This window comes from Paenibacillus sp. OV219 (assembly GCF_900110075.1).
GTDB lineage: Bacteria > Bacillota > Bacilli > Paenibacillales > Paenibacillaceae > Paenibacillus_Z.
The window spans coordinates 1-113,974 of sequence record NZ_FOCJ01000013.1 but is presented as its reverse complement, the minus strand read 5'-3'; the positions used below and the strand labels follow the sequence as shown (position 1 = coordinate 113,974).

The 113,974-nt window shown below is 49.3% G+C and carries 127 protein-coding genes, 1 rRNA gene, 1 pseudogene and 1 other annotated feature (1 of these 130 cut by a window edge); of the genes and pseudogenes, 26 read left to right on the top strand and 103 right to left on the bottom strand.

Annotated features, from left to right (window positions below; translation table 11 throughout):
• The 3 genes from BMY11_RS25195 to BMY11_RS25185 all read right to left on the bottom strand — a co-directional run.
• Window positions 1-544, bottom strand: partial view of a DMT family transporter gene (locus BMY11_RS25195; RefSeq protein ID WP_090582604.1) — the 5' portion only. Its footprint begins 365 nt before the window's first position; the window shows 544 of its 909 coding nt (coding positions 1-544); its start codon is at window positions 542-544; its stop codon lies off the left edge, out of view.
• Between the two features lie 71 nt (window positions 545-615).
• Entirely contained in the window at window positions 616-2,079 is a 1,464-nt protein-coding gene (locus tag BMY11_RS25190; RefSeq protein WP_090582602.1) for an MFS transporter, read from the bottom strand.
• 25 nt (window positions 2,080-2,104) lie between these two features.
• The gene (locus BMY11_RS25185) at window positions 2,105-2,542 is read right to left on the bottom strand and encodes a MerR family transcriptional regulator (protein WP_090582600.1); all 438 of its coding nucleotides are present in this window, start codon (window positions 2,540-2,542) and stop codon (window positions 2,105-2,107) included.
• Between the two features lie 162 nt (window positions 2,543-2,704).
• Here BMY11_RS25185 and BMY11_RS29020 point away from each other — a divergent pair, with 162 nt between their 5' ends.
• A complete protein-coding gene (locus tag BMY11_RS29020) occupies window positions 2,705-2,875 on the top strand; it encodes a hypothetical protein (RefSeq protein ID WP_177182823.1) in 171 nt (56 codons plus the stop codon).
• 189 nt (window positions 2,876-3,064) lie between these two features.
• Here BMY11_RS29020 and BMY11_RS25180 read toward each other — a convergent pair whose 3' ends face one another.
• From BMY11_RS25180 to BMY11_RS25150, 7 genes are all read right to left on the bottom strand, one after another.
• Window positions 3,065-3,454: an alpha/beta hydrolase-fold protein gene (locus BMY11_RS25180; protein WP_256217764.1), complete on the bottom strand. Its 390-nt coding sequence runs from the start codon at window positions 3,452-3,454 to the stop codon at window positions 3,065-3,067.
• A 94-nt stretch (window positions 3,455-3,548) separates the two neighbouring features.
• Complete coding sequence (locus BMY11_RS25175; protein WP_090582598.1) at window positions 3,549-4,010, bottom strand: hypothetical protein; 462 nt, start codon at window positions 4,008-4,010, stop codon at window positions 3,549-3,551.
• A complete protein-coding gene (locus BMY11_RS25170; RefSeq protein WP_090582596.1) occupies window positions 4,004-4,795 on the bottom strand; it encodes a hypothetical protein in 792 nt (263 codons plus the stop codon). The genes BMY11_RS25175 and BMY11_RS25170 overlap by 7 nt, the downstream gene beginning before the upstream one ends.
• Window positions 4,792-5,316: a hypothetical protein gene (locus BMY11_RS25165; protein WP_090582594.1), complete on the bottom strand. Its 525-nt coding sequence runs from the start codon at window positions 5,314-5,316 to the stop codon at window positions 4,792-4,794. Before BMY11_RS25165 ends, BMY11_RS25170 begins: the two co-directional genes overlap by 4 nt.
• Before the next feature lie 311 nt (window positions 5,317-5,627).
• The gene (locus BMY11_RS25160; RefSeq protein WP_090582592.1) at window positions 5,628-6,728 is read right to left on the bottom strand and encodes an alanine racemase; all 1,101 of its coding nucleotides are present in this window, start codon (window positions 6,726-6,728) and stop codon (window positions 5,628-5,630) included.
• Window positions 6,729-6,751: 23 nt separating this feature from the next.
• Window positions 6,752-7,120, bottom strand: coding sequence for a hypothetical protein (locus BMY11_RS25155; RefSeq protein WP_090582590.1), 369 nt, complete (start codon window positions 7,118-7,120; stop codon window positions 6,752-6,754).
• A gap of 100 nt (window positions 7,121-7,220) precedes the next feature.
• Window positions 7,221-8,054 (bottom strand): phytanoyl-CoA dioxygenase family protein, encoded by an 834-nt coding sequence (locus BMY11_RS25150; protein ID WP_090582587.1) that lies wholly within the window; start codon window positions 8,052-8,054, stop codon window positions 7,221-7,223.
• Between the two features lie 215 nt (window positions 8,055-8,269).
• Here BMY11_RS25150 and BMY11_RS25145 point away from each other — a divergent pair, with 215 nt between their 5' ends.
• The 4 genes from BMY11_RS25145 (at window position 8,270) to BMY11_RS25130 (ending at window position 11,428) form a co-directional block, all read left to right on the top strand.
• Window positions 8,270-9,235, top strand: coding sequence for an ABC transporter substrate-binding protein (locus BMY11_RS25145; protein ID WP_090582729.1), 966 nt, complete (start codon window positions 8,270-8,272; stop codon window positions 9,233-9,235).
• Window positions 9,236-9,315: 80 nt separating this feature from the next.
• The gene (locus BMY11_RS25140; RefSeq protein ID WP_090582727.1) at window positions 9,316-10,101 is read left to right on the top strand and encodes an ABC transporter ATP-binding protein; all 786 of its coding nucleotides are present in this window, start codon (window positions 9,316-9,318) and stop codon (window positions 10,099-10,101) included.
• Window positions 10,098-10,931, top strand: coding sequence for an ABC transporter permease (locus tag BMY11_RS25135; RefSeq protein WP_090582585.1), 834 nt, complete (start codon window positions 10,098-10,100; stop codon window positions 10,929-10,931). The genes BMY11_RS25140 and BMY11_RS25135 overlap by 4 nt, the downstream gene beginning before the upstream one ends.
• A gap of 137 nt (window positions 10,932-11,068) precedes the next feature.
• The gene (locus BMY11_RS25130; RefSeq protein ID WP_143069348.1) at window positions 11,069-11,428 is read left to right on the top strand and encodes a hypothetical protein; all 360 of its coding nucleotides are present in this window, start codon (window positions 11,069-11,071) and stop codon (window positions 11,426-11,428) included.
• Between the two features lie 364 nt (window positions 11,429-11,792).
• On the opposite strand, the gene BMY11_RS25125 is transcribed toward BMY11_RS25130, so the two are convergent.
• The 3 genes from BMY11_RS25125 to aroC all read right to left on the bottom strand — a co-directional run bounded on the left by BMY11_RS25125 (window position 11,793) and on the right by aroC (window position 14,069).
• Window positions 11,793-12,134 carry an HAD family hydrolase gene (locus BMY11_RS25125; RefSeq protein ID WP_090582581.1) on the bottom strand — a complete coding sequence of 114 codons (342 nt, stop codon included), beginning with the start codon at window positions 12,132-12,134 and terminating at the stop codon, window positions 11,793-11,795.
• A gap of 35 nt (window positions 12,135-12,169) precedes the next feature.
• The gene (locus BMY11_RS25120) at window positions 12,170-12,910 is read right to left on the bottom strand and encodes an AAA family ATPase (protein WP_371262947.1); all 741 of its coding nucleotides are present in this window, start codon (window positions 12,908-12,910) and stop codon (window positions 12,170-12,172) included.
• A gap of 103 nt (window positions 12,911-13,013) precedes the next feature.
• Window positions 13,014-14,069: a chorismate synthase gene (gene aroC / locus BMY11_RS25115; RefSeq protein WP_090582577.1), complete on the bottom strand. Its 1,056-nt coding sequence runs from the start codon at window positions 14,067-14,069 to the stop codon at window positions 13,014-13,016.
• 111 nt (window positions 14,070-14,180) lie between these two features.
• On the opposite strand from aroC, the gene BMY11_RS25110 reads away from it, so the two are divergent.
• Window positions 14,181-15,068, top strand: a complete 888-nt coding sequence (locus BMY11_RS25110) for a LysR family transcriptional regulator (RefSeq protein ID WP_090582575.1) — start codon at window positions 14,181-14,183, stop codon at window positions 15,066-15,068.
• 84 nt (window positions 15,069-15,152) lie between these two features.
• Here BMY11_RS25110 and BMY11_RS25105 read toward each other — a convergent pair whose 3' ends face one another.
• Together BMY11_RS25105 and BMY11_RS25100 are read right to left on the bottom strand one after the other, a co-directional pair.
• Entirely contained in the window at window positions 15,153-16,847 is a 1,695-nt protein-coding gene (locus tag BMY11_RS25105; RefSeq protein WP_090582573.1) for a M3 family oligoendopeptidase, read from the bottom strand.
• Window positions 16,848-16,967: 120 nt separating this feature from the next.
• Entirely contained in the window at window positions 16,968-17,279 is a 312-nt protein-coding gene (locus BMY11_RS25100) for a hypothetical protein (protein ID WP_090582570.1), read from the bottom strand.
• Window positions 17,280-17,436: 157 nt separating this feature from the next.
• On the opposite strand from BMY11_RS25100, the gene BMY11_RS25095 reads away from it, so the two are divergent.
• The gene (locus tag BMY11_RS25095; protein WP_090582568.1) at window positions 17,437-18,870 is read left to right on the top strand and encodes a sigma-54 interaction domain-containing protein; all 1,434 of its coding nucleotides are present in this window, start codon (window positions 17,437-17,439) and stop codon (window positions 18,868-18,870) included.
• Between the two features lie 186 nt (window positions 18,871-19,056).
• A complete protein-coding gene (gene ablA / locus BMY11_RS25090) occupies window positions 19,057-20,556 on the top strand; it encodes a lysine 2,3-aminomutase (protein ID WP_256217775.1) in 1,500 nt (499 codons plus the stop codon).
• A 26-nt stretch (window positions 20,557-20,582) separates the two neighbouring features.
• On the opposite strand, the gene BMY11_RS25085 is transcribed toward ablA, so the two are convergent.
• The 4 genes from BMY11_RS25085 to BMY11_RS25070 are packed head-to-tail and all read right to left on the bottom strand — an operon-like array spanning window position 20,583 to window position 24,562.
• Window positions 20,583-21,872 (bottom strand): peptidase, encoded by a 1,290-nt coding sequence (locus tag BMY11_RS25085; RefSeq protein WP_090582566.1) that lies wholly within the window; start codon window positions 21,870-21,872, stop codon window positions 20,583-20,585.
• Between the two features lie 31 nt (window positions 21,873-21,903).
• Window positions 21,904-22,566, bottom strand: coding sequence for a 3-oxoacid CoA-transferase subunit B (locus BMY11_RS25080; protein ID WP_371262940.1), 663 nt, complete (start codon window positions 22,564-22,566; stop codon window positions 21,904-21,906).
• The gene (locus tag BMY11_RS25075) at window positions 22,509-23,228 is read right to left on the bottom strand and encodes a CoA transferase subunit A (protein ID WP_090582562.1); all 720 of its coding nucleotides are present in this window, start codon (window positions 23,226-23,228) and stop codon (window positions 22,509-22,511) included. The genes BMY11_RS25080 and BMY11_RS25075 overlap by 58 nt, the downstream gene beginning before the upstream one ends.
• Window positions 23,225-24,562 carry an aspartate aminotransferase family protein gene (locus BMY11_RS25070; RefSeq protein WP_090582560.1) on the bottom strand — a complete coding sequence of 446 codons (1,338 nt, stop codon included), beginning with the start codon at window positions 24,560-24,562 and terminating at the stop codon, window positions 23,225-23,227. Before BMY11_RS25070 ends, BMY11_RS25075 begins: the two co-directional genes overlap by 4 nt.
• Window positions 24,563-24,746: 184 nt before the next feature.
• Between BMY11_RS25070 and ablB the strand changes: the two genes are divergently transcribed.
• Entirely contained in the window at window positions 24,747-25,628 is an 882-nt protein-coding gene (gene ablB / locus BMY11_RS25065; protein ID WP_090582558.1) for a putative beta-lysine N-acetyltransferase, read from the top strand.
• On the opposite strand, the gene rpoN is transcribed toward ablB, so the two are convergent.
• From rpoN to gabT, 3 genes are read right to left on the bottom strand one after another with little or no spacing between them, the layout of a single operon-like run.
• Complete coding sequence (gene rpoN, locus BMY11_RS25060) at window positions 25,609-26,928, bottom strand: RNA polymerase factor sigma-54 (protein ID WP_177182822.1); 1,320 nt, start codon at window positions 26,926-26,928, stop codon at window positions 25,609-25,611. The genes ablB and rpoN overlap by 20 nt on opposite strands.
• A gap of 57 nt (window positions 26,929-26,985) precedes the next feature.
• Window positions 26,986-28,407, bottom strand: coding sequence for an aldehyde dehydrogenase family protein (locus BMY11_RS25055; RefSeq protein WP_090582554.1), 1,422 nt, complete (start codon window positions 28,405-28,407; stop codon window positions 26,986-26,988).
• 16 nt (window positions 28,408-28,423) lie between these two features.
• Window positions 28,424-29,785 carry a 4-aminobutyrate--2-oxoglutarate transaminase gene (gabT, locus tag BMY11_RS25050; RefSeq protein ID WP_090582552.1) on the bottom strand — a complete coding sequence of 454 codons (1,362 nt, stop codon included), beginning with the start codon at window positions 29,783-29,785 and terminating at the stop codon, window positions 28,424-28,426.
• Window positions 29,786-29,991: 206 nt separating this feature from the next.
• Between gabT and BMY11_RS25045 the strand changes: the two genes are divergently transcribed.
• Window positions 29,992-30,375, top strand: a complete 384-nt coding sequence (locus BMY11_RS25045) for a LysM peptidoglycan-binding domain-containing protein (RefSeq protein WP_090582551.1) — start codon at window positions 29,992-29,994, stop codon at window positions 30,373-30,375.
• Window positions 30,376-30,541: 166 nt separating this feature from the next.
• On the opposite strand, the gene BMY11_RS25040 is transcribed toward BMY11_RS25045, so the two are convergent.
• From BMY11_RS25040 to BMY11_RS25005, 9 genes are all read right to left on the bottom strand, one after another.
• Window positions 30,542-31,159, bottom strand: coding sequence for a phosphotransferase (locus BMY11_RS25040; protein WP_143069347.1), 618 nt, complete (start codon window positions 31,157-31,159; stop codon window positions 30,542-30,544).
• Between the two features lie 74 nt (window positions 31,160-31,233).
• Window positions 31,234-31,515 (bottom strand): hypothetical protein, encoded by a 282-nt coding sequence (locus BMY11_RS29795; RefSeq protein WP_371262939.1) that lies wholly within the window; start codon window positions 31,513-31,515, stop codon window positions 31,234-31,236.
• Window positions 31,496-32,005, bottom strand: coding sequence for a class I SAM-dependent methyltransferase (locus BMY11_RS25035; protein WP_371262938.1), 510 nt, complete (start codon window positions 32,003-32,005; stop codon window positions 31,496-31,498). The genes BMY11_RS29795 and BMY11_RS25035 overlap by 20 nt, the downstream gene beginning before the upstream one ends.
• Before the next feature lie 127 nt (window positions 32,006-32,132).
• Entirely contained in the window at window positions 32,133-33,032 is a 900-nt protein-coding gene (locus BMY11_RS25030; RefSeq protein ID WP_090582547.1) for an SDR family oxidoreductase, read from the bottom strand.
• 87 nt (window positions 33,033-33,119) lie between these two features.
• Window positions 33,120-34,061 carry an aminoglycoside phosphotransferase family protein gene (locus BMY11_RS25025; RefSeq protein WP_177182821.1) on the bottom strand — a complete coding sequence of 314 codons (942 nt, stop codon included), beginning with the start codon at window positions 34,059-34,061 and terminating at the stop codon, window positions 33,120-33,122.
• 100 nt (window positions 34,062-34,161) lie between these two features.
• Window positions 34,162-35,112, bottom strand: a complete 951-nt coding sequence (locus tag BMY11_RS25020) for a CgeB family protein (RefSeq protein WP_090582543.1) — start codon at window positions 35,110-35,112, stop codon at window positions 34,162-34,164.
• 242 nt (window positions 35,113-35,354) lie between these two features.
• The gene (locus BMY11_RS25015; RefSeq protein WP_256217761.1) at window positions 35,355-35,903 is read right to left on the bottom strand and encodes a GNAT family N-acetyltransferase; all 549 of its coding nucleotides are present in this window, start codon (window positions 35,901-35,903) and stop codon (window positions 35,355-35,357) included.
• Complete coding sequence (locus BMY11_RS25010) at window positions 35,904-36,293, bottom strand: VOC family protein (protein WP_090582541.1); 390 nt, start codon at window positions 36,291-36,293, stop codon at window positions 35,904-35,906.
• Entirely contained in the window at window positions 36,286-37,113 is an 828-nt protein-coding gene (locus tag BMY11_RS25005; RefSeq protein ID WP_090582539.1) for a nucleotidyltransferase domain-containing protein, read from the bottom strand. Before BMY11_RS25005 ends, BMY11_RS25010 begins: the two co-directional genes overlap by 8 nt.
• Before the next feature lie 308 nt (window positions 37,114-37,421).
• Between BMY11_RS25005 and BMY11_RS25000 the strand changes: the two genes are divergently transcribed.
• Window positions 37,422-37,748, top strand: coding sequence for a hypothetical protein (locus BMY11_RS25000; RefSeq protein ID WP_090582537.1), 327 nt, complete (start codon window positions 37,422-37,424; stop codon window positions 37,746-37,748).
• 76 nt (window positions 37,749-37,824) lie between these two features.
• Here the strand turns inward: BMY11_RS25000 and BMY11_RS24995 are convergent, their stop codons facing one another.
• From BMY11_RS24995 to BMY11_RS24955, 10 genes are all read right to left on the bottom strand, one after another.
• Window positions 37,825-38,781, bottom strand: coding sequence for a DUF3221 domain-containing protein (locus BMY11_RS24995; RefSeq protein WP_090582535.1), 957 nt, complete (start codon window positions 38,779-38,781; stop codon window positions 37,825-37,827).
• A 320-nt stretch (window positions 38,782-39,101) separates the two neighbouring features.
• Window positions 39,102-40,370 (bottom strand): MFS transporter, encoded by a 1,269-nt coding sequence (locus tag BMY11_RS24990; protein WP_177182820.1) that lies wholly within the window; start codon window positions 40,368-40,370, stop codon window positions 39,102-39,104.
• 403 nt (window positions 40,371-40,773) lie between these two features.
• Window positions 40,774-41,322, bottom strand: coding sequence for a hypothetical protein (locus BMY11_RS24985; protein ID WP_090582531.1), 549 nt, complete (start codon window positions 41,320-41,322; stop codon window positions 40,774-40,776).
• Between the two features lie 53 nt (window positions 41,323-41,375).
• Window positions 41,376-42,362: a tryptophan--tRNA ligase gene (trpS, locus tag BMY11_RS24980; protein WP_090582529.1), complete on the bottom strand. Its 987-nt coding sequence runs from the start codon at window positions 42,360-42,362 to the stop codon at window positions 41,376-41,378.
• A 46-nt stretch (window positions 42,363-42,408) separates the two neighbouring features.
• Window positions 42,409-42,659: a binding site (T-box leader), on the bottom strand.
• Between the two features lie 57 nt (window positions 42,660-42,716).
• Window positions 42,717-43,319 (bottom strand): class I SAM-dependent methyltransferase, encoded by a 603-nt coding sequence (locus BMY11_RS24975; RefSeq protein WP_090582527.1) that lies wholly within the window; start codon window positions 43,317-43,319, stop codon window positions 42,717-42,719.
• Window positions 43,320-43,357: 38 nt separating this feature from the next.
• On the bottom strand, window positions 43,358-44,035 hold the full coding sequence (locus BMY11_RS24970) for a VOC family protein (RefSeq protein ID WP_090582525.1): 678 nt from the start codon (window positions 44,033-44,035) through the stop codon (window positions 43,358-43,360).
• Between the two features lie 22 nt (window positions 44,036-44,057).
• On the bottom strand, window positions 44,058-44,228 hold the full coding sequence (locus BMY11_RS29790) for a hypothetical protein (RefSeq protein ID WP_371262937.1): 171 nt from the start codon (window positions 44,226-44,228) through the stop codon (window positions 44,058-44,060).
• Between the two features lie 74 nt (window positions 44,229-44,302).
• Window positions 44,303-44,644 carry a class I SAM-dependent methyltransferase gene (locus BMY11_RS29785; RefSeq protein ID WP_371262936.1) on the bottom strand — a complete coding sequence of 114 codons (342 nt, stop codon included), beginning with the start codon at window positions 44,642-44,644 and terminating at the stop codon, window positions 44,303-44,305.
• A gap of 154 nt (window positions 44,645-44,798) precedes the next feature.
• Window positions 44,799-45,596, bottom strand: a complete 798-nt coding sequence (locus BMY11_RS24960) for a class I SAM-dependent methyltransferase (RefSeq protein WP_090582523.1) — start codon at window positions 45,594-45,596, stop codon at window positions 44,799-44,801.
• A gap of 157 nt (window positions 45,597-45,753) precedes the next feature.
• A complete protein-coding gene (locus BMY11_RS24955; RefSeq protein WP_090582521.1) occupies window positions 45,754-46,038 on the bottom strand; it encodes a chorismate mutase in 285 nt (94 codons plus the stop codon).
• Window positions 46,039-46,263: 225 nt separating this feature from the next.
• Between BMY11_RS24955 and BMY11_RS24950 the strand changes: the two genes are divergently transcribed.
• Window positions 46,264-47,802, top strand: coding sequence for a glycosyltransferase family 4 protein (locus BMY11_RS24950; RefSeq protein ID WP_177182819.1), 1,539 nt, complete (start codon window positions 46,264-46,266; stop codon window positions 47,800-47,802).
• Window positions 47,803-47,807: 5 nt separating this feature from the next.
• Here BMY11_RS24950 and BMY11_RS24945 read toward each other — a convergent pair whose 3' ends face one another.
• Genes BMY11_RS24945 through BMY11_RS24940 form a run of 3 tightly spaced genes read right to left on the bottom strand, consistent with a single transcriptional unit; the run spans window position 47,808 to window position 49,675 of the window.
• A complete protein-coding gene (locus tag BMY11_RS24945; RefSeq protein WP_090582517.1) occupies window positions 47,808-48,665 on the bottom strand; it encodes a helix-turn-helix domain-containing protein in 858 nt (285 codons plus the stop codon).
• A gap of 45 nt (window positions 48,666-48,710) precedes the next feature.
• Window positions 48,711-48,953 carry a hypothetical protein gene (locus BMY11_RS28610; RefSeq protein WP_143069345.1) on the bottom strand — a complete coding sequence of 81 codons (243 nt, stop codon included), beginning with the start codon at window positions 48,951-48,953 and terminating at the stop codon, window positions 48,711-48,713.
• Window positions 48,953-49,675: a phytanoyl-CoA dioxygenase family protein gene (locus BMY11_RS24940; protein ID WP_090582515.1), complete on the bottom strand. Its 723-nt coding sequence runs from the start codon at window positions 49,673-49,675 to the stop codon at window positions 48,953-48,955. The genes BMY11_RS28610 and BMY11_RS24940 overlap by 1 nt, the downstream gene beginning before the upstream one ends.
• Before the next feature lie 279 nt (window positions 49,676-49,954).
• Between BMY11_RS24940 and BMY11_RS24935 the strand changes: the two genes are divergently transcribed.
• Complete coding sequence (locus tag BMY11_RS24935) at window positions 49,955-50,917, top strand: ABC transporter ATP-binding protein (RefSeq protein WP_090582513.1); 963 nt, start codon at window positions 49,955-49,957, stop codon at window positions 50,915-50,917.
• Window positions 50,914-51,720 (top strand): ABC transporter permease, encoded by an 807-nt coding sequence (locus BMY11_RS24930; RefSeq protein ID WP_090582511.1) that lies wholly within the window; start codon window positions 50,914-50,916, stop codon window positions 51,718-51,720. Before BMY11_RS24935 ends, BMY11_RS24930 begins: the two co-directional genes overlap by 4 nt.
• A 6-nt stretch (window positions 51,721-51,726) precedes the next feature.
• On the opposite strand, the gene BMY11_RS24925 is transcribed toward BMY11_RS24930, so the two are convergent.
• The 4 genes from BMY11_RS24925 to BMY11_RS24910 form a co-directional block, all read right to left on the bottom strand.
• The gene (locus BMY11_RS24925) at window positions 51,727-52,614 is read right to left on the bottom strand and encodes a LysM peptidoglycan-binding domain-containing protein (protein ID WP_090582509.1); all 888 of its coding nucleotides are present in this window, start codon (window positions 52,612-52,614) and stop codon (window positions 51,727-51,729) included.
• A gap of 108 nt (window positions 52,615-52,722) precedes the next feature.
• Window positions 52,723-53,286, bottom strand: a complete 564-nt coding sequence (locus tag BMY11_RS24920) for an FAD-dependent oxidoreductase (protein ID WP_090582507.1) — start codon at window positions 53,284-53,286, stop codon at window positions 52,723-52,725.
• 162 nt (window positions 53,287-53,448) lie between these two features.
• Entirely contained in the window at window positions 53,449-54,738 is a 1,290-nt protein-coding gene (locus BMY11_RS24915) for an erythromycin esterase family protein (RefSeq protein WP_090582505.1), read from the bottom strand.
• Between the two features lie 165 nt (window positions 54,739-54,903).
• On the bottom strand, window positions 54,904-55,767 hold the full coding sequence (locus BMY11_RS24910) for an NAD-dependent epimerase/dehydratase family protein (RefSeq protein WP_090582503.1): 864 nt from the start codon (window positions 55,765-55,767) through the stop codon (window positions 54,904-54,906).
• A 170-nt stretch (window positions 55,768-55,937) separates the two neighbouring features.
• Here BMY11_RS24910 and BMY11_RS24905 point away from each other — a divergent pair, with 170 nt between their 5' ends.
• On the top strand, window positions 55,938-56,603 hold the full coding sequence (locus tag BMY11_RS24905) for a class I SAM-dependent methyltransferase (RefSeq protein WP_090582501.1): 666 nt from the start codon (window positions 55,938-55,940) through the stop codon (window positions 56,601-56,603).
• Between the two features lie 81 nt (window positions 56,604-56,684).
• Window positions 56,685-56,978, top strand: a complete 294-nt coding sequence (locus tag BMY11_RS24900; protein WP_090582499.1) for a hypothetical protein — start codon at window positions 56,685-56,687, stop codon at window positions 56,976-56,978.
• A gap of 460 nt (window positions 56,979-57,438) precedes the next feature.
• Here BMY11_RS24900 and BMY11_RS24895 read toward each other — a convergent pair whose 3' ends face one another.
• Complete coding sequence (locus BMY11_RS24895) at window positions 57,439-59,253, bottom strand: AAA family ATPase (RefSeq protein WP_090582497.1); 1,815 nt, start codon at window positions 59,251-59,253, stop codon at window positions 57,439-57,441.
• A gap of 249 nt (window positions 59,254-59,502) precedes the next feature.
• Window positions 59,503-61,329, bottom strand: a complete 1,827-nt coding sequence (locus tag BMY11_RS24890; RefSeq protein WP_177182818.1) for a diguanylate cyclase domain-containing protein — start codon at window positions 61,327-61,329, stop codon at window positions 59,503-59,505.
• Window positions 61,330-61,543: 214 nt separating this feature from the next.
• On the opposite strand from BMY11_RS24890, the gene BMY11_RS24885 reads away from it, so the two are divergent.
• The gene (locus BMY11_RS24885) at window positions 61,544-62,734 is read left to right on the top strand and encodes a winged helix-turn-helix domain-containing protein (protein ID WP_090582494.1); all 1,191 of its coding nucleotides are present in this window, start codon (window positions 61,544-61,546) and stop codon (window positions 62,732-62,734) included.
• 19 nt (window positions 62,735-62,753) lie between these two features.
• Entirely contained in the window at window positions 62,754-63,362 is a 609-nt protein-coding gene (locus tag BMY11_RS24880) for a transglutaminase-like domain-containing protein (protein ID WP_090582492.1), read from the top strand.
• Between the two features lie 80 nt (window positions 63,363-63,442).
• Here the strand turns inward: BMY11_RS24880 and BMY11_RS24875 are convergent, their stop codons facing one another.
• The 16 genes from BMY11_RS24875 to BMY11_RS24800 form a co-directional block, all read right to left on the bottom strand.
• On the bottom strand, window positions 63,443-64,252 hold the full coding sequence (locus BMY11_RS24875) for an AAC(3) family N-acetyltransferase (protein WP_256217760.1): 810 nt from the start codon (window positions 64,250-64,252) through the stop codon (window positions 63,443-63,445).
• Window position 64,253: 1 nt separating this feature from the next.
• Window positions 64,254-65,144: a proline iminopeptidase-family hydrolase gene (locus BMY11_RS24870; RefSeq protein WP_371262935.1), complete on the bottom strand. Its 891-nt coding sequence runs from the start codon at window positions 65,142-65,144 to the stop codon at window positions 64,254-64,256.
• Window positions 65,137-66,180, bottom strand: coding sequence for a tRNA 2-selenouridine(34) synthase MnmH (gene mnmH / locus BMY11_RS24865; protein ID WP_090582490.1), 1,044 nt, complete (start codon window positions 66,178-66,180; stop codon window positions 65,137-65,139). The genes BMY11_RS24870 and mnmH overlap by 8 nt, the downstream gene beginning before the upstream one ends.
• 20 nt (window positions 66,181-66,200) lie before the next feature.
• Complete coding sequence (gene selD, locus BMY11_RS24860) at window positions 66,201-67,241, bottom strand: selenide, water dikinase SelD (RefSeq protein ID WP_371262946.1); 1,041 nt, start codon at window positions 67,239-67,241, stop codon at window positions 66,201-66,203.
• 138 nt (window positions 67,242-67,379) lie between these two features.
• A complete protein-coding gene (locus BMY11_RS24855) occupies window positions 67,380-67,931 on the bottom strand; it encodes a QcrA and Rieske domain-containing protein (protein WP_177182817.1) in 552 nt (183 codons plus the stop codon).
• A gap of 102 nt (window positions 67,932-68,033) precedes the next feature.
• On the bottom strand, window positions 68,034-68,876 hold the full coding sequence (locus tag BMY11_RS24850; RefSeq protein ID WP_090582486.1) for a phytanoyl-CoA dioxygenase family protein: 843 nt from the start codon (window positions 68,874-68,876) through the stop codon (window positions 68,034-68,036).
• A 70-nt stretch (window positions 68,877-68,946) separates the two neighbouring features.
• Complete coding sequence (locus tag BMY11_RS24845) at window positions 68,947-69,372, bottom strand: alpha-L-fucosidase (RefSeq protein ID WP_371262945.1); 426 nt, start codon at window positions 69,370-69,372, stop codon at window positions 68,947-68,949.
• A gap of 39 nt (window positions 69,373-69,411) precedes the next feature.
• Complete coding sequence (locus BMY11_RS24840; RefSeq protein WP_090582484.1) at window positions 69,412-71,409, bottom strand: right-handed parallel beta-helix repeat-containing protein; 1,998 nt, start codon at window positions 71,407-71,409, stop codon at window positions 69,412-69,414.
• 8 nt (window positions 71,410-71,417) lie between these two features.
• Window positions 71,418-74,279 carry a beta-galactosidase gene (locus BMY11_RS24835; protein WP_090582482.1) on the bottom strand — a complete coding sequence of 954 codons (2,862 nt, stop codon included), beginning with the start codon at window positions 74,277-74,279 and terminating at the stop codon, window positions 71,418-71,420.
• Window positions 74,280-74,361: 82 nt separating this feature from the next.
• Window positions 74,362-76,146: an extracellular solute-binding protein gene (locus tag BMY11_RS24830; protein WP_090582480.1), complete on the bottom strand. Its 1,785-nt coding sequence runs from the start codon at window positions 76,144-76,146 to the stop codon at window positions 74,362-74,364.
• Between the two features lie 83 nt (window positions 76,147-76,229).
• Window positions 76,230-77,108: a carbohydrate ABC transporter permease gene (locus BMY11_RS24825; RefSeq protein WP_090582478.1), complete on the bottom strand. Its 879-nt coding sequence runs from the start codon at window positions 77,106-77,108 to the stop codon at window positions 76,230-76,232.
• A 20-nt stretch (window positions 77,109-77,128) separates the two neighbouring features.
• Window positions 77,129-78,034: an ABC transporter permease subunit gene (locus tag BMY11_RS24820; RefSeq protein WP_256217759.1), complete on the bottom strand. Its 906-nt coding sequence runs from the start codon at window positions 78,032-78,034 to the stop codon at window positions 77,129-77,131.
• A gap of 200 nt (window positions 78,035-78,234) precedes the next feature.
• Window positions 78,235-78,399, bottom strand: coding sequence for a zinc ribbon domain-containing protein (locus BMY11_RS24815; RefSeq protein ID WP_090582476.1), 165 nt, complete (start codon window positions 78,397-78,399; stop codon window positions 78,235-78,237).
• A 67-nt stretch (window positions 78,400-78,466) separates the two neighbouring features.
• Window positions 78,467-80,203, bottom strand: coding sequence for an extracellular solute-binding protein (locus tag BMY11_RS24810; protein ID WP_090582474.1), 1,737 nt, complete (start codon window positions 80,201-80,203; stop codon window positions 78,467-78,469).
• A 16-nt stretch (window positions 80,204-80,219) separates the two neighbouring features.
• A complete protein-coding gene (locus tag BMY11_RS24805) occupies window positions 80,220-82,049 on the bottom strand; it encodes a cache domain-containing sensor histidine kinase (RefSeq protein ID WP_090582472.1) in 1,830 nt (609 codons plus the stop codon).
• Entirely contained in the window at window positions 82,046-83,668 is a 1,623-nt protein-coding gene (locus BMY11_RS24800; RefSeq protein WP_177182816.1) for a response regulator transcription factor, read from the bottom strand. The genes BMY11_RS24805 and BMY11_RS24800 overlap by 4 nt, the downstream gene beginning before the upstream one ends.
• 171 nt (window positions 83,669-83,839) lie before the next feature.
• Between BMY11_RS24800 and BMY11_RS24795 the strand changes: the two genes are divergently transcribed.
• Together BMY11_RS24795 and BMY11_RS24790 are read left to right on the top strand one after the other, a co-directional pair.
• Window positions 83,840-84,394: a hypothetical protein gene (locus BMY11_RS24795; RefSeq protein WP_090582467.1), complete on the top strand. Its 555-nt coding sequence runs from the start codon at window positions 83,840-83,842 to the stop codon at window positions 84,392-84,394.
• A 79-nt stretch (window positions 84,395-84,473) separates the two neighbouring features.
• Window positions 84,474-84,932 (top strand): hypothetical protein, encoded by a 459-nt coding sequence (locus BMY11_RS24790; protein WP_090582465.1) that lies wholly within the window; start codon window positions 84,474-84,476, stop codon window positions 84,930-84,932.
• 94 nt (window positions 84,933-85,026) lie between these two features.
• Here BMY11_RS24790 and BMY11_RS24785 read toward each other — a convergent pair whose 3' ends face one another.
• The 26 genes from BMY11_RS24785 to BMY11_RS24660 form a co-directional block, all read right to left on the bottom strand.
• Window positions 85,027-86,289, bottom strand: a complete 1,263-nt coding sequence (locus tag BMY11_RS24785) for an MFS transporter (RefSeq protein ID WP_090582463.1) — start codon at window positions 86,287-86,289, stop codon at window positions 85,027-85,029.
• A gap of 98 nt (window positions 86,290-86,387) precedes the next feature.
• The gene (locus tag BMY11_RS24780; RefSeq protein WP_177182815.1) at window positions 86,388-86,852 is read right to left on the bottom strand and encodes a GNAT family N-acetyltransferase; all 465 of its coding nucleotides are present in this window, start codon (window positions 86,850-86,852) and stop codon (window positions 86,388-86,390) included.
• Window positions 86,853-86,901: 49 nt separating this feature from the next.
• On the bottom strand, window positions 86,902-87,573 hold the full coding sequence (locus BMY11_RS24775; RefSeq protein WP_090582461.1) for an HAD family hydrolase: 672 nt from the start codon (window positions 87,571-87,573) through the stop codon (window positions 86,902-86,904).
• 87 nt (window positions 87,574-87,660) lie between these two features.
• Window positions 87,661-88,179, bottom strand: coding sequence for a GNAT family N-acetyltransferase (locus tag BMY11_RS24770; protein WP_090582459.1), 519 nt, complete (start codon window positions 88,177-88,179; stop codon window positions 87,661-87,663).
• 17 nt (window positions 88,180-88,196) lie between these two features.
• Complete coding sequence (locus tag BMY11_RS24765; RefSeq protein ID WP_090582457.1) at window positions 88,197-88,658, bottom strand: GNAT family N-acetyltransferase; 462 nt, start codon at window positions 88,656-88,658, stop codon at window positions 88,197-88,199.
• 24 nt (window positions 88,659-88,682) lie between these two features.
• Complete coding sequence (locus BMY11_RS24760; protein ID WP_090582455.1) at window positions 88,683-89,228, bottom strand: GrpB family protein; 546 nt, start codon at window positions 89,226-89,228, stop codon at window positions 88,683-88,685.
• Window positions 89,229-89,252: 24 nt separating this feature from the next.
• Window positions 89,253-89,678 (bottom strand): metallothiol transferase FosB, encoded by a 426-nt coding sequence (gene fosB / locus BMY11_RS24755; RefSeq protein ID WP_090582453.1) that lies wholly within the window; start codon window positions 89,676-89,678, stop codon window positions 89,253-89,255.
• A 27-nt stretch (window positions 89,679-89,705) separates the two neighbouring features.
• Entirely contained in the window at window positions 89,706-90,041 is a 336-nt protein-coding gene (locus BMY11_RS24750) for a helix-turn-helix domain-containing protein (protein WP_090582451.1), read from the bottom strand.
• The gene (locus BMY11_RS24745; RefSeq protein ID WP_090582449.1) at window positions 90,038-90,592 is read right to left on the bottom strand and encodes an NUDIX hydrolase; all 555 of its coding nucleotides are present in this window, start codon (window positions 90,590-90,592) and stop codon (window positions 90,038-90,040) included. The genes BMY11_RS24750 and BMY11_RS24745 overlap by 4 nt, the downstream gene beginning before the upstream one ends.
• The gene (locus tag BMY11_RS24740; protein ID WP_090582447.1) at window positions 90,555-91,088 is read right to left on the bottom strand and encodes a DNA topology modulation protein; all 534 of its coding nucleotides are present in this window, start codon (window positions 91,086-91,088) and stop codon (window positions 90,555-90,557) included. The genes BMY11_RS24745 and BMY11_RS24740 overlap by 38 nt, the downstream gene beginning before the upstream one ends.
• A gap of 14 nt (window positions 91,089-91,102) precedes the next feature.
• Window positions 91,103-91,369 carry an HIT family protein gene (locus BMY11_RS24735; RefSeq protein WP_090582445.1) on the bottom strand — a complete coding sequence of 89 codons (267 nt, stop codon included), beginning with the start codon at window positions 91,367-91,369 and terminating at the stop codon, window positions 91,103-91,105.
• Between the two features lie 64 nt (window positions 91,370-91,433).
• Window positions 91,434-92,042 carry an FMN-binding negative transcriptional regulator gene (locus BMY11_RS24730; RefSeq protein WP_090582443.1) on the bottom strand — a complete coding sequence of 203 codons (609 nt, stop codon included), beginning with the start codon at window positions 92,040-92,042 and terminating at the stop codon, window positions 91,434-91,436.
• Window positions 92,043-92,076: 34 nt separating this feature from the next.
• Window positions 92,077-92,247, bottom strand: a complete 171-nt coding sequence (locus tag BMY11_RS29515; protein WP_256217773.1) for a hypothetical protein — start codon at window positions 92,245-92,247, stop codon at window positions 92,077-92,079.
• Window positions 92,248-92,394: 147 nt separating this feature from the next.
• A complete protein-coding gene (locus BMY11_RS24720) occupies window positions 92,395-92,781 on the bottom strand; it encodes a hypothetical protein (RefSeq protein WP_090582439.1) in 387 nt (128 codons plus the stop codon).
• Entirely contained in the window at window positions 92,778-93,344 is a 567-nt protein-coding gene (locus tag BMY11_RS24715; RefSeq protein ID WP_090582437.1) for a hypothetical protein, read from the bottom strand. Before BMY11_RS24715 ends, BMY11_RS24720 begins: the two co-directional genes overlap by 4 nt.
• 4 nt (window positions 93,345-93,348) lie before the next feature.
• Window positions 93,349-93,804 (bottom strand): GNAT family N-acetyltransferase, encoded by a 456-nt coding sequence (locus BMY11_RS24710; protein ID WP_090582435.1) that lies wholly within the window; start codon window positions 93,802-93,804, stop codon window positions 93,349-93,351.
• 4 nt (window positions 93,805-93,808) lie between these two features.
• Window positions 93,809-94,093, bottom strand: a complete 285-nt coding sequence (locus BMY11_RS24705; RefSeq protein ID WP_090582433.1) for a hypothetical protein — start codon at window positions 94,091-94,093, stop codon at window positions 93,809-93,811.
• Window positions 94,094-94,136: 43 nt separating this feature from the next.
• A complete protein-coding gene (locus BMY11_RS24700; protein WP_090582431.1) occupies window positions 94,137-94,946 on the bottom strand; it encodes an inositol monophosphatase family protein in 810 nt (269 codons plus the stop codon).
• Between the two features lie 90 nt (window positions 94,947-95,036).
• Window positions 95,037-95,270, bottom strand: coding sequence for a hypothetical protein (locus BMY11_RS24695; protein WP_090582429.1), 234 nt, complete (start codon window positions 95,268-95,270; stop codon window positions 95,037-95,039).
• A 16-nt stretch (window positions 95,271-95,286) separates the two neighbouring features.
• Window positions 95,287-95,622 (bottom strand): hypothetical protein, encoded by a 336-nt coding sequence (locus BMY11_RS24690; protein ID WP_090582427.1) that lies wholly within the window; start codon window positions 95,620-95,622, stop codon window positions 95,287-95,289.
• Window positions 95,619-96,287: a zinc dependent phospholipase C family protein gene (locus BMY11_RS24685; protein ID WP_090582425.1), complete on the bottom strand. Its 669-nt coding sequence runs from the start codon at window positions 96,285-96,287 to the stop codon at window positions 95,619-95,621. The genes BMY11_RS24690 and BMY11_RS24685 overlap by 4 nt, the downstream gene beginning before the upstream one ends.
• 44 nt (window positions 96,288-96,331) lie before the next feature.
• Window positions 96,332-96,778 carry a GNAT family N-acetyltransferase gene (locus BMY11_RS24680; protein ID WP_177182814.1) on the bottom strand — a complete coding sequence of 149 codons (447 nt, stop codon included), beginning with the start codon at window positions 96,776-96,778 and terminating at the stop codon, window positions 96,332-96,334.
• Window positions 96,779-96,792: 14 nt separating this feature from the next.
• Window positions 96,793-97,584, bottom strand: a complete 792-nt coding sequence (locus tag BMY11_RS24675) for an HAD family hydrolase (RefSeq protein ID WP_090582421.1) — start codon at window positions 97,582-97,584, stop codon at window positions 96,793-96,795.
• A complete protein-coding gene (locus BMY11_RS24670) occupies window positions 97,559-97,921 on the bottom strand; it encodes a hypothetical protein (RefSeq protein ID WP_090582420.1) in 363 nt (120 codons plus the stop codon). Before BMY11_RS24670 ends, BMY11_RS24675 begins: the two co-directional genes overlap by 26 nt.
• A 33-nt stretch (window positions 97,922-97,954) precedes the next feature.
• Complete coding sequence (locus BMY11_RS24665) at window positions 97,955-98,590, bottom strand: pyridoxamine 5'-phosphate oxidase family protein (RefSeq protein WP_090582418.1); 636 nt, start codon at window positions 98,588-98,590, stop codon at window positions 97,955-97,957.
• 147 nt (window positions 98,591-98,737) lie between these two features.
• Window positions 98,738-99,676: a VanW family protein gene (locus BMY11_RS24660; protein WP_090582416.1), complete on the bottom strand. Its 939-nt coding sequence runs from the start codon at window positions 99,674-99,676 to the stop codon at window positions 98,738-98,740.
• Between the two features lie 220 nt (window positions 99,677-99,896).
• Here BMY11_RS24660 and BMY11_RS24655 point away from each other — a divergent pair, with 220 nt between their 5' ends.
• Window positions 99,897-100,889: a Gfo/Idh/MocA family protein gene (locus tag BMY11_RS24655; protein ID WP_090582414.1), complete on the top strand. Its 993-nt coding sequence runs from the start codon at window positions 99,897-99,899 to the stop codon at window positions 100,887-100,889.
• 273 nt (window positions 100,890-101,162) lie between these two features.
• Here the strand turns inward: BMY11_RS24655 and BMY11_RS24650 are convergent, their stop codons facing one another.
• Complete coding sequence (locus tag BMY11_RS24650) at window positions 101,163-102,080, bottom strand: acetamidase/formamidase family protein (protein WP_090582412.1); 918 nt, start codon at window positions 102,078-102,080, stop codon at window positions 101,163-101,165.
• Between the two features lie 114 nt (window positions 102,081-102,194).
• On the opposite strand from BMY11_RS24650, the gene BMY11_RS24645 reads away from it, so the two are divergent.
• Window positions 102,195-102,611 (top strand): VOC family protein, encoded by a 417-nt coding sequence (locus tag BMY11_RS24645; protein WP_090582410.1) that lies wholly within the window; start codon window positions 102,195-102,197, stop codon window positions 102,609-102,611.
• An 80-nt stretch (window positions 102,612-102,691) separates the two neighbouring features.
• Here the strand turns inward: BMY11_RS24645 and bshB2 are convergent, their stop codons facing one another.
• The 3 genes from bshB2 to BMY11_RS24630 all read right to left on the bottom strand — a co-directional run bounded on the left by bshB2 (window position 102,692) and on the right by BMY11_RS24630 (window position 105,148).
• The gene (gene bshB2, locus BMY11_RS24640) at window positions 102,692-103,351 is read right to left on the bottom strand and encodes a bacillithiol biosynthesis deacetylase BshB2 (protein WP_090582407.1); all 660 of its coding nucleotides are present in this window, start codon (window positions 103,349-103,351) and stop codon (window positions 102,692-102,694) included.
• A 22-nt stretch (window positions 103,352-103,373) separates the two neighbouring features.
• A complete protein-coding gene (locus BMY11_RS24635; RefSeq protein WP_090582405.1) occupies window positions 103,374-103,718 on the bottom strand; it encodes a YojF family protein in 345 nt (114 codons plus the stop codon).
• A 194-nt stretch (window positions 103,719-103,912) separates the two neighbouring features.
• Complete coding sequence (locus BMY11_RS24630; RefSeq protein WP_090582714.1) at window positions 103,913-105,148, bottom strand: serine hydrolase domain-containing protein; 1,236 nt, start codon at window positions 105,146-105,148, stop codon at window positions 103,913-103,915.
• 252 nt (window positions 105,149-105,400) lie between these two features.
• Between BMY11_RS24630 and BMY11_RS24625 the strand changes: the two genes are divergently transcribed.
• Complete coding sequence (locus BMY11_RS24625; protein WP_090582404.1) at window positions 105,401-105,781, top strand: hypothetical protein; 381 nt, start codon at window positions 105,401-105,403, stop codon at window positions 105,779-105,781.
• 52 nt (window positions 105,782-105,833) lie between these two features.
• Here BMY11_RS24625 and BMY11_RS24620 read toward each other — a convergent pair whose 3' ends face one another.
• From BMY11_RS24620 to BMY11_RS24610, 3 genes are all read right to left on the bottom strand, one after another.
• Window positions 105,834-107,315 carry an aldehyde dehydrogenase family protein gene (locus BMY11_RS24620; RefSeq protein WP_090582402.1) on the bottom strand — a complete coding sequence of 494 codons (1,482 nt, stop codon included), beginning with the start codon at window positions 107,313-107,315 and terminating at the stop codon, window positions 105,834-105,836.
• A gap of 90 nt (window positions 107,316-107,405) precedes the next feature.
• Window positions 107,406-107,555: a hypothetical protein gene (locus tag BMY11_RS29015; RefSeq protein ID WP_177182813.1), complete on the bottom strand. Its 150-nt coding sequence runs from the start codon at window positions 107,553-107,555 to the stop codon at window positions 107,406-107,408.
• Window positions 107,556-107,688: 133 nt separating this feature from the next.
• Complete coding sequence (locus tag BMY11_RS24610; RefSeq protein ID WP_090582398.1) at window positions 107,689-108,369, bottom strand: serine/threonine protein kinase; 681 nt, start codon at window positions 108,367-108,369, stop codon at window positions 107,689-107,691.
• Between the two features lie 42 nt (window positions 108,370-108,411).
• Here BMY11_RS24610 and BMY11_RS24605 point away from each other — a divergent pair, with 42 nt between their 5' ends.
• Window positions 108,412-109,767 carry an ATP-binding protein gene (locus BMY11_RS24605; protein ID WP_090582395.1) on the top strand — a complete coding sequence of 452 codons (1,356 nt, stop codon included), beginning with the start codon at window positions 108,412-108,414 and terminating at the stop codon, window positions 109,765-109,767.
• Between the two features lie 47 nt (window positions 109,768-109,814).
• A complete protein-coding gene (locus BMY11_RS24600) occupies window positions 109,815-110,432 on the top strand; it encodes an ankyrin repeat domain-containing protein (protein ID WP_090582393.1) in 618 nt (205 codons plus the stop codon).
• A 57-nt stretch (window positions 110,433-110,489) separates the two neighbouring features.
• On the opposite strand, the pseudogene BMY11_RS24595 reads toward BMY11_RS24600, so the two are convergent.
• The 3 genes and pseudogenes from BMY11_RS24595 to BMY11_RS24585 form a co-directional block, all read right to left on the bottom strand.
• Window positions 110,490-110,861: pseudogene (locus BMY11_RS24595) on the bottom strand (orotate phosphoribosyltransferase); the annotation flags it as partial.
• A 49-nt stretch (window positions 110,862-110,910) separates the two neighbouring features.
• The gene (locus BMY11_RS24590) at window positions 110,911-111,933 is read right to left on the bottom strand and encodes a DUF2332 domain-containing protein (RefSeq protein WP_090582392.1); all 1,023 of its coding nucleotides are present in this window, start codon (window positions 111,931-111,933) and stop codon (window positions 110,911-110,913) included.
• Between the two features lie 149 nt (window positions 111,934-112,082).
• A complete protein-coding gene (locus BMY11_RS24585; RefSeq protein WP_090582390.1) occupies window positions 112,083-112,454 on the bottom strand; it encodes an NUDIX hydrolase in 372 nt (123 codons plus the stop codon).
• Between the two features lie 378 nt (window positions 112,455-112,832).
• Here BMY11_RS24585 and mraY point away from each other — a divergent pair, with 378 nt between their 5' ends.
• Entirely contained in the window at window positions 112,833-113,783 is a 951-nt protein-coding gene (gene mraY, locus BMY11_RS24580) for a phospho-N-acetylmuramoyl-pentapeptide-transferase (protein ID WP_090582387.1), read from the top strand.
• Window positions 113,784-113,890: 107 nt separating this feature from the next.
• On the opposite strand, the gene BMY11_RS24575 is transcribed toward mraY, so the two are convergent.
• Window positions 113,891-113,974 (bottom strand): 23S ribosomal RNA (locus BMY11_RS24575); the annotation flags it as partial.

The following is a 113,974-nucleotide window of genomic DNA, read 5'->3' as shown; positions in this document are numbered from 1 at the left end:
TCGTTACTTCATAAGACGACATCGCAATGGTCAGCTTTCGGATGAACAACAGACTGACAGACATGCCTAGCATCGCGAGCAACAAGTAAACATCCCCTACCGAAATGCCAAGCTCCTTACCGCCAAACAGCACAATGCAAATGACACCAGTCAACGCGACGACCGCACCAGCCAGCTTCGGCAATGTAAACTCTTCTTTCAGAAACATCCGTGCCAGCAGAGTTGTCGCTATCGGAGACAACGCAATGATCAAAGCTGCATTACCAGCAGTCGAATGCTGCAAGCCTGTGAAATAGAATAGCTGGTTAATCAGTGTGCCCGAAATACCTGCAAACAGCAGAAGTCCCCACTCCCGCTTATTCGGCCATCGCATCGAGCGATTGACAGCCGCTACGGACAATAGAAACAACGACATGACGACAAGCCGAGCAAACGATAAGAAAATCGGCGAGAAATCGCGCAGCATATACGCGCTTGCCACATAATTGCAGCCCCATAAGAGCGATACAGCCCACAATTTCAAATATACGGATCGATCCGGCATTTCAATAAAATCTCCTTCTGCGAACTGCTTAACTTTCTTACCTTACATATCTCATTCCTCTTACTTCTCACTTACTTTGGATGAACTGACTGGCCCATACCGTGCGACCGCTTGTTCGAACGCATATACGACATCACCGCAGCAAGCGCCATTAGCGCAGCCATAAACCAGAATACGGCATGCAAGCCACTAATAAAACCGTCAAGCGACGACTTGTCGCCGTTCATACCAACCTGCGTCCCTGAGAAAATCGCAAGCATCGCATCATGCGGAATGCTATGCGTCACGATCGGCATGGAGAACGCGATGCTGAGCATCATGCCCATGTTCGTTGTGAGCGAGCGGATCCCGGAAGCTTCACCGCGGTATTTTGCCCCGGCTGCATTCATAATGCTACTGGAGTTCGGCGAGTTGAACAACCCCGATCCGATACTAATGATCGTCATGTAAACAGCGAGATGCCAGAACGGCGTCGACATTCCAGTATCAAGCGCCAGCCCTACCAGTCCGAATATGCTCAGGAACAAGCCAAGCGTCGCCGGCATCGTCTCGCCGTATTTATCTCCAAGACTGCCAGCAAGCGGCGAAACGACGAGCATTCCAGCAGCAAGCGGAATCGTCATAATCCCAGCGACGAGTGCATCCTTCTCAAGCGCGCCTTGAAAATAGAAGATCAACATAAACATTACAGCCATCCGAGCAATCGCGTTCAGTGTTGCGGATACGATCCCGAACGAGAAGATTCGGTTCGTAAACAGCGGCAGATGCAAGAGCGCATTCGGATGCTTTTTCTCACAGATCAGGAAGACCGGGAACAACACGATAAAGACAGCTCCGGAAATCCAGACCACAGGCGAAGTCCAGCTTTGAATCGGCCCCCAAGTCAGCGCGATCAAGAGACCGGTAACCGAGATGACATACGTAATAACGCCGCCGCGATCAAGCCCGCCAGCCTTCGGAGCAGCAATCTTATCGTCTTTCACACCCATGACACGCAAGCCCCACACGACGCCGATAATACCGAAAGGCACGTTGAACCAGAAGGTCCACTCCCAACCGAACGCGGTCGTCAGCCAGCCGCCGAGCACAGGTCCGATGATTTGGCCGACAGCGATAACCATAATGTTAATGCCAAGTGCCTTGCCAAGCTCTTCCCTTGGAAAAGCATCCGCGACAATCGCGGTACTATTCGCCATTACCATTGCTCCACCGACCCCTTGCAGAATCCGAAGGATGATCAGCAGCGGAGCGTCATCTGCGAAACCGCACACGAACGAAACAACCGTAAACAACATCATGCCTGCGATATAGATTCGTTTGCGCCCAAACCGGTCAGCAAGTGAACCCGCCATAAGTACCATTACGGTCTGTGCAACCATATAAGACAGCATCACCCACATCGCTTGAAGCAGCGAGGCGTGCAGCCCTTTGAGCAAATCCGGCAGTGCAATTATGAGTGTGCTGAAATTGAGTGCGGATAGTAAGGAGCCAAGACTCGTTACCGACAAAATCCACCATTTTCGCGATTGATCCATTCGTACTCTCCCTCTTCCTGCTTGCTTACTCAGATCGCTGCTTTAACCTGGTAGCTCGTTCAAGCCGGTCACTGAAGCCTTGCCTGAGTGTCTGAAGCTTCTCGAGCTTCTCGTCAATGTGCGTAATAATCTCCTGCAGTCTCAGCGCTGCTTCGTCAAGCAGCCGGTCCTTCTCGTCATCCGACGCCCCATTACTGTAGTACGTCGCCCGAATTCGGTCTAGCTCTTCCTCTGCTTGCATAATCTCACGGATTTCAACCAATGACGCCCCAAGCACCTGCTTCAGCTTCAAAATATGCTCAATCCGCTGCAGCATCGCCTCATCGAATAAGCGGTGACGCCCTTCGGACCGGGTCACGGCAGGTAGTAGGCCGATCTCTTCGTAATAATGAAGCGTTCGCGCCGTAATGCCCAGACGCTCGGTCACTTCTTCCATCGTATATTTGTGCGACTCATTCATCATCCGTCCCTCAATTCTCCTTTCCACTAGTCATATTCTTTATCATAACAAAAATTACTCACGTTAACGTAAGTTTTTTGCTAATTTATTACCAGTTTCGCACTCAACCTGCATAGAGTAATAATGGATGCGGCATTTGACTAGTGTTCGGAGGAGATGAGAAGCATGAACGCGGGAAAAGCAGTCCGGTTGCTGTTGCTCGGTTTCGTTATTGCTGTCGTTGCCATCGGTCTATTGCCATTTCTGATCATCTACAGCTGGAGTGACTTGTATGGCCTGTCTGAACTGGATCCTTCTTCCACGCCAATCGCTTTTCTGCAGAAGATGTTGAAGTAGTCACAACATGTGAAAAGGCACTCCGCGAGTGGAGTGCCTTCTTGTTGCCTATGAGAAGATGCAATCGGATTTATGGCTGAAGCAGCCACCGATGTACCTCAGGAAAGAGCTTGCTCCAAGTGGATTCGTGGTGCGTTCCGCCGGGAACGAAATCGAATCGAACTTGGCTCTCGGGGACCCCTGCTGCTATTATCGTCTGGTGGGCCAGTATCCCTCTCCTTTGCCCCCGAAGCCATAATCCGCATTAATCGTGAAGTTATATTCATTGTTGCGCTCGTTACCGCCATTATCAATAGCGACCACGATAGCCTCGAGCGCCGGATCCTCCAGCGCCATCTGCTCCAACGTCTCGTCGACGCCCCACTCCGTTCCCCAGGACGTCGCTTGATTAAATACATTCTGTCCATCTTGCATATAGAGGACCGGGTAGCTGCGATCCCCTTTGTTGTAGCTCCCCGGCAAATAAATCCAGACTCTACGCTCCGTTTGCAGCTGCGGAATCGGGAATGCTTCAATAATTCGGACATCACCGGTAATGGTGTGAGTGGCCTCGTCTATAAGAACTTCTCTCCAAGGCAAAGGAACGCTAATCGTCAGGAGTGACACTCCTAGTAAGTTGTATTTACTAGAATCTTAACGTGGGCTCCATCTAGATGCAATGAATTGAAGTTTATTACTGCTTAATAGTCCCGACTGATAAGGCCCGATACTCCCACAGAATACGCTGCACATCATGGAAGTGGCTCTCCTGGCAATCTATTAGAACCGCAAGCTCCGGAAGCCTTTCCTTCATCCGCAGCACTTGCCTGAAATACTTCTTCTGAAGAATTCGAGTTCCTACATAACCAATAAGGAATCCGAATGCAGCAGACAAAATTCCCCATATAATCGGTCCCCATTCCAAAACAAAACCAGCACTAATCCCGATGACGGATAGCGCGGTACTGCATGCCATTCCCACCTCGAAGGCCAAAGTCGTTTTGTTCGGATGGTTGGTCGCATTCTTATCGATTCGTTCATCGTGATTGTCCATTATGACTGTCATTATTTTCTCGCGGTGCACCCCGATTGACTCCAGTACGGCAAGCGCTTGCTCAACCTCGATGCTGTGTTCAAACGTACTGATGATCAGCAAGGCTCCCTCTCCCCTTCGAATAATCGCAACGGAAACTGCGGATACCGCTTCTCCAGGTACGTCTTCTGTTCAAGGCGGAATAACCGGTTATGATCCCTAGCCGTCATATACGCATCGTACATTGCGCCGCCAAGAACGGATGGCATGAATAGAAGCCATTGAGGATCTATGATTGCGTTCGCCTCCGATAGCCGTCCCAGCAACAGAAGAAGGAGTGCTTCGTGTGAATGGGATAAGGTCAAGTAAATGAACCACCAGAAAACTCCGTAGAACCCGAGGCTGATCCGATTGTTGTACAACTGACCAAGTCCCGGGAAGAACATCGAGCAGACCATGGCTGCAACCGGTCTTTTCTGTCCAATAGACGTAATACACCAAGGCTTCATCACATTGGACTGGAACTGGACGCCTTCCAGCTTGGCAAGATGGTACTGTTTGTTGGCATCCACTGACTTCACGTAGCTATCCCAAATCGCGAATAGATATACGATGGCGTAAGCAATAACCCATTTTTTCTCCAATACCGAGATTGCAAGCTCGAACCTTCCGGAGAATGAATAAGCGATCGCTTCATTAATGTGTGCGGCCGAATTCATGCCAACCTCCCATGTTGAGAAGATGAAGCCGCGCACAAACCGATGGAGCAGGAAGTGACCGAAGCCCGGAAAAGAGATCGACCACCATAAGATAATCCGCGGATCCTGCCAACGCAGAAAGGTTAACCCGTCGATGCTAAGCAGCGCTTGCTGCCTGCGGGGCGGTCCGGATAAGAATTGGTAGCTCATGCTTGCATCTGACTCCTTTTTGCTTCACGCTTGTCGATCACATATCGGCGCTTTAATGTAGTGAACATCAGCACGTATAACATTTGAACCGTGAGATAAACGCAGAAGGAGTAGTACAGCTTCCACTCAATATAAGTGAACCCTTCAAAGTAAACACATACACATTCAAAGACAATAGCGAAGCAAGACCAAGCAATGATGTAGATCGTAATCATCATCCCTTCGATCCGATACCTGTTAAAGATGTAGGTGAACAAGTATCCGATCATCGGGTACAGCACCCATGTCAGCGCATCTGCAAAATCAAATTTCGGGTTAATATTCGTATTGTAGAAGATAAATGGCTCCAGACCAATCGTATTATCTAACCCCTTGGCTAAGTCCAGGCTGAACAGCATTATAATAATGCTCATGGATCGCGGGAAGCCGCGAGGCAGCCTCCAAACGATGATCATGCTTACGACAATACAGCAGATCAGGAACAGAACATTGCGATGAAACAGCTGATCAAGAGGATTCATCGTATAAACCGTCCTTTCGCATCACAATCCGGAATAAGCTCAAACATATATAGGTAATGACGAGCAAAATCGCGCTCTCAATCGTACTATAAACAAAATTCGCGTATCCATTTTATTGACAATATCGCTGATACAGCTATTCCCATTATTCGCTGCATTTAATACTTTCCGTGCAGAGTAGACGCTCATGCACAGCTAATTGCAGCATAAAAAAGCCCGCGTTCTTTACGCGGGCTTGATAAACCTATCAATCGAAGTAGTGAACCTCGTTACGCCGATCCTCATTCTGATTCTATTTGCACGGACGCATACTATCTCGACTTCCCACGCCCCTGCACTTCCCAGAACGCCTCGATCTCTTCGCCGCGAACCGCCGCAACTTCGTCAACCATGTTCATGACAGCGCAGCAGTGAACAGGTATGATCTCGAGCGTGTCACCAATTGCGAGCGACCGCTCATTCTCGCCTAGTTCCAGCATGCCGTGCTCCTCTGACATCCAAGCCAGCTTGATGCCCGGATGGCCGACGACATATCCTTTACCCGTCCCGATCGGCGAAGCTGCCCCATCTGACGTGAACACCTTGGTCCCTGCATCGATGACCGCTCTGCCAGGTGCAGGCCTGCTGACGACCGTCACCTTGACGGTTAATGCGCAATCCTCCAGTAACTGAGCGCCGAGCGCCACTTGCATGAGATCGCCGAAAATATACGTTCCCGGCCGTATCTCTGTCACTCCCTGCACAAACGCCGTATATTGCGAGCCTGGTGACGAACCTGCGCTCACGATATCTGCGGCAATTCCCTCATCATTCAGTAGCTCTGCCGTATCGGCAGCCGCCTGCCCTTCCTCCCGCCCGATTCGGCGCAACTCTGCTTCATCGGCTGCTTGATACGCTTGCCCACCGAATGTCATGATGCCCTTGATCTCGATCCCAGGCAGTTGAACAAGCTGCATCGCAAGCTCCAGCACCGGCACGCCGGCTTCAAGCCCCACACGGCGAAATCCGCAGTCGAACTCGACGAGAACGCCGATCGTCATATTCGCTTCCATCGCCGCTACCGATATGGCTTCAGCAGCTGCAAAGCTGTCCACCGCGACCGTAACATTGACATGCTTAGCTAGTCGAATAAGCCGATCGAGCTTCTGCTTCCCGACAATCGGATACGCGATCAGAATATCGCGGACACCGCCTGCCGCCATCACTTCCGCCTCACCGAGCTTAGCAACGGTTACGCCGACTGCGCCAGCTTCTATTTGCTTATGAGCAAGAACCGGAAGCTTATGCGTCTTCACGTGCGGACGAAGCGATACCCCGGCACGGTCAGCAATATCCTGCATTCTCGCAATGTTGCGATCAACGGCATCAAGATCAATAAGCACATAAGGCGTATCAAGCTCGCTTTTGTTCATAGCAAAGTCACCGAAGCCTTTCTTTAAGCAACTGGAATATACGACTTGAAAATAACCTGAAGCCCGAGCCTCGCCTCTATATCCTTGCGAAAAGCTTGAAACACCTTGGATTCCTTCTGTTTGACGAGAAAGACCAGATGCATATTGGCTGCATCCTGATCATCGAAGTAGAGTTCAGTCTGTGCGTTAAATTCTGCTTCGTTCCCGCTGTAGTATTTCTCCACGAGCTCCTCCATTATAGGTACAACCTGCTGCTGGAAAGGGACGCTCTGATCCTGTTCTATACTGAAAGCCTCTGCCTGCTTAGTGGCAGTCGGCGGCGCTGCTGCAATCCCGCAAGACGTAAGCAGCATCAAGCATATGGAAGCTGCTCCAATGACTGATTTATTCATACCCGATCCCCACTGCTTTACTTTTCTTTGTATGGTGTGAAGACGAGCAATCGGTCAAAAAGTTGCGGGGAGCCCACAATTTCATGGGACCGTGTCTGCTCTATACAAGCTCCGGCTGATGCTCCTTCAGCCATGTTCGCAGCGGTACATCCTCATCCGACGGCGAGTAGAAGCCGTTGCAATTAACCCCGGCTCCAAGCAGCTGGCGGCGAATCGGATCGCTCTGCTCCCACAGATGCGAGACGGTCATATCATCCTTCGTACGAAGCCAGCGATAGCCGTAACCGTAGAACAGCACCTTACGGGTCAGCTCTGTCGACCAGTTCGGAGTGCCTGCATGCCATAGCCGCCGATCGAAGAATACGGCTGATCCAGGCTTTACACACACCGGAATCGCTCCTTCCGGCTGTCCATGGCGATGGGCAGGAATATCGATTTCATCGTGCAGATGGCTTCCTGGTACGACCCAGAAGTTGCCGCGGTCCGGCTCAGAGACGTCGGATAAGAAATAAGCGACTTTGAGTGACAGCCTCGGGCGCGGATGGCTCTCGATTTCTCTGTTCACTCTGCCGCTGTCTTGATGCCAACCGAATGTGCCATCATTTTTCAGCTGACCCGATGGTGGTGTTGAAATCATATGTGCATGGTACAAATAGATATTCCAGCCGAGAATGCCCCATACCTTCGGCAGTACTTTCTCATAATCAACGAGCGATAAGAACGATTCATGATCGGGAATGAAATTTGGATAAAATAGCGCCGTCTTCGGGTCATGCCCCTCGCTGAGCTTACGCTCATAGATGCGGTCAAATTCTGTTGTTAGTTCGATGATTTGTTCCGGTGATAACGCGTCTTCCACAATGAGATAACCTGTTTCTTCGAATGTCTTCCGTTCTTCAGCGGTGAGTGCGTAGTTCAAACACGATTGGTTCAACTTCGATTCCCTCCTGCCAATAATGGATTGTACCCCTTTACTATAAACCGTTTTGGTTGCGCTTACGAGCATTAATTCTCACTATTTTCCAACTTTATGGTAACTGACCCTTCACCCTTTCTAGGCGCATGCATAGCATGAAACTACATTGATAGATATTGCCTGGAGGGATCAGATTGAAAAAAACGTTTATCGCGCTAACTGCCATCACAGTAATGCTCACATTACTGCTGGCAGGCTGCAGCGGGAAGAAAACAGAAGCGACTAAGATTCGCATCGGCGAAGTGACTCGCTCCATCTTCTACGCACCGCAATATGTAGCCATTACGAATGGATTTTTTAAGGATGAAGGGCTTGATGTCGAGCTCACGACGACACCAGGTGGAGACAAAACAATGACGGCACTACTCAGCGGCAACATCGATGTCGCACTTGTCGGTTCCGAGACGTCGATCTACGTTTCCCTTCAAGGCTCTGATGACCCGGTCATCAACTTCGCTCAGCTAACACAAACAGACGGTACGTTCCTCATCTCGCGCACACCGATTGACAACTTTACATGGGATATGCTGAAGGGGTCCAAATTCCTCGGCCAGCGCAAAGGCGGTATGCCGCAGATGGCAGGCGAGTTCGTGCTGAAGAAGCATGGCATCGATCCGCAGAAAGATCTTGAGCTTATCCAGAACGTCGAATTCGCGAATATCGTTCCAGCTTTCACCTCCGGCGATGAGCAGTTCGTGCAATTATTCGAGCCATCCGCTACGATGCTAGAGCAGCAAGGCAAAGGTTATGTTGTCGCATCCTTCGGCACCGAGAGCGGCCACCTACCTTATACGGCTTACATGACAAAGAGCAGCTTCATGAAGAAGAATGCTGATTCAGTCCAAAAGTTCACGAACGCCGTGTACAGAGGCCAGCTGTGGGTGCAAGAGCATAGTGTGAATGAGATTGCCGATGCCGTTGCCCCATTCTTCCCAGATACCGACATTGAACTTATACGCAGCGTTGTTCAGCGGTATAAGGATCAAGGCTCCTACGCTACCGATCCCATCATTGACAGCGAGGAATGGGCGAACCTGCAAGATATTATGACGCAAGCCGGCGAGCTGAAACAACCAGTCGATTATAGCAAACTCGTCAATAATTCATATGCAGAGAAAGCGATCAAGGACGTCAAATAATGCAGCTTCATGAGAAAGAAGCAAAGCCGCCTGCTGCTTGTCAGCGCGGCTTCTTTCCTCATTTTGAAGGAGTGACAGGCATGACAAGTGCTGTAGAAGTCAATCATGTATCGCATGTTTATGTGAATGAGCATGGCGCGAAGCTCGCACTGAAGCAGATTCAGCTCAGCGTGGAAGCTGGCGAGTTCGTATCGCTCGTCGGTCCGAGCGGCTGCGGCAAGACGACGCTTCTGTCCATCATCGCAGGCTTGATCGCCCCGTCGGAAGGAAACGTTCGGCTGTTCGGACAACCGGTGAACGGGCCAACTGCGAGAGTCGGCTACATGCTGCAGCAGGACTATCTGTTTCCATGGCGGACAATCCGCGAGAACATTATGATCGGGCTCGAGCTGATGAGACAGCTGACGCCCTTAAAGCGCGAGTATGCGCTCCATCTGCTCGATGAGATGGGCTTAAGCGCCCATGCGGGCAGCTATCCGAGCGAGCTGTCTGGCGGGATGCGACAGCGGGTTGCCCTCGTTCGCACGCTCGCGACGGAGCCGGATGTTCTGTTCCTGGATGAACCATTCTCAGCGCTTGATTTTCAGACGAAGCTGCAGCTGGAGAATTTGATCTACGAGACACTAAGGAAGCATCGCAAAACATCGCTGCTTGTCACCCACGACATCGCGGAAGCGATTGCGATGAGCGACAGGGTCATCATTCTTGCGCCGAATCCGGGGACCGTCTACAAGGAAGTGGACATTCCTTCGAGCCTCGCAGATTTGCTGCCAACTCAGGCGCGTGAGCAGGACGGATTTCAATCGTTTTTCCGCCTCGTATGGCAAGCCTTTGAACAAATGGAGAGGAGCAAACAGCCGCTATGAATCATTCGAATCATGAGCCACAGCGAGTCACAACAACGGATCCTGCTCATCTCTACCAAGCTTATAAGAGAGCACGCAACAAGGAGAAGCTCTACGTACTTATTGCCCGTAGCTTGCTGCTCGTTCTCTTCCTTGGCTCTTGGGAATGCGCGGGACGACTTAAATGGATTGACGTCTTCCTGTTTAGTTATCCGAGCAAGATCCTTCGTCTGCTGTACGATAAAGCCGTCGATGGCTCACTTTTCCCCCATATCGGCGTCACGGTTGCGGAGACAATCGCCGGATTTGTTCTAGGGACGCTGTGCGGACTTATTCTCGCAACGCTGATCTGGTGGAGTCCCTTCCTCGCCAAAGTGCTCGATCCGTATCTCGTTGTCCTCAATTCGCTGCCGAAGGTGGCACTTGGACCGCTGTTCATCGTCGCGCTCGGTTCCGGCATACTCTCCATTATCGCAACCATTCTATCGATCACGGTCATTATTACGACACTGGTCATCTATACCGCTTTTAAGGAGGTCGACCCTAACTATGTGAAGGTCGTTCGCATCTTCGGCGCGACAAGAACGCAGTCCTTCTTGAAAGTCATCCTACCTGCTTCCTTCCCAGCGATCATCTCCACGTTGAAAGTTAATGTCGGTCTTGCTTGGGTCGGGGTTATCGTAGGGGAGTTTCTCGTCGCAAAAGAAGGCTTAGGCTACTTAATCATCTATGGATTTCAAGTGTTCAATTTCACATTAGTCATCAGCAGTCTGTTCATTATTGCGGCGGTCGCTACGATTATGTATCAGATCGTTGCCTATATCGAATCGAGAATCGTGAAGAAGCGCTAAAAAAGGCATCTGTACCCGCTAGATACGCCAATGCTTCTGCAAGAGTACGAGCATATTCCTAGAGTATGTGAGTGAAAAACTCTTGAAGAAGGACGTTGGTTACTGTGCCATTCTGCTGGATTGGGAAAGTCGTAATCGTGAAAAACGAAGGTATCGTGTTCATCGGGGATGCGGTTGAGATCCAGAAGATTTCGGATTTAAACGAGAATGCGAGCGAACAGAGTACGAATACGGACGCAGCCGGGACTGGAACCGGAGCCGAGAGCGGAGTCGATGACGGGACCGCAACTGCGACTGCAAAGAGGAAAGGCAAATCGAAGGGGAAATCGAAGAGTACCAATAGTAGGCACGGTGCTGGCGCGGGAAATGGCAATACGGCCGGGAGAGGCAATGGAACCGGCGCACGAACTGGAAACGGTGCTGGTAATGGGAATCGAACTGGAACTGGAACTAGGAGCGGCGGTGCCACCAGTACGCGGCGGAAGAAGCGCATATAGTGGAATCACGTGATTTTGCGGTAGGCTGCCCTTCAGAGGGCGGCTTATTTGTATGGCCATAAACATGCTAACGAACCCAGCTATTCTTATTTGCCCGAAATCGGACCCGTCCCCACTCTAACGAATCCCAGCAGCGTTATTCCTTACATTTCCACTTTAAACAGGCTCATTTTGGCAAAATAACGTCACCTGAGTTCGTTAGATTTTCCAGTACGGCAGTTTGGATCGAATAACTACACCTGAGTTCGTTAGAGCATCTGCCGTGACCGAGGACCAAGTGGTACACTTCGAGTGGGACCGTTTTTATCCAAGCACAATGTTCACTAGCTCCTCCAGATCGACAATTACGGCATCAGCATCAGACTCATCCACTAGCTCGACACTCGGAGATGAGTACCTCATCGAATAATGGTTCAACGTGCAGCGCCTTAAAGTTATCATATTGGAATTGACCGAAGCCGTTGGAGACCAAGGCCAGTTTAATGTGATGCTCCTTCAACTGCTGAAGCATGCTTACCAAGTTGGGAAATCCTATACAATGGTTATGGAAATTGCGGATGTAATCATCCAGCAGCAAAGTCCAGTCCAAGCTTTTAATAGAAAACTCATCCAGAATCTGCTGATACACCTTGTCCTTCCATACATAACCATGATTATCGAGTTCGATAAACCGACTAACGAAGCTCTGTTTGTCAACGACTTGCAACTCATCATACCGCTGCCATTGGTCTCTCTCAAATTCTACTCATCTTCCATCAGCTCCCGAAGCATGCGGTCCTTGTTATTCAGAAACTCTTTCATGACGATGTAATGGTCGGTTTGCTCTAACTTTCGCGTCTCGATGCCGTCTGTCGTCAAGTAGTAAATGATAGAGTCCGGGTAAGCCATCAGAATAGGAGAATGGGTCGAGATAATAAACTGCGAGTTCTGCTGAATCAGCTCATGCATATTCGATAGCATCGCCATTTGCCGAAACGGCGATAACGCCGCTTCCGGTTCGTCCAAGATATAGAGCCCGTTGCCCCCGAAGCGGTTCATGAAGGTTGCGAAGAACGACTCGCCATGCGACTGCTCGTGCAGCGACTTCCCGCCATAAGAGTCGATCAGCGAGGGTACCGATCCTGGCTCTTTATCTAACTCATCAATGTTGCTCGCCAAGTTGTAGTAGCTCTCCGCACGGAAGAAGAAGCCGTCTCTTGCCTTCTTAAGCCCGCGAACAAGCCGAATGTACTCGAATAAATTCGAATGCGATGCATGTGTCGAGAACGTGAAGTTCTTCGTTCCACCCTCCGGATTGAAGCCCCACGCAACGGCAATCGCCTCCATCAAGGTGGACTTGCCCATTCCGTTCTCACCGACGATATACGTTACCTTTGGATGAAACTCCAGCCGTTCGAGGTGCTGAATCGCCCCAAGATGAAACGGATATCCGGCAAAAGTAGGCACGCGCTCCCGCTCTAGCTCGATCGAACGAAGAAACATATCCTGCGCATAAATACGAGAAGGCATGTTGTTCATCCTCCTTCAGTTAAAGTGATTTATGCGAATACATTATCACACCTGGTATTTATTTGAAAATCATCCTTCATGCATGCATCACTGCTTGTCGCTTAATCTGATCTTCGAGAACAAGACATGCCATCGCTTCTACGACAGGTACAATTCTTGGGCAGATACAGGGATCATGTCTGCCCCTTGTAACGATGATCTGTTCCTCCCCGTTCTCCCCTATTGTTTGCTGAGGGACCGAAATCGAGGAAGTCGGCTTGACCGCAACTCGAAAAACGATGTCGGCTCCCGTGCTAATACCACCAAGGATTCCCCCTGCATGATTGCTCATGAATCCATCTCGACACATCGGATCGTTATGTTCGCTACCTTGCATTCTCGCAGCTTCGAACCCCGCCCCAAACTCGATTCCTTTTACAGCGCCGATGGATATCATTGCTCGAGCCAGTTCTGCATCAAGCTTATCAAAGACAGGCTCGCCAATACCAGGAGCAAGACCCCGAATTCTGCACTCCACTATGCCTCCGCAGCTATCGCCAATTGACGCTAAATGTTCGATTCGCTCAATCATCCGCTTAGCGGCAATTGGATCGGCAGCCCTGACCGGATTTCGCTCGATCTCTTCCTCTGAGAAGCTAGAGCATTCAATACCACCGACTTCTTTGGTATACGCAACTACCGAGATCCCTCTTTGTTCGAGAAGCTTGCGGGCAACAGCACCTGCTGCTACTCTAGCCGCCGTCTCCCGTCCTGATGCCCGGCCGCTGCCCCGGTGATCGCGTAGGCCGTATTTCTGCATATACGTATAATCCGCATGTCCTGGCCGGTAACTATGCTTTATATCGTCGTAAGCTTCCGGACGCATATCTTTGTTGTACAGAATGATGGTGAGCGGTGTCCCCGTCGCTCTGCCTTCATAAACACCAGAAACAATATGGACATGATCATATTCCTTGCGTGGTGACGTGACGGACGATTGCCCCGGCTTTCTCCGGTCCATCTGAATTTGAATATATCCCTCATTGATTTCCAAGCCTGGCGTCACACCATCAACGATAACACCAACCGCTTCACCGTGTGATTCGCCGAATGTCGTAATTCTGAACCGTTCTCCAAATGAGTTCGCTGCCATAACTCTCTCCCCTTGCTATCCCATGTATCGTTTTCATTAGTTTAGCTCTATAATTGAAATAAAAGAAATTGAAATATTCGAGCTTTGTCATAGAGAGGAACTATGTCAACAATGATTAATACAGAGTGGTACCGCATCTTCCTGTATGCAGCTCAATTCGGCAATGTAACAAAAGCCGCACAGAAGCTGCATATTACGCAGCCTTCAGCCAGTTACGCGATTAAACAATTAGAAGAAGCGCTGAACGTTGTCTTGTTCGATCGTCTATCCAAAGGTGTGAAGCTAACCTATGAAGGAACGCTTCTGCTGGAATATATAGATCGCGCGTTCTCACAGTTCGATCAAGGTGAGAATGAGCTTCAGCTTGTGAAGCAATTCAAGTCTGGTCTGCTTCGCATCGGTGCGAGCGGTACGATATTGAAAGAAAAGGTTCTACCGGCTCTGGATCATTTCCATGCCGATTTCCCAGAGATTCGTATACGCTTAGTTGCAGAGCAATCGAAGGAGCTTGTGCATCAGCTTAAGAATCGAACACTTGAAATCGCCTTTGTTCATCTACCCGTCCATGATCCCGAGATTGAGATCAGGCCTCTCGCTGCCATCCGTAACTGTTTTGTAGTGAGCAATGCTTTCCAATCGTTTCATAAAGTTCCGGTTTCGACGGAAGATCTGCTCAAACTGCCGCTCCTCATGCTATCGCCGAGCAGTGCGACAAGGCGAATCGTAGAGCAGTGGTTCACGAGTCAAGGGTTTACGCCGAATAGCGATATCGAATTAAACAGCATTGATCTACTGATTGAATTTGCTAGGCGAGGCTATGGAGCAGCGTTTGTCCCTCATCCGTCTGTTAGCAGTCTCATTGAAGGTGGAGTATTATTCGAGCTGAAGACAGTCGCTCCCTTGCCAGCAGGTGAGATTGGAGTTGCCACGATGAGAAACTCTAGCCTGACGGCTGCAGCGTCGGCTTTCATAAATCGAATTGAGGACACGCCAAAATAAAACAAGCAGACCTCCCCTCCTTCACGGAGAAGAGCATCTGCTTGCTTGTGTTTTGTAATATGTTAATCTGAACTGCGCCTCGCTTTACAACGCCGTATCGTCCACGCTGTCCAGCCAGCCCTCGATGCTGCCGATAACCGACGACACGCAGCCGTCCTCGAACGGCGAGATAAGACCCGCCACCTTCACGAGCTCCGTGAAGGAAAGGCTGCCGCCTTGTCGGCATAGGTTCACGTAAGCATCCCACGCCGCTGTGCGATCCTCATTCATTTGCTTCCAGAACTGGAACGCGCAGATTTGCGCAAGCGTGTAGTCGATGTAGTAGAACGGCGAGCCAAAGATATGGCCCTGCTTATGCCAGAAACCGCCGCGCTCCAAGTACTCGTTGTCCGCATAGTCACGGTGTGGCAAGTACTTGCGCTCGATATCGCGCCATGCTTGCTTCCGCTCTGTTGGCGTCGCATCCGGGTTCTCATAGACGAAATGCTGGAATTCATCGACTGTCACGCCGTACGGAATGAACAGCAAGCCGCTGCCAAGGTGCTCAAACCGGTATTTATCCGCATCTTCCTCGAAGAAGAGATTCATCCACGGCCATGTGAAGAACTCCATGCTCATGGAGTGGATCTCGCACGCCTCATAGGTCGGGAAGCTGTATTCCGGCACCGCGAAGCTGCGGCTCTCGTACACTTGAAAAGCATGGCCCGCTTCATGCGTCAATACATCAATATCACCGGAGGTACCGTTGAAGTTGGAGAAAATAAACGGTGCGCCATACTCGCTAATGTACGTACAGTAGCCCCCGCCCTGCTTGCCCTTCTTGCTCACCAGATCCATAAGGCCGTTGTCCTGCATGAAACGGAAGAATGCATCTGTCTCCGGTGACAGCTCGGCGTACATCTTCGCACCGCCCGCTACGATCCAATCCGGATTGCCCTTCGGCTTCGCATTGCCGCTTTTGAAGCTAAAATTCTCATCATAGTAGCGAAGCTCATCAACACCGATCCGATTCTGCTGACGCTGACGCAGCTTTGTTGCCGCAGGCACGATATTCTCGAGCACTTGCTTACGGAAGTTAACGACCATCTCCGCATTGTAGTCGGTACGGCTCATCCGTGCGTAACCAAGCTCAACAAAATTCGTGAAGCCAAGCTTCTTCGCGATATTCGTGCGTACCTTCACGAGCTCGTCGTAGATACGGTCGAAGTTCGCTTCGTTCTCGGCCATGAAGCCAGATGATGCTTCAAGCGCTCTTTTCCGCATATCCCGGTCTGTCGACTGCTGGAATGGACCGAGCTGCGAGAGCGTGCGCTCCTCGCCTTCGAACATGATTTTCGCAGAAGCGATCAGCTTCGAATATTCTGTAGACAGCTTGTTCTCAAGCTGCAAATCTTCAATTATGTCTGGGTTGAACGTCTTCAGCGCAAGCTCGGCGAGGGAGAACAACTGCTTTCCCCACTTCTGCTCCAGCTGTACACGAAACTTCGAATCGACCAGCGCACGGTAGTAATCGGTTATGTATTCCTGGACGATCGGACCGTTCTCATCGAAGAAGTCCTGCTCCGCTTTATAGAATTCATCGTTCGTGTCAATCGAGTGCCGAATGCTCGCCAACTGCTGCTGAGTGTCGAACTCGCTGCGCAGCTTGTTGATCTCGGCCATTACTAGATCCTGCTCTTCATAGCTCACGGCTGACTGAAACTTCGTCAACTCTTCCTTGAACTTCGCCTCGAATGAAGCCACATCCGGGCGTTCGTACCGGTACTCGTTGAATTTCATGACGATATACCTACCTTTCGCTAAATAATGAAATAAATTGACGGACGACTATCCAATTATATCCTATCCATACCATTTTCGTGAAGGAGCGAGTGCGTGAAGAATCGAAGAAGCCCCCCGTCATTCGGAGGGCTGCTCGGCTGCGCGTTTAAACCGGCCAATAATGTCCATCACATACTTGAAGATGACGGATGCTCCACCTAAGAAGAACAGCACAATGAGCGTGTACTCCGTCGGATCAATCGGTATCATGGAGAGAATAAAGTTCAGCGGTAACACATAGTAGAGAATATCTTTCAAATAGCTAAGAAATGTTGTATCGAAAGTCCCTTTCCAGAACGAAGGGATAAATGCAGTTAGGAAGTCGAGGATCATGAAGCCGAGTACGGCCCACATGGTGTACGTAACCCAAGCGACAAGTGTAAATTCCATTTCGTAATCACCACCTTCATACACAGTATGCTAGGTTATCGCCCTGGTGAGTTTATTTCGCGCATTGCGCCCGAATATTTTGCATACCGTTTCTCATAAGGACGTATCGGAACAGTTGTCAGTTCCATGCTTCGTCCAGGCGGAGGGAAGTGCGGCGGTGCTAGGGCGAAATGATTCCGTTTCGAATTATTTTGAGAAGCTACTTAATACAATCGACGTCGGCGTGCATTTCATCGACCGTGAGGGTAATACCGTGTTCTATAATGACAAAATGGCGGAGATCGATGGGCTGAACCGTGAGCAGGTGCTGGGGCAAAATATTTTGCATCTCTATCCCTCCCTCACAATCGAGACGAGTACGCTGGAGAAGGTGTTGCAGACTGGGCAGCAGCTCCCTGCACGAATTCAGACCTATTTCAACGTCGATGGCAAGCGAATCATGACGATCAACAGCACGTATCCGCTCTATGACAATAACCGGCTCGTCGGTGCGCTTGAAGTGGCGAAGGATATTACGAGCATCGTCCATCTGCATGATCAGATTCTGGATCTCAGGCAGCAGCTGTACCAGCCGAAGCAGAAGGATCCGAAGAGTAAAGCCTCTGCACGCTATGAGTTCAGCGATCTCATTGGGCAGAGCAAGCCATTTCAGGACGTGCTGCAGCTGGCGAAAAAGACGTCGCGCACCAATTCTCCTGTACTCATCTACGGTGCTACCGGCACTGGCAAAGAACTGTTCGCCCAAAGCATTCATAATGCAGGCGTCCGCCGCAGCCGCCCTTTCATCGCGCAGAACTGTGCGGCTGTACCGGCAGACCTGCTGGAAGGAATCATGTTCGGCACGACGCGCGGCGCATTCACCGGCGCAGTCGATCGGGCAGGTTTGTTCGAGCAAGCGAGCGGCGGAACACTGTTTCTCGACGAACTGAATAGCCTTGATATTTACTTGCAAGCGAAGCTGCTTCGCGTGCTGCAGGACGGCATGGTGCGCCGGATCGGTGGGACGACCGAGATGCAAGCGGATGTGCGAGTCATTACCGCGATGAATATGGACCCGATGAGAGCGCTCGATGAGGGGCGTTTGCGAGGTGATCTTTATTTTCGGCTTAGTGTTGTGAAGCTGGAGCTGCCGCTGCTCAAAGATCGAATAGAGGATATTCCGCTGCTTGTCGATCATTTCATTGAGCAAATGAATGGCGTGTTCGGGATGCAATTGACCGGCATTGCACCTGCTGCGCTCACTCGGCTGACCTCTTATTCGTGGCCAGGCAATGTACGGGAGCTCAGCCATGCGATTGAGTCGGCGTTCAACATGGTCGAGATCGACGATACGCTGATTGACGAGCATCATCTTCCTGCCAATCTGTTGGGAGAACGGCAAGATCGGAGCAGATCGCTGCCTACCTCGCAAGCACCGGAGGATGAGAAGCTGACCAATCGCATCAAGCAGATGGAGCGTGAAGCGATACAAGAAGCGCTGCAGCGGAATGCGTTCAACATTAGCCTAACGGCGCAAGAGCTCGGCATCAAACGGCAAGCGCTGCAATACAAGCTGAAGCGGTATGGCATTTCGAAGCAGACAGCCGAATGAGCAACCAAATGTGCTGCTGAATGAGAAACCGAAAGATAAACTGAATGATAAACTGAATGAGAGATACGTGTAAAATGGGCTCCCTCGCTGGAGCTCTTTTTTTATTAATGCAGCGCTGTTGGCACACTCCTTGCTTCTTTATTGAAGTAGATAGGTAATCTCATGGAGGTGCGAGAGCAGATGAATATGGCTAGCAATGGCGGAAAGGACAAGGTGCCTCTTAGCAGCAACCGGCATTGGAAAGAGGTTCCGCTCTGGAAGGATGTCACGGATGAACAGTGGAACGATTGGCTGTGGCAGCTCACGCACACGATTAAGACGCTCGATGAATTGAAGCAGGTTGTCAATCTGACACCGGATGAAGAAGTAGGTGTGCAGATCTCGACACAGACGATCCCGCTCAACATTACGCCTTACTACGCTTCCCTTATGCATCCTGACGACCCAAGGTGCCCGATCAGGCTGCAATCGGTTCCGATCTCGGCTGAGCTGCTCAAGACCAAATATGACTTGGAAGATCCGCTGTACGAGGATGAAGATTCACCGACTCCCGGACTTACGCATCGCTACCCAGACCGTGTGCTGTTCCTCGTGACGAACCAATGCTCCATGTACTGCCGGTACTGCACGCGCAGACGCTTCTCCGGCCAAGTCGGCATGGGCGTACCGAAGAAGCAGATGGACGATGCAATCGCCTATATCCGCAACACGCCGGAAGTGCGCGATGTGCTGCTCTCGGGCGGCGACGGGCTGCTAATAAACGATACGATTCTTGAATATATTCTGAAGAATTTGCGGGAGATCCCGCATGTCGAGATTATTCGGATCGGCACGCGCGCGCCAGTCGTGTTCCCTCAGCGGATTACCGAGAATCTGTGCAAGATGCTGCGCAAATACCATCCGATATGGCTCAATACGCATTTCAATCACCCGCTCGAGATGACGGACGAGGCGAAGAAAGCGTGCGAGATGCTAGCAGACGCCGGCGTGCCGCTCGGCAACCAAGCAGTTATATTAGCGGGCATCAACGATAGCACGCACATCATGAAGAAGCTGATGCATGATCTCGTCAAAATCCGCGTCCGCCCGTATTACATCTACCAGTGCGATTTGTCCGAAGGCATCGGCCATTTCCGGGCTCCAGTTTCGAAGGGGCTTGAAATTATCGAAGCGCTTCGCGGGCATACGAGCGGATATGCGGTGCCTACCTTCGTTGTCGACGCTCCTGGCGGTGGCGGGAAAATCGCGCTGCAGCCGAACTACCTCATCTCGCAAAGCCAAGATAAGGTCATCTTGCGCAACTACGAAGGGGTTATCGTCGGCTATCCAGAGCCGAAGAACTACGTCTCCGGCCGTGCTGACGAGTATTTCAATGAAATCTATAAGATCGACAAGCAGCCGGAGAGCACCGGCATTATCTCGCTCATTAAGGATGAGAATTTCAACCTGGTGCCAGAAAATTTGCGGCGGATCGGCAGGCGGAAGCTCTATCAGCAGACGCCGGACCACCACTCGCTCAAGGACAAACGCGAGAAACGCGACGAGATGAAGCAGAAGCTTATGAAGGCTCGGCAAGGCGATGGGGAAAAAGCGACGGTTGTTCCCGCACCGCAGCAGGCGGCTGCACCGACACCTCCGGCAGAAGGAGAAACTAGCGGCAACAATGACGGTTCGACGACAGAATAAACAAGAAGAAAGCCTTGCCGCTCCAGTTACGAGGAGCCGGCAAGGCTTTCTTCTGCTTCTATTCCGCACCAAGCGAGCATGGTGAGCGCAATAATTTCGGCTGTGCGGAACATGTCTTCGAGCACAATATGCTCATTCGGATAATGAGCAGTATGCGTTAAGCCCGGACCGAACACGATGCATGGTGTATCGCCGACGACGGTCAGAAGGCCGCCGTCCGTTCCCCACGGGGATGCCTCAATTGCCGGCTTGCTCCCGAGCACACTTTCAAATTGCTCTGACAGAACTCCTATCAGCTCGTGACCGATATCGACGCTGCCCGGCACCCAGCGAGCGCCGAACCATTCGAGCCGCGGCGGTGAAACCGCGAACCACTCATCCTGCGCCTGCAGCCGATCCATCCACGCAGCGAGCTCCGCTTTCACTTCGTCCATGCTTTCCTCTGGCGCGACGCCGATCCGCCCTTCAATCGTCACGATATCTGGCACGGAGGACGGCCAGTTGCCTCCGTTGATCGTCCCGATATTAATCGGTATCGGTATCGGATTGTTCGCAAACAGCGGATCATTAATTCGCGCGTTCCGTACGCGTTCAAGCTCAAGCAGCTCCGACACGACAATCATACATTTCTCGATCGCGCTGACACCTTCATACCGCGTTCCGCCATGCGCGGAGCGGCCCTTCACATGAATCCGAAACCACATCGAACCTTGCTGTTTCGGGAATATCCGCATATTCGTCGGCTCGGGAATAAGCGCCGCATCAGCCTTATATCCCTTCAAGATAGCAGCGAGCGTCCCGGCGCCTCCACTCTCCTCTTCGACAACACTTTGGAATATGACGTCGCCCTTCAGCTGAATGCCTAGCTCACGAATCGCTTGAATCGCGAGCAGCAGCGCGACATTCCCTCCCTTCATATCCGAAGCGCCACGACCATACAGCTTGCCATCCGTCACTTCACCGCTGAAGGGATGACTGGTCCACTGCTTCACATCTCCTTCCGGCACGACGTCCATATGCCCATTGAGCAGAATGGACCGCCCACCGCCGCTTCCCCGGAGAACCCCAACGACGTTCGGACTTCCGGTGAACTTGCTGCGCGGCGAATAGAAATACGGATGCTTCACCAGCAATTCTCCATCCGGTTCCCACAGCTCAACCTCAAGATTCAAATCGTATAGCTTGCCGGCGATTAGCATCTGCGCCTGCTGCTCATTGCCCTGCGTGCTCGGCATTCGAACCAAGCTTTGCAGCAAGCGAGTTCCATCTTCACGGTGATGCGCCAGCCATTCATGTATTTGTGCTTTCCAGCTCATGCTGCTCCCTCCCATGCAATGCGGTCAACCCTTATGGAATATAGAGAATTTGCTCAGGCAATGTAAGGCTCGCTTCTGTGCAGCGGATTACCTCTTCGAGCGTATAAGGCAACATGATTTCTCGCAAAAGAAGTCCGTCAGCCGTTACCTCCATTACCGCCATATCCGTAATAATCAGATCGACACACGCAGGAGCAGTGAGCGGCAGCTCGCACTGCTTCCTAATCTTAGGCGCGCCGTCTCGATTCACATGATTCATAATCGCGACCACTTTCTTCGCCTTCTGCGCAAGCTCCATCGCGCCTCCGATCCCCGCCGCCCGCTTGCCGGGTACAATCCAATTCGCGAGGTCTCCACGCTCGCTCACTTCAAGCGCACCAAGCACAGTCATATCAATGCAGCCTCTGCGAATCATAGCGAACGCGATAGCACTGTCGCAATACGATGCGCCTTCAACAATCGTCACCGGATAGCCACCGGCATTGCACAGAAATCCGTCTTCCTCGCCTTGTGCAGGGCTCGGTCCCGCTCCAAGAATCCCATTCTCTGCATGAAAAGTCACTTCAATGCCTTCTCCGATAAAATCAGCCACACGCGTTGGAATGCCTATGCCAAGGTTCACGACCATGCCATCCTTCAGCTCCGCGGCGGCCCTTCTTGCGATTCGGTCGCGACTCGTTTCTCCCATACCCACTGCCAGTTCACCCCTTTGCCTGTGATGACTGCATTTACGAAGATGCCAGGCGTAATGATCAGCTCCGGATCAAGGCTGCCTATTGGCACGATCACATCCGCCTCGGCAATGGTCCGCTCACCAGCCATCGCGACGAGTGGATTGAAGTTTCGCCCGCTCTTGTCGTAGACCAGATTGCCGTACAGATCGGCTTTACTCGCGTGCACAATGGCAACGTCCGCCGTTAATGCTGGCTCGACCAAGTACGTTCGGCCTTCGATGACGACCGTCTCCTTGCCATTTGCAATCGACGTGCCCATCCCGACATCGACGAGAATGCCGCCGAGCCCGACGCCACCCGCCCGAATCTTCTCGGCGAGCGTCCCCTGCGGATAGAAAATAATTTCCATCCGCCCATCCTCCATCATCCGCCCTGCGTTCGGATTAGACCCTATGTGTGAAGTGATCGCTTTACGAACTCGGCCTTCGGTAACTAACCGACCGATGCCGATCCACGGGAAGCCCGTATCGTTGCCGATGAGCGTAAGGTCCCTCACCCCTTTATCGAGAATACCTTCAATGAGCGTCGGCGGTGTGCCGATGCCCCCAAATCCGCCATACATGAGCGTGCAGCCGTCCGTTATCCAGCTCAGCGCTTCTTCAAGTGATCGCTGTTTATTCATCCGCTGAGAACCTCCTGACTCACTTCGGCGATGGCTTCGCCGAGTCGCTCTACTAGCAGATCCATCTCCTCTGTGCTGATCGTAAACGGAGGCGCGATGATGATCGCATCGCCTTCGCCGTCCACGCCGCCCGCCGCAGGATAGATCAGCAGGCCTTTGTTGAATGCTCGCTCTACCACCCGCGTCGTGAGCGCTGCACTTGAAGGAAAAGGCTCCTTCGTCTGCCGATCCGCCACGAACTCTAGCCCGAGCAGCAGCCCTTTGCCGCGAACATCGCCGATGATTTCGAGGACCGCAGCCATACTTGACAATGCAGCTTGCAAGTATTGTCCTTTCTCCCGTGCAGCTTCTACAAGCTGCTGGTCTTCGATATAATCGAGCACGGCGAGTGCCACTGCAGCCGACTGCGGATTCGCGCTGTAGGTGTGGCCAGACATGACAAGCTTCGAGCCGTTCAGAATCGGCTCCAGCACATGATCCTTGGCAAGCGTCGCTGCCATCGGCGTATAGCCAGCGCTTAGCCCTTTGCCAAGTGCAATGATATCCGGCTGAATGCCCCAGTGCTCCATCCCGAACATCATGCCGGTTCGAGCGATTCCGGTCATGACTTCATCGGCGATGAATAAAATTTCATGACGCCTGCAAATCTCCATAATGCGCTCATAGTAGCCATCCGGCGGCACAACCGCCCCTCCTGCAGCGCCAATGACCGGCTCAGCGATAAAGGCTGCGATATGCTCGGAACCGATTCTTTTGACTACCGTCTCCAGATCATTCGCACAGGATTGACCGCATGTGGACGGATCGAGCTGCATCGGACAGCGGTAGCAGTAAGGGGGGGCTACGAGCGGAAAGTCCTCGAGCAGCGGAACGAATCGCCTTCGCCTCGTGAAATGCCCGGACATGGATAGTGCGCCGAGCGTGATGCCGTGATAGCTCATTCGCCTAGACAGCACCTTATATTTGCTCGGCCTCCCCTTCTCCTGCCAGTGCTGAATCGCAATCTTCATCGCCGTTTCGGTCGCCTCGGAGCCGCTGTTTACGAAGAACGACCAGTAATCATGCCCGGGTGCCAGATCACTAAGCCGCTCCGCAAGCGCCTCCGCCGGTTCACTCGTAAACTGTGAGCGGTAGACGAACGACACCTTGCTCGCCTGCTCCTGCATCGCGTCTGCAATTTCCTGCACGCCGTGGCCGATGCCAGCCGTTACTGCACCTGAGGAAGCGTCCAGATAGGAGTTACCTTGATCGTCATACAAGAACACGCCTTTGCCATATGATATCGTGGGATAATGATGGTTCAGCAGTGGTTTAATGAGATGTTCCCGTTTCATCGAGAGCCTCCTCCCATGTATAATCAAGCCGATGTACCTATGCAAAAGTTTTGGCACTGCAAGCATGAAACTGCCAAATTATGATGTATCCATTCCCGGAGGCTGGCGTTCTAACTCTATCTCCAAAGTTGGTATCAAACTTGCATCGAAATAAGCTGCATCTGATTTAATGGAGGACGATTATATGTCTAAAGAACCGAACACGAACCGCTATTACAGCGTAGTCACTGAAAATGGAGATGAAGGTTTGTCGCTCCAATTATTTCTTGATTACTTCAACAAACGTCTACGCATTGATGACTATACAGGCGAAGCCGACTTGGTATGCCGACGTGCCGCTGAAGTAGCGCAGGAGCAAGCATTTACGAAGATTTTCATCAAAGCGCGCAGCGATGACTGGATGGCATTTCTAACACATGGATATATGCTGGAAGGGATTTTCAAGGGTTATTTTCACGGGTGTGACGCTTATAGCATGGCTTGTTATACAGACTTGGAGCGAAGAACGAGCGATTATTGGATGGAAGAGGATCAGATTCTAAGGCAAGTGCTGGCACTTGAGAAGAAGCTCGAGCGCGATACGGTGCCAGCGTCATTCGTGCTGCGACCAGCTGTTGGGACGGATGCTGACGAGCTCGCCGCTTTATATGGCCAAGTGTTTCAGACATACCCCACGCCAATGAATGACCCCGCGTACATTCGGCATGTGATGGATGAGGGAACGGTGTTCTTCGTCGTTGTGGACGATGGCAAGCTAATCAGCGCTTCGTCTGCGGAGATTAATTCGGTCTATCACAATGCGGAGATTACGGACTGCGTCACGCTTCCCGCATATCGGGGCAAAGGCTTCATGCGTCTGCTTATTCAGTCGCTCGAGGAGGATTTGCGTAAGCGTAACATCCTCGCTCTCTACTCGTTATCTCGCGCTCTGTCTTTTGGCATGAATGCGGCTCTGTTCCAGCTCGGCTACGAGTATACCGGCAGATTGACTAAGAACTGCGATATTTACGATAAATTCGAGGATATGAATATGTGGTGCAAGCAGCTTACCGTTTCCGGTGAATAGAAGAAGCGATGCCAAGCGACTCCCGGTACTTCGTCACCGTTCGGCGTGAGATGGGAATCCCATCCTGAGCGAACGCATCTGCCAGCTGTTGGTCCGAATATGGCGACTCACCTTCTGTACGGATCAACTCCTTCAAGCGTGCTTTTACCGATTCAGCCGATATGGCATCATCAAGCCCTTTATTAAAGCCTGTCGGGAAGAAAAAGCCAAGCTCATACGTTCCCCACGCTGTAAGTGCGAATTTTCCTGATGCTGCTCGGCTGATCGTCGATTCATGCAGCCCCAGCTTATCGGCGATATCAAGCAGCGTCATAGGCCTCAGCTGCGCCGGACCGAATCGGAAGAACGCGGCCTGCTCCTCCACAATTGCACGCGTGACACGAAGAAGTGTCGCCCGCCTTTGCTCCAGACAGCGAATGAGAAAAGCGGCGGCACTCCTCCTCGTATGGAGAAAAATACCTGTTTCCTCCGTTCGATTCACATTCAGAGTCAACTTTTCGTACTCCGCGTTGATATGCAGCCGCGGGAACGCCGCATCATGCAGCATCACTGCAAACTGCCCCTCTTCACCAGCTGAACGGACGATTACATCAGGTAGGACATACCCAGGTGCTCCCGCTTGAAACGCCGCACCAGGCCTCGGCTGCAGCGATTTGAGCTGTGCAATTGCAGTGGTGATATCGGCCTCGCTTGCTTTCAGCCGTTGCTTCAGCTTATGGATCCGTGAGGCAGCCACGTCCTCGAGAAAATCCTCAATTAATTGCATGAGCAGCGGATGGCATTCGGGCAGCCGTTCTGCCTGCAATTTCAAACATTCAGACAAGCTCCTCGCTCCCACACCTGCTGGCTCAAGCTTTCTCAGAATCTGAAACGCCTGAGCCACTAAAGCCTGATCGACCTCAAGCTGCACCGCTAACTGCTGATCGTCCAAGGATAAATAACCACTGGCATCCAAATTTCCGATCAGATAACGGACGATTCGCTTCATCTCTTCCTTCTCATCTAGGTCGACATTCAGCTGCTCAAGCAGATGCTGCTCAAGCGTTTCCGTTTGTCCCGCAACATGCTGCAAGCTATCGTAGTCGCTGCTGCTTCGGGAACTACCAGTGCTTTTGCGCGTGTCCGTCGACCAGTCTGCTTGCTCGAGCATCGGATTATCTTCCAGCTGTTGATTGATGAAAGCACGTAGCTCGGGCGCTGGCATCTGCAGTATCTTCACCGCTTGCTGAAGCTGTGGCGTCATATGCAGCTTAGTACGCTGCTGTTGTAGCATCCCAAATCCGCCGTAAGCACGTCGCATAAAGATCACCTGCCTCATGTGGCTCTTGCTCGATCCTTATATTGTATTCGCCTACAGCTAGGTCCGATTAATAATAACGGTTTTCAGCTCCGTCATTTCTTCAATCGCATACTTCACCCCTTCACGGCCGATGCCGCTCTCCTTCACCCCGCCGTACGGCATATGATCAACCCGGAACGTTGGAATGTCGTTGATGAGGACACCGCCGACATGCAGCTTCTCCACAGCTTCAAAAGCCGTATGAATGTTGTTCGTGTAAATGCCTGCATGCAGCCCATAACGCGAGTCGTTAATGTGCGCAATCCCTTCGCCGACATCCTGGATACGGTTAATTATTACAATTGGCGCGAAAACCTCTTCGCACGACACTTTAGCTGTACGGTCGACTTCGAGCAACACCGTCGGCAGCACCATCCCATTCGTGGTCGTTCCTCCATATGCCAGCTGTGCGCCTTCCAGAACGGCTTCCTCAATCCAAGCTAGCGCTCTTGTCGTATCCTGTTTCGTAATCATCGATGTCAGATCGGTATTCGGATCAAGCGGATCACCAAGTTTGAGCCCGCCGGCAGCTGCTGTGAACTGTTCTACGAATTCCTCATAGATCTCATTGTGCACATAGATGCGCTGAAGCGAGATGCAAACCTGACCCTGATAGGCAAAAGCACCCTGAACGCAGCGTGGAATGAGCTTCGTAAGCGGCACCTCTTTATCGACGATAAGCGCCGAATTCGATCCGAGCTCAAGCGCTACCCGCTTGAGCCCCGCCCGATTACGTATGCCGATACCAACCTTCGGGCTGCCTGTGAACGAGATTGCCTTTACACGCTCATCCTGTACGATGACATCGCCGATCACAGCGCCTGAGCCGGTGACCACATTAAGCGCGCCGGCCGGAAGTCCTGCCTCTTCAAGCAGCTCCGCGAGGAAATACGCCGACAGAGGCGTCTGTGAAGCCGGCTTCAGCACGATCGTATTACCCGATGCGATCGCTGGCCCAACCTTGTGGGCGACCAGATTCATCGGGAAGTTGAACGGCGTAATCGCGCCGATGACGCCAAGCGGCTCCCTCATCGTATACGCGATTCTGCCTTCGCCACCAGGCGCGGCATCGAGCGGAATCATCTCACCCGTTACCCGCTTCGCTTCCTCCGCTGCGAACTTATACGTCTGGATCGTCCGATCCACTTCCGTTCGCGCCGCTTTGATCGGCTTCGCCGCTTCAAGTGATATAAGACTGGCCGCCTCATCCGCACGCTCAGCGAGCAGCTGACTGAGCTTCTCCAGAATAGCTGCGCGTTTGTGCGCCGGCATGCTCGCCATGACCGCCTTCGCTTCATAGGCTGCTGCAATTGCGCGCTCGGTCTCTTCTTTCGTTGCGAGCGGAATATCGGCAAGCAGCACGCCTGAATAGGGGGAATAGAGTGGTGCATACGCACCTGGCTCCACCCATTTCCCCCCGATGTATAGATGTTTCTTCATTTTTGTTGCTCCCCCTTTAGTACGATTCAATTGCTGTAGTGGATATGATGGCATCTTTTATAATTTGCAGCCCTTCATGCAGCTGTTCGTCAGTCATCACAAGCGGTGTCAGAAATCGGAGCACATTGCCGTAAATGCCCGCACTCAGTACGATTACGCCAGATTCATAGCAAGCTTTCACCAGCTTCGCGACAAATCCCTTCAGCGGCTCACCGGTTGCTGGGTCCGTGAACTCGAGCGCACACATCGCCCCAAGTCCGCGTACCTCGGCGATAATCGGATACTGCTGCCGCAGCGTTTCGAAGAAGCTACGAATCTGCTCTCCAATCTGCACCGCCCTCTCGCATAATCGTTCGCGCTCGATTAGTTCAATTACTGCAAGCGCAGCGACGCAGCCGAGTGGGCTCCCCCCGTAAGTACCGCCGATCTCGCCTGTACTCGGCGCATCCATGATTTCAGCTCGGCCCGTTACAGCGCTAATCGGCACTCCGGCTGCGAGTGACTTGGACATCGTAATCAGATCCGGTTCAATACCGAACTGCGTCGATGCGAACATCGTCCCTGTCCGGCCGAATCCAGTCTGGATTTCATCGCTAATAAACAGAATACCGTTCTTTCGGCAAATCTCAAAGATCCCTTTCACATAAGATATTGGCGGAATGATGAACCCGCCCTCACCTTGCACGGGCTCCATAATAACAGCAGCCAGCTCCTCGGGCGCCGCTTCCGTGAGCAGAAACTGCTCGAACTGCTCCACGCAGAAGCTCGCATAAGCCTCTTCTGTCATCCCTTCCGGTCGGTACAAAGGATAGGGATACATCGCTTTATACGTAGCTGGCGCATAAGGTCCCATCTGGAACTTATACGGCTTCACTTTGCTCGTGAGCGACATGCCAAGCAGCGTCCGGCCGTGAAAGCCACGGGAGAACGAGACAATTCCGGGTTTGCCTGTGAACTTACGCGCGATCTTCACTGCATTCTCGACCGCCTCTGCCCCACTATTGAGTAGAATCGTCTTCTTCGCGAAGCTACCTGGCGTGATTGCAGCCAGCTTCTCCGCCAGCTTCACATAGGGCTCATACATCGCGACATGGAAGCAGCTATGAATGTATTGCTCCGCTTGCCGCTGCAGCGCTTCGACCACCTCCGTCGGGCAATGCCCCACATTGAGCGAGCCGATCGCTCCGGCAAAATCAAGAAACACATTGCCATCCACATCCGTAACGAGCGCTCCCTGCGCCTTCTGTACGAAGATCGGCGCCAAGTTCGACAGCCCCTGCGGTACGAACTGTCTCCTCGACTCCAGCAGCCTCCTCGCAGCTGGTCCAGGAAAGTCTACGGACACCGACACAAACTGGCGTTTCGGCACAGACTCCATCGTCTCACTCCTCTATACATCATCTTGTCTCTAGCTCACCTTCACCTGCCTAGAATTGAAGCAAGATTCATGCCACTGCTAAGCGCAGTGTGTCGCCTACCTTAAACAGGCCCGTGCGCCTATTTTACATGGACGTGGTACAAATCCGCAGGAGCCGCGATATGCTATATAGTCGAATAACCATCTTTTTATATGGAGGTAACTTAATGGATCGTGGATTTTTCCCTGGCGGCGGATTTGGCCGTCCGTTCTTCCGCCCGTTCGGTCATCCATTCTTCCCGAACCGCTTCTTGTTCCCGTTCTTCTTCTTTTCGCCGTTCTTCCCGTTCTGGCGTGACGGTAAGACAGAGGACATGGTTTTCGCCACTCACCAAGTCCAATCCGGTGACACGTTTGCAAGCATTTGCCACAAGTACAACATGCCTCACACCATTCTGGAAGAGGCGAACCCGCAAGTGAATCAAAGCCAGATGAAAAAAGGGGAAACGATCTACATTCCTCGCATTTCGAACATGGTTTGCCAAAAATCATACTCCGAGATGCCTGCTCAAGCTATGCAAAATCCGCAAGGTTCGATGGCGCAGCAGTAAGAAGCGTTTCCATGCATAAAGGGCTGTCCCGAAAGTCATCCTAGATGACTTCTGAGACAGCCCTATTTTTATTCAATGCGGTGGCTTTCAACTTAATAGGAGTGGATCATTCTGTTCCTTCCAATGTAGCCACTAGCTGGAAGTGCATACTAGCTCGATCAGACTGTCACTGTGATCTACTAGCCAATTGGACATTAGAATCAGTTGCTCCAAAAATATAAGTAAACGCATGCTGTACATCTTTCCCTGAAGCATGTTGTCCAACATAGATCGTTAGAAGAGCAACATAATAGATGTTCATCAGGAAGGGCAACTGCTTCATCTCATCCGCATTCAGTCTCATTTCCGCAGAAAAAACCTTCATAAATATTCTGACTGGCTCCAACAGCCCAGGATGGAATTGGAGAAGATGATTCAAACAAACTGCAAGCTCTATCGCCCTTATATCCCGACTCGCGAAATCAAAATCCAGTACTCCGCTCATCGTCCCATCACTACGAGTAAGTAAATTGAAGATTAATAAATCATGGTGTACAATCTGGCGAGGCAAGCGCTCAAGCTCAGTGTGACGTTCCTTTAGCTCATTCAACAGTTGACGAACCCGCGCGACACCTTCTCGCTTTATTTCAAACGGAGGATTCTGGATAAAGTCGACCAGCGCAGCTGTGCCGCTAAGCGGGTGAAGCGTATCCAATTCACAAAACGACAACGGCGCTGTTTCGGTCGTTCCCTTATCTGATAATGTAGCGAATGCAACGCTTAGCTCACCAACTGCTTTTCCCATCGCTTCTATGTGACAGTTCTCGCTCACATTAACTCGTTCAGTATCTGATCCATTTGCTGTTCCTCCTTACAGGTTTACTTCTTCCGACCAATATACAACAGATGCGATGCAGTTCCGAGCAAGTACGGGTCTTTCGCCGATTCGTAGACAAGCTCCATGATTTCGCCCTCTTCTCCGCGTTCGCGCCAATATGCCCAATGCTCCTCCGTTAATTGGCCTCCTATCCCTTTGGAAGTGATTAATTGAATCGTCTCAAAGCCTTGCTGCTCGAAGAAAGGATTTACATCCTCGATGTTGAAGAAATAAGCGCCCGTGTACCTGCCTTTATCCGTATGATTAAACACGCCAGACTGCATGAAGTCTCGTATCGCCGCGACTTGATCGAGCGGCTTCCATTGTGTAGGCGTCAACAATGCCGAGAGAAGCTGAGTTGTCCGAGGCCGAACGGCAACGAATACGAGGCCGCCCGTCTTCGTTACACGATGCAACTCTTGTAACGCTTGCACCTAACATAAGCGATGCGTCGAATTGATTGCTCTCAAGCTTACTTAAGTTTCTAGCATCCTGCACGAGGAAACTAGCAAATTGTTCGATTAACCCCAGTTCCCCCGCCTTCGCCTCGGCAACCTCCACCAATCTTGGTGTCAAATCGCTAAGCGTAATCTGGTAGCCAAGCTTCGCCAGTTCCATCGCATATTTGCCTGGACCTGCTCCATTATCTAGAATGTGTCCGGCTATAGGCAGATTCGACTGAATGTAATGTAGGTTCACGTTGAACTCAAGCGGCTCCCGGTCAAGCCTCCCCCACTCGTCAAAGCTAGAATAGTAATCAATGATTTCTTCCATATAGCGAACACCTCCAGTGGTAATTTCATCCATCTTAATTGAAGAACATGGAGCTGTAAATGACAAAAAAACTTCGCCCGTCAAGAGCGAAGCCGATTATGATATCTATACCATTACGTGTCTTCCATTATGTTTCAGTCATTATCCCGCCATTCACATGCAGCACTTGCCCCGTAACGAATGACGAATCGTCGGATGCCAAGTAAATATAAGTCGGCGCAAGCTCAAACGGCTGGCCTGCGCGCTTCATTGCCGTCTCAAGCCCGAACGTCTTCACGTACTCTGCCGAATAGCTCGATACGATCAGCGGCGTCCAGATCGGGCCTGGTGCTACCGCGTTGACGCGAATACCTTTGCATGCAAGCTGCAACGATAATGATCGGGTGAACGACACGATCGCGCCTTTCGTTGACGAGTAATCGACCAGGAGCGGTGCGCCGGCATAAGCGGTGACGGAAGCCGTGGAGATAATCGAGCTTCCAGACTTGAGGTAAGGATATGCCGCCTTCACCATATAAAACATGGGAAAAATATTCGTTCGATACGTTTGCTCCATCTGCTCATTCGAGATATCCGTTATGCAATCCTGCGGATACTGGACGCCTTGACCCATGACAAGCACATCGAGCTTGCCGTAGCACTCAATCGTTCTACGAACAACCTCCGGAGAGAAGGCAGGATCGCGCAAATCTCCTTCAATCAACAAACATTTGCGTCCATTCTGAGCGACCATTCTTCTCGTCGCTTCCGCGTCCTCGCGTTCATACAAATAGACGATGGCCATGTCCGCGCCTTCTTTGGCGAAGCCAATCGCGATCGCACGACCGATGCCGCTGTCGCCACCTGTAATGATTGCAATTTTACCGTTCATTTTGCCGCTGCCTTTATAGGAGGGATTATCAGATATCGGCGTCGGGTTCATTAAGTATTCGAGACCAGGCTGCACATTCTGATGCTGTGGCGGGAATGTGATCGGTACCTGCCGACAGCGCTCCTCATAACCGTAATAAGGATAACCGGGAAGCATAGTGAATCCTCCTTTCGCGATAACAAAGGTAGGATATTCGCCCAGTGTCCGGATGGTGCCTGATTGACGAGTAGCGGCTTAATTTAGCTAATCTATAATCATATCAACAACTTGCTTGGCGAACGCAGCGTAAGACTCTATCCGGTCAGGACATCTATCAATCGCCCAACGGAGGGTATCGAATGCTTTTAACAGCATTAACTGGCGCATCTCAGGAAGGCAATCGACACTGATACCGTATCCGTCTAAGAATGCATCGAAATCTTCATTATTCGGACCTTCTGCCAGTCCTAGCATTTGGCTCTGCATCACCACATTAATATCTCCATGCGGTACTGGACTTACATCCGCATTGCCCCAATCTATTAATATAACCTGTCCAGCCTGATTTACGATCGTATTCTTGAGCGATATATCTCCATGGGTTAAACCGAAGCGGAACGATACTTTCTTCAAGTTCTCAAACAGCTCACGTACTCTTTGCGATTTCGCCAAAGTGACTACGCCAAGCTCAATTAACCGATCACTCTCCGTCAAACTATTAATATTATACTGAATATATCCGAGCCAGCTACCATCCGACCCCGGATGACCAGGTGAATGAAATACTCCATCGACAGGATCAATCAGATTATCACCATGGCCTTTCACTTGGATCGAATGAATGCGCTTGGTATAATTGCCAATCTGCCTCCAAACATCGGTCGTTGGAACCGTGCTGTCTAACCCGTTGTCTCCTTCAACGAATGATTGAATCATGTATGCGGTTTCATCAATGACCCCAATGGACAACACCTCAGGTCCAGGAATGCCGACTGCGGCTGCTTGTTCCATACACCATTTTTCTTTCACATAGCTTGGATATGTACCTGCATCGTTCATGCGAACGACGAATTTGCGTGTCTCTGTTTCTACAACACAAACTTGATTTACGAAGCCTTTTCCTACGATTTGGTAGCAATCTTGTAATTCTTCACCAAGAAAACCGTATGCGATTCGTTCTGCTAACATAACTACGGCGTCTTTCACAGTTCCTGTCATCCCCTCAGAATTCGTATCTCGGATAGTTTACCACGAATCTGACCATCTGCCCGTTCGTTCAAATAAAAAAAGCAGCCAAGCATGCCGGCTACTTTAGTCCGATAATATCTAACATCGATTGAATTCGGCTCGAGAAGGTATGCTGACGAAGCGTTCGACGGTATCCTCTTGCGGCAATCTGAAGTCTCTCTTTATCATTGCGCAAGTAATACTCCAATTGCTCTATAAGCTGAGCAGCGTTCTCATAAGCAACGATTTCGGTACCAACATGATAGAATTGCGGCAATTCACTTCGTAAATCGGTTAGCTGAAAAGCACCTGCAGCAGCAATTTCAAATGTTCGGGGATTTATGGATTCAGCAGGCCAGCTATAGCCGTTCGCATTATCTACTCTACTTTCAGCTGTTCGGTGTAGATTGATGACAATTTTGGCGCCATTGTAATATTTGATCGACTCCGCCACGTCAAGCCAACCGTCATGAATGAAGGGTTTCAACATCTCATGATTCTTTAGGCGGATCCACCCGGAGCCTGCAATAAGTACTTTCTTGTTCTTCAAATAAGGAGCTAGCTCGTCGAAGAGATGCACACGATTCCAGAATGCTACCCCAACAAAGCAAATATCCACCTGATATTGCGGAGGGACATGCATGGGTTGATACAAATCAAAGTGTGCAGCAAGCGGCAAATGGAATGCCTGTGGAGATCCGTTATTCCTGTACAGCTGCTCGCAAGTTCGCTCATGCGTGAATACAAAATCATATCGAGTCGCATGTTCCACAGTCAAATCCGTGACATAGGGATCGTCTGCAAACCAGACGGCTGTAAGGATTCCCATGCTGCGAATGAGGGCGATATGTTCCAAATGCTCTGCCGGAAACACATGCAGCCCATTCAATACGAGGACAAGACTGGGACGAATCTCTTGCGCCTTCTGAAGCATTTCCTTCGCATCGACAACATGAAGCTCTCGAACGTTTCTCCTCAGCGCTTCAGTAACTCCTGCATCGATAGCCTCGAAGCCTTGCGGTATAAACATAACTCGATATTCTCGTATCTTATCCGTTGGCGGGGTCGTACTTTCGGCAATGCCTTTACACGCGCCGAGTCTCCAACCAGCCGCCCAGCCAGCCTTGTGGCCATTAATGCGCCCCCGGCTAAATTTCTTGACATGCCTCCTGTACCTCTTGTACCGCAACTATATCACCCTTGATCAATATATGCGGAGTAGTACAGTCGGACATGGGTAAGTACCTCAATTTACGGAGCAATTTGTGAGCACTATCGCTCCTTGGTCATGTAAAGAACCAAATCATTATCTGCACAAACGTTTGTAAATGGCATGACAACTTCGTTATGATAAGTGACTCCCCTGCCATCAGGCAAATATCCCCTCTTTGCATATAAACGCTGTGCAGGTCCATAGTAGATATGCATTCCCACACCAATTCCAACTTTTCCGTATTTTTCTATAGCAATTGTTTCAATCGCATCCATTAATCTGTTGCCGATACCGAGTCTCTTAAACGGATCAAATACATTGAAATCATTAACTTCAGGTATCCCTTGCTGGGCAAAAGGTGGATAAAAAGAAGTTGAGAGAAGATGTAAGCTTCCCGCAAGCTGATCTTTGTAAAAAGCGAGTAACGTTATTCTTGCACCGGATTCATTCTCATCCCAACATTTCAAGATATAATCAATATCTCTTTCAATATCATGATCGTTAAAAACTTGATGTATCATTTCAATGTCATCTAGCGTCATCTGTCGAATGTGAATGAAATCTTCCATTTGTAAATCCCCAACTTCCTGTCCCTGATTAGTTTTCATCTAAATAGAACATGCCATCAAGACATTGCCATCTAGATCTTTAAAATGGATAACCTCTTCATCCTTATAAGTAATCTCTACACCAACCTCGGTCAGAAATTGCAGCGCGTCATGCATATTCGGTGCCGTTAAGCTGAACAAAGGCAGTACCGAAGAGTTGGTTACTTCCTTCTTCCTGAGAAATAGATTAGAACAGCGATTATCGCTAAGGTCGAATATATGTAAATCCTCTCTAATTTCATCCGGATTCGGCAATCCAAGCAATTGGCAGTACCACGCCACCGAACGCTTCATATCGGTAATATAGACAAAAATCGCAGGAACACTAGCACTAATGGGAGATGTTTTCACTTGATCTAACTGCATATCGTTCTGCATTCTTCTATACATACAAGTACCATTCCTCAATCCAAGCAAAATCGCCATATTGTTCACGAATGAACCCCGATACTTCTCCCATCAGTGCTGCGCCTTCCGCGTATGCGGCATATTCCTCGAGCGCTAAATACTTCGTCAACCCGTTACTTTTCGGTAATGTATCCAGATAAACGTTCAACTTCTCACTATGTAACTGACCGAATCTGGTCGTGGACAAGTAATGGGATACCCATTTGTCGTGCGGATAACTGGTGCCATCAAGCAAATAAGCGATACGGCATAGCTGCTGCAGTAAGGTTGCCGCATGGATTGTTGCCGAGATGCTGTCGCCTCGAATGAGAGGATGGCGAAGCCAATCGAGCGTTAACATTAAATCCAAATAACAGTCCTTAATTGCCGGAATCGGATCGCGCAAGAAATTAGCCGATCCATCTGCCATGATAGTGGCAAATCGCTCACATGGGTCATGAAGCGGAATCGCATACTGAAACTCCCATACTTGCGGAAATTCAGATTCCTCAAAGTAACCGCGCAGTATTTCGAAGGACTCGAAGTGATAATGGCCCGCCCAATTGTCGATTGGCAGAAAAATACCGTCTTTTCGTTTGATCAGTCCAGCATCGAAATACTGCTCGATTATCGTTTGTCGAAGGGTTTCATCGCAGAAGAAAACAAAATCAATGTCGGAATATTGGTCACTGTTCCCTCTAGCCGCACTGCCTTTAAGCACGAGGGTTATCTGACTCCAATGTCGCTTCAGCACGGGATGGTCCGATAATTCATTCATATAAACAATAGCTTGTTTACGTAATTCCGCGCTCTTCTCATTCATTCAGATTTCCTCCAGCAAAATTTGATGGTTTCATCATAACTTCTTTCTTTGAATGACAAATCCTGCTTCTTCCACTTCCCCCACCATTCTTGTCATTTCATCTAACATTGTTTTTATACAGTCATGTATAATTTTAATTGAATTGATAAAATTAGGACAGTGAAAAATCAAGTCGCGAAGCTTTAGATATAATGAAAGACAAGCTGCTAACTGAATGGAGTAAAATCCTCAGCGCAGTCTTGAGTCCTAGCATTTTACAAGTACAAGCATAAGATAGAGTATCCCAGTTTGAGAGGGGGTACGACCCTATGGCAGGTATCAAAACCTTCATCAATACGACTGAAGCTTCCTTGCAGATGATCCTCTTCGTGCGTGCGGGTGAAGAAGTTTACAACCAGGCCGATGCGGTGCCCTTCACCTTAGGTCCACTTCAAACGCTTGACGTGTCCTATGGCAATGATTCCAACGGCTTCTTGAACGGAATCTTGCTCTTCACCATCTTCCAAGGCAGCCTCTACAGCAAAATCCAATTCGCAACCGAACGTGGACAATCACTGGATAATGCACTTAACACGAACAGTATTATTACGATTATCCTATCGAATACGGACTATGTTTTTGAGTTTAGCAACTAAGAGGCCCATCTGGATTCAAGCGAAACCTTGGCCCTGTCTCACGAAATGTGAATGCAGGGCTTTTCCTTTTTCAACATTATTTATCGGGTATTTGAATCGTGTGTTCTTCTAATACACCGTCTGTAATGACTGCACTTTTGTACCTAATAGTCCACATTGCTGATTTTTCATCATAGCTCACATCTTTTACAACGAGGATGTTAATATTGGCGATATCTTTGTCCTGGAGCGCTTTACGTATTGCTTCTTCTCGGGTGAGTAATGCCTTTACAGGTTTTTGTGTTTCGGAGATTGTGATCTTAGACGCCGTTCCCTGACCTGGATACGAAGTCGCTATTTCCCCTTTGAACCACACATTAACATTTTGTCCAACCTCTATATTGGAGGGTATATTCGAAACCCAGATTGCATCGTAGTACTCTGTTCTTGTTTCATTTAATTTTCGACTTGTAGGATTTACGACTAACGCACTTTGATTATCAATCTTCGTCACATAACCAACAATTCCGGGATTTACGTCGACGTCGGCTTTCTGAATGACAAAGGAAAGCAATTCGGGATCGATGCTTTGCTCTATTTCCAACCTGACCTCAGCTTCGTTCGCATCTGGCATCGTTATGATAATTCTGTTGTTCAATGTATCGAGCTCAGAGGAATACAAATTTAGCTTGTCAAAAAGTCCGAGACTAAACAGCTTCTGTTGTGCTTCTTGCAGCTCCTCTATCGAATGCGTGACATTGACCGTTTGATAAGTCCCGGCTTTGTACCGATCCGCAAGTAAGCGATTTACCTCATTATTTAAACCTACAATATTTATATAAACCTTACCTTCTTTTAAATAAATATCACCATTCGCAATATGATGCTCACTCAGAAATTCGCGAACCCCATTCGGATCATTCATCGGATTCAACGTGCCAGAACCAGTATAGTTCTTATCACTACGACTACCTGGTTCCTCTCTCGCGCCGCAACTCATCATCGTCATTGCCAATAAGCTAAACACTATTATGAGCATGAATGTGTGTTTCATTAAGGAACCCACTCCTTTCGAGATCAGAAAGCGACTTCTTGAAATCCATCCCTTTTGTTAAAATTCACCTTATTTTACACAGGTTAGACGTATTATGTCGCCTTGGAGTTGCGCAATTGTGTCACTAAGATACAGTTTCAACCAAAAACAAAAACCGCCTATTGAAAGGCGGTTCGTCGACTCGGGTCTATTACTTTTGATAACAAGGCGCAAAATTACCATATATCACCGTAAAAGCAAATCCCAAAGCTGTGTATGTACATTCGGTAAATATTCTTGAGGAGTTTAGGCTGCCGATCTCTCATCGGCAGCCTATTCATTCACTTCCGGCGGAGTATCATAACCGTTAACGAGACAGTAGTTATTACAGTTCCTGCAGCTAAATATAGGATGACTATACCCGAAACCGCTTGATCACCGACAAATGAGATGAACCAAGACAGCTCCCCTTTAGCAGCAGCAGGCTGCAGAACGCGGTCAACTAGCGGTCCCATAGCGAAAAAAGATAACACCGAGGAAGTCATGTTAATTTGGTAGACAAAGGCGAATACTCTTCCTTGCAAAGCGGAGGGCACGACCGACTGGAGGTGGGAGCTTAACATAGCGTTGCCAACGGGCAGCGGTATCATCAGCAACAACAACGCGATTCCTAGCCATATCGAGTCCTTAGCCATTGCGAACACGATAAACATCAGTCCCGTCATGACATACCCTTGAGACATTGTCTTTATCCGGTCTCGGAAATGTCCGATCGATGCTACGATTAGTGCCCCTACGAATGCGCCTGCATTCATACCGATGAGAACAAATGAAATTCCCCAACCAACGTCCCCCGATGCCCCTGATACGTAAGGAACAACCATTTCAAGTGTGCCGTTCAATAGGAAGTTGATTACACCAACGTAAGCGACTAGACCTAACAATCGATTCTGAAACATGAACACAATTCCGCCAACAATGTCGCGAAGAGCTACCTTCTCTTGATCCAAAATGAGCTTTTCCTTCATCTCATCCGGCAATCGTAGAGTCAGTAGGAAAATCGTCGACACGAGAAACGTAATTCCATCCAGGATTACAATGCCCGTAATTCCGAGTGGTGTATAGAGAAGGCCTACCAACGCGGGCGCAATAATTCCTGCAAGCGGAAATATCGTTTCTCTTATACCATTAACTCTGTCGCGCTGCTCTTCACTTGTCAGCAAGGCAGTGACCGTCTGCGCTGCTGGGCTTTGGAACATGGCGCATATCCCTTGAAAGAAAACAATCGTCAATAATAATGGGAGACTGAAGAAGCCAAACCAAAGGCTCATTACTAACAAAGCACTGCCTATCGCTTGCCCCGTATCACTCAGCAATAACACGATACGTTTTGGAAGCCGGTCTACCACTATTCCAGCAATACTTCCGGCAAGCATTGCCGGAAGTTCATTAAATAATGCAATCCATAAAATCGGCGTCGTTTGATGCGTCGAATGGTAGAGCCAAATACCTATCGACATAGAGGTCATGCGAGTGCCGAGCATCGACAAGCCCTCCACGATCATCAACAAATAAAGAGTGTGCAATCCGCTCTTATTTATAGGTTTCACTGGGAACCCTCCGGATAAAAGTTTATCTTTAGAATGCTGATTATCACTTCTTACCGATACCATATAGACATTAAGCGACTCAAAGAAACCTGTCGGAATAGACAAGTTTACTATGGTATGTTCAATTGCTTGCGCTATACGGTTACACTTCGGTTTAGATGAGAGTGAGGAGCAGCATGCTGCAGATTCTCCTTTTTATCCCGATTCCTACTGCAACTATTATACTGTTTCGGATTTGTCCATGAGAATAGACTTTACCCGTTAATGAATGCCTTCATTAAGCTTACCTGACGGTTCCCGCTTCCTAGAGGTAGCAAATATTGTAATTTATTTTATCACAGTCAAACATTGAGTTGGCAAAAAACAACCCGCTACGTAGGCGGGTTCAAAGTCGTGCTCACTCTTATTTGTATTTTGTTCTCCGTTCAAAAAAAGTCCTTTCGTCGGCAGTTCCAAATCCATACCCGTCGCTGATGATTTGGTTAACTGGAACATGGGGGGTTAAGGCAATTTTTCTTTTACCGTCTTCTAGTACAGTAACGATGAAGAAATAATTGACTCCATTTATGTGATATTTATCCTCCCTATACACGTTGTAATCAACAGCCACGTAATAGATTTCAGGGGCGGTAAAATATTCGATATACCGAGTCGGCATATCGTTTTTCCCGTAATCGTAAGGGATTTGCTTCAATGCGACAAGTTTAGCATTTTCAATATTGAATAACCCGAGCCTGTTGTTTCGATTTTGCTCATTGGTAAAAAAGTTGATCAGCAACTCACTTTGGTTTTTAACCCACAATGGAGGAATGCCAGACCATTCTCTTTTATCTATTAATTCGATGTAACTGCGAACAACGTTTTGATTAGGTTCAACGTTTGCATAAGCGAATGGAGTCGACTGCGCGTTCAGCAACAGTAAGAAAAAGAACAATAGTTTTAACAATCGCATTGGGCATCCCCCTTTTATTGACAGGAATAGTATGCCCACATAAAATATCCAAGCTAATCCAATGTAACAAATCCCATCGCTCTCTTCACCTTCAAGAGTGTTTCACTCGCTACCTCACCCGCTCTTATTGCGCCGTTCTTCAGAATGAGATTCAATTCATCTGAATGAACAATTTCATGATATCTCTCCTGAATAGGTGTCAGCTTCTCGATAATGACTTCCGCTAGATTCTTTTTGAATCCGCCATATCCTATTCCTTCATACTGCCGCTCAATCTGCTCGATCGTTTCACCTGAGAAAACGGAATAGATCTCAATAAGATTGCTTACTGCAGGCTTACTCTCCCATTCATGTCGAACGCTCATATCAGAATCTGTCACGGCTCTGGAAATCTTTTTCCGAATGTCTTCTGGCTTATCCAGCATCAGAACATAGCTATTGGTGTTCGGGTTGCTCTTGCTCATTTTTTTCGATGGATCGTCTAGTCCCATAATCCTTGATCCGATGGTTTGAATGATGGGTTCAGGAATCGTGAATAGCTGTTCAAATCGACTGTTAAAGCGCTCCGCCAAATCTCTGGTCAGCTCCAAATGCTGCTTCTGATCATCTCCAACCGGGACATGTGTAGCCTGGTAGAGTAAAATATCTGCTGCCATTAACGCCGGATAGGTAAATAACGCCGAACTGACCGCATCTCTGCCATGAGACTTCTCTTTAAATTGCGTCATTCTATTCAACTCGCCGAAATACGCTTGCGTCTCCATCAACCACCCTAACTCTACGTGGGCAGGAACGTGGGATTGAATAAAGATGATGGCCTTCTGGGGATCAATCCCTGCAGCGATATAGAATGCCGCAATATCCTTTGAACGCTGGAATAATTCCTTCGGGTCTTGAGGCACAGTTACGGCATGAAGATCTGGAATAAAAAAGAAACAATCATAGTCATGCTGCATAGAAACAAATGGGCTCAAAGCTCCGCCGAAGCCTCCGATATTTAGCTCACCGCTTGGTTTAATTCCCGACAATACTCGTCTCATACGCTCATCTCCCCTAAATGAAAATAAAAAAACACTTCATCCCTAAAAAAGGGACGAAGTGTTAACTCCGCGGTACCACCCGAATTCGATCACTGATCGCACTCATTCGTGTCAAGCTACTAACACGAGTCCCCTAGATAACGGAGGGACTTCCGTCAACGCCTACTAATTGCGTAAACAATGTTCGGATTGAAGCGAATGGAACCATTCTTCTGGATCATTGTTCCGGACCTCTCACCACCCGCCGGCTCGCTTTGACAATGACATCAGAGTACTCTATCCATTCATAGCTTTTGGTTATTATTTACAGTATAGTTCGTTTCATTGTAATGTCAATTCTGTTCTTCTATATTTTTATTTCTGTAGAATTAGTGCTTGAAAATGAGGTTGCCCTTCCTGTAACGGAATGGTATGAAAACTAACTTCTTTAAAGTGTACTGCAGCAACAGCTCTTATGGCTTGGTCGGAATACGACGCAAAGAAACGTTTGGGCTCACACCAATCATTCTCCCATATTCCTTCTGAATTGTTCCCGCCGTAAAGTCCCATAAAGAATAAGGCATCCGGTTTCATAACCCGTTTAATTTCTTGAAGTACATCCCCTATGTCGCTTTTAGGCACATGTAATAGACAGTTCAAGGAATATACTGCCTCGAATGTATGATCAGCAAACTCCAAATTATAGAAATCCATAACATAGGCTTGATGCCCTTTCTCCTTGCAGTAGCTTATCATTTCTGCCGACAAATCAACACTTGTTACTTCTACGCCATGATCTTTAAAGTAAAGACTATCAATACCTGTTCCGGCACCGATCTCAAGCAAGCTTTTCTTATCAGATGAATGCAATGTTGTTAGAAAATGTTCTCTTTCCGACAGCTTCCAATCAACAGATGTTGACTGTACTCTTCTATGTGAATCTTGATCATATGATTTTGCAAGGTCAGCTTTATTCATTCTTCTCTCCTTTTATTCGTCCTTAAGATACAGGACGCTCATGGTATTTCTCTAATCATATACTGATTTATCAACTCTTCACTGCTATTATCATTGTTAACAATATGAACAGTTAATGGAAACGCTTTGACCACCTTATTCGAACTCAGCCAATTGCGACTAAGTCCAGACAAGATAAATAATCCGTTCTCATCTCCTAATGCGGCAAATACTTCATTGGAATCTTTGTAAACTTCAATGCCATACTTTTCAGTTAATAACATCATCGCTTGTTTTACATCTACAAACGGAAGTCCGACTTCACTTATGTTTTTAATATCTAGTTGAGTGAATAATCCACCTTGATCATCTTCTTGAAGATTGTGTCGTGCAATCAATTCTACAATATTTCCTACAGGATCATTAAAGTAAATAGAATCTGCATTCCATGATTGTGAATGGATAATATCGTGATCATTAATTCGATTGATTTCAATATTTTTATCCTTCAACCAGTGCAAGGCATGAGCTACCTTATACTCAGTCATGTTAAACGCGAAATGATAATATGGAGATTCGTGGTCTATGGAATGGATAAAAGTAAGAATCGACTCTCCAACAGTAACAGAAACTTTTTGAGCACTGCTTTCGAGCAATGGAAGTTCCAGCGTATCTACATAAAAGTTCTTAACTTCCATAAGAGAATTCGCTTGTAAAATGATCTCTTTTATTCTCATCGAACCATCCCCTTTTCAGATTTTAAAGTTTAATTGCTTTAACTCTCAGTCGTTTGTAGTCTATATACCAAGCGCCATCTTTGAATAATTCTTTACGAGCTTCCGCTTCGATTTTATGGATTGCGTCTTTCTTTTCTTGAATTGATAAACCACTGAACAAGTCGTCTGCTAACCCCGTTAGCCATATATTCAATCCGTTATCGCCATCTTGCATCTTTGTCGGTCTATCGAAATGAACGGCATACGTAACCCGAAAGCCTTGTTTCTCTAGCAGAGTGCTCGTTTTTTCATCCAATGTAAGGCTGCATTGGAGAATACCGCATCTACTTGTTCATCAAGATTGAAGTTCTCGGCATCTCCAACAAAAAAGTTAATTTCAGGATATTTCTCTTTTGCAGACCCAATCATCTGAGTGGATAAGTCCATACCCATCACATTCGCACCAGTCTTCGAGATCTCAACCGCCAAATCTCCTGTGCCACAACCTAAATCCAATATGGACTCCCCATTGTTTGGGCTTAAGACTTCGATGACTCCCTTGCCAAATTCTGAAACAAAATCCAATTTCTTATCATAGAGTTCGGTTTGCCAGACATGAATAGAGTTCATGATATCATCTCCCAGTAGTTGGTAAAGACATCTTAACTCCAAATCACTTATACATAAAATATATAATATCTATCGAGATTATAGTTAATTCCTATTGAAGTTTGCTTCTCGTAAAAAACAAAAGTGGCCGATCGTTGCTGATCGACTGCCTTTACTATGGAATTAACGGTATGCTCGTCGTAATCTTATCTGCAACAGCGGTGTAGAAAGCAGGAAAGCTCCTATATTGATGATTAGGCTCTTCCTCTAGAGCTCTTAAATACATTCCCTGGTTAGCAATTGCAGACAAAACCTCGCCTAGAGTCCACTTCCTCAATAACACTTTATGCAAACGAGAACGTTCATTTTCAGAAATAATAGACGTATAAGCAATGTCATCTTCTCGAAGTTCGGTATCGAAATAATCTCCGGATTCTCTTAAACAGACTCCATTTCCCTTATCCACCAATAGCTTATGAGCAAACGGGTGGAAGTCTGTCAGAATAAATCGTCCATTCGGTTTTAACATTCGCGCAACGATTGAGAAGATCTGATTTAAGTCGGAAAAATAATGTAAAATCCCGAATTCCATCAGAACAATATCAAAATTCCTTAACGCTTCCTCATTAGGAATATGAAGCACATCTGCGTTTATATAATCCACTTGAACACCAGCTGCTTCGGCAACTTCTTGGGCATACTGCTTATTTTCCTCAGATATATCAACGATCGTTACATCTGCACCAAGTATGGCTAAAGGGATTGCTTTTCCCCCTGTTGACCCAAGCAGATTGATGATTCGTTGTCCTTGGAGTTCTCCCATATACTTTAACCATCTACGAAGTGGATGTTTAGGATCAGCTTTCAGTTCTACTGCTCGTTCAGTCGGAGTACCAAAGTGTGTCATCCACGCCTCATAGGCTTTTGTATTCCAAGCTAGTCTGTTTACTTCGGTTTGCTTTTGTTGCATCATAAGCCTCCGGTCTAAATTTATTTGTGTCGTTTTGAAATTATATCAGTTTCACTTAGCTTTCCTACCAACTTCTGTATTCTCGAGACTAAACAAACTATCCTGCAAATTGCAAAAATGACCTTGCCTACCGGCAGGTCATTTGATCTTTATTACTGTATTAAGCTTTCACTGGCAGCAGTTCCTGATGGCGAGCAATAACAATATCAATGATGAGTCTGTAAATATCCGACGCATATTGCGGATTCAAGCCATGCTGCTCGGATAGCCGGGCAATCTTCACAAACTGCTGCGCTTCGCGAGCTGTATCTTGGGGCGGCAGCTGATGCTCCGCTTTATATTTGCCAACCTCTTCTGTCAGCTGAAATCGCTCCGCCAGTAAGGCAATCATCTGTTGATCAATGGCGTCAATTTGTACTCTTAGTTCCTGCAGGTTAACCGTCATCTCGTGCCTCTCCTTCATGCTTGTAGTCCGGGTCAAGCTTAACGCTTTGACGCTTTTTGGCGTTGAAGCGATAGGTTGAATTCCAGATTACCACAGAGCTTCCTCTGTTGTAAATGCTATGTTGCAGTTTCAATATTTGGGTTGGATGCAAGGTGATGATCACCCACGACTTTGTCCCTCCTTGCACATATGATGAAGCATTTCTGCTGCTAAGGGAGGATGCGAATGTCGCCGATGAGAGATAAATCCGCTTCGAGCCAAGCGGCAACGAGACGGGCAAGCAATCGGACTTTTGCAAGAAGTCGATCCAGACGGTTATCGAGATCGAGATGGAGAATAAAGCATGGTAAGAAAACATTCCGTTCAACTGAGCGCCGAGTCAGGCGAGGTCGGCAAACAAAGCAAGTGAAGCGCCCGCTGTCCATTCTGTACGTTGTACACGCCTTCTATCCCGAAGCCTATACAGGCACCGAGAAATTTGTACTGAACATGGCACGTACCATGCAAAATAAAGGTCACCGCGTGAAAGTAGTGACATACAGTCTGGAGCCTGTCCAGCAGTTTCCGGAAGCGCTCGGAGAAGTCGCCTTCCGGTCGTACATCTATGAAGGTGTACCTGTTATCGCCTATCGACATAAGCAGCTGGATTTGAAATTCCCGTCATTCGAGCTTGGAAATGCTGACCTGCTGCAATTTGCCGAGCACATGCTGCTTGCTGAGAAGCCGAACCTCGTTCATTTCGGTCACGCGATGCGAGGTATGGAATGGATGCAAAATTGCGTCAACATGCGGATCAAATACGTTGTCACACTGACCGACTTTTGGTTCCTCTGTCCGAAGAGCACTTTGCTGCAAAATAATGAATCCCTCTGCATAGGACCTGCTGGCGGCAGCAACTGTAGCGTACACTGCCTCATTCCGAACGTCGAACAGCGGATAGCAGGTCATGTCCCGCTTCTACAGGCTGCAAGCAAGGTGCTGTCACCATCAGAGACCGTTGCCCAGCTGTTCCGAACGAATCTTCCTGGCTTCAAGGTTGACGTGTTGCCGCATGGCATTCAGTATGAGCATATACAAGTCAACCAGCGCACGTATGGGCCAGATGATGCAATTACTCTCCTATATGCCGGCTCGCTGAATCCCCATAAAGGCGTACATCTAATTCTGCAAGCGATGGCGCATGTGCCTAGTGAGCGACTACGCTTGAAGCTGTATGGCTCCGGCCCCGAATACTATACGGAGCAGCTGCAGCTCGCTGCTCAGCAGGATGTACGAGTCAACTTCTGTGGACTGTACACCGAACAAGAGATCGGTCAGGTATATCAAGATGCCGACGTCGCGATCGTCCCTTCCATCTGGTACGAGAACTACCCATTAGCGCTCCACGATGCAATCGCTTGCCAGGTGCCGATCATTGCATCGAACATTGGAGGCATGGCTGAGAAGATCAAAGACGGGCATAACGGCTTCACGTTTCGCGTTGGAGACGCGCAGCATCTAGCTGAGCGAATCACTGCTATCGTACAGCAACCACAGCTGTTAAACGGGTTGAAAGCGAATCTGGCACAGCAGCAATTACCTGCTGTCAACCAGGAGGCTGATCAGTACGAGCAAATCTACTACGACGTCACGCGTCCGAAGAAAACTTCCGCCAAATCCAAGCGCCGCAGCCGCAATCGCAATCGTAATCGCAGACAATCCAGACTCAGAAAGAATCGGACAGCAACCCGAAATCGGCTCCAATCCCGCCGCATTCGCGGTTAACCTAGCTACTCCTGAAGCTCCATCAAATTCGTCTGCGCCGAGCGGATCATCTGCTTATACTTGCCCGGCGTCATGCCGAATGTCTTCACGAATTGCCGGCTTAGATACGCGGCATCGCCCAGCCCGCACAGCTGCGCCAACTCGATTAGCGGCCCCTCGGTCGACTCGAGCAATCGCTTCGCTTTGTTCAGCCGCATCTGCCGCAGCATCTGCATCGGGTTAATGCCGTAAGCCTCATGGAACGCACGGTCAAAATAATTCGTGTTCAGGTGCACCTGCTCCGCCAGCATATCCCGAGAAAGCTTCTGATCCAGATGCTCCGACATGTAACGGATAATCGGGAAGAATCGATCATATTTTGCCGTATACGCCTCGCTTCTTCCTAACCTGCCTTGTGCATCCCAGCTCTCGAGAATCATCGTAGCCAGCCTGAGCATATCTGCCGTAATTGAGATCGATTTGAACGAATCGGTGCTGCGCCAGGAGCGGAATAACGATCGGAAGATTGCACTGTACGCCACCGGATCTAGCAAGTCCACAACCGGATGAACCGGATACAGCTGGAACAGGTCGAGATTCGTCCCTGTATGAATCTGAACCGATACCCATTCATGGATGCCCGGCCCAGTCGACACCTCCGAGAATGGCAAAAAAGGAGGGTGAAGCATAACCCCTCCTTCATTCACTTCGTGATGCTCGCCGCCAGTCGACGTGATGACACGACCTTCCAGCACATGGCTGATGACCCAGTTCGGATAAACGACATTTTGTAAATTGAGCTTCTCGTATTTACCAAGATCCGCCATATAGACACTGACCTGCCACTGATCCATGCTTGCCCCTGCAACCGATTTAGTCTGCATCTGCACGTGCGCCTCCACTGATCCTACAACCGTTTTACTTCTAGTTTACACTAACGGCTTGCCATCAGAGAACAGCCTCGACTCTAATTCTTGCCGCAGCTGCGCCTCGCTAGTCGCCCCGATCCACAGGCCATTCAGCGAGAGCGACGGTCCGCGCCTGCAACCGATACACTGGTTTAAACAGTGGACAAGCGACACATCATGCCCAAGAGCAACAAGTTCATCAAGTAAGCTGCCATGCCGATTCTCTTGCAAATTCCGCAAACAGCACACAATTGTTGAAGGCATTAGACGATGACTGCCTTTCCGCCTACTGCAATGAGCGGGCCGTTATCGAAGATGACGCCGGTATCCGGGTTCTTCGTGCCTTCAACAGAATATTGGATGACGTAAGCTTTGCGCGTATCCTTGCTCTGGTTCGGCGTGCTGCGATGGAATAGCAGTGAGTAGAAAATAACCATGCTGCCCTTGCGAAGCGGCACTGGCTGACCTGGATCTTCGCCAAAATAACACTGCCAGCCTACATCCGTCTTCTTGTGCTCGACAAAGCCTTGCAAATGCGATTGCGGCTGTATCCATATGCAGCCATTCTCGATCGTCGCATCGTCCAGCGCAAGCCAGCAAGTCATATATTCAACCGGATCTGTCGGTACATAACCATTATCTTGATGCCATGGAAAATCTCGTTTCGCCTCTGGTCGCTTATAGACCGATTGGTCCCAATACAGCCGGATATCTGGCCCTAGCACAGTTGTGGTCAAATCGACGAAGCGCTGGTCGCCTATGAATCTCTCCAAATCCTCGTGACGGCGTGCTAAGTTGGATGTAAAATTAATTTGGTTTGGTATAGCAATGAATCCTTTGCCCTTTTGTTTCAGAGCTTCTTCACTTTCCATGTCAAACACATCGATGATCGACCGAACACGATCCATCTCCTCATTCGAAAATAGCTGCTCCAAGATTACATAGCCTTGTTCCTCGTACTGCTTCAACTGGTCTGCTGACAACATTCGGCTCACTCCTTAGTTAAGTCAAGTCATTACTTCGCTTTGAATTAACTCTATTATCTTGTAGTAAGCGCTTTCATACAATGAACGGGTTACAGCAGTTATTGTACTTTTTCCACCTGTATTGTGGGAGGAGTAGCTAACGCAGCTGGCGTGATACTCCGTCTTCAGACGGAGAAGCTGGAGCATCCTACGGATGAGTAGAATTCCATGCTGCAGGCTAATGCTCCTTATTTTGACAATATGTATAATGAGGCTATAACAGACTGGGAGGAAACGTGAATGAATCGTTTAATCTATGAAATCGACCAGGTCAGTCATGTGTACAAAGGCAAAAAGCGCAGTATTGTGAAAGCAAATGACAACATCTCCTTCGACATTCCTGCAGGCGAGATACTCGGTATTCTCGGCCCGAATGGCGCTGGCAAGTCCACGCTGATCAAGCAGATGGTCGGCTTGCTGAAGCCGACTGAAGGGCAGGTACTCTTCGACGGGACGAATATTGCAGGACAGACGAAGCGAGCGGCTTCCTTGGTCGCCTATTACGCCCAAGAGCCTCATGTACTAGCCCCACTTAAGGTGCATGAAGCACTGGAATTCACGGGCCGGTTAAGAGGAATGTCGAAAGAAGACGCGACGCGTCAAACGAAGGATCTGCTCGAACAATTCGAGATGAGCAAATTCCGCGACAAGCAGCTCAAGCAGCTGTCCGGTGGGCAGAAGCGAATGATCGGCATTGGAACGGTCTTGATCGGGCATTCGCCAGTGCTCATTCTCGATGAGCCTACGAATGAGCTAGACCCGCGCAATCGGCGGTTGGTGTGGGACATGATTAACATGCGTAATCGTGAAGGCGCTACCATTATACTAGTCACGCATAATGTGCTAGAGGCCGAGCAGGTTGTGCACCGCGTTGCTGTTATCAATCATGGCAAGCTGCTTGCTATCGATTCGGTTGCGAAGCTGAAGCAACAGGTTGACCCGCGGCTCAAGTTCGAGCTGTTCACCTCGATTGGCACTCGAGAAGAGATCGAAGCCATGCTAGCCCGCTTCGGCACGGTGCAAGTTCTCTCTGAGAACCGCCTCCTTCTACTTGCCGAGAAGCGTGATGCCAGCGAGCTGCTGGACTTCATTACGAGCCATCCAGAGCTGCCTATCCTAGAATATTCGATTAAGCCCTCCAGCTTGGAGGATGTCTATTTCCATATTGATAATGCTGCGCAAAACGAGGTGATCGGTCTATGAAATCAGCTGCCGAGGCGAAGCTTCAGCCTATCGAACGCTCTTCCATTGCTCCAACCCCTGCGAGAATATGGACAGAGCTTAGTATTCTGTTTCGCATTCAGTTCGCAATAATTAGAGACAGCTGGGTGTGGGTCGTGCTTATGGCGACGATGTTCCCGCTTACGACTCTCCTGTTCATGCGTTTCTTCGTGGAGAACCCAACCAAAGAGGCAATGATTCAGATGATCGCCGGCAACATGATTTTCGGATTGCTCGTTATGGGTTTGAATGCAATGGCGCAAGAAATTTCGTGGCAAAAGCATGACGGTCATTTCACGTTCTATGCTTCGCTGCCAATCTCGAAGCTGAATTTCGTCATTGCCATCCTGCTGAGAGGGCTTATGAGCACATTGCCTTCCTTCGTACTTCTAGCCTTATTCGGACAATGGATGTATGATATTCAGTTCCACTTCTCCTGGGCACTTCCGCTCGTGGCTATTCTAGCGTTAGCAAGTGTAGTCGGAATCGGCGTATGCATGGGCTTCTGGTCGCCAAATCACCAGCTCACGAACATGCTCGCCCAAGCACTCATGATGTTGATTACGTTCTTATCGCCAGTGATGGTGTCGATCGATCAGCTGCCGCTCCCTATTCAATGGATCTCGTATTTGCTACCGACCACCTATGCGGCCGAAGCGCTCCGAGGGGCGATGCTTACCGGCTGGAGCCATGATGTGATGATCAATTGCATCGTATTACTCGGCTTCGCCATTGTATCCATCACGGCAACTCTCAAGCTGGCGAATTGGCGTATATCGAGGTAAACCGCGCTAGATGAGCTGGGAATCATTGAACCCGATTCTGCCGAGGTAGCCAATCTGTCCCGTACTTTGCACTTGTACTTGATCATAATATTCCAGTCCGCCTCTTGGTCCTTCTTCGTTCGTGCTGCTAGGGATGTTCCACCTGAGCGAGATCACTTCGCTTCCCTTAGGCACTGGTACCGAGGCGGATGTACCGCTTGGCTCCTTGTACAGCTGCTGATCGGCGGATGTTATATGGAGACGCTTCGTTAAACTCGGTACAAGCTGCGCGCGAGCAAGAGCGAACTCGGCAAGCTGCGCGACCGAAGCGTCGCTGTCTTGGAGCGCTCCTTGAAGTGCGGACTGCACGCCTTGCCCTGTTGCGATACGACCCAGACTAAGTACTGCATAGTAGCGGACCAGCTCGCAAGAATCCTTTAGAAGAGGGATCAAGTACGGCAAACCAGACTCTCCTATCGTCTCCCACTGATAAGAGCCAATATAATAGATGCCGTGCATCTGCATGGAGTTGAAGTCGCACTTCGCTTCCGTTGCGGTCTTCCTCCAGCTGTCAGCGAGCTTCACCGGATCGGGTCTCGTAAACCCAACGATCAGCTCGCTGTCCATGACAGGCGGACTGCCCGGCTGCAGCTGGTTCGCGGCGGCGAGTCCCGTTTCCGTCTGATGGAATTGTGATGCCAAACACGATAATGTGTCCCCGAACTGAACAACGTAATAAGGATAGCCGCCGGCTCGCTGATACTCAAACCCAGCATCTGGAACGAGAATCGGTTGATCGACAAAAATAACGCTCGGATCGCAAATCACATTCGCATCCAGTAGCTTAGGTACCGTCGTGCGGAATCGCAATGCAATGCCCTCTAGTGAATCACCCATTCGGACAACGTAGATCAAGCATACATCTCTCCTCTCCTGCCTATACGATATTCATTAGAAACACAAAGAGGAACTGCCCGCACTCGGGTCAGTTCCTCTTCAATTCTTTCGATTATTGCAATTCGATTAAGTTGTAAGCAAGTCATGATCCACATAACGCGTACCATTCAGCTCACTAATGATGTTGATAGCAACCTTCGCACCGTCGCCTGCAGTAATAATGGTATGCATACTGACACCGGCAATCGTACCGGCTGCCCAGATGCCTTCAATATTTGTCTTGCCACTTGCGTCACAAGCAATAATCGACTTGATGCGCGGCTCTGTACCTGGTTTGATCTCAAGGCCGATTTTCTCAGCAAGATCTGCGCCAAGGCCTGTTGCGAAGATAACGTGAGTGGCCTCGTACGACGAGCTCTCCGTCTCGACTTTGAAGCCATTCTCCTGCTTCGTAACATTCACGACGGCATCCGCAACAAGCTCAGCGCCGAACTTGGTCGCCTGCTGCTTGCCAATATCGACGAGTTCAGGACCCTTCAAGCCCGGAACGCCGTAATGGTTCTCGATCCAAGCTTTTTTTGTAACACTCTTATCACTATCAATGAGTAACGTTTTCTTCCCAGCCTTTGCGGTGAACAGCGCTGCGCTGGCTCCTGCAGGTCCAGCACCGATGATGGCAATGTCAAACATAACAACAACTCCTTCATCCTCGTATTGGTATTCACTTCTAGTTTCACTTCTAGTACAAGCACATTATAGAATTGATTGAAAGCGGATGCAAGCTTAGGCTGCTAGAATCGCCGCAAAGGGTATCAAACAAAGAAGACCACCATGGAGGCAGTCTTCAACATGCTACACGAGGGCAAGCTCGAGCGGCGTTAACGCGTGCGATTCATCTATATAGACAAAGGCATCGTAGCGCTCCGACATCCTACTTGGCACATAATTGCCGCGCTCATAATGCGGATGATAGACGACACCAATTGCCCGGTGTCCATATGTGTCATGAAAGAGTGGTGAAGTATTCCCTTTAAATATCAGCCACTGATCATGTGCACCTGCTTCGTGCATCAGCTCTTCCCAGCTCCCTTTCATCGCAGGCGGTACGCGCATCGCCTCAAGTGGTGAATCCCATGCAGCTGCTGCGATTACAGTACCACGGTATGTACCGGCTCCAATCGCGAACACTTCGCCCGGATGCTGGGATTGTTCACGGACGAGCTGCCCGACATTGACCATGTCGTCAGCAAGCATATCGGTCGCGCGGGCATCTCCGATATGGGTGTTATGTTCCCACACAATCGCTTTTGCCTCAGGACCATAGAAGTTCATCACACGATTGAGCGCTTCAACCATATGCCGATCCCGAATGTTCCACGATTCCGGTCCGCCCCTCACCATCGACTGATAATACCGCTCGCCATTCACGGCAACAAGGGCGTTAATCTCGTCGTTTAGCAGCGCTTCATACGAGCGGGCGCTCCCACTCCCACTTCCACTTTCACTACCTTTTCGCTTAGCTTCTAGCTGCTTCAGCAATTGCACGACTTCATCCTGGCATGTCTCCGAGAAGAATGCTGCGGTCATGCCGTAATTCTGCCCTTCCCTCCCATGCGGCTCGAAGCAGGCGAACGCCTTCAGCGCTGCTGGCAGCTCCGGGGAATTCGTATCCTTGAGATGCTTAATAATCTCATCCATCGACTCCCACAGACTGTATACATCAAGTCCGTAGAAACCGACCCGCTTCGCCTCAGGCAGCTCACGATTATACTCCCGCAGCCAAGCGACCAAATCCCGCGTTTCCGTATTCGCCCACATCCAAGACGGCCATCTGTCGAAGGATTGCAGCACCTCTTCAATGGAAGCCTTGGCATCAGGCGCATGCTTCACATATTTGTTCACCTCATAGCAAGAAGGCCAATCTCCTTCCACTGCAATGAAAGTGAATCCATGCTCCGCGATTAGCATCTTGGACAGCGCGGTCCGATAAGTATAAAATTCGCTCGTGCCATGGCTCGCTTCTCCGAGAAGCACAATCTTCGCACTCCCCGCTGCATCAGTAAGCGGCCGTAAATCCTGTTCCTGACCGAACTTATTCGATACTCTTCGAATCTCATCAATAACAGAAATCGTTCTTTTCACTCGTAATGGCTCCTTTGCAATTCAGAAAATAATTCTGTTTATATTTTCCAAATGGAGAGCGAATTACTCGGACTGCTTGCCGCTATTCGACTTCAACGACGAGCTAGGCAGCACAAAGCTCACGCAACAAAGAAAAACCGCCAGGTGGCGGTCTTCCCAGAAATGCTATAGCTCCGAAGGCACGAACAAGCTCGCTACATCTTCACCGCGCTCATCACGCTGCTTCAAATCGCGAAGGAACTGGATAAATCCAACCTGCGGCGTCCATCCGAGCACTTCTTTGGCCTCGGACAGATCATGCTGCTCCACTTCTCCCGGTAGAGAGATGCTGTATTTGGCGATAAGTGCGGCAGCACCCGGCAATTGCTCCTCGCACCAATCAGGTCCAAGAGTGCGGAAGTTAGCTCTAACGTCTTCTGGCATGCCATGATTCGTATGTATAATCGTGCGGAACAAGCCAAATTCGCGTTTGCTCGCTGCAGTCAGTGCAGCAACGGTCGCCCGCGCCACATCCCGCCGATCCACGCCATTGCGAAGCAGTCTGGAGCCGAATTCCAGATAGGGTCTAGGAATAAATTCATGATAGCGAAGCATCGCGATGGAAGCCCCAGTCATCTCGTGGTAGGAGCGGCACAAGTCTTCACCGATCACTTTGCTCACGCCGTATACCGATCCCCAGCCGAAGGCCATCGATGAGGCATAAATAATAGATTGAACCCCTTCTCTGCGGCATGCTTCCAGCACCTGATAGGTTCCGTCAACATTAACCGCGAAGATTGTATCGTCACTCACTGGAGGCTGATGCGCACAATGCCAAGCTGCGAGATGGATTACACCATCCACACCTTTCACCGCTTGCTGCACATCCGTAACCGTACGCGTATCGCATCTAACAAACTCAAGCTCCCGCAGATCTGCCGCGTTCGGCGGCATCACATCGGCCATGCGCACCTCATAACCGGCTTGCAGCAGTTCACGGCATACCGCTTGACCGCCATTTCCGCTAGCTCCTGTAACTAGTACTTTCATCTTCGTCTTCGGCCTCCTCCTAGTATCTAACAACCTACACGTTATCATATCACAACCACTTGCCCAGCAACGAAAGTCTTTCGAACCGAATGTGATATAAACCGGGCCCGCGGTTCATAGACTTGAAATAGAATTTAGCAATCTATTACGAGAATGAAGGAGACTAACCGATGAATCAGCTGACCAAAGAACAATTCGTATCCCGTTTCGTGCGTGAGGACGACGCTGCATCGAGGCATTTTGTCTACAGCATGCCTTATGAATGGTGGAGCAGACCTTATGAATATGCGTGGTGCTCGTTATTTGTGGAGCCAACTGACACGGTGCTCGATGCAGCATGTGGCATTTCGCATCCATTCAAGTTCTATCTAGCGAACAATGCTCGCAGGACATATGCATGTGACATGGATCCTCGCATTACTTCCATTCCTTCCATACTGATGGAGATCGCACTGGACATTGGCGAAGCAGCTGCAATGGCAGTGGCCTCCACATATGAAGAAGGCAGCATCACACTCAGCCAAGCGGGCATTACGGAGCTCCCCTATGACAATCAGCTCTTCGACAAAATCTTCTGTATCTCTGTTTTGGAGCATTTGACACCTGCAGATGCCATACTTGCGCTTAAGGAATTTGAGCGTACATTGCATGCTGACGGTGTGATTGTAGTCACGCTGGACTATCCCGCAGTCAACCTCAGTTATTTCCAATCTATCGTCCGATTGGCCGGACTCGAATTCTATGGCCCTATTGACACGTCGATGACTCGCAACTCACTCCATACGGAATATTGGGGCGGAATCCACTGTTTCCGAGCATTGCTTCGCAAGCGCTAATACGATATCTACGCAACTTCTGCTGATCATCGAAGTATAAACATAAGTGGAAATACCTGGTGTTTATGGAGGCTAGAGCGTATGTATTACAGCACAACAAGAAAACTAGTGAACAGCATGATTGTCTCAGGAATCGTACTCATCATTTACGGGCTTTTGCAATACTTGACGTCTCATGATCTCTCATCCGAAGAATTAGTAAGTGTGTTTACGATAAAACGATTGGTATTTCCAATACTAGGAATCATTATTACATCAATCGGTTATACATTACTGAAGCTTATCAGTGAAATTGAGGATCAGGCCTTGTCGGTAAGGGAAGAGCTTATTCAATTAAGAAAGCTTGTCCAGAATGGCTTGAACGATAAGCACTAATTGACAACAGAAAGGCTGCCTCTAGGTAGCCTTTTGAGATTGTCCACCTAGATTGACTCCTTGTGACCAGTTCGCTTCGCTGAGAGTAGCATTTTCCGACTCTCGACTAGACTAAAGAGCTGTTTGCAAACTGATTGTCCGATATTCCGACCTGAGGCAGTCAATTCAGCTGTTAAGCTCCTATTGTGCTGCTGAGAGTGGGAAAAATCCATTCTCAGCATACTAATGTTGCTATTCTGCTTCTGAGAGTAGGATATTCCCACTCTCAGCGTTCGGAGGTTAGCACAAATTGCTCCCCGCCCGCAAGCCGCGAGAGAACCTATTAATCTCTTACTTACATATGCAGATGCAGCGCTGCTGCGCCAAAGAAAAAGAGCAGAGAAGCCTTTAGCGGCTCCCCTGCTAAAAGGCTGCCTTGGTTCATGAACCAGGCAGCCCTACTATATGACACGTCACTTCATCAAGATTCCTTCGTATCCTCATCTTCCTTCTTCTCTTCCTCGCCTAGCTCTTCGTCATCAGGTTCTTTAATCGGCGGTTCTTCATCCAACTGGTCCTCCGGCTTTTCCTCTGATTGTCCTTCGGCTTGAGATTTCTTGTTCTCTTCCAGGAAAATCAAAGTCCTCACCACAGGTGGATCCGGACGAATCTGTCCATAGAGTCGAATAAAGATTTGCTCGATTTCCTCGCCGGTCAAATCGCCTTTCTCAAGCAACTCCTCGGCAATCGCATGCACGAATTCAGAATGCGCGAGAATAAGCTTCTTCACCTGCTCCATTTGCTCTTTGAGCAGCGCATTAATCTTCGGTCGCAGCGACCGCAGCGCTTCCCCCATTGACCCAAGTGTAAGCCAGCTAAACAGCTCATCGCCCATGCCGACCGCGCCGAGGAAGGCGCCTGCCATGCTGGTCGCCTGCTGCAAGTCGGAGGTTACCCCGTTCAGCTTCTTGCCGAGGAACTCTTCCTCCACCGCCCTTGCTGCGAGGCAAACTTGAATGCTGGCGAGTATCTCGCTGTCGCTGCGGTTATACCGCTCGTGCGTCGGCTTCGTCGCAGCTAGCCCGAGCGCGTTGCCGCGGCGAATGATCGTCACTTTCCAGACCCGATCATGCGGCTTCAGCAAATATTGGGCAACGGCGTGGCCTGCTTCATGGTACGCCACATTCCGTTTCTCATCGTCACGCATTGAACGGAGCGGCTGCTTGAGCCCCCATTCGTACGTTTCCATAGCCATGCGGAAATCCTGGTATTCGGCTTCGAGCGCGCCGCGCTGATGCGCAATGACAACCGCTTCGTTGACGATATGCTTGATCTGCGCAGGGCTGTAACCGATTGTATCAAGCGCCGCTTTCTCTGCGGTGAGAGACTCGCCGTGCTTTACTTTAGCAAGGTAATACTGGAAGACATCGATGCGACCGTCATAATCCGGCGTATCGACCCATAGCTGACGATCGAATCGGCCCGGACGCAGCAGCGCTGGATCCAGCACATCCGGCAAGTTCGTTGCAGCGATGGTAAGCACCGCTGGACGCTCCGCACTCTTGCGGCGAAGGCCGAGCTGCCTTAACAGCTTCTTGAACCTTGAATTGTCCAAGTTTGGCGGATCCATCTGCAGGAGCAGCTCGTTAAGAAGGCCAGAGCCGCCACCCATACCCATCATGCCACCCATTCCCATGCCGCCGCCACCTTGACGCTTCATTCCGATCGCATCTATCTCGTCGATGAAGATGATGCACGCGCCGTACATCTTGGCGAGCTTCCTTGCCTTCTTATATATGCCCATGACCTTGAGGTTTCCGACCCCAAAGAACATGTTCTGAAAGCTTGGTGCCGAAGCATAAGCGAAAGGGACCTTCGCTTCATTCGCGATAACTTGCGCGAGATAGGATTTACCAGTACCCGGCGGTCCGCACAGCAGGAAGCCGCGGATGACCTCGCCTCCCATTTGCTTAAATTCCTTCACGCCTTTGAGCAGCAAGACAATTCGCTTCGCATTCTCGACAATTTCCGGATTTCCCCGGTAATCGTCCCATGTCGAACCGGTTTCACCAGGCAATATCCAATACGTTCGCCCTCGCGCCAGAAACCAGAACAGCGCCACGAATTGAATAATGATGAACAACACGGCAAACAAAAGCTGAAACAATAAGCTGAGAATCGTAAGCGTAACGTTCCAGACCGTCGGCCCTCCATTCAATAGAAAAACACCCAAGATGACGAGGGCAATCAGCCAGAGGAGAATTTTACGCCACTTTACCCATTGATAACTCCTCATGGCCACACTTCCTTTTCCACACATGAATTGGCAGCTGTGATGAAAAAATGCGGTACTAACATTTTATTAGTGTTCCTGCAAAATATGCTCTTCTCCATCCGCTCCCACTCCTACGTAAGACTGCATCATACTTAATCCTATGAGCCAATCATTCGTTTATATCAGAGGGCTGCAAACTTTTTTGTACGAGGCTTTAAGTTAACTAGGGGCATCAAAAAAGACGCTCCATATAGAGCGCCTTCAGAGCTGCTATTGCACTTGCGTGACTGCAGAATAGAAGCAGCAATTGTTCTTCCCCTTCATCTTCGCTTCATACATGGCTTGGTCAGCATGCATCAGCAATGTTTTTCCTTCCGAGCCGTCATTCGGATAGATCGCAATTCCGATACTCGCGGTTACTTGAAGCTTCACACCGTCCACTTCATCCAGCTGTTCGATAACGTGAATAATCTGTTCGCCAAGCGCTTCAAGTTGAGCGCTGTTCTGAACGTCATCGAGCAGCACGATAAATTCATCGCCCGCCCATCTTGCGCAGACACCGCTGCTGCGAACACATAATTGAAGGATGCCTGCAACCTCCTGCAGCAGCCGATCTCCCATCTCATGGCCGTAAGTGTCGTTCACCTTCTTGAAGCCGTCCAAATCCATGAAGAAGACAGAGAAATTCGCGATGTTGTTCTTGGCACGATCCAGAGCCTCGATAAGCCGTTCACCCAAATATCGGCGGTTCGGCAGCCCCGTCAATTCATCATAGTACATAATCCGTACCTCATCGGTGCGATCATGGAAACCGAATAGATGACCATGCAACTCCCCGTCCACATCATCCGTGAGCGGACTGACGTAGCATTCGAAGTAACGTGTCTTTTCTATACTCGTCACGAGAGATACTCTTTCGCGGAAGGGAGCAAGCTTGGCGTTGAAATACCGGTCGATCAGCTCCGCAAGCGTTCCGTGCGATGCCTTTAACCGATGGCAATAATCGGCAAGCATCTGTCCATTCAGGAGCGGACGCTCGAACAACTGCTCGAATCTGCGGTTCGCGAACACAACCTTCCCTTCGGTATCGCACATTACAATCGCCTCTTGGCTCGACTCTAGCATCCGGGCAATGATCTCATTTCGCTTCGCAATTTCTCGCTCTGCAAGCTGGCTTTCCCCAAGCAGATCTTTATATCGAATTTCACTGTCAGCCACTTTACGATACAGCACCGTAAGGCTCATATACATCTTCGTAAACTCATAAATTATGCCGCTCAGCACAGCGTTCGCACAGATGAACGTGTTCCACTTCGCGACATACCAACCGATACTAAAGCGGCCTCCGCCGCACAGGATAATCGTTACATCTAGCATTGAAGCCAGCAATGCGATACAGAGCCATGCCGTCGTCACCGTGTTTCCTCGCGTTAACCGGAAAAAGAGCACTAGTGCAATAACACTGTAGATGATAATAGGCACACCAATCTTGTTCACGAAGAGAGGGGTAAGATGACCATCCTTCAATAGAATGGGTACGCTGTCATGAAACTTGGTCGTGATTACCGTACATACCGCGATTAATAGGATGACTACCGTTAATACAACCGCAGAACTCGATCTGGCTCTCGCCTGGCTTAGCTGCATTCCTTTATAGCGGGACTCGAACCAGACGTAAGCGATTATGGCCGTCGGCAGTCCGAAATGCCAGATCAAATAGAGCCAAGGCGCAGTTTGCAGCCCCGCATGGAACAAGCCGGTTGTAGAGAAGATGCCAGGGAATGTTAGAAGATACATCGCGGTCATCCCGCCAGAGTATAGATACCCAGCTGCCAGCGCAAGTACCGATGGAGAGCGGTTAATGCGAAATTGGCTGTACAGCACGTAAGCCGTAATAAGCTCGAAGCAGATAACGCTAGAGAATATCGCAGGCTGATAAGCAGGTAATTCCGTCAGCTTCACCCGAGCTATCGGAGCTGTCAGCAAAGCCAGCAAACAAACGAATGCGCCAATGACATAAACAAGCCTACGCTGTGAGCGATTTGCAGGCGTTGACAGAAGATGGTGAACAGCGATTTTAGAAGCTTGGTGCTCCATGGCAGCGCCTCCATTAGTTGTAGTACAGATTTTTTTCGACAAAAATCGACCAAACCCTTCCTTCATGTCAGGTATTTTCACAAATATTTATTTAGTCAAGTTGATTTTTCTAAAATATTGCTAAAATTCAAAATTCCGCACATCAGCATGGACTTCTGAACCGTTATCCTCTTTAATAAAGAGACTACATCTCATTATTCAGGCAGGTGAAACGATGGCGCATCTTACAATTACGAAGCAGCAAGCAAGACGCTTCCTGTTGTATTATCATGGTCTGAGCGATAAGGCCTCTAACTTTGAAGGAAAAGCCGGCATTATGGCTTTCATTGATCGTGTCGGCTGTATTCAGTTTGATCCACTCAATGTGGTAGGGATGAACCATGAGCTTGTCCTACAAGCTCGTATTCCACACTTCAAACGAGAAATGCTTCAACAGCTGCTCTATGAGGAACATCAATTGTTTGATCAGTGGGATAAGTGTATGTCGATTGTTCCGGTGACGGATTGGCCGTATTTTGCCCGCTTTCGCAGACAGCATGAAGCATGGTGCCACTCCAATCAGGACACGGTGAATCAGGTCCATGCAGAGATTGAGAAACGTGGTCCGCTTTGCTCCAGCGATCTAGACTATGCGGAGAAAGTCGACTGGGGCTGGGGTCCGACGAGGCTGTCACGCGCCGCACTCGAAGGCATGTATTATGCGGGCATGCTAGTCGTTCATCATAAAGTTGGCACGCGAAGGTTTTATGATCTTGCGAAGCGGCGTATCCCTGAGAAGCTATACGCTGAACACGATCCGATCGAATCGGACGAGCAGTATTTTGCATGGAACGTGCTTCGCCGGATTGGTAGTATAGGCCTCCTGTGGAACCGGCCAAGCGATGCATGGATTGGCATTCGAGGGATGAAGAGCCGCCACCGCAGCGGGGCATTCAAGCAGCTCCTTGCAAGCGGTCAGCTCATGGAGGTTCAAGTTGAAGGGGTAGCTCATCCACTCTACCTACGCGTATCCGATCTTGAGTTGTTTAAGCAAGCTATGGCGGTTAATGATGATTGTACGAAGCGCGCCAGCCTACTCGCTCCTCTCGATAATCTTATGTGGGATCGGAATCTCATCAAAGAGCTGTTCGACTTTGAGTACAGGTGGGAAGTTTACAAGCCGGCACCGGAGCGTGCTTATGGCTACTATGTGCTGCCAGTGATTTACGGCGATCAGCTCGTCGCACGCGTCGAGTTTGCTAACCAACGTAAAAAATCACCGCTGACGATTCTCAATTGGTGGTGGGAACGCGATGTCGTGGTGGATGCCGCAATGCGAGACTGTGTGGCAGAGTGCTTGGAGCGGTTCGCCGCGTATCTTGAAACGACATTTGATCGTTCCAGCTTTGCAGACATGCATGTATAGAGAGTGAGGTTGTTCGAAGATGGAGATGCAGCTGGAATCGGAGCAATTAGAAGATTACCTAATCGAATCTGTAGAAGTGGATTTCTCACATTCTGCAGTTGCTGCGCTTGCGGATGAGCTGAGCCGTGAGACAGATAGCGAGATTGCTTTCGTAAGAAAGGCATTCGAATATGTCCGCGATCACATCTCCCACACTTGGGATATCCAGAGTACTCGCGTCACCTCGTCCGCATCTGGCGCCCTGCTGCACCGGGAAGGGATTTGCTATGCCAAATCCATGCTGCTCTGCGCGCTGCTGCGGAGCAGGGACGTGCCAGCGGGCTTCTGCTATCAGCGGCTTACGCTAGGAGATACGCCCGACACCGGCTATGTCATCCATGCACTGAACGGCGTCTACCTGCAATCGCTTGGCAGATGGGTCCGTCTCGATGCGCGCGGCAACAAGCCCGGCATCGACGCCCAGTTCTCGCTCGAGGAGGAGCAGCTCGCTTTTCCAGTTCGGACACATTATGAGGAGATTGATTACCCTACGATCTATATCCATCCGTATCCGAGTACGGTCGAAGTGTTGAAGCGAGCGAAGAACGCGAAGGACATGTATTTGCGACAGCTGCCGTCAGCGCTGTAACGAATCAAGTAACAGTACAAAGCTAAAGCCGCTCCATAATGGAGCGGCTTTTCTAATGAATCACTTTAAATTTTCCTCAATTACTTCCTATTCTCTTCCATCCATTTCACACTATAATCAACCAACTCTCGAACTGGCACAAGGCGGATCACTGCATCACCGACCTGTCCGAGCTTCACGCAGCCTGTCTCCTGCTCGAATGCTTGACCAAGCAAGCCAAAGTCATCCGAATTAAAATTAATCTCCGCAATTGCCGTCCACTCTCGTCTGCCATCAACGAGAATCGGCGCATAATTGGTCACCTGCTGCTTGGTCGCATAGCTTACGCGGTATTCCGCGAGATGAAGGGATGTATTATTGCTATGATCGACGCCGAAGAGGAGCACCGAAGCCCTGCAGTCATACAGCTTTGCAAGCGGCGACTGCTCCCCGAGCCCATATGCAAGTGAATGATCTGCTGTAAGGTAAGCCGCCTGTGGTCCTCTTGCTGCAAAAGACACCTGCGGATGATAACTCCGCACCGTTCCTTCCTGCTTGCGGAAGCATTCCACAACAGCGCCCATTCCCCGCGTAGGTGTCAGATCTGGCTGGAACGCCGGCATCTCGTCACGAATAAGCTGCCACCACGCTTCCGGCACAGGTGGGTACTGCCATGGTGCAGGATCGGACAAGTCACCACTATGTGCCGGCATAACAAGCGTGCCTTCTTCCCCGATAGCATCCTCAAGCGCCAAAACAACCGCGCCGGCGCCGCCTACAATGAAGCGGTTCATTGACTTGAGCGAGGAATGCACGATGAGCGTCATTCCCTTCGTAACGCCAAGCGCTGTCAGATCATGGGTAAGCGTTGTCCGTGTCACCGGCCACGCCGACTCATTAATTCGTTCCACGTTACCCCTCCACCTTATGAAGAAACTGCCTTACTTCCTGCAAATACTCGTCCGTTTCTTCCATATAGCTCATATGCGAGCTTTCCTCGAACACATGAAAGTCCGCCCCTGGCACAAGCGACTGGTAATGCTGCGTTGCCTCCGGGGTTGCCTCATCATAGCGTCCACACAAGAAGAGCGATGGGATAGTGATTTCATGCAGCTGCGGCGTCACATCATAATGCTTCAAATTGCCGGTTGGGCAAAATTCGGACGGTCCCCACATCGTCATATAAACTTCTTTATTCCCTTTTGGCCTGCTGAGCTTAACGATTTCCGGCACCGGATCAAGCCTTAACACATGTCGGTCGTAATAAACCTTCATCGCCGCTTGGTATGCCTCGGAATCGGTCGTCCCCTGCTCCTCATGAAGCACGATTGTCTGCTGGACATCGTCAGGAAGCTGCGCAATGAGCCTATCGGCATCCTGCTTCCAAAGCGCACTGCTCAGGCATGGACTGGAGAAAATAACACTGCGAACGCCTTCCGGCTTACGTTCAATCAAATACGATGCCGCAAGCATCGTACCCCACGAATGTCCGAGCACGTGTATCTCCGCAAGGCCCAGCGCCTCACGAATACATACCAACTCATCTATGAAGCGATCCGTCTTCCAAAGCGATACATCCGTCGGCCGCTCGGAATTACCAGATCCAAGCTGATCGTAGAAGATGACCGGTCGCTCATTCGCAAGTGCGCCAAGTGCAAACTTCAGCGCCCCATGCGTATTGCCGGGACCACCGTGAAGCACCACGAGCGGAGTCCCATTGCCTCCGTCTTCGGTAAGCCTCGTATACCAGACTTTTCCACCGGGTACGTCAATGAATCCTTCTTCACTCATCCTATCACTCATTCGCGGTCCCCCCTCCCAGTAGCTGTTGAATCTCCACAACTGCTTCATCTACAGATGCTGCCTTAATGACGATGCGATCATCCAATTCATATGCCGAATTCGAATGCGAGTAACGCTGATCATAGTAGTGAACAAGCAGCAGCTCAATCGCCATGCGGTACTCCTCGTGCTTCAACGCCCATTCGATCTCTGCAGCAATCGGCGTATGCATCCGTGATTTGATCAGCCGGAACGACTGGATGCAAGCTTCTTGATGCTCCCACGGCTTATATTCTTCAAGCAAATTCGTCACTCGCGCTTCAAGCGGAAGCTCAAGCCAAATATGCTTACCCTCTTCTTTCTTCTTCACAAGTCCACCTGGCAGTACAATCTTGCCGACTCGCTTGCTCTCCGCTTCCATTAGAAAATACGGAACAGACTCTAGCCGGATCAACTCATCAGACAGCTGTGCGTCGAACGTCTTCTGATTATGGGAGATGAGCCCGATATTGCCGAAGATCGAGCCGCGATGGCCCGCCAAACGTTCAATATCCAGTACCGGATAGGACTGCTCCTGCAGCTTGCGCAGAATAGCGGTTTTCCCCGTCCCCGTGTTGCCGTGCAGCACATAAGCGAGAGGCGCAAGCTCAAACTCATCCATGCGGCTTACGACCCACTGGCGATAAGCGCGGTAACCGCCTTCAATCCGGTATATGCGGATACCCATCAGATCGAGCACCGTCGCACTCGTCTTGCTCCGCATTCCCCCTCGCCAGCAGAATACAGCTTTCTTGCCCGGGATTTGCGAGAACGCCTTGATAAAAGCAGGAAGCTTCGCCGATGCGATCTCAAGACCGCGTTCCTTCGCCGCATGCACGCTTACCTGCTTATAGATCGTGCCAATCTCGGCACGCTCTTCATCATTAAACAGCGGAATATTTAAGCTGCCGGGAATCGTCGCGTCCGCATACTCGGAAGGTGATCTCACATCTATCGTAACGATGCTGCCAGTTTGTCTCAGCGCTGATAGTTCTTCAATTGCAATATCTTGAAACATCGCCTTTTCCCCTTGAATAGTTATTGTACGAAAATATGTCCTGGACGCTCATCAGTTACTTCGCCGATCAAGCTTGCTTCGACGCCATTCTCCTTCAGCGCCTCAAGCAGCGCTTCGGCTTGCTCACCTGCGACTGAAATAAGCAGCCCGCCAGATGTGACCGCGTCGCACAGAATATAACGGTCGATTTGATCGATGTCGTCCGCGAATGTTACGTCATCTTGGACATGCGCGAAGTTGTTCTTCGTTCCGCCTGGCACGAAGCCTTGCTCTGCAAGCTCGCGAACTCTCGGCAGCAGCGGCACGCGTTGCTTCTGGATATGCACGCTGACCTTGCTGCCTTTTGCCATCTCCAGCGCGTGACCGACTAAGCCAAAGCCCGTCACATCGGTACAGCCATGCACATCGAACGGCTCCATCGTCTCGGCCGCCGTCTTGTTGAGCGTCGCCATCACCTTCGTCAGTCGCGCCGTCTCTTCCGGCGTCAGCTGATCCGTCTTGATCGAAGTCGTCAGAATGCCGACACCGATTGGCTTCGTCAGGATTAGGCGGTCGCCAGGCTTCGCGCCTGCATTCGCCCGCACTTTATTAGGATGGACAAGTCCGGTGACTGCAAGACCGAACTTCGGTTCTTTATCGTCAATCGAATGGCCGCCTACGAGCGTGGCCCCGGCTTCTTCGACTTTATCTGCTGCACCCCGAAGAATCTCGCTAAGGACACGTTTATCCAGCGTCGAGATTGGAAACGCGACAATGTTTAAAACCGTCAGTGGCTTCCCGCCCATCGCATAAATATCGCTAATCGCATTAGCCGCGGCGATTTGGCCGAAGTCATACGGATTATCCACGATCGGCGTGAAGAAGTCGAGCGTCTGGACAAGCGCCAGCTCGTCCGTTAGTTTATACACGCCTGCATCATCGCTCGTGTCGAGACCGACTAGCAGGTTCGGATTTGGCTTCGCCGCTGGCAGATTGCTGAGTACTGCCGCTAGATCTGCTGGACCGATTTTGCAGCCGCAGCCGCCTTTGCTCGAATAGGAAGTTAACTTAATATCTTGCATTGATTCCGACATCGTCCACATCCATCCCTCTCTATGACCTTATATAAATGGTACCCGATACACTTTGGAGAAGCAATGCTATCGCTTTCATAACAGAAGCACCGGCGAATCAGCCGGCGCTTCTCATCTATCATCTATCTATGTAGATTCACTTCTTTGAATCGGCTGCATGGCATCGAAGTATACGCGGCCCCCAGCGATAATTGGCTTGAATGTATCTAGTCCGCGGGGCACAACGGTGCTTACGGTCTCGCCGTACTTACCAAACTCGGCGCCGTGGCATGGGCAGAAGAGTACCAAATTCTTCGTCTTCTCGCGCTGCCCTGTTGTTGCCGGCTCAACCGAACAACCCAAATGCGTGCAGGCTGGCGACAAAATGAGAATCTCTCCGTTCTGATCCTTCGTCACATAGACGAACCCTCTTAGAGGCTTCGTATACCAAGCATCTACATATTCGGCTTCGTAATGGATTTTCTTCATCTCTGTCAGTGCCGCTAACTCTTCATAGCTGCCGAGATCTGCGATATTTCCCGGCCGCTGCTCGGCTTCCGCTTCGCTCTTATGCGTCTTCGCGCCGTAATAGAATAGTCCCGTTGTACCTGTCAATGCAGCAGTAACACCTAAAGCGAGTTTGCCGGTAGTCCCTAGAAAAGCTCGACGCGACAGCTGCCGCGGCATTCGATCCTTCAAGCTGTCCACCTCCATTAACCGCCAGATGACTTCCATTATATGCCCAAAATTGGGAAATAAAAAGAACTACAAAGCCGTAGCCTTGTAGTTCTTGTGACAATTCTATTCGTGCGTAGGCTCGATTGCTGGGAAGCCAATCTTCTGCCAACGGAACAGGCGCTGAGCGCGCGGCGACATGTTGTCGTACGTCTCTTGCGGAATTTGTACACGGTTGTCGCGGTCTACAGAGCTGTAGATGAGCGCGATATTCGGACGGATTTCGTTGCCTTTGTTAGGCGTTCCTCTGTGCCACATACGAACGTCGCGGATCAGGATGGAGCCTGCTGGCATATGCACTTTCATCGAGTGCATATATGGCGCAAGATCTTCCGGCTTCGGCGCGTTCGGGCCGTACCAGCTGTCTGGCATCAAGTGCGTGCCGCCTGGCCAAATTTCCATTGGGCCATTGCCATCGTGTACATCAACGAGTGGAATGTTGAACACAAGATCCGTAATCGGCAGCGACACTTGACATTGATCGCCGAAGCGAGCGCCGTAATCGGCATGAACCGGTTGTGTCTTCTGTCCGCCTGGCAGCGAAGTGTTGGACGAGAACAACGTTACGCTGTACTCAGGACCAAGCACTTTGTCGATGATTGCCATTGCAAATGGGTGCTCGATAACGAGCGAATCGTTGAATGGAGCTTCGAACGGAAGGAAGATGCCGAGGTGGTTCGTACCTTCGTTGAAGCCTTTCTTCTTCAGATAAACATCATGACCGTGCTTCTCAATGAACCAGTCCATCGCTTTCTTGAACGCTGTGAACAGTTCTGTTACTTTCGCTTGTGGAACAACGCTCTCAATAATAACATAGCCGTTAATCTTAACCAGGTTAGCGGCTATCTCAAGTGTTTCCGGTTTAAGTGTTAGTGTATCCAATTCTTCTTGACTAACTTTCAAATTCACCTAAATCACCTCAAGGTTTGTCTTCGTAGTTGCTTACAACTCCTAAACTAACACATTTGCTCGTCAATTGCTATAATTTTTTTACATACTTAATTAAGTTTATTAAGAAAATAGTAGAACACGTTTTCACACATATGAACATGTTCTTTCTAACTTCACCATCAATATGTTCAAGCTCCACCACAGTGTCAGTCTCATCCGGAAGAGTAGCGCTGCTGAAGCCGATGAATGCATCCTCCGGATATTCCCCTGCATTCCACGGCGTTTCCACCTTAATCTCCGAACCGTCTGCGAGTAGTCTCGCTCGCTTGATCCTGCCGCTTAAGCCGCGAAAATTAATTTTGCTTACGCATTCCACCAAGCCGCGAATAACCGTCTTCGGTGATTTGTAATTCATATCACTATAGCAGTATCCCCAATGATCATTCAGCGTAATGCATGCTTCCCAAGGATCAGGCTCACCTGCATCGTTAACGACGCCCTCGGGCGGAAGAATTTGCTCGGGACAACATGAAGTCGCCAGCAGCTCCCCCTCTTATTTAAATTGCTCGAATACCTCTGCATATCGGCCTTGGCAGCCAACATCCGCGAATGACAACGGCTCGATACCTCGAGGATTTGTGACAGAACGCGCCTCGAAGATCAATTCACCTGAGTCTGCTCCCTTCAGCTGTGGATCCGCAAACACATTACCGTCTTGCTCCTGCAGTTCCCGCTCCACGCCTATCTTCGTATAATGCAGTACTTCACTGAAGGTGCGAACGCCGCTTCGACTATGCAGCACATTATCCCTGAATGAGGCAATGCCATCTGCAGCTGAGAACGTGCTCATATAAGGATGCTCGTCATATTCCGCAGAAGGCAGCTTGCTCGGGTTGCCCTTCGTCGAGATGATCTTAATCGACTCTGCCTCAAGCACATTGCGTTCGAACACAAGTCCGAACGTATTATAGACGGAGAGCACCTGAGGACCGCGATCGAGAAAAATATTGCTAATATAACGACAGTCCCGCGTCATATGACTCAACATCGGCAAGCCGAGATTAACCGCTAGATTGCGTTCGACCGTACAATTCGTGCATTTCTCGTCAAGGTAGTACGCGTAGCGCCGCACATGCTCCTTCGATTTGGCGAACACCGCATTGCCGCTGACGTTCACCTGGTCGCTGTACCAGCTCAGGTAGATCGCAGAACCGTCCTTCATGAAGTTCATCGTGTTATAAAGCAAATTACTACTAATTGTCGTATTCGAGCTTGAGCTCGCGATGCCGCTGTACGGCGTGTCATGAATCTCGTTGTGGCCGATCGTATGGCCTGCGCCATCACTGTTCACCGCAATGGCACTCGAGTAAACGAGCCCCACGTCGTGAATACGCGAGCACTCAAGCGTAATCGCTTCTCCCTTCCACTGAATACCGCCTGCCCCGGTATGATGGACATGACATTCATTGAGCCTGATATGCTTGCCGCTCAATTGGAACGCCCAGCCGCCGGTGTTGCGAACAGTGACGCGGTCAAACTCGACCTCCTCCACCTCTTCAGCTTGAATCGCAGCGCTCACATGAATCGCCCCGAAGCCCCCCGCAGAGAGCGGAGTCGCGGCGCATGCAAACGTGAGGCCGGCGATACGAATCCGATTCGCGCCTTCTTCCAGTCGAAGAAGCTGCTCTCTCGCAGGTGCAATCACACGAAGCGACTCCGGATGCTCTGACTCCTCCGGGAGCGGCCAGTAGACAAGCTTCCCAGCCGTTCGATCCAAATACCATTGTCCCGGTTGGCGCAGACCTTCCCGTACATTCCAAACCGCATAAGTCATGGCGTTATCATTGCGTGCGTAGAATGCGCCTGGCGGATGTCCCGGCGCATTCGCGAAATGAATTTCGGTTACGCCGCATTCATCCTCCTGATCCGCGCCTGACATTTGCACCTGCGCCTGTTCAACATGAGAGACGCCAACTAGCGACTCATCCCATTCGTGGTAGATGGTCAGCTCCGCATTACCACAGTCCAGCCATGTGCCAACATCGGAAGCATTGACGCGAAGCGTCATCATTTCTTCCTCCATCGGCTGCCGCTTCCAGCCGCCTGCGAAGGTCGAGAGCCATTCGACGTCGAATGCGTTCGGATGCCGGAACGCCCCCTGCTCCGGCAATCGCGCCCGTTGCCGGCATGTTCCGTTCACTTCAATCATGCGGAAGTCACGTGTACGATCTTCAGCGTTCACGCCATCCAGCGTCGCGGTCAGCCATTCTCCTTCCCTCTGCCAAGACTTGATCAACGAGCCCCCGTACAGCACCGGATACTCGTTCGGATAAGCTTCAATCGTTAGTCCGGCATCCTCTGCGGTCAAGACCAAGGATACGTCCTCGTATTCACCGGCTCGAACGATAATCCTTTTGTCCGCACTGCCGCAGCTTCTCGTTCGCGCCAACGCCTCCGATAGCGTGCGTACCGGGGCTTCTTCTGTCCCCGCATTCGAATCTGCTCCATATGGAGCGACATCGAGCCGAATGCCCTTTCCCTTCTGTGCCATATCGTGACTCACCTCACCTTCTCGAAATTCAGCTTCACGCTGGTCCAGCTGCCGCTTTCTCCGAGAACAAGCGACGCTCCCTGCGGATTCAGCCCAAGTTCTTCAAAAATAACGAGCTCATTGTCCGCCTGCATCCAGCTGCGCGGCAAATAATAAGCATCCTGTGTGTCGCCGTACGCCCAGAATCGGCCAATGTTATGCCCGTTCATATAGATCTGGCCCTTCTGCAGCTCTCCGATCTTGAAGTAAACCGGCCGGTCGCCCTCCGGCATCGGAAACCTTGTTCGCAGATAGGCCGGACGAAGCAGCCTGCCCTTGCGAGCAAGTCGAGATCCAACAGGCAGCAGCACAACGAGCCCCGTTTCTTCTTGCCCGACTGCACCCACGACTTCCGTAGCAGAGGCCGAGGTAGGAGCTTCACTCTTGCCGGTCCACCGCTTCCATTGCCAGTTCGTTAACTGCCCGCTGCATGGTGCGACATAAACTGCCATGTTCTCCAGTATGGTCGCTTGATTCGGCTCTGCATATTGAATGCGTATATGACAAACCTGACCAGACAGATGCTCCGGCAGCTGCCATGTAATCCAGCGCTTAATCTGAGGGAACATCGTCCACGGCGAATCGGGATAAGACATCGGCAGCACCTCTTCGCCATTCACCGTCACCCATGCTTTCACGCCATGAATCAATATGAATGCGAGCTCATTCGGCTCAAGCGTCAGCTCAAACTCGATGCCAGGCAGTGGCGTCTGCTCCCGGTAAAAGCGGTTATACAGGAAATTGAAAGCATCATCCGATACTGGCTGAGGGGAAACATCACGATAAATCTCGACTTCTACTAAGCGGGAGCCGACCACCACGGGACCTTGAATGCCAACTGGAATCGGCACATCGTAGTTATGACCGAGATCGTCGGAGAGGAAGACGAATCTGTTCATCCCCTTCTTCACGCGCACCGTCAGCTCCTCGAACGCCCAATCCGCCGGATGTCCATATTCATCGCGCATCCGTACAGATCTTCCTTCGGCGTGAATGCCGCAGAACTGCCCGTTCACGAACACCGCTACTCGCGTCGGTGCATGGCTGAGCAGCATCGTTCGAACGCCATCCTCCTCGCATTCAACCTCCGCGCTGTACCACAGATACCCTTGCACGACGCCCAACTGCTCATGCGAGCATGGCTCATCCAGCGCCAACCATCCTTCACCGCTTCCTAGTTCTACTTCCGGGCACCGCGTCAACCGCCATGCATCCAGCTCCGGCAGCTTCAACGAATGCGCTTCATGCTTAAACGACCGCACAACAGGCAGTCCGTCATCATCCAGGTAGACGACATCAGGCATCCCTTCGCTTATGCGAATATCGAGAGATCCGTCTGCGCTCGATTCAGCGATATAGTCAGGGCCAAAGACGATATGCCCATCGACAATCCAACAGCGTCTCGCAAGCTCCTCATCAACGACGATGATGCTAATGCCGCTCACAGCATTGTACTGGACCTTGCGTCGCAGCACTGGAATTGTTAGTTCCGTGCCATTCACGCTAACGATACCAACTGTCCCTGCCGGACCATATAGGACAAGTACCCGCTTCGCTTCGTCCTTCACGAGCAAGCACAGCGTGCTGAAGTCCACCGTCACTCTATCGAACAGCTGCAGTCCAATCGGAATAACGACCGCTGCTACCTCGCCAAGATGGACAGTCAGCTCCTTGCCTTCACGCAACTTCATCGACAGCTCCCTCTTCCTGCCATGCGTGGATAGAAAGGCTAGCGTTCCCTTCTCCCCTTCGCGCACGACAAGTCGAACATCCGAATCATACTGGATGCCCGCACCATCCGCCCGCTCCTCGCTGTCCAAGAAGAAGCTGCTAAACGCCGAGATAAACAAATTCGCCGGTCTCACGGCATAATATTTGTCCGTCAGCTTCCCTGCTTCGCCAACCGGATAGCCGGATGCGTACGAAGTTATAATGTTGTTGCCGCCCCAGAACCCGAAGTTCGTGCCGCCTTCGAACATGTAATAGCACACCTGCGTCCCTGCTGAGGTATATTCATAGACGGCGCGTGCCAGCTCGAGCCTGTTCGGCCAATCCGTGATCTGATTGCCCCAGTAGACTGGCGCGCCGCACCAGAACTCCGTCGTAATGAGCGGCGCGTTCGGCTGCTTGCGCTTTAAGTCGTAAACCGGCTCGACCTCGACATGGTGGTTATAGGTCAGGATCATGCTCTCGTCGATGAACTGATCACGTTCATCTGTGGAATCGTTGATTTTGACACTGGTTTCGGTATTGCCGTGCACGTTGCATGCGAGCACTGGAATGTCGATGCCATGCTTCTCGTAGATCGTATTAATCTTGTACAGATAGCTCCGCATCGACGCATCCCATCCACCCGGATACTCGTTCTCGTTCTGAATCGTAATGACCGGACCGCCGCGTGTGATCTGCCGCTCGCTAATGATTGGAATCAGCTGATCGAACCAGCTTTCCACAGCAGCCATGTAGACCGGATCGTCTTCACGGTAGCGCCGAACCTGCTTCGCGCAGAGCCATGCCGGAATACCGCCTCCATCCCATTCGCTGCAAATATATGGACCTGGCCTCAGCATCGCATACATGCCGAGTTCTCCGATCAGATCGATATATCGGGCGAGATTCTTATCTCCTTCGAAGTCGACATGCCCCTCCGTGAACTCGTGAAAATTCCAAGGCACATACGTGCAAATCGTATTCAGCCCGGCGCGCTTAGCCCGCAGCAGCACCTCACGCCATTCATCTTGCGGGAAGCGAAAATAATGCACTTCTCCACCGATAATCCAGATGCGCTTCCCGCCAAGCATAAAGGATTTTCCATCATATGTTAGTTTCATTGCGCTTCCTACACCTCCCTCATGAACAGTGGAAAAGCTGCGGATTGCCCAGCATCACAGGGTCCGCAGCTTCAGCTAATCCTTACTGGAATTTCTTATTTGTATCGTCAAACGCCTTCAGCTGCCATTGATAGAATTCATCAGCGCCCGCTTTGTTCAGCTTGTCGATCAGCTTCTGCTGTCTTCCCTTGTAATCCGCATCGTTCTTCGCGTGCAAGACGATGTCCGGAATGCCCTTCGTAATGAGATCGTCGAGCTTGGTCTGAATCCGCTTCATATCGTCCGGTACTTGAGGCATCGCAGCCTGCACGTCCTGAGGCATCGAATTGAGCGATTTCACTTGTCCCGAATCCTCGTATTTCTTGTAAGCAGCCGCTGGGTAAGGCACGCCATAGTAGTCGGAGTAATCTTTGTTCAGCGAATTCAGCTTCGTCGTGAACACTTCCGGCGTATTGAACAGATTGACCGGACCGCCGTCGCTCAGCACCGTATCATCGGATAGCCCTTGCTGGTTCGCCATCATGCCAATCCCCGTCTTCTTCCATGCGTCACCGCCTGCTTTGGAAAGCTCGACCGTTTCCGGCTTCATCTGCGGCTTGCCGTCCACCATATCCCAATGAACGCCTTGAATGCCGCTTTCCATTAGACGCGAGCCTTGCTCCGAGGAGAGGTAGTTGATGAGATCCATCGCACGCTGCGGATCTTTACAGTTCGCGGATATCGCCCAGCCACGGTCAGCCCAGCCTGCAATCGTGTTGCCCGCCGCCCAAGCGAAGCCCCAATCAAGCGGCAGTGTCATGTAGCCTTTGTCCGGACCTTGTTTCAACAGCTCCGCATTCACATTCTGGAACGGCCAAGTCGCAATCGTGTTCAGCAGCGTGCCTTGACTTGCCTTAGTGACGATGTCATCATATTTCGCCGTGAACGCGTCTGGATCGAGAATGCCTTTCTGCTTCGCTTTGTACATGAACTCGGAAGTCGCCCAGATACCGCTCTTCGCGGTGTCCGTATAGTTGTTCACGACAGGTGAGCCATCGTTAATCATTAGTCCCATGCTGCTCAAGCCCCATGTGCCCCAGTCATTCCAAATTGCCGTACCGTACACTTTCTTGCCATCAGCCGTTTTCGGATGCTTCGCAACCATATCTGACAATACATTCACCATGTCATCAATACTCTCGACTTTTGGATAACCAAGCTCTTTGTAATAATCCCAGCGGACCGTAAACCCGGTTGTTTGCTCGAAGCCCCATCCTTTCTGACCAACTTGAACCGGAATTTCGTAGAGCTTGCCCGTGTCGCCGCTCCAGAACTGTTTACTGTAAGCGATACTCTTCTCGAAAGTCGGCGACTGAATATCCGGACCGTTCGATGCTACGAGATCGTCAAGCGGAATGATGAGCTTGCCGTCGATCAATTGCTTCAAATATTTGCTCTGCACTTGAATGATGTCAGGTAAATCCCCGCCAGCCAGCTGCACTTTGAACTTCTCTTCGTCGAACGTCTCAATCTTCATCGTGACACCGGTTTGCTTGATGATTTCGTTGTAGACGTCCGTGTTCTCCAGCTCATTTGTTGTCGCTGCCAATTGCACCTTGAATGTGGTCGGTTCTTTAGCCGGTTCCACTGGCTCGCTTGTATTCGCATTATTCGCTTGTGTGCTGTTGTTCGTCGTCGCACTGTTATCTGTTTTCGTACTGTTGTCTGCCTTGTTCGAATTGTTGGTCGTTGTAGTAGCTGCGTTGTTCGTCTTGGTGGAGTCGTTCGAAGAAGTATTCGCATTGTTGCCGCCGCAGCCTGCTACCAGAACCATCGTTGTTGCAAGCAGCAAGGCAGCTGATCCTTTATAAGCCTGCTTTACCTTCATACCATGACCTCCTGTTTTTTTGTGATTCTCCCTATGATGATAGCTTCCGGTGAGAGAGCTATTGCATCCTTAACCCGTGCGGACTAGCCCTTGATGGCGCCGAGCATGAGTCCTTTGACGAAGAAACGCTGAAGGAACGGATAAACCAGCAAGACCGGAATGGTAACGACCATCGTTACTGTAATGCGGATGGAATCCGGTGAGATCTTCGTAGCGAGACCGCGGTTGAGATCCTGCATGTTGCTGCTTGATACAATCCGCTGCGCGTCGGTCAAGTAGTTGTATAGAATAAGCTGGAGCGTCTGCAATCGATCGTCCGAGACGAGAAAATAATTGTCATACCAGGTGTTCCATTGCCCGACCGAGGCGAATACGGCGATGGTCGCAATAATCGGCATCGACAGTGGGAAGATGACATGCGTGAAAATTTTCAAGAAGCCCGCTCCATCAATCATCGCTGATTCCTCAAGCGCTTGCGGCAGCTGTTCGATGAAGGTTTTGAGCAGCACGACGTAGTAAGCGACGACAGCGACTGGAAGAATGTACAGTAGAAAGTTGTTTTTAAGCCCCAGCTGCTTCATTGTGATATACCACGGAATGAGACCGGCATTGAAATACATCGTAATGATGACGAAGCGGTAGATTGTCTTGCGGAAGTAAAGCTCATTCTTCGTAACCGCATAAGCGAGCCATGAGCTGCACGCGATCGTAACCACCGTACCGATAACGGTTCGCAGGAAGGAAATGAAGAACGAGTGAAGCATGTTATCTAGCCGGAAGATATGCGTGTAATTCACGATGGTAAAGCCTGTCGGCAGCAGGAACACGCCCTTAAGCGCTTGCTGCGGATCGCTGATGGAATAGATGAAGATATAGTAGAAGGGGTAAATGCAGAGCAGTGTGAACAGCACTTGAATCGTATAGTTAACGATGTCGAACCAAATGGAAGAATCATTTTTCATCGGTTGAAGACCCTCCTTTGCTAAAATACCGAATGCCCTCTTACCCGCTTGGATAGAGCATTCATTGCGAATAGTAGAATGACGCTGACCAATGTCTTCGCGATGCCGATTGCCGTACCGAAGGACACATCGCCTGTCGCAATCCCGACCCGGTACACATAGTAGTCGAGCGCTTCGATCTTATCCCCGACCTGCGAATTGTAGAAGACGAAGTTCTGCTCGAAGCCGGAAGCCCCGTTCGAAAGCACGCTTGCAATATTAAGCAGCAGCAGCACGAAGAAGGTCGGCATAATACCTGGCACGGTAATCGCGAGAATACGCTGGAATCGTCCTGCGCCATCCACCTTCGCTGCATCGTACAACTCGGTATCGATTCCGGCGATAGCGGCCAAATAGATGATGGCTCCCCAGCCTAAGCTCTTCCAGACCGTGATTGCGGTTTGAAACCACCAGGTCGCATCGGAGTTACCGAGTATCGTGGTCGGCTCTTCGATCCAGTGCAGCTTCATCAGTACCTCGTTCAGCAATCCCCCAGAGGAGAACATGAACGTCGCCAGCGAGTAGACAATGATCCAACTGATGAAGTTCGGCAGCGTTGTGAGCGTTTGCACGAATTTGCGGAATCGCTTACTGTTCAGCTCATTCAGCATAATGGCGAAGATCGCGGATAACGGAGTAGCGAGAATGGATAGCAAGCTGAGCGCCAGCGTATTCGTGAGTACGCGGATAAGGTCTTCCTTCTCATCAATAGCCCAGCGGAAAAACTTCAAGCCGACAAACTCGGTCTGCGAGAGCGGAATGCCTGGCTTATAGTCATAGAACGCGTAGATCCAGCCGAAGAGCGGAATGTAGTTGAAGAGGAACACAAGAATAACGAACGGGATGACCATCAGAAACAGCGTGACGCGGTTTGCTTTCAGCTTCATTGTTAATCACTCCACCTGGGTTTCTATTTCTAGCCCAAGTATACGGAATGCGAAAATCCGGAAATATGGAGAAATCTACGATTTTTGGACTAACGCGGGTGTGAAGCGATTTGCGCAAACGCAAAAAGCCCATTACCAGTGATCTGATAATGGGGTTTGCAGTTATTCCAATCCACTCATAGGGAGCTCACCACGTTCAATCAGTTCCCGAACAATACATCCAATATGGTGCCGATGCTCCCCGCTTTCTTCCCGTACAGCACATTCGGGTCGTAGACTTCAACGAAGCCGCAATTTTGGCACGAGACGAACAGGAAATGATTATGCTCGATGTCCAACAGCTTGCTGATGCCTGCCCCTGTCATCGAAATTATCGCAAAATGGACATACGATCATACGGTTCGCCTCCTACATCCGCTATGTCTTCCTCCACTACCCTTGATCAAGCTCCATCTTCGTCTCATCGAAAGCCTGCTTAAACCAGTCAAAATACGTATCCGCTCCCGCTTCTATCAGCTTCTGAATGAGTGCTTGCCGATTCATCTTGTACTCTTCTTCCGTCTTCGACCCTAGCACGACGATCGGCATCCCTTTCACTAATAGCTCATCAATCTTCGCGACAATGCGCTTAATCGCATCAGGCTGAGGCGGCATCGCGTTTAGCACATCCTGCGGCATTTGATCAAGCGTCTTCACATTTCCTTGAACCGCAAATTTCTTATACGCTTCGGCAGGATACGAGACGCCATAATAGGTGTCATAATCTTGATTAAGCGAATTCACCTTCGTCGCATATACTTCCGGCGTATTAAACAAATTAACGACCCCGCCATCGCTCAAGCGCGTATGGTCGGAGAAGCCCTGCTGGTTCGCCATCTGACCGATACCAGTCTTCTTCCAGCTGTCTCCGCCTGCTGCCGCCAGCTTCACCGTGTCCATCATCATCATTGGTTTTCCGCTTACTATTTCCCAGTGTGTCCCTTGAATGCCGCTAGCAATAAGCCGTGAGCCCTGCTCCGAAACGAGGAAATTAATCAGATCCAAGGCGCGCTGCGGATTTTTGCAATTCGAGGAAATCGCCCATGCCCGGTCGCCCCACCCTGCGATGGTCGTACCGCCAATGTTCGTAAAGCCCCATTCGAGCGGGATCGTAACGAACCCCTTGTCCGGTCCCTCCTTGAGCAGCTCCGCATTGGCAGCGGTGAATGGCCATGTTGCGATGGAGGAGAGCAGCGTACCCTCGGACCCTTTTGCCACAATATCGTTATACTTCGCGGTGAATGCATCCGGGTCGAGAATCCCTTTCTGCTGCGCCTTGAACATGAAATACGCCGTATCCCAGATACCGCTCTTATCCGGCTCCGTATATTCATTCGCAAGCTGGCCCGTATTGACATTAAACATGCCGTTGCCGGTAATAAGCCCCATACTGCGGAGTCCCCACGTACCGAGCGAGCCCCAATCGTTCCACATACTGACGCCATACACCTTCTTGCCATCCTTCGTTAAGGGATGACGCAGGGCCATTTCCACGAGTACGCTCACCATATCGTCTATGCTGCTAATTTTGGGATAACCGAGCTCTTTGTAATAATCCCACCTGACATTAAAGCCAATTTGTTGCTCGAAGCCGAAGCTGCTCGATCCGATCTGGACGGGAATCATATACAGCTTATTCGTGTTATCGCTCCAAAACTTTCGAATATACGCAAGGCTCTTCTCATACACCGGCTTCATGATGTCCGATCCATTTGTCTGCACCAGCTCATCGAGCGGAATAATATTGTTGCCCTCGATTAATTCTTTAATATTCTTATTCGGCACTTGAATAATGTCGGGCAGATCGCCTCCCGCCAGCTGAACCTTGAACTTCTGCTCGTCATACGTTTCCAGGTTCATCGTCACGCCGGTGATTCGCTTAATCTCGTTATACACATCGGTATTCTCAAAATCTTTACCCGTACTGCTTACTTGCACCTTCAGCGTGATCGGCTCCGGCGATGCAATCCCAGAAGCACCATTATTCTCCGAATTGCCTGTTGAAGGCGCACTCACTGTCGCTCCATCCCCGCCTGTACCTGTATTCGCTGAATTGCAGCCAGAGAGCGCGAACAGCATCACCGATAGCATGAACGCGAATACCCCTTTTCGATTACGAATGAGCTTCAATCCGCATTCCCCCTCTCTAGGACGCTTCACTGCCTGCTATGATCGGAATCATCATATAGACCCGGGTTTCGCTGCCTTCGCTGCTGCGCACCTCAATCCCATACCGTTCGCCAAAATGCAGCTGAATCCGCTTATTCACATTGCTGAGCCCAATTCCTTTAGCTGGCCTTTCGGTAGGCTGCTGCTCACGGATACGCTGGTTCACCTCAATCACTTTGCTCGGTGTCATGCCGCCGCAAGTATCCCTTACAATGACCTGCAAATCCCCATTCAGCTCCGCCACGGTCACTTGAATAACGCCTTGATGCATCTCCCCGTGAATGAGCGCGTTCTCGATGGACGGCTGGATCATGAAACGCAGCGTCTGACAGTTAAGCAGCTGCTCCGGTACGTCAAACTCAAACTTTAGCTCCTCGCCATAGCGGAAATTCATGATGTTAATATAATTGCGGACGAACTCCAGCTCTTCCTTAATCGACCATAGCGGTGACGGATCGTAGTAGATCGGCCGCAGCATGTTGCCAAGACTCGTCATACATTCCATAATGTTCGGCGCTTTGGCGACCGCTGCCATCCACTTCACCGTATTAAGCGTGTTGTATAGAAAATGCGGATTAATTTGCGACTGCAGCGCCTCAATTTCCAGCTGCCGCTTGGACTTCTCCGTCTCTTCGTTCTGCTGCATCAGCTCCAAAATGCCTGTGGACATATGGTTAAACTGCTCTATAAGCTGCCCCATCTCCCGGTTAGAAGCTTTCGGAAGCGTGTGGCCGATGTTGCCTCGCCCGACGAACCTCATCCCTTTGATCAACTGATGGAACGAGCTCATAATCCGATTCATCCAGAGCGAGGAGAACACAACGATCAGCACGAGGGACAGTAAGAAAATGGCAGCGATGAACCGTCCGATAACGACGACGTCTTTCGTATACAGCTCAGTTGGCACTTCATTGACCAAGGTCCAGCCGGTATCACTCATGCGGTAATAGATGATCTGCTCATGCGAGCCGTCTCGATCAGAGGAGAAAGAACCGAGATTTAGCGCTGGCTTCATCCGCGAATTAAATAGATAAGGAGCACTGATCATCTGCTCATGCGTGCTGGAGATGACATTGCCTGAGCCGTCGATGATATGGATCGAACCGCCAGGCAAGCTCTGAAGACTGCCGTAGCCGGCATTGAAATATCGCTCATTCACGTTCAGCACGAGCTCCGCACTCATCTGGCTGCCGCCGATCCATCTCACTCCGCGAATCGAAGAGATGAGACGCGCATTCGTCAGCCCTTCCGGAATGGAGCTGCGCATGAAGTCGCTTGTCCTCAGCCCACCGGTCCATATGGACTGAGGAAAGCTGGTTTTGACTTTGTTATATAAGTCGGTGTTGTAAAACTCGTAGCCGCGGCCGATCTGATAAGCACTCTGATTCTGCGTCAACGTACCTCCGATCACCGTGCCGTTCTCGGTAAAGATATAGATGGAATCCAGGTAATCGTAGGTGGTTAAATATTGATTGATTCGCTCCATAATGTCGCGTTCGAGCGAAATAAATTCGAGGTTTGACAGCTGGTCGCTCTGCAAGAACGATTGCACTTTGCTCTCCATGAGGAAGGTGTTGGACAGCTTATCGACCTCATGCAGCAGCGTAAGCGTATTCATCTCGATCTGGCGAAACTGCGAGAACGTCGTCTCTTGCGTGCGTTTCTTCAAGATATCGAGAGTTTTGACATAGCTATAATAGGAGCTAATGGAGAGCACGAGCAGCGTGACGGCCATGAAGGAGAAGATAAGCTGTGCCCGAAGCGAGAAGCCGGCGAGTTTAAAGGTCGATCTGCGTAAGGCTTTCATCGGTCCTCTGCCACTCCCGTCCAGTCATTGACCCACAGCCTGCGGAAGCCGTTAGGCCTGACACCCGTATGTTTCTTGAACGCGCGGCTGAAATAGCTATCGTCCGTGAACCCGACCCGCTGCGCAATCTCGTACGACTTCAGATTCGTACCAAGCAGCAGCTCCTTTGCTTTCTCCAGCCGGATCCGGTTCAAATATTCGGAGAAGTTTAGCTGCAGCTCTTTCTTGAACAGCAGGCTTAGATAGTTCGGCGACAGCTCCAGATATTCGGCGATCTGCTGCAAGGAGATATCTTCATTGAACCGCTCCTGCACATATTTGACCGTCTTCGCAATATCTTTGTTCAGCTGCTTCTTCGTTCCGCCGGTCGTGAGCACCTCCTCCAGAAAACGGCTGTAGATCGTTGTGCATTCATCAAGCGTCTCTGAGCGCTGCATCTCCTCGCCATACGACGAGATTAGCAGCATCAGTTCCGTTTCGTTCAGCGCCGACGTTACCGATGGGGTATGCAGCAGCCGAACGAACAGGTTGCGAATGTCCTGCTCATGCCGAAGCCTGCCGGTTGCTAGGAATGTCCGTACGATCGCTTCCACATCCCGCTGAGCGCTCTCTTCGGTCATGGACCACTTCTCATGGAACTGCTGCAGCTTCCTCCTCACCGCTTCATCGCCCGCTTCGAGCTCGATGTCACGCAGATATAGAATACGCTCCGTTCCGTAGAAGAACTTCTGCCCTACCGCCTTCTCGCTATCCCGATATAACGTATGCAGCGAAGCATACCCGCTCTTCATGCTGCTGACGCCGAAAGTCGCCGAGATATTGAAGAAACGCTTCATCACCTTCTGGATCTGGGTCATGATTGAATTCAACTCTTCACGAATTTGGGATTCACTGGCGATGTCACGGAAGCTGAATAGGAACAAATATCGCTTGTCCTCATCCGACACGACTTCACCGCGCCCGGACTGCGATAACAGCTCGCTCAGAACATTCAAGAACGTAACGCGAATGAGCTCGCCCTTCTCATCGTTAAATTTCGTCTGGACATGCTCGAAATGGTCGATCTCCATCATACTGACGACGAGCCGTTCAGGTTGGAGTCTTAGCTTTAACTGGTCGATATGGTGTGCGAATTCTTCTTTGGAGTAGAGGTGATAGAATACGAAGTTTTTAATGATGTTCTCTCTCAGAGAGTCGGGGTTGCGGATGATGCCTTTGGAGGTTCCGATGGATTGCTGCGTGCCAAGCTCCTCGCGCACCCGCATAAGCACATTATGGATTTCTTCCTCGGTCATCGTTAATTTCAGAATATAATTCGAAATGCCAAGCTGCATAGCCTGACGGATCAGATCGAAGTCCTCCATGCAGGAGAGAATAACAATTCGCGTCTGCGCGTCATGCTCGCGAATTTTCTTGATCAGCTCAATTCCACCCATAATCGGCATGCGCAGATCGGTGATAATGACATCCGGCTTTACTTCGCTATTATAGTAGTCCCATGCTTCCCTGCCATTCGCCGCATCCGCGCATACTGTCATTCCATAATGTTCCCAATGCACGGAATTTTTGAAGCCTAAACGGACAAGCATCTCGTCTTCAACGATCATGACGTTCCACATGCTTAGCCTCCCCTTAGCGCTCATATGTTGCTGCAAGCTAAACATACTATGCCGCTGGACAAGTCCGCAATAGATTCTATTGCGCGGCTTACGTATTCCGCTCGCTTCTGAAGTCTCATTCATTCTATAATGGTCAAAGCTAGCATCACGTAATTACCGAGGAGGAAAAGATTGCTTTTACTTACTGATCAACATGCGAGGTCGACTCCTTATATAAAACAAGCCTACGAAACCCCTTCCGTCCGGGCGCATCTTGTCAATTCAGCGGTCGTCTCGATCTACAGCGATTATTCCGGCGCTGCCGGGGAATCTATTCATGGCGCGGGCTGCTGCTTGGTGTACAACCGCGAGATGTACGTGTTCGGAAGTCAGTTGTTGCATGATTATGAGCGAGGCTCTAATTATGGGGAAATGCTTGCAATTGCGTTCGGGGTTAATCGTCTTGCAGAATTGCTGGAACAGCTGACCCTCACGGGAGCACCCTTGCCTAAGAGCGCCGTTGTATACTCCGATTGCCATTCCATTATGAAGCTTATGACGATACCAAGCTTTACGAAAGCCTACTACGAAGAAGCTAAACAGGCATACCTAACCGCATGCGCACAGCTTAGCGCGAAATTCCCGTCCATTGGGGTCGGGGTCAAGTACATCGGCAAGCATAAGAAGGGCAACCCACTGCACAGACTTGCGCACAATGCGGCGCGGGAAGCGATTGGCAAAGGTTAGAAACTCTTCATAAACCCCTGAATCGGAGCCACCCTCCCGTATTCTATAAGGATAATACCGATGGAGGGAGAATCACCCAATGGCTACCGAATCAGCTGCGACTGCAGCTCGCAGTTTTACTGTATCTACTGAAGTTTTTACCAATCCTCATCTCGATATTTACTCACAAATGATCTATATCGTCCTCAGCTCAAGTGCTGCGGATTCGATGTCGCTCAGCTTGTCCGACATGGCGAGCAAAGGGCGGATGTCCGTGAAGCAAGTCATTAAAGCGACACGGGATCTCTCCGACCATAAGCTCATCTCGCACAAAATGTTCAAGCATCTCGTCGGCGAATTCAACGACGACCGCCTATCTTGGGCAGCCAAAGGGCTGCTCACCTATTTCAAAGCGAATCCGAACACGAGTCTGGAAGAGCTGATCGCGTTATCTGATCAATCCAGTCAAGACGAGAATAGCGTGATCCTAGCTTTGCAGGAGCTGAAGCATTCCGGATATCTGGATGATTATCCAGAGCTGAAGCGGATTACGAATTAACGTCATCGATAATGCTTGCTTCTTAGCGGTAGCGACCAGAAAAAAAGAAAGCAGTGACCCCTCGGTCACTGCTTTCTTACGTTTAACCTATGGACTAGGTTGCCGCAAGCTCCTTCTGCTTCAGTCTCTGATCGAGTTTCCCTTGCACGACCCAGATATAGATGATGAAGCCGACCGTCAGCGCTGCGGCGGTGAGCAGGAAGGGTAGCGAATAATGCCCGCCCGCTAATATATATCCAGCCCAGTACGACGCAATCGTATTGCCGATGCTTCTCGATACGGTACGCATTCCTGCAAACAAGTTGCGGTCCTCTTCGGAGACGGCTGACATCGATTCGCTGTCAATCAGATTGCTTAGCATCGTGCTGCCAGTGCCGCGAAGCATGAGCAGCACCGCGAACGATGCAGCAGGCATTATAATCGCCATCAAACAGGCAAGCACAATATTGCACACAAATGTCATTATAAACGTCCGTCGGCTGCCCCATCGATCGACAAAGTAAGGCACAATAATCGAGCCGATGAAGAAGAATACGCCAGAGAGCGCAAGCAGGCTTGAGATGGAGCCGTCGCTCATATCGAAGCGGAACTTCAAGATTACATTCAGAAACGGACCGACAAGCCCGTATATGAATCCGTTACTGAAGATTAGTAGCGACAGCATGAGCAGGAAGTAGAAGGCATGACGTTTCTTGCTTTTCTCATGCTCTCCAGATTCAGCCTTAGCTTGCTGTCCATTCGTTTCAACGCTAGTTGGCTTGCCGCCTGATGGAAGAAGTAATCCTCGCAGCAACGCCATTAAGGCGAAGCAACCTGCCGCTACGAAGAAAGCATTCTGATATACGGTCGTCGAACCGCCAACCCAATCTGGCAGGAAACCACCGAGCATCGTTCCGACTCCGGTGAATAGAGTGAAGATCGCGAAGAGCAGCGAATAGGCGCTCGTCTCTTCTTTTTTCGTTCGGCAATATTGGAAGATCAGTTGAATTTCTGAATTTACAATTGCAGTTACACCGAGTGACCAAATCAGCTGTGCGACGGTTACCTCCCCCCTGCTCGTGCCTAAGCCGAACAAGATGAGCGAGATACTAGCCAGTATGATACCGAATATCAGCATCCTCTTGCGGCCTATATGCTTAACGAGCAAGCCGGCAGGAAGGCTTGTTATACCGACAGTGAGCGCACCAAGCGATGTAATCTGACCGATGACCCCTTCCGAGAAGCCAAGCGCGAGCAGATGCAAGTTCAGAATAAAACTGAATATGCCCGCTCCAATCCCGAATAAGCTTTCTGTTGCGATAAATCTTTTGACCCCTGGTGATAAATCCTGTACTAAGCTTGCTGTGTACTTCCACATAATAATGCCTTTCCTCTAGCTGAGAGTGAGACTACTATCATAATTCATGCCATCGTTTCGATCAATCCTAGGAATAATATCCCTGACCGAGGAGTTCACTAGCTAAGCTCTATCCGCAGCCGAATCATATCCCGGCACGGAATTCCATTCTCGATGATCGGCTCTGAATAATGCTTCACGAAGTAGTCCGACTCAATGCTGACGATGCGAAACCCGCATTTCTGATAAAGTCCTAGCTGACCTAGACTAGAGTTGCCTGTTCCAATCTCCAACTGCTTATAGCCTCGTTCTTTGCTATAGATAATAGCATGCACTATCAGACGCTTCCCAAGCCCCTTGCCCTGCTTATCCTCTCGAACGGCGATATTCATAATCTCAACCGTCTTAGGCCGTGTGTCTAACAGCACATAAGCGCCGACAATCTCTCCATCGTCCTCTTCCGCTACCACGCACACGCTTCGCTCTATGTAAGCATCAATGGCTTGCCGCTCAGGATCTGCAAGCAGTAGAAGCTCATAAGGCAATGGTTCATCTTTACGCAGCTGCCTGATTATTATCTCCATACCCTCTTACCACGCCTCTCACTATGTAACCCGAAACCTAAACCTACATCTAAATCAGCCGAAGAAGCTCATTCAGCTGCTCAATTGTATGAAGCGGCTTCGCCTCCAGCTCATCACGCCATGGCTGATTCACTTTTATCCAAATCGTCGCCATTCCAGCCTTGGAAGCTCCTTCGATATCATTTACAGGATGATCGCCGATGTAGAGACATTCCTCCGCCCGCAGCCCCAGCTTGCTTGTGGCGAGCTCGAAGATTTGCGGATTCGGCTTCTTCACGCCTGCTTCCTCAGAGACGATGATGAGATCGAACGCTTCACGAATGCCGAGCTGATCGATCTTCCCGTATTGAATCAACGTCCGCCCGTTGGTAATCAGGCCGACCTTGTACTTCGTACGAGCATGTGCAATAACCTCATTCGCCTCATGCATGAGCACTGCATTACTTACATAATGCTCTTCATAATAGTCCATTAACGCCTCATGTGCAGGCTTCTCAACACTTTCATCCCAAGGCATCTCTTCGAGAAGCTCCGTGAACAGCTTGCGTTTGTCCTTGTAACCGTCCTCATCCAACCGGATAATCCGCTCGTGCAATGGCTGGGCGTTCTCTACATGGCCGAAATACTGATTAACGAAAGCTTGTGTAAACCGTGAAAACGTATGTGTCCGATCCAGCAGCGTATTATCCAAATCAAAAATAACCGCCTTCAATTGCTCCATCTCAGTTCCCCCTTAGTTATTGAGCTTCTTCGCAAACCGATAGCCTGTCACCGCATAACCGCGATTCTTATAGATCTAGTCTTTCTTTTATGACCGATTCAGCCTATACACCATAAGCTCTTCATCGTAATAGACGCCTCTATATTTCAAAGCGCAGCGCTCCAATCCGTACACTTCAAATCCGAGCGACAAGTATAGCTTGCGGGCTTGCTCGTTGCTGGTAACGACCATAAGCGTAACTTGATCGAGATCCTCTACTCTTTCGACGCGCTCCAATAGGTGCTGAAGCAGCTTTCTTCCGACACTTTGCTGTCTTGCCTTCGGACTGACAAACATGCCCCAGACGAAGCCTTTGTGCTGCACCTTCGTGCCATCATACCGGCGAAAACCGACCATACCGACTAGCTCGCCTTCCTCCGTATATGCGCCAAGAATGAAGTTATCCGCTTGGAGTTGGATTCGGCCCCTAACCGTATCGAGCGGAGTGCCGACAGAATCCTCGTAAGTCGCACCGAATGCTTCCGGACTGTCCTGCAGCGCCAGCAATCGCAGCTGCCAGTAGGCCTCCACCTCATCAGGTGTAATCAGCTTAATCTCTATCTTCATCGCTTAACCATCTCTCCTCATACCAAGTGCTTCTTGTAAATCTTCGTCTCACTGCCATCCAAATAATAGCCCTTCCCCTCGTATGCCCAGCCGTATCGCTCGTAATAGCCGCTAAGCGTCGTACTCAGGTAGAGCGCGCCATAACCTTCCGCGGCGGCTTCATTCTGGACATGCTCCATCAGCCGGTTCCCAAGCTGCCGCCCCCGATAAGCAGGATCAACGAATAGACAAGCGAGCCACGGACAGAAGTCTTGCCGGCTGATCAGATCATTCCGCAGTAACGCGCACATACCGACGAATCGGTCATCCTCTACAGCCACATAAAATTGAGGCAAATCCGTTTCTCCCGTAAGCGAATGTTCAATGCAATCCCGATAAAACGCCAGATTGTGCTCCGTACCCCAATGGGTCCAAATATAGTGAATAGCCCGCTCGATAAACGCGCGGGGCTGATCATGCAAGGCCTCAATTGTAATCATCGCTAGCCCCTTCCTATGAAGCTGCTACATATCCGATATGCCAGGACGCCATCCTGTTTCTTGACTCCAGCTGCTTGCTCTGCGCATAATGTCCCAGATATACGGCTCCTTCTCGTCTACATAGCGCTCCCGATCATCCCGATAAAGCTCCATTAGCCGGAGCTTAGCCTCTTCGTAATAGCTCGCCTCATTCGGCATCGCTCTTACATAATCGCGGAATAACAGCGCAAACTGCTCGCCGAAGCTCCCTTCTTCCCTTACGTGAATATGGGTTCTTCGCATGCCCGTTCCCTCGCGAAAATACCGCTTTGTCCGTTCCCCATTGCCAGCTCTATACACATATCCGAGCGACTCCAATGGCTGCTGATAGACGTTTACCGGCTCTAACGCGCGGACCGAGATTTGAATATCAATGACAGGCTTGGCTGCAAGCCCTGCTATAGCTGACGAACCGATATGATCAATTCGGGTTGCACGATCGCCGAGCGACTGGCGCATCCGTGCACCGATCTCTTGGAACTCCAGAGCCCAGATCGGGTCGTAAGGTACAACGATTATCGGATCGGCCAACGTCAATCAAGCTCCTCTGCTATTTTACTCATCATAGAATGTCATATGCGGTTTCGTCTCACGGTAGTAAGCGAGCCGGTCTTGAAGGCTGCCTGTATGCAGCTCAAATTTATGACCGTCCGGATCTGTAAAATAAATCGAATTCCGATCCTCTGCCGCACGATCCCGCCCAGACAGAATATTCACACCGTGTTCCTCCAGCTTGTGCAGCCACGCATCAAATTCCGACTCCGCAATCGTAAACGCCATATGAGTGTAAGACTGTTGAATTGCTATTCGTGGAATATCCTTCTCTTCGTTTAGCGCGAGCCAAAGCCCGCCTAGGTCAAAATAGGCTAGCGACCTGCCCACAACAAGCAGCTTCGCCCCTAATACTTGCTCGTAGAAGGTGATCGACTGCTCCAAATCGGACACCGAAAAACAGAGATGATTTAAACTTATGAGATTCATCGTACAGTCTTCTCCTCCGTGCTATTGTTATTGATACTGCTTGCGTTGCGTTGCCGTCTCTTTAATCCATGCGGCAAGCTCGTCGCGGCTTACATAGATTTCATTGTTAATTTTGAAATAAGGAAACATTTTGCCCGTATAAGTCCCTGTCGACTCTAGCACCGTCTCTTCGAGAGTAATAATCGTAGTGATCTCATCTTCTGAGAGATGCAGATAATCCGCCGTCTCGGCAATACTCATCAGCGGTCCGTACTTGCTCGCATCCTCTGCTTGGTGATTGTCTTTCAACAGATAACAGCCTCCGAGTATGGAAGCTGCAATGATAATTGCACTTATTAGATTGCTAATTGAAAAAGTTTTCATCGCAGTATCGTCCCGCCTATTCTAAATGGTTCAAGCTCCTCCAGCAGCAGCTTTCGATCCCACTCAATCTCTTCCCGTACCGGATATGAAGTAACGCTGGCGAGAACGCCGTCCTTGAATACAGAATAATGGTTGTAACAGCCTTGCTGCTCCAGCATAAGCGGCATATATTTGGGCAAATGCGTTGCGACGCCTACATTGTCCGGATGCATAATCCACTCCACATTTTTCCAATCGAGGATACCTTCGTCCGTCTTTATCGGAGTTGCATATGGATAATCTGCATCTAGCACAGCCATATACAAGTACATGCCGCCAAAATAATCCGAATCGACCTGCCACGTCACAAGCCCTTTGAACATGACACGTAAAGCGACGGACTTTATGCCGGTTTCCTCGAGTATCTCGCGTTCAATCGAATCCCGCGCCGCTTCTCCTTCTTCCAGCTTGCCACCAACACCATTCCAAGCGCCCATCCAAGATGACTTCTCTCGGTTCAGCAGTAGGATTTGATCATTTCTGCGTATGAACCCGATATTGTATTTGATCATGTAACAGTTCCTTTACTTGTTTTCTTGTTTGGAGAATAATCACTTGCTTCCCACTCGCAGCAGCCTGCTCCAGCTTGTTCAGCGTCTTCATTCGGCTGCGCTTCGGATACTGCCATACCCATTTGACAAATGCCCAATCTATCTTTTCTTCACAGCCTTCATTCATATCTGGTCGCGTCTTCTTATGGAACATTACTCTCCGTTTGAAGATTCGATACATACAGAGCCACCTTGGCATATCCAGCAAAATAATCAGATCAGCCCGTTCAATCCTCTTATCCATCGTGCGTGAATAGTTCCCATCAATAATCCATTGCTCTTGCATCGTTAACCGCTCTATCGTTTGGTCCCATTCTGCTTCCTGCGGCATCACCCAGTTCGGTTTCCAAAAATGCGCATCAAGATGGATTACATGAAGCGACCAGATGCGGCCAAGCTTCTGCGCAAGTGTTGATTTTCCAGATCCCGGAGAGCCTATGATAAGAATGCGGTTCACTTTAAGTACGCCTCCTATGGCTTCATTAGAGCCTGGATTGCTTGCGTTAGCTTGTCTTTCACTGCCCCCGGCGGTTGTGGATTTGCGTCTTGCTCCGGTTCCAGCCAGCCGAATCCATCGCCTTGATACCTCGGGAAGACATGCATATGATAGTGTCCGAGGTCGTTTATTTTCCCGCCATTTTGGATAACGCTAATGCCATCTGGCTCATAAACGGCCGACAGAGCCTTACTCACGTGAACCGATGCCGTCATGATAGCAGCGAGCACAACTGAATCCATCTCCACTAGCTCTGCAAAAATGTCTGCTAACTATTCGCAATGCTGCAGCCTAGACAAGTCGTGCTCATTCGTTATTCCCCCGCATCAACCGCGCGATCTCCTGCGCATTTGAGCTCGAAGATTGCTCCAGCTTATTGATAACGAGCGCTTGGCGCTCTTTGGAATGTTTTTGGCTCAGCTTCCATTTGCCTTCCAAACGATCCATTCGGATCCGGAACCCGACGATCCCTCTCATCAGTCCGTCTATAACTTCTCTGTTCGAGTCGTCAATGCGGTACGCACTTCCCGGCTCCTCGTAGATTTCGATCATTTGATTCAAGCACCTCAGCAGCTCTGCTTCGTCTTCAATCAGCTCGGCCTGACCGTATGCATGAACAGCTGTATAGTTCCAGGTCGGCACAGACTGATTCGTTTCATACCACGAGGAGGAAATATAGCTGTGCGGCCCTTGAAAGACAGCCAGCACTTCTTGCCCGCCAATATCGGCCCACTGCCGGTTTGCTCTCGCAAAATGCCCGATCAGGCACCTGTTCTCCCGGTCCAGTATGAGTGGCAAATGTGTCACAGTCGGATGACCACCACTCGTTGAGAACAGAGTCGCGAAGCTGTAACGCTCCATATGCGCGAACAGAGTCGCTTCGTCCTCTACAAGTGTATGTTTTGGAATATACATGCTTATTCGCCCCTTTAGCCCTGCCTTCTCTTATCTAGCCGTTCCCATCACCAATCTCTACGATCATATGAATGTCGAGCGGCTCTTTCCTTAACAGCTCCTCATCTGGCTTGGCAGTAAGCTGCGCTCTGCCGCTGCGATAGAAGGATACCGCCGAGCGGGTTTCCGTTGATGATATATAGAGCGCCTTCGCCCCTCTTCGGATCGCTTCCTCCCGCAGTTGCTGGAAGATTGTACTGCCGATCCCTTGCCGGCGATATGCTCGGAACGGTCGATTTGGCGCAGAAGCCGCGCATCCGTTTCGGTCATTTCTCGATATTGAATCATTGGTTATTAACCTCCGGCGTCGTGACTAATAATTGTCCAAGTTTTCCTTTATCGTTAAGTCAAGTTCGCCATTGTCCTTCAAGGAATCGATGTTGATGACGGCTTCACCTTTATACCCAGGCTCGATATAACCGAAAATAGCGGTTGATTGCTTACCTTGTCCAGTCTCGTAAACAAGATTAATACTTGCCTCTCCATGCACATCAGGGACAAGGTGGACATGCTTGGTCGAATGGGCACTCACCGTTATGACCTTCGGTCCACCGGGATATTCAATGGATAAGTGCCGCACATCCTTGTCCAGATTATTGTTAATCGTAATTTGAAAGCCTCCATGATCATAATCAACGACAAACATGACGGCGAAGAATGCGACTATCGCGACACATACGAGCAAAATGGCTTTTTTCAAGTTCTGCTCCTTCGTTCTGCGTGTATTCTATTAACGAACTGATCGATAATTTCATCATCCCATAATTGAAATTCAATATATCGTTCAGGTCCGTGGTCCCCGTTGCTATTCCATATCTGGGGTAACCCATACTGATCGACTAAAGCTGCAATCTCTGATTTCGTATAGACTTGCTTGCGATAGGGCTTGCCATCTTCGTAACGCATAGTCGGGAACAAATCTCCGTAGGTAAAGCTGATCCGATCATCAGGCAGTTCGTCCAAGCTGATCGATAACTTGCATGGGATCGTGTACCAAGATTCAAGCCACTGACAAGCTTCCAGCGTGAAGTAATACGGAAATAAGCTTCTCGGTTGCCCACCTTTGTCGGTGAATAGACTTCTTGCCATGCGCTCTACGTCCCGCCTAATCGACATGTAATCCGGCGAGCGCCGACTTGCAAATTGATTGCCAGCTAACCTAATGCGGTTCATAATCTGATCCGCTTCTTCTGTCGGCAAGCTTGATAAATTACGAAAAGGCCCGATGTCTTGTTCGTAATAATGATACAGCGTATAGGACATCTCCCTACAAATCCTTCCCCATACAAACACTATCTTCGCTGCCGATATAAGGCTCATAGTTCTCAATCTGCACATAGCCGAGCTTCGTATACAACGCAATTGCTTCCGGTTGTCCTGTTCCGGTCTCGAGAATCGCCCTTCTATTGCCTTCCTGCTTCGCCCATTGTTCGAGCTCATTCATAATCGCGCGGGCAATCCCTCTACCACGCACCTCTTCCAATACAAACATTCGCTTCATCTCGACGATGCCAGCCTCTTCGGCTTCACGATAACATCCGCAGCCTACAGGCTTATTGTCCACATAAGCCACTATCGCTTTCGCACCTAATTTCACTTGATTGAACCCGTGGAAGAACTGCTGCGTGTCCGGATATCTATTCCACAAATCCCGATCGAGCAGCTCAATCAAATAACCAAAATCCGCATGATCAGTCGTCACTTTCTCCAGTTGAATGCCCATTCGTTTACACGTCCTTGTTTTGTTGGTCGAATTCTCTATTCATCGCTTTTATTTTATTCATATATGATTTGATTGGGTCAAGCAATGCAAAGATAGCTCCGACGATGATGCACAGCGCCCCGAGCCAATAATTCAGGGATAGATCAAGCGCATAGTTATCCGGGGTATACGATCCAGCCGCCGCCGCTTGATAGGCAGCAAAGCCCAGCTTCACCGTAAACGCCTCAACCAGCTTGGAAACGGTAATAATGAGTACACCAACCAGAATCGAAACCACCGATAGTATCATTCTAACTGTCCTCAAGAAATCCCTTCCTCTCCGGAACCATTACTCATCTTTGACTACCAAGCCCCGCTCTCACAACTTCGAGCAGCTGGTCCTTATGATCAGGATGGCACGCAATGAGATAGGGTTCATCCTTCATGCCAGTGAACGAATTACCGTCAAAATCAACGATGACGCCTCCGGCTTCCTTCACCATAAGCAGACCTGAATACAGATCATCACCTTCTGAGTTGTAGAGGACAATGCCATCGAGGTTTCCTTTTGCCAGCATACACCAGAGTAAGGTCGGCGCCCAGAGACGAAGCATTCTCTTGAAGCTTGTATCGATATGCTGTCTGAGCGCGACGGCTGCCAGATCATTCTGAACGCCATGCCCTTGAATCCACCCAATGTTCCCTTTGGACAAGTTAGCAGTTGGCTTAACCTCGATCTGATGCCCATTACAGAATGCGCCTTTACCTCGTACAGAGACGAATAAACGATCAGTTAAGGGCTCATAGATGATGCCTAGTACCGGCTCGCGCTTATGTATCAATGTGATTGATGACGAAAAAACCGGCAGTCCAATCGCAAAATTATTCGTACCGTCCAACGGATCAATCATCCACAGCCAATCGTTCTCCTCACCGATAATACCCGCTTCCTCGCTATGGATTTGATGCTCGGGAAATGCTTCGCGGATTCGTTTGATTATCACTTCTTCTGCAAGTAAGTCTACTTCCGTTACGATATCGCCAAATTCATCCTTCGTCCGTAGCTCGGCATAATTATCGAACTTCGCTTTGCAGATTTGTCCTGCCTCGCGAATCACAGTCTCTGCCAGCAGTCTAGCTGATTGAATGATCGTCTCGTACAAGCTGCTTCACCTCGGTTAAATAATAGTTGAGCAACATTTTACCATATACATCCATGTATCGCAGTAAGTTTCGATTACGGTGCCTCAACCTTATCGACTTTTATCGCCGGGAGCGGAAGAATAGCTTTCCTGTCTAGTGAACTGAGGCAAAACCTCCTCGGCAACATAGCTGCCTTTCATCTCACCAGCAAGCTCAGGATGCAGATAGATCGTTCTCAGCGTATCTTTCACACTACCTAATATCCATGCATAGAAGACAACATAGACAATAAGAAATATGAGTATGGATACCAGCACCCATTTAAGTTTTAGAAGCAAACGCAATGCAGCTCTACCTCCTCTACCAATATCTCAATCCTCTATACCGGCACAGCATCAGGCATATCAAATAGACGATACTTATAGCGCCTACTAGGCAATATATGCTCGAAGTGGTTAGCATCACAACGCCGTATGGTACACTCCAGAGGAATGCGATTATGAGGGTAACGACACGCGATTGCAATAAGCCTATAGCAAACAAACAGGCTGGCAGCACAATCATCTCGAAAGAATGAACGGGACTGAACTTCGTCATCCCATCAAAATACGGATCAAGACAAACGAGCAGCGTCCAGATCAGCAGCGCCAACACACAAACCGAATAGCCTGCAAGTTTGATTAGAGGCAGCTTCATGAAACTCTCGCTCCACGCGCGTCAGCCTGCCTCACATTCCATTCTTGGAACAAATGCTGCAGCTCTTCGGCAGTTTGTTTGATGAACGCAAGCACCGCTTCAGCAGAGAAATAGAGCGGCATTATCTTCGGCTCGTTATCGGGTTCGTTCAACCATTCTAGCTTCAGCTCTCGATAGTGGTTTACTTCTTGCTCCGAAACGAGCGGTTCAAGACCCTCAGGCCGCGCCTGCGAAAGCGTAAGAAGGATATCCCCCGCCCATGTTTGCGTCTGCAGCAGCATAAACTCCGACTGACTCATTTCTTCATTATAGACATCACGAATGCTCCGACTCTGTTCTTCACCGCCAAATTCCAGTTCAAACCTCGCATAGATCGTGTCGGTCCACCTCACGTCGGCGTATATATGAGCGATATACCCGAGTACGTAATCTGCCCGATCACTCTCCCGTTCATCTCCAAGATAGTGCAAGCAAGCTTGCTTCAACTGCTCGACACTTGGAAGCCGCTCTCCTGTAACGAAATGCGTAGCGCCTTTCTCCGCACGAGTCACTTGTCCTCTCGCATGGATCGCGTCTGGTGCAATACTTCCTAGCAGGAAGCTGGGAGAGGGCTGTCCATCGTACAATTTCTCCGCAATTCCAAAATGAACCATTGGCCAAGGCAATTCAGTCCACCTCCTTATGTATAGCAGTCTCGTCCAAGTCATCGTTACAGCTTAAGCTCCATCTCGTGCGTTGGCTTGAAGCCCATTGTCTCATACAGATGCCTGCCATCTGGTGAAGCTAGCAGCCGAATTGTTTTCACTTCGCCAGCTTGAAGCCAGCTGATCGCTTCTTCCGTTAATCGGCGCGCATAACCGCGATTGCGATACTCTGGCATGACATAGACATCTCCGATAAATCCGTAACGATCCGGCTCATAGAAGCAGTAAGGAATATCTGACTTCAAGAACGCGCCAGCGCACGCGACAATTCTTCCTTCTTCTTCCAAGACGAAATGAATAGCAAGAAGGTTTCGGTACATCTCGCCATAGGTCGCGTGAATCTCGGCTGATGCATCTGCCTTTAGGTAATGCTTGATGCCGGCTTCTTCGAACATTTTTATTTTCAGCTCAACGATGGTCTTTATTTCTTCTGCAATCGCTTGTCTAATCAATTGGGGCATCTCCTTTACAAATCAGCGAGAATCCGATCAAGTACGATACTCACGCCATCTTCATCGTTCGTTAACGTAACTTCATTCGCAGCTTCCTGCACATCGAGTGGTGCATTTCCCATCGCCACGGAATAGCCGGCCGCTTGAAGAAGCCCAAGATCATTATAGTCATCGCCAAAAACAAGCAAGTCCGACATGTTTAACCCGAGTTTAGCGCAGAGCAGCTGGACTCCCGCCTCCTTCGATGCTGATAGGGACATGATCTGGATCAGCTTACCGCCATCTGTGATTACGATATTTAATCGAGAGGAGAAACTAGAAGCCAATGCGGTTACAGCCGTTTCGTCTATGGAGGTAAGTAAGATCTTAGTGGGATGATGCTCTTTCAGTTCATGAATAGCTTTACGAATCGGATGGCTTTTCCTTCGTGCGACGACTGCGTACTCAACATCCCCAAGACTGAACCATTCATCCTTCACTTCAATACTAAATTCTACATTCGGCGCAATGTCGAGGCAGTGATCCAAGAACGCACCGAACAATTCCTTCTCAATTGGAAAATGGTACTCCTCACCGTCAAGCGGACTTCGAATGAACGCACCATTGTAATAAATGAACGAACCGACTGCGTACAGTTCTTCCGGCAGCAGCTCTCTCACCGCGCGTGGAGGACGCGTTGTCGCATAGATAATAGAGAGACCACGTCGATGACACGCAAGCACAGCTTGTTTGGATCGCTCTGAAACTTGTTTCTGTGAATCAAGTAGTGTTCCATCGAGATCAAGTACGAGGGCTGAAATCTTCATCGTTCACATCCTTTGCGTTCAGTGATTGAGATTTCTCATGCAGCTCAGCGACAAGCTTACGGAAGCTTGTTCGGACCGATTCGTTCAACTCCAGATCGCGCACATATTCATTATTAAGCAGAAGCTTCTTTATAGCCTCCTCCGTCTTAATGATGAAGCGATACTGCTCGCTGCTGGCATAGAACTGGTCGAACCATTCTTGTTCTTTCTTCAGCTTCCTCAGCCGCTTCCTGTATCTCCTCTCGTCTTTACCGGCGAACAGGCCAGAACTCAGATCCACCATTGCTTCTCCAAGAGCTTCAAGGAGCGTCGAGATCGCATCAGATATTAAAATCATGATGAACCGCCTCTTATCTCTATATTTTCAATCTTAATACAACCTTTTCTCATAACTATCGCGCAGCGCGGCAGCTATCTCTTCTTCCGTCTTGCCAAGCTTGCTTGCATGATCGACCAGTATCCGTGCCGGATTCGGTAGCGTTTCCTCTACGGGCCAACTTCCCTGCTCCCACAGCTTCGAGCGCTTGAACGCTTTGGCACAATGGATGAAGCCTTCTTCTATTTCGACGCCGATCCCGAGCAGAGGTATTTTTCCATGTGCTTCCAACGGTTGTAACCGTTCTTGCTCCTTAATAATGCATGCGCGGCCGTTAATGCGCAGTGTCTCTTCGAGCCCAGGTATAATAAATATCAGTCCGATCTGGGGATTGGCAAGAATATTTCGAAGCGTATCCATTCGCTTGTTGCCGGGACGCTCCGGGATGAGCAGATGGGTATCATCGAGCACCGCCACGAATCCCGCTGCATCGCCGCGCGGAGACACATCGCAAGCTCCTGATGCATCGCTCGTTGCGACGAAAACTAATGGTGATCCCGCAATAAACTCCCGGCAGTGCCGATCGAGTCTTGAAAAGACTTTATTCCTTACGAGCTCGCTCGGATAACCAAGCATCGAACGCAGCTCCTCTTCCGTATGAACGATTTCATTAAAGAATGGTTTCAACATAGTTGTACCTCCAACTGTGATTACCGTAATGTCGCCGCCAAAATATCCTCCCATTATAGCAGTCTCTGAATGAGCTGGAAATAACAAGAAGGCTACAGCGCCTATTGGCGTTGTAACCTTCTTGTCCTCTCATTTCCTCACTAAAAATCAATGAATCGGGTAAGTTAATTCATTATCTTCTGTTGATGCGGAGATTTCCTCCGGCAGATGTCCAAATGACATACCGGGTACTTCTCGTGGTTTAAATTCGATGACGTCGGAGGAGTAGATGGAAACAAACAATTTGCCTGGAGCTACCTGAGCTCGTATGAGGATCGGCTGATTATAGAGATTCTGAAAAACAAAATCGGGACCATCCCAGCTAACAGTCGCGTCACGCCCCGGCCCTACATACGGAACATTGCGGCTGTGAGAGTAACGTTTCACGATATGAAGCCCAGCACGGTCGCTCGCATTGAACAAAGTTGAAGAAACCTGGCATATCCCGCCGCCAATCCCCTCCGATAATTCACCTCTTACGATGATCGGTGCATCCAGGTAGCCTTTTTCTTTCGTGCGCTTGCCGACGACTTTATTGAAAGAAAATGTTTCGCCTGGGAAAATGACCGTATTATTAATCGCTTTTGCAGCCAGAAGGATGTTCTGCGAACGGTTTTTGTTACGGACGTTGAAGTAGGTCGCATACTGACCAATAGGTTTTTCCTTTATGTTCGCCAGCAGTTCTCGGTCAACACGCGGATAGACGGTGACAAGCGGCATATCGATAACGGACGAGCCTGAACCGTAAAAGAAGACGAAAAACTTTTCGGTAAATACCCTCTCATTGAGTCTGTGACCAAACTTCTCGGAAGTAATTCCCCCTCGATCATTAATTACCGCGTTAAGAGGAGCTTCATAACTCTGACGTTCCAAGGTTTTTACAAGCCGGTCGAATTTGTCCAAATCCACCATCGTGAAACCGGGCGATGCATAATCAGCGCGATTGATGATGACAGAGGGCTGTCCATGAAGCGTCACAGATAAATGCTCAGTACTATCGCCCAGCTGGAGCATCCCTAATATCCCCGTCATCCAGAGCCACTTCATAAGGAATCCTCCTATCTTCCACTTTTTGGATGTATTTTGTCCGTTTTTCATTAAATTATGCTGCCCGTTGACAGGACGACGAGAAAGGAGTTCAAGCTATCCGCGTGAGACCAGATTCAAAATCTTATTGTACATTGCTATTCCATGCAAAACATGTCATTCTACAACAGGAAGAGGGTTCTTACGCACGTTAATCCAAACTAGTAGGAGGAATATTAATATGATTCGCGTAGCCATGTTGAGCTATTGGCATGTACATGCCTGGGATTACACTAATCAGGTGCAAGCTAACCCAAACCTAGAGGTAGCCGCAATATGGGACGAGCTTCCTGCCCGCGGACAGGAAGTCGCTGACAAACTTGGCGTTCCGTTCTTCGCTGATTTGGATGAATTGCTTGCCCGTACAGATATTGATGCAGTCGTCGTAGATGCGCCTACAAACATTCACCGTGATGTGATGGTGAAGGCAGCTCGCGCAGGCAAACATATTTTCACAGAGAAAGTGGTTGCAGCTACGCTGAAAGAAGTGAATGAAATTAAAGCAGCTGTACGTGAAGCAGGCGTCAAATTCACGGTTTCGATGTTTCGTCTGAACGAACGCTATACGCCAACAATTAAAGGGCTGATTGATTCCGGAATATTCGGCCAGTTGACTCAAGTTCGAGTACGCTGCGCACATAACGGTACGACTGGAGATTGGCTGCCAGAGCATTTCTACAATCTTGAGCAATGCCGCGGCGGCGCACTTATCGATCTAGGCTGTCATCCCGTGTATCTGACTCGCTATCTCCTCGGGCTGCCGCAAAGCGTAAGTGCAAGCTTCGGGTATGTTACCGGCAAAGAAGTGGAAGACAACGCAACGGTAACGCTTCGTTATGAGAACGGTGCAATCGGTATCCTCGAAACAGGCTACCTCACCCCTCACTCCCCATTCTGCATCGAAATTCACGGTACAGAAGGCTCACTCCTCTACGGGTTCCCGGATGACGTGATTCGTGTTCGCAGCAACAAGCTGGAACAAAAAGAATGGGTTCCAATCGAGTTTCTCCCTGAGCTGCCCACTGCAATCGAACAATGGGCCGGCCATATGGTGAATGATACGCAGGCTAACGAGAATAACGAGCTGGCAACCGATTTGACGAGAGTCATGGAAGCGGCTTACATTTCTGTGGCTGAGAAACGCATAGTTGCGTTGTCTGAACTGCAAGAATAAATCCGTTTGCTTCACCACACACCACTAGGTGCACAACTAGATTGGAAGGCGAAAGATTCACCAGTATAAAGCAAAGCCACCTCTGTTAGAGGTGGCTTCAGGCTGTCGAGAAAGTGTCGACAGCCTTTTCTTCACACAAACAGTTTAACGCGACAATGCGGTAATGCGTTGTAATACGAGTAACATATACGAATGGATGGTGTCGCGATGCTACGCTCAAATAAAGCGAAACAGCAACCGGCAGCCTCATTCTGTTGTTATTGAACTCTCGTTTCACGATAGCTTTAATTGTGATAAAACCGATTTCGGCAGCTTGCAAACTACGCTGTAGGCGGGGTTAAACATGTTTGCAATTTCATATTCCACTGCTTGTCCCAGCAACAAGCTGGCTTCCGAAGACGTTAAGCCGAAATCTTCCTGCAGCAGCCGAAACATTTCGGTCGTTGCATGTTGAAGCGCCTGGTCAAGCGGCCGTGCATTGCCGATACAAAACCAATGCGTATCGGTTTCACCTCTCGGCCAGCCTATCATTTTTCCTTTTTGAACGCTAACTGTGAACCGAACATCCATAGATATTTCGAGCCCTGTACCGATGATTTCTCCATCGCCTTGCAAGGCATGACCATCACCCAAATAAAACAATGCACCTTTGGACGACACCGGAAAATAAACTGTAGTGCCTGCGACCAGTCCTTTATAGTCCATGTTACCGCCATACTCGCCGCTCGTAGCAGTTGAGATGAATTGTCCATTAGAAGGTGCTACACCAAAACAGCCTAGAAAAGGCCGCAAAGGCAGCTTCAATTCAGCCAGCCCTGGCGATGGCTCCTTTAGAAAAGCAACCCCCTGTGGAACATCCACCGTCCAGTGTACGATGTCCGATGCAGGCAATGCAGCAGCAACATATGGTTCGATAACTGCTGGGGCAAGCATGTTGGTTGTCCAAGCCCAATCGCGGTTCGGAGTGATTGATTCGAATTGAACTGCTAGCGTATCACCGGGCATCGCTTCTTCTACATAGAAAGGTCCTGTCATTGGATTCCCGCGAGCAGCTGCGCTTTCGCCGTTTTTGTCCCAGCCTCTCGCATCGACTGTCGTCGTAATGACCGTATCCCCATCCCGAATCGTCAATATAGGTGGATGCTGGCCTATTGTATTAAAATAATGCTGAGGTATGAACTGATAAATCATTGGCTATGCCTCCCATTACATCAAGTTTTTGGCTAAACATAATTGTATCGAGATATAGATCTTGGTTTGACATCCAATTTTTCATAATGCTACTGTATATTTGAGGTAATTGGAATGGCAGAAACAGCCAAAAGTATGTTTGTTAATCTACCAGTAAAAGACCTGAAGAAATCTATGGAGTTTTTCACCGAAGTCGGCTTTGAATTCAACCTAAACTTCACTGACGACAATGCAACTTGTATGGTCATCGGAGAAAACATTTACTCCATGTTATTGGTTGAAGAGTATTTCAAGACCTTCACCAAGAAAGAGATTTCTGATGCATCCAAAACGACCGAAGTCTTAATTGCATTAATGGTCGAGAGCCGCGAAAAAGTGGACAAGTTAGTTAACAGCGCGATTTCAGCAGGTGGCAATATTGCAAAAGACACACAGGATCTCGGCTTCATGTATCAGAGAAGCTTCCTAGACCTAGACGGTCATCAATGGGAAATCGGCTTTATGGATGAAAGTGCGATCCCGCAGGAGTAAGCAATTTTGGGATTGCTTGATTCATCAATTTAGGGATGGTGTAGGATGGCCGATGACCGTTTCTGAATTGTAATCGAGTTTTATGAGAATCGATACGTCCAGAATCGTTCCATACCGAAGCGTGCCTGGATCTCTTCATCCGATAATTTCTTGTTACCTAACAATTCGGCGGCTTGGAACTGGGACTTATGGGCTTGAATAGACGCCATCTTCTGTTTCAGGAAACCTGTAACGTCATTAATGATATCAGGCTTACCGATCTCTTGTTCGTGATTGTTTGCGAATGCCAAGCAATGCAAGGTCGGCCTACGGTCGGCAGTCATTCTGCCGATCGTACGGACGACTGCCGCCCCGCATGCGTTGTGATCGGGATGAACGCTCAGCGTCGGGTGGAAAGTAATGACGAGCGAAGGATTCAGCTCTTTCATGAGCGCTTCGATGCTTCCGTCTAACTTCGCTTTATCCTCGAATTCGATCATTTTGTCGTGAAATCCAAGCATTCTGATATCCCGGATGCCAATGGCGCGGCAAGAAGCTTCCAGTTCCTGTTTGCGTATGACGGGTAAAGTGACCCGGTTCGCGAAAGGCGGTATTCCCATGTTGCGGCCCATTTCTCCTAGAGTTAAACAGGCGTAAGTGACTTCCGTCGAACCTTGGTCGAGATACATGGCAATCGTCCCTGACACGCTGAACGCTTCGTCGTCAGGATGCGGGAGTACAACTAGGATGTGTCGTTCCATATTTGTTCAAATCCCCTTTACCTTAGAATGGTTCCCTGCTCAATTGCAACGCCACGACGAGTTTTCCTGCAGTATCGTGACCTGCAAGGATAAGCCTTTCGGAATCCGTCTCCTCATAGTGGGTAAGCCCCTCGGAATAAACCCAGCCTTGCTCCGTTTTCAAGCCGACACGATAAGGGCCGTCCCCGGAAATCGAGCCGTGGGAATAACGAATAACGGCATTCGAAATAAAGGTAGCGGCTGGATGTTTTGTTTGATCCAGATGCGCTGCATAAGCTCCCGTTGTCATCTCGAGATGGATATATAAATCCCAATCGATCAGTATATCTATAAATTGCTGGACCTTCGTTTTGTCGATGGGCTGCATTTTCTTTCCTCCGAACGCTTTTTTTGAATTTCACTTGTATCTTTACTCGTATTTAATCGCTCTATTTATTATTATATCAAAAACAATTCTTATTTTAAAAATCTACCCGTTAATTGAACAAAGGCTACCAAGTGGCAGCCTCTGTGATGTAGTGCTATCGTACATGATAGGTGTAATCGGTCTACGGCCTGATGTTAGTTTTCAATTGCTTGATAGACCGTGGTCCAAAAATCGTGAATCAGCCGCGCTGAATCAGGGGTGGACATCCCGACCTGGGTGAGCAGGATTCCGATAAGCTTGTTGTCCGGGTCAACATAGGTCGAGGTGCCGCTTCCACCGTCCCAGCCGAACTGGCCGATGGACGCGTAGTCACCGCGGTAAGTGCGCACCGCCATTCCCATGCCCCATCCGCCGTGCTGCCCTTGGCCGAATGACACATGAACGTTGTTGGCAGCCATGGCGTTCCGAGCGGCTTGATGTTCAGGCGTGAGCCGGTTGGTTGTCATCAGCTCGACGGCGGGCCGGGACAAGATCCGTTCGCTCCCGTGCATCCCGTGATTCAGAAGCATCCGGAAGTACGCGTGGTAATCATCGACAGTGGAGACTAGCCCGCCGCCGCCGCCCTGAAATGCTGGAAGCTGGCTGTGCCGTCCCCCTTTGGACTCGTCCCACACGATGAACTCTCCGCTCTGCGGATCGGGAGCGTAGAGAGGCGGCAATCGGTCCATCTTATCAGCGGGCACATGGAAACCGGTGTCCTTCATACCCAGGGGATCGAAGATGCGTTCGCGCAGGAACGTCTCAAACGACTGGCCCGTGACCCTTGCGACGAGCACGCCTAGTAGATCGTTGCTGATGTGATACTGCCAGCGTTCTCCGGGTTGATGCATTAGCGGAAGCGTGCCCAGGCGGCGCATCCATTCATCCGGCTCGGGCATCGGTACTGGCAGATCGGGCGTAAGCCCCTGCCCGATGATCGCGCCCATGATCGGAGTTCCAAGTAATGTCAAATCCATGCCGAGCCCGAACGTGGAGGTCAACAGATCCCGTACGGTGATTGGCCGCCGCGCTGGCACGGTGTCGTCGAGCGGTCCGTCGATCCGCTTCAGCACCCGTCGGTTGGCGAGCTCAGGCAGCCACGTCTCTACCAAATCATCTAGCCGCAGCCTGCACTCGTCGAGCAGGACCATTGCCGCTGCGATCGAAACCGGCTTGGACGTCGATGCCATCCGAAAGATCGTGTCCCGAAGCAGCGGCTCGCCACCGTCATGGCGCATCGTACCAATTGCTTCGACATGCGTCTCAGCAGGCCGGCTAATCAGGGCGACGAGCCCCGGAATCTTCCCGGATTCAACATGTCGTGCTAGCACTTCGCGCATTCTGCGCAGCCCTGGTTCAGAGAATCCGCTGTGACTGTGACTTTGTCCCATCATCTTCTGCATGTGGTTCCCTCACTTTACCTTTTTTATCAGCCCTCATCCAACCTCTTTTCCCATTCCATAAAATGCTAGCAATATTTACTAAATCCAGCAATGTGAATAAAGGCTTAATCGTTGACAAAAGATGTTGTCAATAAACCGCGTATGCTGCACCTAATCTTCCAACTCTAGAGATTAGTCTATTCACATATGAAAATATTTTCATAGATTACAATACGTCATCCAAAAAGGAGTTGACCCCACATGCCTTTTACAACAGGGGTTGTAACTAACACAAGAGACTTCGGTACAGCTGCTGCTTACATCGTTGTGAACATAAGAAATTTAGATATAACCAACGCAGCAACAATTGAGGTCCAGATATTTGCATCTGTCGATTCTAGTCTGTTCTATACACTGGACTTAGTCGCTTACGTTGTACCTGCGAATTCTTATAACGTGAGAGAATTTTTTATAGAAGGAAATGTTGCATATGAAGTTCAGATTCTTGCAACAGGTACACTTCTAACGCCAAATGTAGTCATGTCTGTCTACGGAATAAATGAATTCGGAAATATGGTCACGGAACAACGTTTCGCTCAGACCGAACTAAGCTTTATTCCATCATTGAGTCCTAGTATGTAAATATGATTGTATAACAATAAGAGCTTTGGCGGCTTCGCCAAAGCTCTTATTGTTATTGCATATTAATCCAAACGCTTTTGACTTCGGTATAGTTACGAAGCGCATAGTCGCCCATTTCACGCCCGATGCCAGATTGTTTATAGCCCCCAAACGGAGAAGCGGCGTCAAACATATTATAGCAGTTCACCCACACCGTGCCTGCGCGAAGCCGATTGGCTACGTAATGCGCGTTTTTGAGGTTCTCGGTCCAAAGACCTGCGGCAAGTCCGTATTCACTGTTATTGGCGCGTTCGATCACATCATCGATTGATTCAAACGGAATCGCGCACACAACCGGACCAAAGATTTCTTCTCGAGCTATGGTCATCGACTCGTCAACTGCAGCAAAGATCGTCGGTTTAACGAAGTAGCCTGCATCAAAGCGGTCTTCCCCGCCGCAAACAAGCTCCGCGCCTTCCACGCGTCCTTGGCGAATATAGCCAAGCACTTTTTGCTGCTGCTCCAGCGACACAAGCGGTCCCATTTCCGTGTCAGCATTCGTTCCGGGTCCCTGTTTAATTTTTGCAGCGAAGGACGCCATGTCAGCAACCACGTTGTCATACGCTTTTTTCTGAATATAAACGCGGCTGCCAGCACAGCACACCTGTCCTTGGTTAAACATTACGCCCGAAAGCGCACCGGGGATGGCGCGTGAGAGATCCGCATCTGGCAAAATAATATTCGGTGATTTGCCGCCAAGCTCTAAAGTGATACGTTTTACGTGGTCCGCTGCTTGACGCGCGATGAGTTTGCCAACTTCCGTGGATCCGGTGAAGGCAATTTTATTCACGTCAGGGTGATTGACAAGCGCCTGACCAGCCGTTTCGCCAAAGCCTGGAACAATGTTCACGACGCCGTCTGGAAAACCAGCTTCTTGAATGAGCCTTGCCAAATAAAGCGCAGAAAGTGGCGTTTGTTCAGCCGGCTTCAATACAACGGTGCAGCCTGCGGCAAGGGCTGGCCCAAGCTTCCATGCCGCCATTAATAGCGGGAAGTTCCACGGTATGATTTGTCCAACAACGCCAACAGGTTCGTGCCTTGTGTAATTAAAATATTCTCCAGCAACGGGAATTGTTTGTCCGGTAATTTTGGTTGCCCATCCGCCAAAATAGCGGAAATGATCTATCGCAAGCGGAAGATCGGCTGCTCGCGTTTCGCGGATCGGTTTGCCGTTATCAAGCGACTCGAGCTGCGCAATCTCTTCGCGGTTTGCTTCAATTAAATCAGCCAGTTTAAACAAGAGGCGACCGCGCTCCGAGGCGCTCATCGTACGCCAAGGCCCATTTTCAAAAGCCTGTCTTGCCGCAGAAACGGCGCGATTAATATCCTCTTCTTTGCCTTCGTGCACCAGTGCAAGCGGCTTTCCGGTTGCCGGGTTGTAGCTCACGAACGTTTGGCCTTCTGCTGAAGGTATAAATTGACCATTGATGAATAGCTGTTGCGGCGTCTTAAGTAGATTCTCAATTGATTGGATAACATTAACTTCCTGTGCCATTAGTAGACATCCCTCCATTTTTGATTTATTGTTTTCACTACAATTACAAATATATGGGGGAATGTCCATTTTAATAACTGAGCTATACTTTTATAAGTGGAATGGCGTTGGATGAAATTCAATATCTTCCCGATGTAACGATACGCTCATATTTATATCATTCACTGCGCTAAGTACGAGATGATCCGTCAGAATTTTCACTTGTTTACCTTGCGTATCTAGACCTTTGTATGTCGACAAGATCAATCCACCTAAATGCCTATCTTCGCCTATAATCTGATCGTTTTCGAATAACTGCCATTTGATATTGCCACGCAGCCCCTTCCTCTTCACCCTCCACACTTTGCAGGAGGATTTGTGTCTTTCATCTATTTTATTTTCGCTTCCCGAAGAAAAGCTGGCTCACTCGTTTAGAGAAATCTTCAATCCCGAAACTCGCCGTATCAATGCGATTATACCAGTTCGTTATCGTTTCCAAGATCCATAAAGGCACATGTACCTCGTTGATCAACGGATAAAAATGTTTGTATGTCCATATCAAGTGTTCCCAACGACTATCGTTGCCTTCTTTCATATATTCCGATACGTCCAGAACCTTGCCTCTTCCATCTTGCAGAAGTACGTTTTTGAGATGGATATCTCTTGGGTTTAGCCCCTGACTACGGACAAACGCCCTGGCATCTTCAACGTCCTGCATAGCTTCCTCTGGCACGCGGATACCTTGTAGCAGACAATCATATAGCGTAATTCCTTTTTCAAAACTTAATACTAAATAGTTAGCTCCGACTCCATAACATCGTGGGAAATACTGCGACTCTTGCAAGCGGCTGTATATCATTTCCTCAGCTTCCTTTTTCTCTGAAGCCTGATTGGAATACACTTTATATGCGTAATTTGGAGTGTTAGCGTAATAAAAGACTGCGGCATCCGTCCCGATACCGATGCATCGCAAATCTTCAGCACAACCGATGACCGAAACAGGTTTATTGTTGTCATGTCCAACAACCTCGATTTCTCTCAATGCTTCCTCGACATGCTTCCAGTCTGCGATCACAAACATCCTCTCCTTCGCACGACCTCTTTATAGGGGTATACGATGCAAATCCGTTATTGTTACACGTGGACTGAAAATAATACCCCACCGCTTGAAGGAAATGACTGCCCTTCTCTCGAAAACAAAGTCAAGGACTCACGAAAGGAACAGCCTATGCCCTCTCACTCCGACCTTATTCTCAATGCCTTCATTATTTTCCTGCCTTTGATTTTTTACCGTCCTTTCTATAAGGACAAGCAACCGCTTTTCATGTACGTGTTGTTTCTGATTCCCATGATCATTACGATGACCTTTCCGGTCAAAATCTTCGACTCGGTAATCGACCTAAGAGGAATTCCGCTCGTGATTGGCTCTCTCTACGGCGGTCTTTACACGACATTTCTCTTATTCGGCAGCTTACTTGCATACCGACAGCTCTTAGGCGACATCGATCTGTTTCATTACTTCCTCTCATTGTTGCCGACGATCGTTCTGCTGTTATTCCTCTCTAAATCGTATGAGAAAGCCAGTGCCAATAAGAGAATGCTGCTTGTTTCCGGCATCTGTTTCTTTTTGCGCGTGACGGTCGTCAATCTTTACGCCTTGCTCGAAGGCAAGACTTCTTTTTTTATGGAGTCGTTCGTTCCGAGTTTGCCCATCATCTTCGTGCAGTGCATCATGGCGATGATGCTGGTATTCATGATTGAGATGATCCGTACGCAAAATCGGATGCAAGAGGATATCATCCAAGCGGAGAAGATGAAGGTCGTCAGCGAAATCGCGGCGTCCGTCGCGCATGAAGTCCGTAACCCATTAACGTCCGTCCGCGGCTTCATCCAGTTACTGTCCGATCCGGTACTCAGCGACCGTAAGCGTAAAGAGTTCTCCACTATTACGCTCGAGGAGCTAGACCGTGCGGAATCGATCATTTCAGATTACTTATCGCTCGCCAAGCCGCAAAGCGAGAGGCTCGAACCGATTGTCCTGGAAGAGGAGCTCAACAAGGCGTCCCAAATTCTGAGCTCCTACGCGAATTTACAGAGCGTAGAGATCGTAACGGACATAGCGCTCCCTGCGACGGTATATGGCAGCAAGTCCAAGTTCAGGCAAGCCATCATCAATATCGGCAAGAACGCCATCGAGGCGATGCCCGGCGGGGGGATGCTAACCTTGACTTACACGGTTAACGAGCCTAAGCGAACTGTCACCATCACGATCGCCGATACCGGTATCGGTATGAACGAGGAACAGATTAAACGGTTGGGGGCACCTTATTACACGACCAAAGACAAGGGCACCGGTCTTGGTACCATGGTAATCTTCAGTGTCATTCGAGGAATGAACGGCACGATCGATGTTCGCAGCAAAGAAGGCGCCGGTACCACATATTTCATCACACTGCCATTGACGCAGCATTAAAAGAATCAGGCGTAGCAGCCAGATAGTAGAAAGGAGCTCCTCATTTGATGCAGAACTTTCATGGTTCCCACACGAAACTAAATGAAATCAACTATTTTACAGCAATTGAAAAAGGTGAACTTACAGCGGTAAAGAATCAACTGGATCTCGGAGTAAATATCAATCTTACAGATGCTAATAAGAGATCTGGAATCCTCATCGCGACCGACAATCATCACTTTGAGATGGTAAAGCTATTTCTTAACTTAGGTGCGGATGTTAATATTGCTAGCGATGAAATTGACAATACGCCTATTATGATTGCTAGTGTAAAGGGATATGTTGATATTGTGCGACTGTTGATTGAACAATCAAACCCGGATATGACCATCTTAAACGGTTATGGAGGAACAGCTTTAATCCCAGCATGTGAAAAAGGACATGTAGAGGTCGTCCGATTGCTGCTTGAACAAACGAATGTTAGTGTCAATCACGTAAATATACCTGGCTGGACTGCCCTATTAGAGGCCATTGTCCTATCAGACGGAGGAATAAACCAGCAAGAAATTGTTAAGTTGCTGCTTGAATACGGAGCAAATAAGAATATCGCTGACAAAAATAATGTATTGCCGATTGAACACGCCAGAGAAAATGGGTTTACCGAGCTTGTTCACATTCTGTCTTAAGTATCCTATCATTACATAAAAAGTGGCTACCATATTAATGGCAGCCACTTTTTATTCTTATCTCGTCTTCATGAGATCTTCCATCCTAAACAATGAGCGGAACATCAGTCCTGAATTTTTCCAGATTATCTCTGCCTTGTTGCTCACGTTCGATGACACATAACACATGATTTACAAGAGCACCGCATTCCTTTAAATCTTGCGCACTCAACAATATTTGTCCGCCTGTCGTTACAACGTCTTCAATGATACAGACATTCTTGCCTTTGACATCTATGCCTTCAGCCAATTTACTCGTTCCATATTCCTTCGCTTTCTTTCTAACAAATACAACTGGAATGCCTGTTTTTAACGATAATGCTGTCGCAATAGGAATTCCTCCCATTTCAAGACCACCAATATCTCCGTCCCTACTGGAGTCCTTTCTTTCCACTTCGGTCACACTCCTGTATGGATGCATTATAGTTGAATCATGAATTCATAATCTCCACTTAAACCAACGACCGTGGCCATCCGTTTCTGCCAGCGTTTCGCAGTGTTCATTCCCATTGATGTAATAATCAAGATGAAGGTCGAGGTCCCACATATTGTTATACAGGTGAAACACATTTCGTCCTTCACCTAAAGATTTTATATACGCACACAAATTTATTTTCGAGTCGGATGGGATCTGGTTGGCTACATGGGTGTGAAAAATGCAAATTGTTGAATCCTCAGGAATCGTTGAGACGATTTGGGGAAGTAGAGATATCCCCTCACCCTCCATTAATTCTAGTGAATGGTTTCTTACACAAGTAGCAGCCTGTTCGAAGTAGCAATTCCGTTCATGATGTTCAGGCCAGATTAGTGCTTTCATCCACAAATAATCTTCGGGGACATTCAGGTCATTTATGTGCAAATCTATTCCGATTCTGCGTGAGACAGGTGGGCTATGCTTTAGTAAAAATGGTGCTTTGACACCTTTAATCTCTGCAATTATTTCTAAAGTCGATTGTTTCGCTCCGTATTTTTCTTTTGATTTATAAGAGTAACTGTATTGGTCCCACAAGAGCTGAAAACCCGCACTCGTACCTATTTCTATGAGCGCTAACGGTTTTTGCGTTAGTTGATAGATGCGGCAAAAGCTAGGGTACAGGTACGCGCAGCGTCTCACCTCGTTTGTTTGAACAAGTTTGTTCTCTAGAAGCTGAATAATCTCATTCTCGAACTGCCTGCAGAAATCACTGAAGCAATGATAAGCTTTAGTTGACTCCCCTGGTTCATCTACAAGACTGGCGTAAAATGTAGCTAACTCATGTTCTATCCCGCTTAATAGCAAATAATGAACGGCCCCTAGGAACAGGTTAGGTGCAGGCTGGCCTGGCTTTGAACGCGCAGCCAGTTTAAGCAACTTCTGGTCATCAGCAATGCTCCTAGCAAGCTGCTCATAAAGAGGGCTCGAACCTTTACATTCTCTTTCTGCAAAATTCCTAAACCGTTCGGATAGCGCATTAAAATCCACATCGAGCACCACCTTTTCCAGATGCTGTTATGGTAACACGATGTGTCGATAAACAAAACTTTTTATTTTTTATTGATATTATAGATAATATTTATCGGATTGTATGGTTAAGCGGTTTCAGATTGTTATTAATTCTGGATGTTTACGAATTAATGTTTCCAGTAGTCGAAGGTGAGGAAATGGCTCCAAGACCATATGCTGCGGAAGGTTTTCTTTAAACCCCTGCGTTTCCCAACCAGTATTGGTTCAATGTCTCCTTCTTGCCAGCTTCCATGAATTAAGATTGGATTATCAGAAACGTCATACCAGTATGTAGCTGGGGGTTTAATTGGAGTTAAATGAAGTGTCGCTTCTTCATACGCTTCACGTGAAGCACACTTCCAACCTGTCTCACCAATTTCTTTATGGCCTCCTAATCTAACAACACCTAGCGTTGTTCCGGATTTTGTAGGTCCAACTTGAAACGGAAATAGACCATTTATATTCACATAGACCCCGGCTGTAATAACATTCTCATTCATATCCACTATACCACTCCTTCCTTTCACGTAATGACTCACACCATTTCAGTTTCATCATTTTCTCTAAAAGGTATTTCAACATCCAAATTTGTAAAGTAAATGGGATTATACTTGATTGTTCCTTCTAGCTTTATAGCCTATGATTTACCATTTCGTCTTCATTTATTGAAATGCACTCTAAAAATTCGTATCCATATTTATTACTAAACGCTGTCATTTAAATCCCGCTTTACTATTTACCGCTAGCAACCCAAAAATATGAAAAACTACTAATAAAACCTTCTATTTAAAGGAATGCAACACTTAGGTAAAGTTAATTACGAGGCATTACAGCAGTCTGCAGCCAATATAAATGTACATTGAAAAGGAGTCTTCGGCATGGTCGGAATTTTAGGGATTTCAGGTATTTCTTTTATGCTCGTATTAATGCTGACGCCGCTGCTCATTTGGGGGCTTCGATCCCTGAAGCTGACTCAACCTATTCGAGCCGAATTGCCTCCCGACCATCAAGCCAAGCGAGGAACGCCTTTGATGGCCGGCCTCATCTTGCTAATAGGGGTATTCGCTTCCTTAAACTTCTCACCTGCGCCTCTGATGTTTTTTTTGTGCGTTACGTTTCTATTATTCAGTTCAGTCGGTTTCATGGATGATTTAAAGAAAGCCGCATGGCAAGATCCATCAGGCATTTCCAGCCGCACGAAACTGGTTTTCCAGTTCGTTATTACCGGTATGCTCTTTATCGTTTTGTTCCGTTCATTTGAACTGACAAGCGATATTGCACTATTTAACGGCTTTCAGATTCACTTGCCCGTCTATGTCTACGTCGTCATCCTCATATTATTCGTGGTCGGATCTGCCAACGCTATCAATTTCACGGATGGTCTAGACGGATTATTAATTAATGTTGCCATTCCAACGTATTTTTTCTTTTTCCTCATCTCGGACAAGCCAGAGGTACGCACCTTCTCGCTCGTTATGATTGGTTGTTTGCTTGGATTATACCTCTATAACATCTTCCCCGCAAAAGCCTTCATGGGCGACACCGGGTCACTTGCTATCGGTGGTTCTCTCTCCATCTTGGTCATCCTAGAAAAAGTAGAGATATTGATTCCCATCTTGTTCTCGATATACCTGGCAGAACAATTATCCGTCATTCTGCAAGTCTGGTACTATAAACGCACAAAATTACGCCTATTTAGAATGGCTCCGATTCATTATCATTTTAGCTTAAAGTATGGCTGGAGCGAGAATAAGATTGTCATGATATTTGGTTTTATCTCTTGGGCGTCTGCTCTTATCAGTTGGTTGATTTGGAAATATGCCCTCTGAAAAACATAAAAAAACCCTTGCCTAGGCAAGGGTTTTTTTTATTCACGCCTTGAAAACTGGATACGAACCTTTGCGAAGGTTTCTTGCTTTAGCTGATTTCACTTATTTAGGATAAGCCCTCGACCGATTAGTATTCGTCAGCTGCACACGTTGCCGCGCTTCCACCTCGAACCTATCAACCTGATCGTCTT

Bases quoted from the DNA above. Each gene is read 5' to 3' on its own strand.
- BMY11_RS25015 (WP_256217761.1), bottom strand. From the start codon at position 35,903: ATGAAAACTAATCAGGGACAGGAAGTTGGGGATTTACAAATGGAAGAT.
- BMY11_RS24650 (WP_090582412.1), bottom strand. From the start codon at position 102,080: ATGATTTATCAGTTCATACCTCAGCATTATTTTAATACAATAGGCCAG.
- BMY11_RS24935 (WP_090582513.1), top strand. From the start codon at position 49,955: ATGAATCGTTTAATCTATGAAATCGACCAGGTCAGTCATGTGTACAAA.
- BMY11_RS25135 (WP_090582585.1), top strand. From the start codon at position 10,098: ATGAATCATTCGAATCATGAGCCACAGCGAGTCACAACAACGGATCCT.
- BMY11_RS29785 (WP_371262936.1), bottom strand. From the start codon at position 44,644: ATGAACTCTATTCATGTCTGGCAAACCGAACTCTATGATAAGAAATTG.
- BMY11_RS24715 (WP_090582437.1), bottom strand. From the start codon at position 93,344: ATGTCCTATACGCTGTATCATTATTACGAACAAGACATCGGGCCTTTT.
- BMY11_RS24970 (WP_090582525.1), bottom strand. From the start codon at position 44,035: ATGAGAATAAAAGAGATCATTTTACAAGCGAATTCTCTTATGGAAGTT.
- BMY11_RS24930 (WP_090582511.1), top strand. From the start codon at position 50,914: ATGAAATCAGCTGCCGAGGCGAAGCTTCAGCCTATCGAACGCTCTTCC.
- BMY11_RS25170 (WP_090582596.1), bottom strand. From the start codon at position 4,795: ATGAGCTACCAATTCTTATCCGGACCGCCCCGCAGGCAGCAAGCGCTG.
- BMY11_RS24750 (WP_090582451.1), bottom strand. From the start codon at position 90,041: ATGAAAACTTTTTCAATTAGCAATCTAATAAGTGCAATTATCATTGCA.
- BMY11_RS24920 (WP_090582507.1), bottom strand. From the start codon at position 53,286: ATGTTTGACATTGCCATCATCGGTGCTGGACCTGCAGGAGCCAGCGCA.
- BMY11_RS24635 (WP_090582405.1), bottom strand. From the start codon at position 103,718: ATGCAGCCCATCGACAAAACGAAGGTCCAGCAATTTATAGATATACTG.
- BMY11_RS29795 (WP_371262939.1), bottom strand. From the start codon at position 31,515: ATGCAGTCTGGCGTGTTTAATCATACGGATAAAGGCAGGTACACGGGC.
- BMY11_RS24955 (WP_090582521.1), bottom strand. From the start codon at position 46,038: ATGACGGTTAACCTGCAGGAACTAAGAGTACAAATTGACGCCATTGAT.
- BMY11_RS25055 (WP_090582554.1), bottom strand. From the start codon at position 28,407: ATGAAGAAACATCTATACATCGGGGGGAAATGGGTGGAGCCAGGTGCG.
- trpS (WP_090582529.1), bottom strand. From the start codon at position 42,362: ATGAGACGAGTATTGTCGGGAATTAAACCAAGCGGTGAGCTAAATATC.
- BMY11_RS24950 (WP_177182819.1), top strand. From the start codon at position 46,264: ATGTCGCCGATGAGAGATAAATCCGCTTCGAGCCAAGCGGCAACGAGA.
- BMY11_RS24630 (WP_090582714.1), bottom strand. From the start codon at position 105,148: ATGGGACAAAGTCACAGTCACAGCGGATTCTCTGAACCAGGGCTGCGC.
- BMY11_RS24670 (WP_090582420.1), bottom strand. From the start codon at position 97,921: ATGATTTTAATATCTGATGCGATCTCGACGCTCCTTGAAGCTCTTGGA.
- BMY11_RS25070 (WP_090582560.1), bottom strand. From the start codon at position 24,562: ATGAAACGGGAACATCTCATTAAACCACTGCTGAACCATCATTATCCC.
- BMY11_RS25140 (WP_090582727.1), top strand. From the start codon at position 9,316: ATGACAAGTGCTGTAGAAGTCAATCATGTATCGCATGTTTATGTGAAT.
- BMY11_RS24790 (WP_090582465.1), top strand. From the start codon at position 84,474: ATGGCTACCGAATCAGCTGCGACTGCAGCTCGCAGTTTTACTGTATCT.
- BMY11_RS24660 (WP_090582416.1), bottom strand. From the start codon at position 99,676: ATGAAGTGGCTCTGGATGACGGGGATATTAGGGATGCTCCAGCTGGGC.
- BMY11_RS25045 (WP_090582551.1), top strand. From the start codon at position 29,992: ATGGATCGTGGATTTTTCCCTGGCGGCGGATTTGGCCGTCCGTTCTTC.
- BMY11_RS25110 (WP_090582575.1), top strand. From the start codon at position 14,181: ATGATTAATACAGAGTGGTACCGCATCTTCCTGTATGCAGCTCAATTC.
- BMY11_RS24870 (WP_371262935.1), bottom strand. From the start codon at position 65,144: ATGAGTGATAGGATGAGTGAAGAAGGATTCATTGACGTACCCGGTGGA.
- BMY11_RS24820 (WP_256217759.1), bottom strand. From the start codon at position 78,034: ATGAAGCTGAAAGCAAACCGCGTCACGCTGTTTCTGATGGTCATCCCG.
- ablB (WP_090582558.1), top strand. From the start codon at position 24,747: ATGTCTAAAGAACCGAACACGAACCGCTATTACAGCGTAGTCACTGAA.
- BMY11_RS25105 (WP_090582573.1), bottom strand. From the start codon at position 16,847: ATGAAATTCAACGAGTACCGGTACGAACGCCCGGATGTGGCTTCATTC.
- BMY11_RS25085 (WP_090582566.1), bottom strand. From the start codon at position 21,872: ATGAGCTGGAAAGCACAAATACATGAATGGCTGGCGCATCACCGTGAA.
- BMY11_RS29020 (WP_177182823.1), top strand. From the start codon at position 2,705: ATGAACGCGGGAAAAGCAGTCCGGTTGCTGTTGCTCGGTTTCGTTATT.
- BMY11_RS24945 (WP_090582517.1), bottom strand. From the start codon at position 48,665: ATGCAGACTAAATCGGTTGCAGGGGCAAGCATGGATCAGTGGCAGGTC.
- BMY11_RS25035 (WP_371262938.1), bottom strand. From the start codon at position 32,005: ATGGAAGAAATCATTGATTACTATTCTAGCTTTGACGAGTGGGGGAGG.
- BMY11_RS24645 (WP_090582410.1), top strand. From the start codon at position 102,195: ATGGCAGAAACAGCCAAAAGTATGTTTGTTAATCTACCAGTAAAAGAC.
- BMY11_RS24600 (WP_090582393.1), top strand. From the start codon at position 109,815: ATGCAGAACTTTCATGGTTCCCACACGAAACTAAATGAAATCAACTAT.
- BMY11_RS24780 (WP_177182815.1), bottom strand. From the start codon at position 86,852: ATGGAGATAATAATCAGGCAGCTGCGTAAAGATGAACCATTGCCTTAT.
- BMY11_RS25030 (WP_090582547.1), bottom strand. From the start codon at position 33,032: ATGCTTCCCGGTTATCCTTATTACGGTTATGAGGAGCGCTGTCGGCAG.
- BMY11_RS24665 (WP_090582418.1), bottom strand. From the start codon at position 98,590: ATGTTGAAACCATTCTTTAATGAAATCGTTCATACGGAAGAGGAGCTG.
- ablA (WP_256217775.1), top strand. From the start codon at position 19,057: ATGGCTAGCAATGGCGGAAAGGACAAGGTGCCTCTTAGCAGCAACCGG.
- BMY11_RS25000 (WP_090582537.1), top strand. From the start codon at position 37,422: ATGGCAGGTATCAAAACCTTCATCAATACGACTGAAGCTTCCTTGCAG.
- BMY11_RS24745 (WP_090582449.1), bottom strand. From the start codon at position 90,592: ATGATCAAATACAATATCGGGTTCATACGCAGAAATGATCAAATCCTA.
- bshB2 (WP_090582407.1), bottom strand. From the start codon at position 103,351: ATGGAACGACACATCCTAGTTGTACTCCCGCATCCTGACGACGAAGCG.
- BMY11_RS24840 (WP_090582484.1), bottom strand. From the start codon at position 71,409: ATGGCACAGAAGGGAAAGGGCATTCGGCTCGATGTCGCTCCATATGGA.
- BMY11_RS24835 (WP_090582482.1), bottom strand. From the start codon at position 74,279: ATGAAACTAACATATGATGGAAAATCCTTTATGCTTGGCGGGAAGCGC.
- BMY11_RS25100 (WP_090582570.1), bottom strand. From the start codon at position 17,279: ATGGAATTTACACTTGTCGCTTGGGTTACGTACACCATGTGGGCCGTA.
- gabT (WP_090582552.1), bottom strand. From the start codon at position 29,785: ATGGAGTCTGTGCCGAAACGCCAGTTTGTGTCGGTGTCCGTAGACTTT.
- BMY11_RS24705 (WP_090582433.1), bottom strand. From the start codon at position 94,093: ATGATACTATCGGTGGTTTCGATTCTGGTTGGTGTACTCATTATTACC.
- BMY11_RS24995 (WP_090582535.1), bottom strand. From the start codon at position 38,781: ATGAAACACACATTCATGCTCATAATAGTGTTTAGCTTATTGGCAATG.
- BMY11_RS25160 (WP_090582592.1), bottom strand. From the start codon at position 6,728: ATGAACAAAAGCGAGCTTGATACGCCTTATGTGCTTATTGATCTTGAT.
- selD (WP_371262946.1), bottom strand. From the start codon at position 67,241: ATGCAAGATATTAAGTTAACTTCCTATTCGAGCAAAGGCGGCTGCGGC.
- BMY11_RS24985 (WP_090582531.1), bottom strand. From the start codon at position 41,322: ATGCGATTGTTAAAACTATTGTTCTTTTTCTTACTGTTGCTGAACGCG.
- BMY11_RS24770 (WP_090582459.1), bottom strand. From the start codon at position 88,179: ATGAAGATAGAGATTAAGCTGATTACACCTGATGAGGTGGAGGCCTAC.
- BMY11_RS24620 (WP_090582402.1), bottom strand. From the start codon at position 107,315: ATGGCACAGGAAGTTAATGTTATCCAATCAATTGAGAATCTACTTAAG.
- BMY11_RS25120 (WP_371262947.1), bottom strand. From the start codon at position 12,910: ATGTTTCTTCGTTCGATCGAGCTAGAGCGGGAGCGCGTGCCTACTTTT.
- BMY11_RS24710 (WP_090582435.1), bottom strand. From the start codon at position 93,804: ATGGGCATTCAACTGGAGAAAGTGACGACTGATCATGCGGATTTTGGT.
- BMY11_RS24585 (WP_090582390.1), bottom strand. From the start codon at position 112,454: ATGAATGAGAATGTTATTACAGCCGGGGTCTATGTGAATATAAATGGT.
- BMY11_RS24975 (WP_090582527.1), bottom strand. From the start codon at position 43,319: ATGAATAAAGCTGACCTTGCAAAATCATATGATCAAGATTCACATAGA.
- BMY11_RS25020 (WP_090582543.1), bottom strand. From the start codon at position 35,112: ATGTTTATACCGCAAGGCTTCGAGGCTATCGATGCAGGAGTTACTGAA.
- BMY11_RS24830 (WP_090582480.1), bottom strand. From the start codon at position 76,146: ATGAAGGTAAAGCAGGCTTATAAAGGATCAGCTGCCTTGCTGCTTGCA.
- BMY11_RS24800 (WP_177182816.1), bottom strand. From the start codon at position 83,668: ATGTGGAACGTCATGATCGTTGAAGACGAGATGCTTGTCCGTTTAGGC.
- BMY11_RS25165 (WP_090582594.1), bottom strand. From the start codon at position 5,316: ATGAATCCTCTTGATCAGCTGTTTCATCGCAATGTTCTGTTCCTGATC.
- BMY11_RS25040 (WP_143069347.1), bottom strand. From the start codon at position 31,159: ATGGGAAAAGCAGTTGGTGAGCTAAGCGTTGCATTCGCTACATTATCA.
- BMY11_RS24900 (WP_090582499.1), top strand. From the start codon at position 56,685: ATGTATTACAGCACAACAAGAAAACTAGTGAACAGCATGATTGTCTCA.
- BMY11_RS25075 (WP_090582562.1), bottom strand. From the start codon at position 23,228: ATGAATAAACAGCGATCACTTGAAGAAGCGCTGAGCTGGATAACGGAC.
- BMY11_RS24605 (WP_090582395.1), top strand. From the start codon at position 108,412: ATGCAAATCCGTTATTGTTACACGTGGACTGAAAATAATACCCCACCG.
- BMY11_RS24655 (WP_090582414.1), top strand. From the start codon at position 99,897: ATGATTCGCGTAGCCATGTTGAGCTATTGGCATGTACATGCCTGGGAT.
- aroC (WP_090582577.1), bottom strand. From the start codon at position 14,069: ATGGCAGCGAACTCATTTGGAGAACGGTTCAGAATTACGACATTCGGC.
- BMY11_RS24960 (WP_090582523.1), bottom strand. From the start codon at position 45,596: ATGATGCAACAAAAGCAAACCGAAGTAAACAGACTAGCTTGGAATACA.
- BMY11_RS24890 (WP_177182818.1), bottom strand. From the start codon at position 61,329: ATGGAGCACCAAGCTTCTAAAATCGCTGTTCACCATCTTCTGTCAACG.
- BMY11_RS28610 (WP_143069345.1), bottom strand. From the start codon at position 48,953: ATGCCTTCAACAATTGTGTGCTGTTTGCGGAATTTGCAAGAGAATCGG.
- BMY11_RS25010 (WP_090582541.1), bottom strand. From the start codon at position 36,293: ATGTATAGAAGAATGCAGAACGATATGCAGTTAGATCAAGTGAAAACA.
- BMY11_RS24775 (WP_090582461.1), bottom strand. From the start codon at position 87,573: ATGGAGCAATTGAAGGCGGTTATTTTTGATTTGGATAATACGCTGCTG.
- BMY11_RS24895 (WP_090582497.1), bottom strand. From the start codon at position 59,253: ATGAGGAGTTATCAATGGGTAAAGTGGCGTAAAATTCTCCTCTGGCTG.
- BMY11_RS24730 (WP_090582443.1), bottom strand. From the start codon at position 92,042: ATGTATATTCCAAAACATACACTTGTAGAGGACGAAGCGACTCTGTTC.
- fosB (WP_090582453.1), bottom strand. From the start codon at position 89,678: ATGAATCTCATAAGTTTAAATCATCTCTGTTTTTCGGTGTCCGATTTG.
- BMY11_RS25005 (WP_090582539.1), bottom strand. From the start codon at position 37,113: ATGAATGAGAAGAGCGCGGAATTACGTAAACAAGCTATTGTTTATATG.
- mraY (WP_090582387.1), top strand. From the start codon at position 112,833: ATGGTCGGAATTTTAGGGATTTCAGGTATTTCTTTTATGCTCGTATTA.
- rpoN (WP_177182822.1), bottom strand. From the start codon at position 26,928: ATGCGACGTGCTTACGGCGGATTTGGGATGCTACAACAGCAGCGTACT.
- BMY11_RS24880 (WP_090582492.1), top strand. From the start codon at position 62,754: ATGGAGATGCAGCTGGAATCGGAGCAATTAGAAGATTACCTAATCGAA.
- BMY11_RS24815 (WP_090582476.1), bottom strand. From the start codon at position 78,399: ATGACAGGGGCAGGCATCAGCAAGCTGTTGGACATCGAGCATAATCAT.
- BMY11_RS24690 (WP_090582427.1), bottom strand. From the start codon at position 95,622: ATGAAGCTGCCTCTAATCAAACTTGCAGGCTATTCGGTTTGTGTGTTG.
- BMY11_RS24940 (WP_090582515.1), bottom strand. From the start codon at position 49,675: ATGTTGTCAGCAGACCAGTTGAAGCAGTACGAGGAACAAGGCTATGTA.
- BMY11_RS24735 (WP_090582445.1), bottom strand. From the start codon at position 91,369: ATGGATTCAGTTGTGCTCGCTGCTATCATGACGGCATCGGTTCACGTG.
- BMY11_RS24765 (WP_090582457.1), bottom strand. From the start codon at position 88,658: ATGATTACAATTGAGGCCTTGCATGATCAGCCCCGCGCGTTTATCGAG.
- BMY11_RS24625 (WP_090582404.1), top strand. From the start codon at position 105,401: ATGCCTTTTACAACAGGGGTTGTAACTAACACAAGAGACTTCGGTACA.
- BMY11_RS24785 (WP_090582463.1), bottom strand. From the start codon at position 86,289: ATGTGGAAGTACACAGCAAGCTTAGTACAGGATTTATCACCAGGGGTC.
- BMY11_RS24805 (WP_090582472.1), bottom strand. From the start codon at position 82,049: ATGAAAGCCTTACGCAGATCGACCTTTAAACTCGCCGGCTTCTCGCTT.
- BMY11_RS25155 (WP_090582590.1), bottom strand. From the start codon at position 7,120: ATGAATAAATCAGTCATTGGAGCAGCTTCCATATGCTTGATGCTGCTT.
- BMY11_RS25185 (WP_090582600.1), bottom strand. From the start codon at position 2,542: ATGATGAATGAGTCGCACAAATATACGATGGAAGAAGTGACCGAGCGT.
- mnmH (WP_090582490.1), bottom strand. From the start codon at position 66,180: ATGTTTCAAGATATTGCAATTGAAGAACTATCAGCGCTGAGACAAACT.
- BMY11_RS24885 (WP_090582494.1), top strand. From the start codon at position 61,544: ATGGCGCATCTTACAATTACGAAGCAGCAAGCAAGACGCTTCCTGTTG.
- BMY11_RS24675 (WP_090582421.1), bottom strand. From the start codon at position 97,584: ATGAAGATTTCAGCCCTCGTACTTGATCTCGATGGAACACTACTTGAT.
- BMY11_RS25145 (WP_090582729.1), top strand. From the start codon at position 8,270: ATGCTCACATTACTGCTGGCAGGCTGCAGCGGGAAGAAAACAGAAGCG.
- BMY11_RS24825 (WP_090582478.1), bottom strand. From the start codon at position 77,108: ATGAAAAATGATTCTTCCATTTGGTTCGACATCGTTAACTATACGATT.
- BMY11_RS25190 (WP_090582602.1), bottom strand. From the start codon at position 2,079: ATGGATCAATCGCGAAAATGGTGGATTTTGTCGGTAACGAGTCTTGGC.
- BMY11_RS24910 (WP_090582503.1), bottom strand. From the start codon at position 55,767: ATGAAAGTACTAGTTACAGGAGCTAGCGGAAATGGCGGTCAAGCGGTA.
- BMY11_RS24905 (WP_090582501.1), top strand. From the start codon at position 55,938: ATGAATCAGCTGACCAAAGAACAATTCGTATCCCGTTTCGTGCGTGAG.